At 40.1% G+C, this 89,903-nt stretch carries 65 protein-coding genes, 3 tRNA genes, 1 other RNA gene and 1 riboswitch (1 of these 70 only partly in view); of the genes, 17 read left to right on the plus strand and 52 right to left on the minus strand.

All coding sequences use genetic code 11. The features are described from left to right. From rfbA to IJE10_02335, 4 genes are all read right to left on the minus strand, one after another. Positions 1-685: the 5' portion of a glucose-1-phosphate thymidylyltransferase RfbA gene (rfbA, locus tag IJE10_02320; protein MBQ2966944.1), read on the minus strand. Its footprint begins 191 nt before the window's first position; 685 of the gene's 876 nt are visible here — the first part of the coding sequence; the start codon lies at positions 683-685; the stop codon falls past the left edge of the window. A gap of 106 nt (positions 686-791) precedes the next feature. After that, positions 792-981, minus strand: a non-coding RNA gene (ssrS, locus tag IJE10_02325) — 6S RNA. 7 nt (positions 982-988) lie between these two features. Continuing rightward, complete coding sequence (locus IJE10_02330; protein ID MBQ2966945.1) at positions 989-1,243, minus strand: DUF1292 domain-containing protein; 255 nt, start codon at positions 1,241-1,243, stop codon at positions 989-991. Between the two features lie 69 nt (positions 1,244-1,312). Beyond that, positions 1,313-2,134, minus strand: coding sequence for a hypothetical protein (locus tag IJE10_02335; GenBank protein ID MBQ2966946.1), 822 nt, complete (start codon positions 2,132-2,134; stop codon positions 1,313-1,315). Positions 2,135-2,271: 137 nt separating this feature from the next. Between IJE10_02335 and IJE10_02340 the strand changes: the two genes are divergently transcribed. The 3 genes from IJE10_02340 to IJE10_02350 all read left to right on the plus strand — a co-directional run bounded on the left by IJE10_02340 (position 2,272) and on the right by IJE10_02350 (position 6,560). Next, positions 2,272-2,427 (plus strand): hypothetical protein, encoded by a 156-nt coding sequence (locus IJE10_02340; GenBank protein MBQ2966947.1) that lies wholly within the window; start codon positions 2,272-2,274, stop codon positions 2,425-2,427. Between the two features lie 153 nt (positions 2,428-2,580). Continuing rightward, positions 2,581-5,262, plus strand: coding sequence for an FAD-dependent oxidoreductase (locus IJE10_02345; protein ID MBQ2966948.1), 2,682 nt, complete (start codon positions 2,581-2,583; stop codon positions 5,260-5,262). A 74-nt stretch (positions 5,263-5,336) separates the two neighbouring features. After that, a complete protein-coding gene (locus tag IJE10_02350; protein ID MBQ2966949.1) occupies positions 5,337-6,560 on the plus strand; it encodes a hypothetical protein in 1,224 nt (407 codons plus the stop codon). 37 nt (positions 6,561-6,597) lie between these two features. Here the strand turns inward: IJE10_02350 and IJE10_02355 are convergent, their stop codons facing one another. From IJE10_02355 to IJE10_02365, 3 genes are all read right to left on the minus strand, one after another. Next, a complete protein-coding gene (locus tag IJE10_02355) occupies positions 6,598-7,872 on the minus strand; it encodes a replication-associated recombination protein A (protein MBQ2966950.1) in 1,275 nt (424 codons plus the stop codon). 49 nt (positions 7,873-7,921) lie between these two features. Continuing rightward, positions 7,922-9,160 (minus strand): serine hydroxymethyltransferase, encoded by a 1,239-nt coding sequence (locus IJE10_02360; protein MBQ2966951.1) that lies wholly within the window; start codon positions 9,158-9,160, stop codon positions 7,922-7,924. Between the two features lie 128 nt (positions 9,161-9,288). Then, positions 9,289-16,206 carry a hypothetical protein gene (locus tag IJE10_02365; protein ID MBQ2966952.1) on the minus strand — a complete coding sequence of 2,306 codons (6,918 nt, stop codon included), beginning with the start codon at positions 16,204-16,206 and terminating at the stop codon, positions 9,289-9,291. A 121-nt stretch (positions 16,207-16,327) separates the two neighbouring features. Between IJE10_02365 and IJE10_02370 the strand changes: the two genes are divergently transcribed. The 6 genes from IJE10_02370 to pflA all read left to right on the plus strand — a co-directional run bounded on the left by IJE10_02370 (position 16,328) and on the right by pflA (position 21,334). Continuing rightward, complete coding sequence (locus IJE10_02370; protein MBQ2966953.1) at positions 16,328-17,149, plus strand: RimK family alpha-L-glutamate ligase; 822 nt, start codon at positions 16,328-16,330, stop codon at positions 17,147-17,149. 29 nt (positions 17,150-17,178) lie between these two features. Beyond that, positions 17,179-17,261: transfer RNA gene (locus tag IJE10_02375), tRNA-Leu, on the plus strand. Positions 17,262-18,112: 851 nt separating this feature from the next. Then, the gene (gene pflB, locus IJE10_02380) at positions 18,113-20,146 is read left to right on the plus strand and encodes a formate C-acetyltransferase (protein ID MBQ2966954.1); all 2,034 of its coding nucleotides are present in this window, start codon (positions 18,113-18,115) and stop codon (positions 20,144-20,146) included. Positions 20,147-20,148: 2 nt separating this feature from the next. Beyond that, positions 20,149-20,340, plus strand: a complete 192-nt coding sequence (locus tag IJE10_02385) for a hypothetical protein (protein ID MBQ2966955.1) — start codon at positions 20,149-20,151, stop codon at positions 20,338-20,340. A gap of 21 nt (positions 20,341-20,361) precedes the next feature. Then, on the plus strand, positions 20,362-20,607 hold the full coding sequence (grcA, locus tag IJE10_02390; GenBank protein MBQ2966956.1) for an autonomous glycyl radical cofactor GrcA: 246 nt from the start codon (positions 20,362-20,364) through the stop codon (positions 20,605-20,607). Continuing rightward, entirely contained in the window at positions 20,594-21,334 is a 741-nt protein-coding gene (pflA, locus tag IJE10_02395) for a pyruvate formate lyase-activating protein (protein MBQ2966957.1), read from the plus strand. Before grcA ends, pflA begins: the two co-directional genes overlap by 14 nt. A gap of 10 nt (positions 21,335-21,344) precedes the next feature. Here pflA and uvrC read toward each other — a convergent pair whose 3' ends face one another. Further along, positions 21,345-23,156: an excinuclease ABC subunit UvrC gene (gene uvrC / locus IJE10_02400; protein MBQ2966958.1), complete on the minus strand. Its 1,812-nt coding sequence runs from the start codon at positions 23,154-23,156 to the stop codon at positions 21,345-21,347. Positions 23,157-23,211: 55 nt separating this feature from the next. After that, positions 23,212-23,475 (minus strand): HPr family phosphocarrier protein, encoded by a 264-nt coding sequence (locus tag IJE10_02405; GenBank protein ID MBQ2966959.1) that lies wholly within the window; start codon positions 23,473-23,475, stop codon positions 23,212-23,214. Positions 23,476-23,698: 223 nt separating this feature from the next. Between IJE10_02405 and IJE10_02410 the strand changes: the two genes are divergently transcribed. After that, the gene (locus IJE10_02410; GenBank protein MBQ2966960.1) at positions 23,699-24,919 is read left to right on the plus strand and encodes an MFS transporter; all 1,221 of its coding nucleotides are present in this window, start codon (positions 23,699-23,701) and stop codon (positions 24,917-24,919) included. Between the two features lie 45 nt (positions 24,920-24,964). On the opposite strand, the gene IJE10_02415 is transcribed toward IJE10_02410, so the two are convergent. The 7 genes from IJE10_02415 to IJE10_02445 form a co-directional block, all read right to left on the minus strand. Further along, positions 24,965-26,161 (minus strand): coenzyme F420-0:L-glutamate ligase, encoded by a 1,197-nt coding sequence (locus tag IJE10_02415; GenBank protein MBQ2966961.1) that lies wholly within the window; start codon positions 26,159-26,161, stop codon positions 24,965-24,967. A 109-nt stretch (positions 26,162-26,270) separates the two neighbouring features. Beyond that, positions 26,271-26,347, minus strand: a tRNA-Pro gene (locus IJE10_02420). 116 nt (positions 26,348-26,463) lie between these two features. Then, positions 26,464-27,240 (minus strand): SDR family oxidoreductase, encoded by a 777-nt coding sequence (locus IJE10_02425; protein MBQ2966962.1) that lies wholly within the window; start codon positions 27,238-27,240, stop codon positions 26,464-26,466. Positions 27,241-27,248: 8 nt separating this feature from the next. Next, a complete protein-coding gene (locus tag IJE10_02430; GenBank protein MBQ2966963.1) occupies positions 27,249-28,115 on the minus strand; it encodes a glycoside hydrolase family 16 protein in 867 nt (288 codons plus the stop codon). Positions 28,116-28,127: 12 nt separating this feature from the next. Then, positions 28,128-29,288 carry a galactonate dehydratase gene (gene dgoD / locus IJE10_02435; GenBank protein ID MBQ2966964.1) on the minus strand — a complete coding sequence of 387 codons (1,161 nt, stop codon included), beginning with the start codon at positions 29,286-29,288 and terminating at the stop codon, positions 28,128-28,130. A 2-nt stretch (positions 29,289-29,290) separates the two neighbouring features. Then, on the minus strand, positions 29,291-29,971 hold the full coding sequence (locus IJE10_02440; GenBank protein ID MBQ2966965.1) for an MBL fold metallo-hydrolase: 681 nt from the start codon (positions 29,969-29,971) through the stop codon (positions 29,291-29,293). Positions 29,972-29,988: 17 nt separating this feature from the next. Next, positions 29,989-31,407: a beta-galactosidase gene (locus IJE10_02445; protein ID MBQ2966966.1), complete on the minus strand. Its 1,419-nt coding sequence runs from the start codon at positions 31,405-31,407 to the stop codon at positions 29,989-29,991. Between the two features lie 144 nt (positions 31,408-31,551). Between IJE10_02445 and IJE10_02450 the strand changes: the two genes are divergently transcribed. After that, a complete protein-coding gene (locus tag IJE10_02450) occupies positions 31,552-32,346 on the plus strand; it encodes a helix-turn-helix transcriptional regulator (GenBank protein MBQ2966967.1) in 795 nt (264 codons plus the stop codon). Between the two features lie 21 nt (positions 32,347-32,367). On the opposite strand, the gene IJE10_02455 is transcribed toward IJE10_02450, so the two are convergent. The 6 genes from IJE10_02455 to IJE10_02480 form a co-directional block, all read right to left on the minus strand. Next, positions 32,368-33,741: a hypothetical protein gene (locus IJE10_02455; protein ID MBQ2966968.1), complete on the minus strand. Its 1,374-nt coding sequence runs from the start codon at positions 33,739-33,741 to the stop codon at positions 32,368-32,370. A 1-nt stretch (position 33,742) separates the two neighbouring features. Then, complete coding sequence (locus IJE10_02460) at positions 33,743-34,669, minus strand: dihydrodipicolinate synthase family protein (GenBank protein MBQ2966969.1); 927 nt, start codon at positions 34,667-34,669, stop codon at positions 33,743-33,745. A gap of 353 nt (positions 34,670-35,022) precedes the next feature. Next, a complete protein-coding gene (locus IJE10_02465; protein ID MBQ2966970.1) occupies positions 35,023-35,886 on the minus strand; it encodes a helix-turn-helix transcriptional regulator in 864 nt (287 codons plus the stop codon). Between the two features lie 10 nt (positions 35,887-35,896). Next, positions 35,897-37,333 (minus strand): 4-alpha-glucanotransferase, encoded by a 1,437-nt coding sequence (malQ, locus tag IJE10_02470; GenBank protein ID MBQ2966971.1) that lies wholly within the window; start codon positions 37,331-37,333, stop codon positions 35,897-35,899. Positions 37,334-37,415: 82 nt separating this feature from the next. Then, the gene (locus IJE10_02475) at positions 37,416-38,303 is read right to left on the minus strand and encodes a sugar phosphate isomerase/epimerase (GenBank protein ID MBQ2966972.1); all 888 of its coding nucleotides are present in this window, start codon (positions 38,301-38,303) and stop codon (positions 37,416-37,418) included. Positions 38,304-38,438: 135 nt separating this feature from the next. Continuing rightward, positions 38,439-41,465, minus strand: coding sequence for an alpha-mannosidase (locus IJE10_02480; protein MBQ2966973.1), 3,027 nt, complete (start codon positions 41,463-41,465; stop codon positions 38,439-38,441). 111 nt (positions 41,466-41,576) lie between these two features. Here IJE10_02480 and IJE10_02485 point away from each other — a divergent pair, with 111 nt between their 5' ends. Beyond that, the gene (locus IJE10_02485; protein ID MBQ2966974.1) at positions 41,577-42,434 is read left to right on the plus strand and encodes an AraC family transcriptional regulator; all 858 of its coding nucleotides are present in this window, start codon (positions 41,577-41,579) and stop codon (positions 42,432-42,434) included. Between the two features lie 63 nt (positions 42,435-42,497). Here the strand turns inward: IJE10_02485 and IJE10_02490 are convergent, their stop codons facing one another. The 11 genes from IJE10_02490 to IJE10_02540 form a co-directional block, all read right to left on the minus strand. Beyond that, positions 42,498-44,420 (minus strand): DUF4838 domain-containing protein, encoded by a 1,923-nt coding sequence (locus IJE10_02490; GenBank protein ID MBQ2966975.1) that lies wholly within the window; start codon positions 44,418-44,420, stop codon positions 42,498-42,500. Positions 44,421-44,443: 23 nt separating this feature from the next. Next, positions 44,444-45,322, minus strand: a complete 879-nt coding sequence (locus IJE10_02495) for a sugar phosphate isomerase/epimerase (GenBank protein ID MBQ2966976.1) — start codon at positions 45,320-45,322, stop codon at positions 44,444-44,446. A gap of 13 nt (positions 45,323-45,335) precedes the next feature. Next, positions 45,336-46,205, minus strand: a complete 870-nt coding sequence (locus IJE10_02500) for a PHP domain-containing protein (protein MBQ2966977.1) — start codon at positions 46,203-46,205, stop codon at positions 45,336-45,338. 14 nt (positions 46,206-46,219) lie between these two features. Further along, complete coding sequence (locus IJE10_02505; protein MBQ2966978.1) at positions 46,220-47,014, minus strand: EamA family transporter; 795 nt, start codon at positions 47,012-47,014, stop codon at positions 46,220-46,222. Between the two features lie 272 nt (positions 47,015-47,286). Next, on the minus strand, positions 47,287-48,123 hold the full coding sequence (locus IJE10_02510) for a helix-turn-helix transcriptional regulator (protein MBQ2966979.1): 837 nt from the start codon (positions 48,121-48,123) through the stop codon (positions 47,287-47,289). Between the two features lie 306 nt (positions 48,124-48,429). Beyond that, positions 48,430-50,037, minus strand: coding sequence for a hypothetical protein (locus IJE10_02515; protein ID MBQ2966980.1), 1,608 nt, complete (start codon positions 50,035-50,037; stop codon positions 48,430-48,432). Between the two features lie 12 nt (positions 50,038-50,049). Beyond that, entirely contained in the window at positions 50,050-52,386 is a 2,337-nt protein-coding gene (locus IJE10_02520) for a glycoside hydrolase N-terminal domain-containing protein (protein ID MBQ2966981.1), read from the minus strand. A gap of 26 nt (positions 52,387-52,412) precedes the next feature. Then, the gene (locus tag IJE10_02525) at positions 52,413-54,614 is read right to left on the minus strand and encodes an alpha-galactosidase (GenBank protein ID MBQ2966982.1); all 2,202 of its coding nucleotides are present in this window, start codon (positions 54,612-54,614) and stop codon (positions 52,413-52,415) included. Positions 54,615-54,654: 40 nt separating this feature from the next. Then, positions 54,655-57,357 carry a hypothetical protein gene (locus IJE10_02530; GenBank protein MBQ2966983.1) on the minus strand — a complete coding sequence of 901 codons (2,703 nt, stop codon included), beginning with the start codon at positions 57,355-57,357 and terminating at the stop codon, positions 54,655-54,657. A gap of 166 nt (positions 57,358-57,523) precedes the next feature. Then, positions 57,524-58,240: a DUF4886 domain-containing protein gene (locus IJE10_02535; protein ID MBQ2966984.1), complete on the minus strand. Its 717-nt coding sequence runs from the start codon at positions 58,238-58,240 to the stop codon at positions 57,524-57,526. 23 nt (positions 58,241-58,263) lie between these two features. After that, on the minus strand, positions 58,264-63,153 hold the full coding sequence (locus IJE10_02540) for a copper amine oxidase N-terminal domain-containing protein (protein ID MBQ2966985.1): 4,890 nt from the start codon (positions 63,151-63,153) through the stop codon (positions 58,264-58,266). A gap of 172 nt (positions 63,154-63,325) precedes the next feature. On the opposite strand from IJE10_02540, the gene IJE10_02545 reads away from it, so the two are divergent. Both IJE10_02545 and IJE10_02550 read left to right on the plus strand, forming a co-directional pair. Further along, positions 63,326-65,689 (plus strand): DUF4982 domain-containing protein, encoded by a 2,364-nt coding sequence (locus IJE10_02545; protein MBQ2966986.1) that lies wholly within the window; start codon positions 63,326-63,328, stop codon positions 65,687-65,689. A 60-nt stretch (positions 65,690-65,749) separates the two neighbouring features. Beyond that, complete coding sequence (locus tag IJE10_02550; protein ID MBQ2966987.1) at positions 65,750-66,511, plus strand: helix-turn-helix transcriptional regulator; 762 nt, start codon at positions 65,750-65,752, stop codon at positions 66,509-66,511. A 262-nt stretch (positions 66,512-66,773) separates the two neighbouring features. On the opposite strand, the gene IJE10_02555 is transcribed toward IJE10_02550, so the two are convergent. From IJE10_02555 to IJE10_02615, 13 genes are all read right to left on the minus strand, one after another. Continuing rightward, positions 66,774-66,850, minus strand: a tRNA-Arg gene (locus tag IJE10_02555). Positions 66,851-66,867: 17 nt separating this feature from the next. Beyond that, positions 66,868-67,440, minus strand: coding sequence for an ECF transporter S component (locus IJE10_02560; GenBank protein ID MBQ2966988.1), 573 nt, complete (start codon positions 67,438-67,440; stop codon positions 66,868-66,870). 80 nt (positions 67,441-67,520) lie between these two features. Continuing rightward, positions 67,521-67,637: riboswitch (FMN riboswitch) on the minus strand. A 29-nt stretch (positions 67,638-67,666) separates the two neighbouring features. Next, positions 67,667-68,140 (minus strand): DUF4330 domain-containing protein, encoded by a 474-nt coding sequence (locus IJE10_02565; GenBank protein ID MBQ2966989.1) that lies wholly within the window; start codon positions 68,138-68,140, stop codon positions 67,667-67,669. Beyond that, complete coding sequence (locus tag IJE10_02570; GenBank protein ID MBQ2966990.1) at positions 68,130-68,618, minus strand: DUF4330 domain-containing protein; 489 nt, start codon at positions 68,616-68,618, stop codon at positions 68,130-68,132. The genes IJE10_02565 and IJE10_02570 overlap by 11 nt, the downstream gene beginning before the upstream one ends. 1 nt (position 68,619) lies before the next feature. Continuing rightward, positions 68,620-69,735, minus strand: a complete 1,116-nt coding sequence (locus IJE10_02575) for a glycosyltransferase family 4 protein (protein MBQ2966991.1) — start codon at positions 69,733-69,735, stop codon at positions 68,620-68,622. Continuing rightward, entirely contained in the window at positions 69,728-71,209 is a 1,482-nt protein-coding gene (locus tag IJE10_02580; GenBank protein ID MBQ2966992.1) for an O-antigen ligase family protein, read from the minus strand. Before IJE10_02580 ends, IJE10_02575 begins: the two co-directional genes overlap by 8 nt. A 367-nt stretch (positions 71,210-71,576) precedes the next feature. Continuing rightward, a complete protein-coding gene (gene murJ, locus IJE10_02585) occupies positions 71,577-73,124 on the minus strand; it encodes a murein biosynthesis integral membrane protein MurJ (GenBank protein ID MBQ2966993.1) in 1,548 nt (515 codons plus the stop codon). A 3-nt stretch (positions 73,125-73,127) separates the two neighbouring features. Beyond that, entirely contained in the window at positions 73,128-73,388 is a 261-nt protein-coding gene (locus tag IJE10_02590) for an IreB family regulatory phosphoprotein (GenBank protein ID MBQ2966994.1), read from the minus strand. A 25-nt stretch (positions 73,389-73,413) separates the two neighbouring features. Then, positions 73,414-75,786 (minus strand): phenylalanine--tRNA ligase subunit beta, encoded by a 2,373-nt coding sequence (locus tag IJE10_02595; GenBank protein ID MBQ2966995.1) that lies wholly within the window; start codon positions 75,784-75,786, stop codon positions 73,414-73,416. A 12-nt stretch (positions 75,787-75,798) separates the two neighbouring features. Next, a complete protein-coding gene (gene pheS, locus IJE10_02600) occupies positions 75,799-76,818 on the minus strand; it encodes a phenylalanine--tRNA ligase subunit alpha (protein ID MBQ2966996.1) in 1,020 nt (339 codons plus the stop codon). 77 nt (positions 76,819-76,895) lie between these two features. Further along, positions 76,896-77,330, minus strand: a complete 435-nt coding sequence (locus IJE10_02605) for a TIGR04086 family membrane protein (protein MBQ2966997.1) — start codon at positions 77,328-77,330, stop codon at positions 76,896-76,898. Between the two features lie 66 nt (positions 77,331-77,396). Further along, positions 77,397-77,720 (minus strand): preprotein translocase subunit YajC, encoded by a 324-nt coding sequence (gene yajC, locus IJE10_02610; GenBank protein MBQ2966998.1) that lies wholly within the window; start codon positions 77,718-77,720, stop codon positions 77,397-77,399. A gap of 88 nt (positions 77,721-77,808) precedes the next feature. Next, a complete protein-coding gene (locus IJE10_02615) occupies positions 77,809-78,429 on the minus strand; it encodes a YdcF family protein (protein ID MBQ2966999.1) in 621 nt (206 codons plus the stop codon). Positions 78,430-78,688: 259 nt separating this feature from the next. Between IJE10_02615 and IJE10_02620 the strand changes: the two genes are divergently transcribed. Beyond that, positions 78,689-79,966 (plus strand): O-acetylhomoserine aminocarboxypropyltransferase/cysteine synthase, encoded by a 1,278-nt coding sequence (locus tag IJE10_02620; GenBank protein MBQ2967000.1) that lies wholly within the window; start codon positions 78,689-78,691, stop codon positions 79,964-79,966. A gap of 46 nt (positions 79,967-80,012) precedes the next feature. On the opposite strand, the gene IJE10_02625 is transcribed toward IJE10_02620, so the two are convergent. From IJE10_02625 to IJE10_02650, 6 genes are all read right to left on the minus strand, one after another. After that, the gene (locus IJE10_02625) at positions 80,013-82,940 is read right to left on the minus strand and encodes an S-layer homology domain-containing protein (protein ID MBQ2967001.1); all 2,928 of its coding nucleotides are present in this window, start codon (positions 82,938-82,940) and stop codon (positions 80,013-80,015) included. A gap of 118 nt (positions 82,941-83,058) precedes the next feature. Continuing rightward, on the minus strand, positions 83,059-84,051 hold the full coding sequence (locus tag IJE10_02630) for a hydroxyacid dehydrogenase (protein MBQ2967002.1): 993 nt from the start codon (positions 84,049-84,051) through the stop codon (positions 83,059-83,061). Beyond that, positions 84,048-84,806 (minus strand): TIM barrel protein, encoded by a 759-nt coding sequence (locus IJE10_02635; protein MBQ2967003.1) that lies wholly within the window; start codon positions 84,804-84,806, stop codon positions 84,048-84,050. The genes IJE10_02630 and IJE10_02635 overlap by 4 nt, the downstream gene beginning before the upstream one ends. Positions 84,807-84,820: 14 nt before the next feature. Beyond that, a complete protein-coding gene (locus IJE10_02640; GenBank protein ID MBQ2967004.1) occupies positions 84,821-86,596 on the minus strand; it encodes an FAD-binding protein in 1,776 nt (591 codons plus the stop codon). A gap of 15 nt (positions 86,597-86,611) precedes the next feature. Further along, the gene (locus IJE10_02645; GenBank protein MBQ2967005.1) at positions 86,612-87,340 is read right to left on the minus strand and encodes a 3-ketoacyl-ACP reductase; all 729 of its coding nucleotides are present in this window, start codon (positions 87,338-87,340) and stop codon (positions 86,612-86,614) included. Between the two features lie 13 nt (positions 87,341-87,353). After that, positions 87,354-88,649: a flavin oxidoreductase/NADH oxidase gene (locus IJE10_02650; protein MBQ2967006.1), complete on the minus strand. Its 1,296-nt coding sequence runs from the start codon at positions 88,647-88,649 to the stop codon at positions 87,354-87,356. Positions 88,650-88,819: 170 nt separating this feature from the next. Here IJE10_02650 and spoIIID point away from each other — a divergent pair, with 170 nt between their 5' ends. Further along, positions 88,820-89,077 (plus strand): sporulation transcriptional regulator SpoIIID, encoded by a 258-nt coding sequence (gene spoIIID / locus IJE10_02655; GenBank protein MBQ2967007.1) that lies wholly within the window; start codon positions 88,820-88,822, stop codon positions 89,075-89,077. A 62-nt stretch (positions 89,078-89,139) separates the two neighbouring features. Beyond that, positions 89,140-89,736, plus strand: a complete 597-nt coding sequence (locus IJE10_02660) for an ATP-binding protein (protein MBQ2967008.1) — start codon at positions 89,140-89,142, stop codon at positions 89,734-89,736. Positions 89,737-89,903: the final 167 nt, after the last annotated feature.

Below are 89,903 nucleotides of genomic sequence, written 5' to 3' on the forward strand. Positions count from 1 at the left end.
CAGGTGTACCGGTGTCCAACCATGCCATACCGCGTCCTAAAACTGCAACATCCAAGCATCCGTGACTCATATATACTTTATTTACTGCTGTAATCTCTAACTCTCCTCTGTCGGACGGTTGGATTCTTTTTGCGATATCGATAACACGGTTGTCGTAAAAATACAATCCGGGTACCGCGTAGTTTGATTTGGGATGAGCAGGCTTCTCTTCAATGGAAATCGCCTGACCCGTAGCAGAATCAAACTCCACAACACCAAACGCAGTCGGATTCTTCACCGGATAAGCAAAAATCGTCGCCCCCTTGTTTTTTGAGCGAGCATCTCGTAAAATCTGCGTAAAGGTTTGCCCATAGAAAACATTATCTCCCAGAATCAGGCAAGCGGAATCATCGCCAATGAACTTCTCGCCGATTATAAAAGCCTCTGCAAGACCTTTCGGCTCAGCTTGTTCTGCATAAGAAAGAGAAATTCCCCATTTTCTTCCATCGCCTAACAATTTCTGATAAAGCGGAAGGTCAGAAGGTGTAGAAATGATTAAAATCTCCCTGATTTCCGCCAGAAGCAGAACTGACAACGGATAATATATCATTGGTTTATCGTAAACAGGCAGTAATTGTTTTGATATCACTTGAGTAATCGGATAAAGTCTTGTGCCTCTGCCTCCTGCCAAAATAATTCCTTTCATAAAAACCTCCGACATCTTTTTTTATATTATACCAAAATAATGTGTCACTGTCAATGAAATCAGGTCAAAAAAAAAGAAGCTGCACTTGCAGCTTCTTCATTTTTTAATTAGCCCCAACGAACCGTTTCAATACAAATTTTTAAACCTGTCTGTACAGGTGGGTTAAAGCCCGGTCTCTTCACGCTTCCCCGTCCACAATTAAGCAGGGGGCCTGCAATCCCTTACCGGAGACAAAATCCCTTAAAAAAAGTGTTGGTTCAAAACACAAGTATTGATAACGCATCCGCCAGGAAGTGTGTATTCTTATTCTTCGTCAAGCGATTCATCGTACTTTTTCAGTACAGCCATCGCCTCTTCATCGTCATCCACACCCACAAGAATTTCCTCGCCTTCGTCATCTGTGTCAAATTTAAGAATGACTACACCATCATCAGGCTCTTCAACAGGCAAAAGCAATACATAACAATTGTCATCCATTTCAATGGTATCAATGTGTTCAAACTCAACCTCTTTGCCCTCGTCGTCCGTTAAAACAACAACATTATCCTTTTCGCTCATTTATTACACCTCACATTTCTATTATGTATTGTACACGATGAAATATACTTTTGTCAATCCCGATTTTAATTATTTTCGTTTATTTCTCGAAATACGCTCCTGAACCTTATACATTTTCACAGCAGTCAGAACTATCATAACAAGACCGGCATCCGTAACCAGGGTCAATGCATCTATATAGTGCTCCAGTCTGCCGTTTTGTGAAATCATATTAATAACCGAAAGAATTTCATAAACGAGCAAAGAACCTGAAAACAAAAGACTGCCTGTAAACGTAAATGTCTCTGCATTCTTTTGACGATTTTTAATATAAAACACAAAAACCATAATGGCGGAAGTTAAAGAATATGCCAGTACCACACCATGTAAAAAATACAAAGCATGAATATAAAATCCGGCAGCAAACTCCATTGTGCTTTCAAACCAGTACAACGAAATATAAACCGCAGGAACAATCAGTATTACAAATGACAATGCAAGATACCATATTCGTTGAACCATAGCCTTTTCTGACACAATTCTGTCAAAAAGCATAAAAACAAATAAACCTTTAACTGCTTCGCCGAAAAATTCAAATATTTTTCTTCCGTTTATGATATCGGTCATCGTCCCAAAGCAAGCTTCTGTTACAGAAAAGATTGATATAAGAAGAACACCGAGCAGTGCAAATACCGTTTTTTCTTCACGGTTCATAACCGCATACACAAAAGCATACAGACTCATTAAAAACATCGGTATAAAGGTAATAAGCTTCATTGCACTGAAATCTCTTTGCAGATTTCCGAGCTGGAAAATCACAAAATATGTACCAATAATCCCTAATACAATAATAAAAGTCAGGAAATTGAAGACACCAATCTCCGTTTTTTTGTCCTTAAATAATTTATGCATACAATCTACCCTTTCAATAGTTATATTGCTATTATACATTTTTTTACCAAGAAAAGCAATAGCTTTTAAAAAAATAATTAGAACTCTTGACATATATTTTTTTGCGTGTTATACTAAATAAAAAAGGAGTTTTAGCCATGAAAGTTTTAGAACGTATTTTAGCGGTTGTATCTATTTTAGCAATCATTGCCGTAATTATCACTCTGGTGTTCCAATGGAAAAAAGATGGTGAAATCTGGCGCACAATTAAAACAATGCTTCCTCAGAAAAAAATCGTAGATTTAGAAGAATAATTTTAAAGCTTATGAAGCTGAAACTTCATAAGCTTTATTTTAAATTTGTTCGTTTTTTAGTTGAAAAAAGCTTGCTTTTTCTTTTATAAAGAGGTATAATAAATCAAAGAATGGTTATTTTGACAAATAAACCGATTTTTAGGAGGAAAAAACATGGATAACAAATTCTTGTGGATTGATTCAACCGATTTTGAACAAAAAGGCGAATGGGTTCTGGATACCCAGTTTGTTCATTTAATGGGTTCCCCTTATTTACTTGCCGTAGAGGCACCCGGAGTTCCTGTTGCTGATGCTACAATTAAAGCAAACTGGCAGGGCGATAAAATGGTTCGTGTCTGGGTTCGTACTAAAAACTGGTACTTTCCCTATGCTCCCGGTGTGTTTAACATTGCAATTAACGGTGAAAAGAACAAAGTTGACTTAGGTGACAGCCCTACACATGACTGGTACTGGCAATTGGCCGGCGACTTTGAAATGAGCAAAGGCGAATTTGAACTGGCTCTTTGCGATAAGTCCGGCTATTTTGGGCGCTGTGCAGCAGTTCTTCTTACGGACGATATGGATTTCATTCCCAAACGTCCCACTGCAGATTATATTAAAGAACGTGCCTTCTTCATGGGCAAAGATTTAACTCCAAAGAATTTTGGCGAATATGATGTTGTTGTCTGCGGTGCAGGTCCCGGCGGTGTTCCGGCTGCTGTAGCTGCAGCAAGACATGGCGCTAAAACACTCTTAATCAGCGGCAGACCGGTTGTAGGTGGCAACTCCTCTTCCGAAGCCGGTGTTGGCTTTAACGGTGCTTCTTCCAGACAATTTAATGCCCGCGAAGGCGGTATTGGTGAAGAAATTGTTCGTGGCGCATTTAAACAGAAAAACGGCTGGACACCTGTTTTACAGGAGCTTTGTGACAAAGAAGAAAATCTTACCGTTATTTACAATTACTTTGTAAATGGTGCAAATACTGTTGATGGTACAATCAAAAGTATCACCGCACTTAACACTTTAACCAACGAACAAATCGAAGTGGTTGGTAAGCAGTTTATCGACTGTTCCGGTGACGGCTGGCTTGGATATTATGCAGGTGCAAAATACAGACTTGGTCGTGAAGCTTTCTGGCAATACAACGAAGAATTTGCACCTGAGGTTGCAGACACCCGCACCATGAGCGGCTGTATCATGCGTGGTCATGAAAGAAGCAAAAAACCTCTTTATATGGAAACGGACAAGGAGGTTAAATATACTGCGCCCGAATGGGTTCCGCAGTTCCCCAAAGGCAAGGATTACGGCAGAAATATTGAACACATCGGTTTCCAATGGTGGTTGGAAGCACCAAACATCTATGATGATCTTTACGATGCAGAAATGGCGCGTGATGAACTGTTCAGAATTCTGCTCGGACACTTTAACTACCTTAAAAATCTTTGGGATGAAAAAGACCGTGCGAAAAATTATGTTTTCAGCATGATGCCCTTCTACGATGCAAAACGCGAATCCAGAAGATTTGTCGGCGATTATGTGTTAACACAGAACGATTGTATGGAAGGTAAAAACTTTGAAGATACTGTAGCTCACACAGGTTGGCCGATTGACTTACATAATCCGAAAGGCATATATTCCGGTAAAGAAGGTCCCTTCTTCTCCAACACACATATTCCGATGGCAAAAGTTCCCTTCCGTTGCCTCTACTCTGTAAACATTAACAATCTTATGTTTGCCGGCAGATGCGCAAGTGTATCGCATATCGCTTTAGGTACTTGCAGAATCCAGAATACAATTGCCTGCGAAGGTCAGGCTGTTGGTACTGCTGCAGCGATGTGTGTTAAAGATAACATTTCACCCAGAACATTGGGTCAGACCAGAATCGAAGAATTACAGCAGATTTTGATTAAAGATGACCAGTATATTCCGGGTCGCATAAGCACGGATGAAGCAGATATTGCACGAAAAGCAACTGTTACTGCTTCTTCTGAAAATCCGAACGAAGTATATTACGCACACATCGGTGATGAATCCGAAGGCTTTGAACTGGATAAACAGCGTGCAACCTTCTTCGCACGCGATGTTGCAGATTACATTGGAAGCGTTTGGACAAAACTTACCAACAAAACAAATGAAGAAAAGAAAGTTCTTTTCCATGTATACTTACAGGCTGACCCCGATGGTTTCTTAGAAGATCAGCCCATTCGTGATTGCGAAATCACCTTACCGCCCAACTCTACTGATTGGTATGAAGTTAAAATCGATGTAACCACAAAACTGCGTTATCTTTGGATGTGGACCGACAAAAACCTCGGTGTGTGGTGGCATACATATACCGGTGCCGCTCTTGATCACACCCACTCCGAACGTGAAACTGCCGATCAGGTGTTTGACAACATGCGCTTCATCACCCATTGCGTAGAATTGAAAAAACCTGAAATTTATATTGCGAACTGCTCAGCAAGCAATATTATAAACGGTTATTCCAGAGCAAACGACCACATTGACTACGAATGGGTTTCCGACCCGGATCAGGGACTTCCCCAGTGGATTGAATTGAAGCTTGATAAACAGCAGCCTATCAATAAAATCCATGTTACATTAGATACCGACATGACAAATCCATCTATGCTCCGTTGCTACGAGGATTATCCGCACACTTTAGTTCGTGCATATACCGTCGAGGTAAATGATGGAGAAAAATGGGTTCAGGTTGGTGATGTAAAGGATAATTACATGAGAAGAATTGATCACAAATTTGATACAATTAATGCTACAGCCGTTCGTATTAACGTAACTGAAACCGGCGACAACGCAACAGCAAGAATTTTTGAAGTTCGTATTTATAATGAATAATTGAGTCTGCAAAATAAGCATCTTTAAAGATGCTTATTTTGACTTTATAACAAAACAGTGGTGGAGGCGTAAAAATGTTAAAATCCAAACGTGTTGTTTCAGCTGTTGTTTTACTCGCAACGATATTTTTCAGCTCGTGTACACAACACACATCCTCTCCGATAAATTCCGAGGTTGATTCACATGAAACGATCATTGTTGACAACAACGAGCACGATGTTTACCTCTCAAAAAAAGGCAAAAAAGCCTCTGAATTTATAGCCGGATTGCTGAATGAAATGTCGCTGAGCGAAAAAATATACCAGATGATGTTCACAACGCCCGAAGATGTTACCGGGGTTGGTTGCGTTGTTGCTGCAGGTGAAACGACAAAAAAAGCACTGACCGTTTATCCCGTTGGCGGAATTGTATATTTTTCTCAAAATTTCGAAAACAGAGAACAGACAATCGAAATGATTAAAAATACCCAAAACTATTCTCCCATTCCTCTTTTTATCAGCGTAGACGAAGAAGGGGGCACAGTTTCAAGACTGGGTTCAAATCCGGAGATGGGCATCACGAAGCATCCGCCTATGCTTGAAATTGGTAAAAAAGCCGATTTTTCAGATGCATATACTGTTGGAAAAACGCTTGCAACAGAATTAAAAGATATCGGATTTAATGTAGATTTCGCCCCTGTGACTGATGTTTTGATAAATACGGAAAATGTAGAAATCGGAAGCAGATCGTTCGGTACAGACCCGATTTTGGTTTCTGAAATGATTGCAAACATTGTAAGTGGAATGGAAGAAAACGGTATTTCCTCCACTCTGAAACATTTTCCGGGGCACGGAAGCACATACATTGACTCTCACACCGGCTATTCGGAAAGCACGCGTACTTTAGACGAGCTTCAAAGCAACGAATTTCTTCCGTTTAAAGCCGGCATAGAAGCCGGTGCAGATTTTATAATGGTTTCACATATGACACTTGTAAATGCAACTGATGAAAAAGTACCCTGCTCTATATCCGACGAAGTTGTAAACGGCTGGTTAAAGAAGGACCTCGGTTATACAGGCGTTATTATTACAGATTCGTTTAAAATGGGTGCTATTACAGACAATTATACTACCGGCGAAGCGGTTGTGAAAGCCATAAATGCCGGAGTTGACATGATTTTAATGCCACAAAGCTTAAACGATGCACATGATGCATTGTATGAAGCTGTACAAAAGGGAGAAATCACAGAGGAACGCATCAATGAAAGTGTTGAAAAAATTCTGACCTTGAAATACGAAAAAGGAATACTTTACAAATAAAAAAAGCCGAATGAACGACGAATTCATTCGGCCTTTTTTATTTCTTTTTTATCTGCTCCCAATACGTTTTAAACGCTTGCTCGTTCTTATTTTCACCATACCGGTAGTATTGTTTGTTTTTGATTTTATCAGGCAAATACTGTTGCTCAACATAATGATTCGGATAGTCATGCGGATACAAATAGTGTTGTCCTTTGATTACATCCCCTTCCCCATCGTAATGCTTGTTTTGCAATTGACGAGGTATTTCTCCGGTATTGATGTTTTCTATATCTTCTATCGCTCCGGCAAGTGCCATGTATGCGGAATTGGATTTCGGTGCAGTTGCAAGCAGAACCGTTGCTTCGGCAAGCGGGATTCTCGCTTCCGGAAAACCAAGCATTAACGCAGAGTCTACACACCCTTTAACAATCGGCACAGCCATCGGATAAGCTAACCCGATATCTTCTGCCGCGATAACCATCAGACGGCGACAAATAATTTGAATATCTCCGGCTAGAACAAGCCTTGCGAGATAATGAACTGCCGCATCGGGGTCACTTCCACGAATTGATTTCTGAAAAGCACTGATAATGTCATAGTGATTATCACCGTCACGGTCATATTTCAAACTCGAACGCTGGGTCGCCTGCACTGCATCATCAAGTGAGATTTCAACTTCTGAATCCTTTGTATTAACGTGGTTTAAAAAAGAAACTTCAACTGCATTTAAAGCCTTGCGCACATCTCCGTTTGACATGTGGCTGATATGTAAAATTGCTTTTTCGCAAATTGATATTTTTTTTGCATATTCTTTACTAAGATACAAAACGGCACGTTTAATAACACCTTCCATTTCAGCAGGCTCAACGGGCTTGAATTCAAAAACACTGCAGCGCGACAAAATCGCATTATAAATGTAAAAATAAGGATTTTCTGTTGTGCTCGCAATCAAGGTTATGCTACCGTTTTCAATGACTTCAAGCAAAGATTGTTGCTGTTTTTTATTAAAGTTTTGTATTTCGTCCAAATACAAAATTACACCTTGCATGGCATCAAATCCGTCAAGTTCGGAAATAATCTGTTTAATATCCGAAACAGACGCAGTTGTTGCATTCAATTTATAAAGCTTTCGGTTCGAAACCGTTGCAGCTATATTCGCAACTGTGGTTTTCCCTGTGCCGGACGGACCGTAAAAAATCATATTCGGAATAATACCGCTGTTGAGGATGTTGCGCAGTATTTTACCTTCTCCCAGAATATGTTTTTGTCCCGCAACCATATCAATATTATCCGGACGGATAGAAACCGCAAGCGGTGTTTTATACCCCATAATTCTCACCTTTTAAAAGAAGGGACGTATTAAACGTCCCTTTTGTTTATTATTCGTAAAGCGGATGTTTTTTACAAAGTTCTTCAACTTTTGCGCATACCGCATCTTTTGTTCCTTCGTAATCCGTGATAACATCCGCAATCAGATTACCAACGATAACCATATCTTCTTCTACAAAACCTCTGGAAGTAACAGCAGGCGTGCCAATACGAACACCGCTTGTAATAAAGGGACTCTGTGTATCAAAAGGAATCGCATTTTTGTTCGCCGTAATATGAACCGAATCCAAACGAGCTTCAAGTTCTTTGCCGGTAATACCTGTGTCGGTAAGATCTAAAAGCATCAAATGATTGTCTGTTCCACCCGAAACAAGCTTAACACCTCTTTCGGTTAGTGTTTTTGCGAGCTGTGCGGCATTTTTTACAATCTGTTCCTGGTAAGCTTTGAACGCAGGAGTCAACGCTTCACCGAAGCATACCGCTTTTGCAGCGATTACATGCATCAAAGGACCGCCCTGGATGCCCGGAAATACAGCTTTATCAATCTGTTTAGCGTATTCTTCCTTGCAAAGGATCATACCGCCTCTGGGGCCACGCAAAGTTTTATGTGTGGTTGTGGTTACAAAATCAGCATACTCAACAGGATTCGGATGAAGACCGGCCGCAACCAAACCTGCAATATGAGCCATATCTACCATCAGATATGCACCAACTTTTTTTGCAATCTCGCCAAAACGTTTAAAATCGATGATTCTAGGGTATGCGCTGGCACCGCAAACAATCATTTTCGGCTTGCATTCTAAAGCAAGCTTTTCAACAGCATCATAATCGATTGTATTCGTATCTTCCGTTACACCATAAGGTACAATATTAAAGTAAGAACCGGAAATATTCACGGGACTTCCATGTGTCAGATGTCCGCCGTGCGCAAGATTCATACCCAAAATAGTGTCACCGGGTTTTAACATCGCAAAATAAACAGCGGTATTGGCCTGCGCACCAGAATGAGGTTGAACGTTTGCGTGATCTGCACCGAAAATTTTCTTTGCACGTTCACGGGCTAAATCTTCAACGATATCCACTTTTTCACAACCACCATAGTAGCGCTTTCCCGGATAGCCTTCAGCATACTTGTTGGTAAGCGGAGTGCCCATAGCCGCCATTACCGCTTCACTTACAAAGTTTTCAGACGCAATCAGCTCAATGTTGTGTCGCTGACGGAACGCTTCTGCTTCAATGGCAGAAGCTACAGCTTCGTCCTGCTTTTTAATACATTCCAAATCGTACATTTTAAATATCCTCCTGAAATAATTTCAACCAAAATATGTTATTATATATAATAGCACAAATCCCCTTCTCTTGTCAAGTTTTTACACGAAAAAAGAAGATTGCAAAAAGCAATCTTCTTTTTTTGCGATCATTGAACCGCAGGAACTACAAAATCAGCCAAAGGTTTAAGCTTTTTATTCCATACGAACAATTTGTATGTTACACTTGGTTTTCGGGTCGGATTTACAATTGTTACAGTTTTGGTTTCGTTAGTTCCGACAGAAACCGGATACGGAACAATGCTGTCCAGCTTACCTGTTGCCGTATTATAACCGACAACATAGATAATATTGTTGCCTGCAAAAGAGCTATCCATAGCACTATTAAGCACAATCTGACTTTCCTGCTCACCGATTATATAGGAGTATGCGGAAGCAGACGCAACAATTTCCGAAGATACTTTTGTTTGGTTACCAAACGCATCAACTGCAGTTACATTTACGGTGTAACTTGCGCCGGGTTTTAAGTTACCAATTTCAACACTTGTTTCAAACGTGTCGCATACGAAAATTGATTTATTATCCGAATCAAGCACCTCAACCTTGTACGCAAGAACTTCACCGGCACTTCCGGAGCCTGCATCCGTTGCTTTAGTCCAACTCAGAACACTATTTGCTGCACCGGCTTTGTACTGAATATTTGCGTTAAATGTCGGAACGACAAAGTCTGTGTACTGCGGTTTTAAAACGTTTTTATAATTGTCAACCCATCCGGAGCCGCGTGTCGCAAGACCGCCATACAGAAGCTTGGTTATATCATATCCAATATCGTCAGTAATGATAAGGTCGTTAAACCAGTTGCTTCCACCGAGTGTATATACATCAACCGTATGTACACCAGGTTCAAGATACACAGCAGGTGAATAACCCCAAAGATGCGCAGTAGTACGAACAACGCTGTGCGGATAATTTTTGCTCAAATCACTTGCAGGAGTTGTTGAGCCTGCTGTGCTGAACTCATGCGGATATTCTGAGCCGAAAACATAGGCGTTTGTGCCGTATGCATCCGTACCGTTATAAGATGTACCCTTGTTCCACTCAACCAAGCCATCTTCGGTCAATGCTTTTCCGTCAATCAAAATAAACTGTGTTCTTCTGCTGTCTGTATAAACCTCACCTGTGTTATGTGCACGAAGATATGAGGAGATAAATTGATAAAAACGTGCTTCATTATCTTCGTTTTCCGGAATAACAAACTCACCCGAGAATGCTTTTAGAAACGTTGTGCTATAATTGGAGTAATAATTGCTTTTATCTCCATTAAATAAGTCTGTGTCATTTTTATTTGCAACACTTGCGTCTCTGTTGAAGTTATCCTGTGTCATCAGAACAAAATAACCGTCAGGTAAAGCTTTTGCCTGTTCGGCTTCCGCAACAGAAGCATAGACACTTCCTGTATTCAAATGCGCAAACGTTTCCGGACGAACCGAAGCGGTTAATTTCTGTACGGAAATCGGTTCAGATAATTCAGAAAGATTTCCGTGATCATCCTGCACGGAAACCTGAATTTTATCACCGTCTGAAAGTCCGGAAAGTGTAATCGTTCCGTCTGTAAGCTCTTTAACGAGATATGCATCCTGCAGCTTCGTACCATTCACATGCACATATGCATACAAGTTGTTCTTTAAATCCGCTTCACTTAACCTGATTACGATATCATCGCTGTTATAAGTTGTAAACACAGGTGAAATGACAGGCTTTGATGCCTTCAAAACCATATAGCCTTCCAGAAATGCCTTTAACCCGGAATCAGAAGAGCGGAATTTAAAGATATCCATATTTTCATAGCTTCTGTAAGCTTCAAGCATTTCTACAACCTTGTGATCATCTGTCAGCAGGAAGAAGTCAAAACCACCATAAGGCCCAAAATCAAATGTGATTTCCGCAACACCTTTTTCAAGCCGAACCGGAACAGGTGCCATTACACCTAAACCGCAATCCCAGTAATCGTCTGCAATGATTTCATCATTTTTTGCCTGAACGTCAGCAGAGTAACCAAATTTATATGCATTTCCACTTGTATCCGTTACAGTCTGCGTTTCACCGTTCTGCGTAATGCTTAACTGAACAAAACGTTTGTTGGCGTACGTGGAATGCCCTGCACGCATATTTCCGTAAATGTAGTAAGACCCATCTTCTGGAACGGAAATCGTTACGGTTGCATCTTCTGCATTCTGTGCATAGAAACCATAATCATTTAAAATGTAGTCATCATGATCCCAACTGTTTCCGGGCGCGCTGTCGCTCATTTGTGCCTGTACGTTAGAGCCGGTTAAAAGAATGGTATTTCCGTTAAATTCTTTTGCCTCACCGTATTCAAGCTTCATCGGTGTCAAAGTATATTTTTTAGAAGTTTTAGCAAGTGTCCCCTGTTCGTCATATACTTTTACAATGTAATGAATTGGCAATTCAGAGTTTGCGTCAATTGCCTCAATCGTCTTTTCAAACGGATAAACGCTGTCTGAAACCTTAAAGGTTGAACTTGAATCGCCAAAAGAATATTCTATTTCTATTTTAGAAACGCCATCCATCGAAGTTTCATCTTTAAAAGTATTCTGTACAAAAATGTGCGCAAAGTATATGTTCGGCTTCATCTGAAGCAAGAAACCACCACCGGTAACATCTGAATGTGTCACCTCTGTTACTGTATCAGCAACCTGCGTATAGTTATTGTAAGCGAAAGAAGGATTTGTGATTTCTTCACTGTAAAGTATTGCTGCAACTAAGTCGTGCCCCGGAATAGTAGCAGTAAATTTACCGTTTACAGCATCCACATACTTAAAGCTTCCGTCGCTGTTGTACAGACGAACTTTACCCGTGAAATCAGAATCAGCCTTATTTCCAAGCTTAACCTCAGTTGTAAGTGCTTTGTCAGAAGCGTTCATAAGTGCGATACCCATCACACCGTCTTTTCTTGCTGCAATCCAGTCAGCGTTTACAGAAGAAACATTTACAACATCTTTGTCAATCCAGAGCCACATATTGTCTTCGGCAAAGAATTTGCCCGGTTCATGACCGTACTGATTGTTGTTAAAGTATGCGTACCCCTGCTGGCGGATAGACGGGAATTCAATTTGCTTGTTCGACCAGTTCCATGCCTGCGCCACAACAAAGTCTTCGATCATAGACATAAAGGGCGGAATATGATGCCAGTATACACTCGAAATATCAACAGGAGATTCTCTGTGATAATTTTCTTTCATCTGCAGAGTAACAAATCTGTCTAAGTAGTAACCCGGATATGTTCCAAAACGACCGACAATTGCATTACGCGAAGCCGCTTCAAACAAATCATTACCGGTATATTCTGCAAGACGCATCATGTCAGGCGCCCAGTTGGACATAATCATGTTAAGGGATTGTCCGTAGAAGGTTGAAGGCTGTTCAAGACCAATACCAACACGGGACGGCACCCACGCAGGAACAATTTCTTCCTTAATTTCATCAAATCCAAGCTGTCTTAAAGGATGTGTAGAGGAGGAAACTTCTGCCACTTCAGTCGGTTCGAAATTTGAATTCAGACCAACACCCGGACGCCATTGGATTTCGCCATGCCACCAGAAATTATGATCTTTCATAAACGGACGTGTGCCAACTGTATTTTTATTTAAAATCATGTCCTCGTTTGCTCGATCACCATCCATACCGATAGACCATACAAGTGTAAGAACAACTTTGCCTGCGTACTCTGCGGCATCTAAGTATTTCTGCTCACCGGTTGCTTCGTAAATATCAATTAAGCCCGAAAGAAACGGCATGTAACTTACATACGCAAACGCAGAATAAGCAACCGGAGACTCGCTTTGAATGTTTTTCTCCATATACGCAAGATAGTTATCAGCTACTTTTCTTGCATTTGAAAGATACGTTTCATCACCTGTGAATTTATACATAGCAACCAGGTCGGAAATGTGATGTCCGTCAACAGTAGTCTCAACTTCAATATTGCTTGCAAGCTTTTCAGATGCTGTTTTAGCGGTAGTAAAAGAGTTGTTACTCATTTCATACAAACCGCCAACAACCGAAGCACCAAAATAACTTGACGGCACATTGTTAACTTTAGTCGGCCAGGAAGATGAGGAGCCGACATAACCGGCTTGTGAACCGCCGGTAGAAAGATTTGACTTAAAATGCGTCGGTCTTGTCATTGTGGAAACAATAGTCGGGATTGCTCTTTCCCGCAGGATTTCTTCATCATCAGAAAGAAGATATCTTTGGACAATTGCCAGAGGCGATGAGTTGCTGGTAAAGCCTCTGCCTTCCATGTCCCAGAAACTCATGTTGTTGTCATCCCAACCACCGTAAAAATCGTTCATCATCAAATCGGAAGTGTTTAAAATTGCATCTGTTACAGAGTGATAATAGTTTTCACGATAATCTCTGAATTCGAATAAGTCTGTAAACACATGTTCGAATGACTCGTACCAATCTCCTGTTCTGTAAATCGGACGGAATTTGAAAGCATAGGATTCGCCAACCAAAAATTCACCGATTCGTCCCCCTTGAGCCGGTGCAACAATAGCGGGTTGAATTGCATTCTCTAAAGACGGAACAGAACCGCGCATGGATGCGCCGAATTCGTAATCATCCTTATACACCCATCTGTTTTCAATCCAGGAGGGTTCAAAGGTAAAACCGTATGTAATCGGCTTGCCGGATACAACGGAGTTATCCTCAGGCAAAGAAACCGACACCATAGGTGTATACATATACTGTTCTGTAATCAAAAGCGCCTTTTCCGGTATTCCGTGTCCTCTGTATTGCATAGGTGCTAATGCATACTCGTATTCGGAATTTACAAACTGCTGATGTGTCGGCACAACAACAGAATAGTGCCCACGTTTTTTAGCTGTAAAGGAAAATGTTACTTTCGGTTCTTCATCGCTTGCAGAAAGCTCCCACACTTCTTTAGCTTTAATATAGTCATTTTCATAATTTACCGTAACTTTATTGGTTGCAGTTTGTTCCGCAGAAACAGGAATCAACCACTGCCCCTTACCCATTCTGGTCAAATCGGTTGTGCTGTAACCGTATGCAGGTTCATTCACATGTGCCACGTAGTCATATGTGATGGGATGCGGATAACCGGTGGTTGTAACCGGAACTGTCCCTGCCAAACTGTTTTCCAGTGCAGTACCGCCCAACAAAGAAACTGCAGTATTATAGTTTGTAAGCTTTGCTATAATCGTATCTAAAGCAGCCGTATCTTTAGCAGGAATCAATGAGAAAAAGCTAGTGCGCATGGGCGCATCGTTAAAAGAGGTCATTTCAACTTCAACAATGCCTTTTTTCAAGTATACCGGATCGGTATTATAAGAAAAATTATATGATTTCAATGCCGCGTTTGTTGTGTTGAAATAATGCGTTGCTCCGCCGGTTTTCAAGTAAGACCCGTCAACTTTAACGGTATATCCTCTTTTATAGTTTGCATCATATGCAAAACCACGGGTTACACCGTAATAATAACCGTCTGCAGGAATGTTAAGCTTTACCTTTACAGTTTCTCCCTTTACGTTGTAAACCATTGTGCTGCTTGCATCAAATTTGCCGATATTGGTCCACATTTTTTCGTTTGGAATTCCCCAACCGGTGTCCCCGCTCCAGTCACCTGCACCGTTTGTCATAGGTGCAATCTGTGACATTTGAAGCTGCGGACTGCCACGGTCATGTCCGATGAGAGAAGCAGATCCATAGCGATAAAGTTGACGAACAAACAAATCACTTCTGCTTTTTAACTTATCGCCTTTGTAAATAACATCATTCTGTACAAAGCTGTTCTTGCCATCATTTACATTATAGAAATTGACAGTAATATTTTCGTTCGAAATACTTACAGTAGAAGATGGTGTCAAAGAAGAATCCTGAACAAACGCAGGCAACGTCATGATATCGTTATTGTCTGCAGTTAAATTTAGAAAATCATATTGTGTTTTGAAAGTATCTTCATAGCTGCTCGGTTGCGCAGAACCTTCCTTTGTGATATAAATACAGTTCAGTCTTGGGAAATATGCATAAAGATCTTTTAAAACAATACGGTTTTCACCTTTATTAAAATGGAAAAGACCGACCTTTTCCCATGCAAAACCGGGCTTGTTTACACCGTGGTTGCCAAGCTCTTTTGAAAGTGTTCCGTTGATTTCAAGTTGCATCGAACGTTTCTTCGCAGAACTTTCAGAAGGTGAACCGGTACGCGCCCATACATAATAATCCCCTTCTTCGAGAATATACGGTTTTGCTACAGCATCCACAACACTCGGAATATCACGATTATTCAAGCCATAAAGAAAGTAACCGAAAAAGAAATCACGCGCATCGCCCGTTACGTCCAGTCCACCACTTTGAACTGTCCAGGAACCGTGCTCCGAAAAACCATCGTAATTCAAACAATAAGAAACTTCATCGAAAGGGAAAACACTTGCATCATACGACATGTTTGCACTGAACTGCAGGCAACTTGTGCGTTTTTCCACCGCATCCTTGTCAGTGGGTGTATAACCAGCATTATCCGTCAATATAATACAATCCATACGGCTGAACCCGTTACTGGAATGCAAAGTCATTTTATTAACAACGCCTTTGGTAAGATATACTTCACCAATGCACTCCCATTCCCAGATTAGATTTGTATTAGCTGTATCTTTGGTTGCGTATATGCCGGCTTTCTGATCAATCCAGCCATCATTAACCTGTACAGCTGTTGATCTTCCGCCCGGATCGGGTGGATACTCTGCCGCAAGCGCCCACACCTTGTATTCGCCATCTTTTTCTCCTTTGAAGTATGCCGAAGTTGTTGCACCTCCGGTGCCGGCGCGCATGGTTTGTGATCCATTATTGTACCCATAACTGTGATCCATTGCTGTCCAACCGTTGTCAACCGTAAAGCTCGAATAATCCAAAAGGATATAGTCATAGCCGTCGCTTTGTGTTGCTGCCTGAACTGAAACAGTCAGAAAAAACATACAAAAAACAGCCACGACAAACAGCAAAAGTCGCCCTATCTTTTTCATATTCATCCTCCTATAAATTATAGTTAATTTATTATATCATATTATTGAGATTTGTGTCAATTCATATTGACAAAAATGCAAATTTTTGTTAATATTTTATAAAAAAGGAGAGGATATTTTTATGCATGGATGTATTGTGTATAACCACAGTTTAAAAAGCGACTCTTATCTGGAAAATATTCAGCTTTTTTCAAATCAGACAGGTCTTCCTGCTATTTCCAATCAGGAAATGATGTTTAACTGTTTTAACATCCCTCTATCTCCCACTTTTGATTTCTGCATTTTTCTGGATAAAGATATTACGCTTGCCCGTATTCTGGAAAAAAACAGAACCCGTGTCTATAATACAAGCAAAGCAATCGAAATATGTGATAATAAGGCTTATACGCATGTTGAAATAGAAAAATTTATCCAAACTCCTGAAACATTTATTGCGCCACTCACTTATTTTAATCATGAAGCCGTCGCCTCTCTCCCCTATCCTTTTGTTTTAAAAGAATGTTACGGCTCTTGGGGTGCACAAGTACACCTGATAAAAAACGATAACATGTATCATGAAACATTGAAAAAAATCGGAAACAAACCGTTTTTAATCCAGGAATACATAGAGGCAAACGGCACAGATTACCGTCTGTATACAATAGGCGGAAAAGTAGTGAGCGCAATGCAACGCAAAAATGATCACGATTTCCGTGCAAACTGTGAATTAGGTGGTGTTGCATCCAAAATCACACCTGATAGTGATATGATTCAGATGGCAGAAAAAGCATCCGAAATTCTACAGTTGGACTTTGGTGGTATTGATTTGATGCGTGATAAAGAAGGCAAATTATACTTTGTCGAAGCAAATTCCTCAGCGCAGATCGTACAGCTTCAAAAAACAACAGGTATAAATATTCCCGAACAAATTATGCACCATATAAAAAAAGACCTTGACTTTTAAATCTTTTTTGTGCTATAATAACAAAGCACGCGGATGTGATGGAATTGGCAGACATGCAAGATTTAGGTTCTTGTGCGCAAGCGTGGGGGTTCAAGTCCCTTCATCCGCACCAGAAAAACCGACAGTAATCGACAGATTTCTGTCGGTTTTTTAGCTAAATTCGCTTGACGGCGAGCTAAATGTGCAAAGGCACGCTAAATTACTTCGTAGCTAAATTGACCTTCGGTCAGCTATTTGCGAATTTAATTTAGCTGTTTCGTTAGAAACAATTTAGCTATTGCGAAGCAATAATTCCGCTTTGCAATTTATTGCAAAATTTAGCTAATACGAATTTATGACGGCTGAAAGCATTGATATAACTGTGTTTTTGCGTAAATCCTATAACAATATCCACACCAGAAAAAGCGACAGTAATCGACAGATTTCTGTCGCTTTTTCAACGAAATACACCTGACGGCGTGTGAAATATTGCTACGCAACATGAAATAGCTTCGCTGTGAAATATTTGCTTTGCAAATGTTAAAGGCGTATTTCATTTCACAGAAAACAAAGTTTTCTATTTCACAATTTACGCAGTAAATTATTTTATATCGAGCAAAGCAAGATATTTCATTTAAAGTATTTACCAAAACCCTTGCTATTACTGCATTTTAAAATAAATCCTATAACATCACTCACACCAAGTCACCCAATGAGGGTGACTTTTTTGTTTTGCGGGACTTGAACCCTAAGAGGGCAACGAACGTTAAGAAAACGATTGATAATCGTTTTTAGTAAGTTGGTGCGATGACGGGTGCCGAAATTGTAAAATTTCGACATATAACTTAATCATAAAATCCTTTTACTTGATGTCAAAAAAAGAAGAAAAACGGATGCTGATGTATTGACACAACAGATTGTCTGTGTTATAATAAACAATAACAAGGTATTGTATTTTTTGCGTGTCCGGGAGGTTGGATAAACATGGAAACAGCATGGAAAGAATTTATAGACGGCATCTGGCAAAAAGAGATAAACGTCCGTGATTTTATTCAAAAAAATTATACCCCTTACGAAGGTGATGATTCTTTTTTAACCGAAGCAACTGAAGACACAAATACCCTTTGGGCACAGGTTATGGATCTTAGTAAAAAAGAACAGGAAGCCGGCGGCGTACTGGAAATGGATACGAAAATTATTTCGGGCATCACCTCGCATGGACCGGGTTATTTAGATAAAACAAAAGAAAAAATTGTGGGTTTTCAGACTGACAAACCTTTTAAGCGCGCGCTCCAACCCTACGGCGGTATCCGAATGGCAGAAAAAGCGTGTGCCGATAATGGCTATCAGATTGATCCTGAAATCAGCGATTTTTTCAAAACGCACAGAAAAACACATAACGCAGGTGTTTTTGATGCATATACACCCGAAATGCGTGCTTGTCGTTCTAGCCATATCATTACAGGTCTTCCGGACGCTTACGGAAGAGGTCGTATTATCGGCGATTACAGACGTGTAGCACTTTACGGCGTTGATCACCTGATACAGGATAAAATCAAACAAAAAGACAGCACACGAATCATAATGTATTCCGATGTTATTCGTGACCGCGAAGAATTGTCCGAGCAAATTCGCGCGTTGGAAGAATTGAAAAAACTGGGCGAAATCTATGGGTTTGATATCAGTCGTCCTGCAAAAAACACTAAAGAAGCTATCCAATGGCTGTACTTTGGTTACCTTGCTGCAATCAAGGAACAAAACGGTGCAGCAATGTCACTTGGCAGAACATCAACATTCCTTGACATTTACGCAGAACGCGATTTAAAGAACGGTGTTTTCACAGAAACCGAAATTCAGGAAATGGTTGACCATTTTGTTATGAAGCTTCGCTTAGTAAAATTTGCGCGTACCCCCGAGTACAACGCTCTGTTTTCAGGCGATCCCACATGGGTAACTGAATCCATCGGCGGTGTCGGCATTGACGGAAGACCTCTTGTTACAAAGATGTCTTTCAGATATCTTCACACCCTCCATAATTTAGGTACCGCACCCGAGCCAAATCTCACGGTACTTTGGTCCACTCGCCTGCCACAAAAATTTAAGGAGTTTTGTGCTAAAACATCTATCGAATCTTCCTCTGTACAATACGAAAATGACGATTTAATGCGTGTAACCCATGGTGACGATTATGCAATTGCCTGTTGCGTATCTTCCATGCGTGTCGGCAAAGAAATGCAGTTTTTCGGCGCGCGTGCGAATTTAGCAAAATGCTTATTATACGCAATCAACGGCGGTATTGACGAAATCAGCAAAAAGCAGGTTGGCCCGAAATTCCGACCGATTGAAACAGAATATCTTGACTATGATGAAGTTATGGAAAAATTCCACGATATGATGAAATGGCTGGCTCAGGTTTATGTAAACATGCTGAACATCATTCATTATATGCATGACAAATATTGCTATGAAAGATTACAAATGGCTCTCCATGACAAAAAAGTGACCCGCTGGTTCGCAACCGGTATCGCAGGTTTGTCTGTAGTTGCCGATTCCCTGTCGGCAATTAAATACGCAAAAGTAAAAACAGTCCGTGATGAAAACGGTGTTGTTGTTGACTATGTCACCGAAGGCGATTTCCCGAAATACGGAAACGATGATGACCGCGTGGATGAAATTGCGAGAGACATTGTACACACATTCATGAGCTATGTGAAAGGCAACCACACTTACCGCGGTGGTATCCCGACCACGTCTATTCTGACCATCACTTCAAATGTTGTGTATGGCAAAAACACAGGCCCCACCCCTGACGGCAGAAAGGCAGGCCAGGCGTTCGCCCCGGGCGCTAACCCAATGCATGGGCGCGATAAAAACGGTGCTGTAGCGAGTCTTGCTTCTGTCGCAAAGCTTTCCTTCAGCGATGCACAGGACGGTATTTCAAACACCTTCTCCGTTATTCCTGATGCGTTGGGAAAAGAAGATATTGAAATCTATTACGATGACAGCACTGAGGTATAACCATGACTGATAAAAAGCACATTGAAGACCTTGTAAACAAATTGGACAGCCTCTTTTCGGAGGGTGTTGGGCATGTAGATTTAGACTTTAAAAATAACTCCCAGACGGTTTTTACCACAAAAAGCTATAATGAATGCAACGACGGCAAAAATGCTTGTGGAATTCCTAACGAGCATTTTTCAGATGATGAATAATAAAACGAAAGGATGATTTGAATGAGCAAACCTACCAAACAACAGATTGAAAACTTAGCTTCCATGATTGACGGATATGTTGAAAGCAACGGGCACCACCTGAACGTAAATGTTTTTACCCGAGAAACTTTATTGGATGCTCAACAGCATCCGGAAAAATACCCGCAGCTTACTGTTCGTGTTTCGGGCTACGCAGTAAACTTCCACAAGCTGACCCGTGAACAACAGGATGAAGTTATTTCCAGAACATTCCATGAACACATGTAACAAAACCGGTCGAATCCATTCTCTCGAAACCTTCGGAACGGTTGACGGTCCCGGCATACGTTTTGTTGTGTTTCTGCAAGGTTGTCCTATGCGGTGTAAATACTGTCATAACCCCGACACATGGGCTATTAATGACGGAACCGAAATGACAGTTACCGAGATTATAGATAAACTGAAAAAGAACCTTGCTTTTTATAAAAATGGTGGCATAACCGTCTCCGGCGGAGAACCACTGATGCAAATCGAATTTGTAACCGCACTCTTTTCGGCGGCAAAAAAAATCGGTGTGCATACAGCTTTAGACACCAGCGGTGTTTTGTTTGACACTTCAAATAAAAATGCGTATGAGGCGTTGCTGTCCGTTACAGACCTTGTTCTTTTGGATATCAAGCAGATGGATTCTGAAAAACATAAAGAATTATGCGGTTTTGACAATAAAAATGTGTTGAATTTTACAAAATTTCTTTCTGAAATAAAGGTGGATGTTCAAATCCGCTATGTACTCGTTCCGGGGCACACAGACTCGGAGGACGACTTAAAGAAGCTGGGGATTTTTCTCTCGGAATTACAAAATGTAAAAGCTTTAGAAGTTCTTCCGTATCATACGATGGGTGTAAAAAAATATGAGGAACTTGGCATTCCCTATCCTTTGCAAGATGTTTTACCGGCAACAAAAGAGTCTGCTTTAGAAGCTCGACAAATTATTTTGGAGAATATGAAAAAGTGAAGCAATTGCTTCACTTTTTTGTTTCATAAAATTCTTTGATTTTTTCTGCCAAAGAATAGCTAATTCCTTTTACTTCAGCAATTTCTTCGACGGTTGCTTTTTTTAAGGTGTCAACGGTTGAAAACCGTTGCATCAAAGCGTTGTAACGACTTTTGCCCACTCCGGGGATAGTTTGCATTTCGCTCTCCAAATTTTTCTTTCGACGCAACAACCGGTGATACGTAATTGCCACCCTGTGCATTTCGTCCTGAATTTCGGTAATAAGCGAAAAACTCTTTGTTCCGCGCGGAATTTCATATGTCCGTTCCCCGTTTGTTATGCCGTTCGTCTTATGTTTATCATCTTTAAAAATACCGAAAATCGGTGTTCCGACATTGAATTGTTCTGCAATCTCTTTTGCAGAATGCACCTGGCCGACACCGCCATCCACAAAAATCAAATCCGGTGCAGTGCCGAATTTTTTATTGTCCGGATCATTTAAATATTTAAATCTGCGTTCCAATGTTTCACGCATTGCACCATAGTCATCGTTTTTAAGGGATGTTTTCATCTTGAATTTTCTGTATTGTCCCCTTGCGGGAACACCGTCCTGAAAAACAACCATGGACGCTACCACTTCACTGCCTGACGTATGGGAGATGTCATACGCTTCGATTCGTTGCGGAAGGGTTGACAATTCCAGGTAATAAGCAATTTGTTCGATCGCTTCTTTTTTCTCTTTGTTTTTGTCTTCTTTACGGTATTTTAACCGCATGGCCTCAACCGCATTCTTTTTTGCCATTTCCAGAAAACGAACTTTATCTCCCCGTTGTGGCATATGAATAGAAACCTTGTTCCCTCGATGCAAGCTTAGGAATTTTTCCATTTCCTCTACCTCCGCGATATCGCATGACAGGTATACTTTTTTAGGGATATCGAAGGTCTGGTAATATTGTAATAAAAAGGCGCGCATAATCTCGGCATCTTCTTCGTTTTTGGTGTTGTTCATGAAAAAAGCCTGCTTATCCGTAAGTTTTCCACCACGAATATACAAAAGCTGTATGCAAAGTCTGTCGTTTTCCTTATACAGATACACAACATCCTCATTTTCATTACCAACCGATACAACTAACTGTTTTTCCATAATGTGTTCAAGCGCACTTAATTTATCACGGTAGTCCGCAGCGAGCTCGAAGTTCAGGCTTTCGGACGCTTCATACATTTTTTCCTTTAGCATTTTGTAAAACAAATCGGGTTTTCCGTTCAAAACATCTGCAAGAAAGGCAATTTTTTGAGCATACTCTTCTTTGGTGATTGCGCCGATACAAGGTCCGTCACATATTTTAATATGGTGATTCAGGCAAGGCTTTTCGCGCTCTGTCAGCTTTGAGCATTGTCGCAAACGAAAAAGCTTGTTAAAAGCATCTATAATTTGTTTTACGTTCAGACCGCTTATAAACGGTCCGAAATATTTTGCACCATCATTTTCCACACGACGTGCCAAAATAACGCGCGGGTATGGTTCGTTGGTAATTTTAATATAAGGATATCCTTTATCATCCTTGAGTAAAATATTGTATTTAGGGCGATTCTTTTTAATGAGGGAACACTCTAAATTCAGCGCTTCAATTTCAGAATTCGTTAAAATATACTCGATGTGATCAATATGCGAAACCATAGCCAGCACTTTTTCGGTATGGTTGCTGTTTTTTACAAAGTACTGATTTACACGGTTCTTTAAATTCTTTGCTTTGCCGACATAGATGATTTTATTGTCCGCATTATACATAATATAAACGCCCGGATTTTGCGGTAAACTGTGCAAAAACTTTTTATCCACCATTGTAAATCACCCCTTTAAAAAATATTGCCCACTTTGATAAGCGGGCAAACAAATATTATTCAAAAAAATCATTGGATACCAATGTACAAACACCGTCAAGTGCTTCCTGTTCATCCGGACCGTCAGCAATAATCTTAATTTCAGTACCTTTGATTACACCTAAGGACAAAACACCGAGCAGGCTTTTCGCATTTGCACGTCGCTCATTCCGTTCAACCCAGATCGTACTTTTAAATTCATTCGCTTTCTGTATAAAACAAGTGGCAGGCTTTGAATGTAATCCAACCTGGTTCTGAACAATAACGACTTTTGATACCATATATGTTTACTCCTTCAAAAATAAATCATTATATATATAATACTAAATTTTTTGAAATAAGTCAATAGAATTTTACAAAAAATCATTGTAATTTGTTGAAAAAACGAACCTGAAAAGGCAAGTTTTAATTAATTTCTCCTAAAAAAACAGATTGACTTGCCTCTTTAAATATGGTATAATCACGGGTGAAATAGACATTATAGAACACAAAGGAGACATCGTGATGCCTGAAAAAAACAAAAAGTTTCTGCCATACGTTATTTTGTTCACCCTAATGTATTTTACAAGCTATATTACGCGAATCAATTACGGTGCAGTAATCGCAAACATCGAAGAGGTTGAAAAGATTTCTAAGGAATTGTTATCTCTTGCTATAACCGGAAGTTTTATAACCTATGGTATAGGTCAGGTTATCAGCGGATATTTAGGCGACCGCTTTCAACCTAAAAATTTAATCGGATATGCATTTTTGGTAACCGCTACAATGAATTTACTGATTCCGTTTTGCACATCTCCTTATCAGATGACGGCTATCTGGTGCGTGAACGGTTTTGCGCAGGCATTTATGTGGCCGCCTCTTGTACGCATCGCATCTGAAATTTTTACACCCGATGAATACGCGAAAGCAACAACCTACATATCTTTCGGCGGAAATTTTGGTACAATAGCAATCTATCTGATTGCCCCGGCAATCATTATGCTGGCAAGCTGGAGACAAGTGTTTTATGTGACTGCCGGCTGCGCAATCGTGATGTTTTTACTCTGGTGTAAATTCTGCCCTAAAATCACTTCCAAAAAGAAAGAAGTTGTTCCGCAGGAAAAAATTTCTTCGGAAAATTACATCGGCAGACATCCGATTTTTTCAATCATGATGGTACTTGTAATGGTTGCTATCGCCCTGCAAGGCTCGTTAAGAGATGGGATCACAACCTGGATGCCGACTTTTATTTCGGAATCCTTTAACCTGGGTAGTAAAATTTCGATTCTTACGGGTGCGATTTTGCCTATTTTCGGAATTTTTTCTATTCAGCTTACTTCAATAATTTATCGAAAAAAGTTTCAGAAAAATCCGCTTTTATATGTTGGCATCATTTTTATGATTGGTGTAGCTTCAACCCTTTGTTTGTTGCTTTCAAACGGAAAAAGCGTGGTTTTATCCGTGTTATTTTCTGCTTGTCTTTCCGGCACAATGCATGGCGCAAACTGGGTTATGGTTTGCATTCTTCCGATGAATTTTAAAAAATTCGGTAACATCTCTACGGTTTCAGGTGTACTCAACGCCTGCACATACGTTGGAAGCGCACTATCGGCGTATGGTATTGCCGTTCTTTGCGAAAACTTCGGCTGGACCTTTACGATTGTAATCTGGGGATTGATTGCTCTGCTGGGTGCATCCATTTGTATCGGCTTTTCGAAAAAATATAAAAACAGAATTTTGAAATAAAATAAAATAAGACGGACATTTGTCCGTCTTATTTTTTTACTGTTATCAGTTTGTGTAATTATCAAAGTAACCCTGAACCAGGATGACAGGTGTACCTTTGTCACCGGATCCGCTGGTTAAATCACAAAGTGAGCCGATAAGATCGGTGAGCTGTCTTGGGGTTGTGCCCTGGGATGCCATGTTGCCCACCAAGTTACTCTCTTTGGAACGAATACTTTCGGAAATCGCTTTTTTAAGTTCTTCGCCCGAAAGATCTTTATAATCGTTATCAGCCAGGTATTTAAGCTTAATTTCGTTTGGTGTACCAATAAGTCCATCCGTAAATGCAGGAGAAACAACCGGATCGGCCAATTCCCAGATTTTACCCTGCGGATCTTTAAAAGCACCATCGCCGTAAACCATAACTTCAACATGTTTTCCGGTTTCTTTTAAAATGCTGTCCTGAATTGCAACAACTAAATCTTTGCATTCCTTGGGGAAAAGTTTAATCTTTTCTTCGGTGGATTTATTAGAACCGAGAAGTCCGTATTTTTCGTTGCAGCCACTGCCGTTAACAGAAGCAGTCATAATATCATCCAAACCACATACGATTTTTGCACCTGCAGCTTTTAAAATACGCTTTGTTCTTGCTCTGGTATGGATGTCGCAGGTTAAAACACAATCGGCATAATCCAGAATTGCTTTCGGCTGGTTTGCGAAAATAATTTCAACTTCAGCACCTTCTTCACGAACGATGCTGCTGTAGTATTCTACATAATCAACACCTGTAAATTCGTGCTTGTTTTCGCCAAACAATTCGCGGTACTTTTCAAGAGAAAGTACATCGGAATAAGGATTTATACCTGCTTCATCAATTTTGTCTAAATTTACAAGTTCGTTACCCACTTCATCCGAAGGGTAGCTGAGCATAAGCACAATTTTCTTTGCACCACGTGCAATACCTCTTAAACAAATGGCGAAACGGTTACGAGAAAGAATCGGGAAAATAACGCCAACAGTCTCACCACCAAGCTTAGTGCGTACATCCTGCGCAATATCATCAACAGAAGCGTAATTGCCCTGCGCACGTGCTACAATAGATTCTGTTAAAGCGATAACATCTCTGTCTCGAAGCTCAAAACCTTCTGCTTCGGCTGCTCCCAAAACGCTTTCGGAAACAATTTTTACCAAGTCATCCCCTTCTCTGATGATGGGACAACGGATACCGCGTGAAACCGTACCAACTCTTCTTTCATTGCTCATTAAAATCATCCTTTCACTGCTGAACCAATTATCCAAAAAGGATAAAAACTCCATTTGTCTAAAAAAGAATAAAAAAGTGTTCACATCGAGAGTCGTGAACACTTTTTTATGGTCGAGGTGACAGGATTTGAACCTGCGACCTCTGCGTCCCGAACGCAGCACTCTACCAAACTGAGCCACACCTCGAAAACATGAATAATTATAGCACTAATTTACTTTAAAGTCAAGAGTTTTTTTGAATTTTTTTAACTTTTTTCAACATGTAGTGCGTCGGTATATATCCGACGCACTACAAAGGCTATTTATTCCGGTATAATAGGATAAAGTTGAATGGTGTTCCCGCCATCAACCACAAGCTCTGCACCCGTGGTGTTTCGGGCATGTGCCGCAAAATACCACACAGCATCTGCTACATCCTCGCCTATTGCCACATCACCTAACGGTGTGAATCGTGAAGGAACTTTTGCATAAAACTCGGGATTTTTCTCCCATCTGTCCGTCTTAATCATACCGGGCAGGACCGCGTTAACACGAACATTGTATTTTCCAAAATCCAATGCCATAGCACGCATCATACCGAGTTGTCCGCTTTTGGATGCTGAATACGCAATGCGGTTCGGAATCGCACGGTATGCAGTGTTTGAATTTATAAAAATAATATTTCCGCCACCGTGCGCTTTCATCCGTTTAACCGCGTGTTCGCTTAAGCAATAATTCCAGACCATGTTTGTATTTATAACACGCATAAAGTCGGTAAGCGGATTTGAAAGAGCCTCAATCCCTAACCCTTGGTCGGCAGCATTTAAAACAAGTGTTTCTACAAAAATCCCTTTAGAATCCAAGTCAGAAAAAAGAGCTTCGACAGACGTTTCATCCACCGTATATGCATTTAAAAGCGAGTCGATATGATATCCGTATATATTTACATTCGGAAACTTTTCCTGATATTCTTTTTCTTTTGCATGTACCTTCTCTGCATTTCTGCCGGTGAAGACAACATGATATCCTTCTGTCGCGAACTTTTCAACAATTGCCACACCGGTATTGATGCACGCACCTGTTATTAAAACTGTTTTCATATTTTTCCTCATTTCACTTTATCATATACTCTGACGAAATCCACGATAAATGCATCATCGACAAAATCACCATCAATCTCATAGGGGGCTTTTTCAGTCACTTTTCCTCCTTGACCTAGCAGTTTTTTTACTTTTTCTTTCGAGCGATACCCTTGCACTTCAGTCGTCAACAAAATAAACTGCGGTACTTGGGAAACGTGTTCGCTGCATCTTGAAATTTCTTCACCGTCGCAATAGAATACATAGCCGTCCGGTTGCCAGTCCATACCAAAGTAATGCCATCCATCTTCGGTATCTTTCAGATCATAACGCACGCGACCATCTTCGTGGTATTGAATGCCGTAACCGCCCATAATGTTGCCAGTTGAGCCTCTGCCACGTTCAAAGTGTTCCATGATGTCCGATTCCACACCACACCATTCCGGTTCAAATCTTGCGCCAATTGTCGGTGACTGTGTCCAGAATGCACTCCACATGGTTTCGGGGTCTTTCTGGAATTTGCAACGGCATTCATAATATCCGAAGCGGTGTACAAACTTAGGCTCTTCCAGAATACCGAGCGGCCAGATTTCATCCTGTCCCCAAGGGTTGTCGCTTCCTCCTTTAGGAATGTCAAAAGAATTGGAACCGGTTTGTAATTGCGGAGAAACATAACAGCCGTTCCGCTCTGTTCTATGTAATTCAATATGACTTTTTCCGTCTAAAACGATACCCTGATCGGTATAAGCTTCAAAGAGTTTGCCCCAGAAATTTAAACGAAAATCCCATTTGGTACGGTCTAATTCGATACCATCAAATTCATCTGCCCAAACCAGTTTCCACTCACCCTCGGGCAAAAAGCTCGGCTCGTGTCCTTCTATTTCAAATTTTTTCATTTTATATACTCCTTAAAAATAAAATTCAGTTTTCGCAGGGCGAATGTCGGTAAGCGCCCCCGTATAATGTCTTAAAGTATGCGGTTGATACGGGTGCTTCAAGCATTCTTCTTCATTAATTTCAATGCCAAGTCCCGGCTTGTCCGGAATAAACATAAATCCATCTTCATATTTCAAATCTTCGTTTGTGATATCCTTACGGTAGTCCACATCCGAATACATAATTTCCAAAATACTGAAATTCGGACTGCAGGCTGCAAGCTGAAGTGTTGCGGCGTTTGCAACCGGACCGCTGGGGTTGTGGGGTGCAAAGCCAACATAGTAAGGCTCTGACATTGCACCGATTTTACGCAATTCACCAATACCACCTGCATGACTAATGTCAGGTTGAATATAATCGGCACAACGTTTTTCCAAGAATCTTTGATATTCCCATCTGGTGTATGCACGTTCCCCTGCAGAAATCGGAACGGGAGATTTTTTCTTCACTTCTAATAATGCATCAATGCTGTCCGGCGGTGTGGGTTCTTCAAAAAGCATAGGTTTAAACTGCTCTAATTCCTTTGCAATTTTAATACCGGTTGCAATATCAAATCTACCATGGCCTTCAATCAGCAAATCAACCTGAGGACCAACCGCTTCACGCACTGCTGCAACACACCGAAGTGCTTTATCCAGTTCCCGGTTGGAAATACTTAAGTAGTTTTTGCCGAACGGATCCCATTTCATGGCAGTTACACCTCTTTGAACGGCAATTTTCGCTTTTTCGCCGAATTCTTCCGGTTCTTTTGCGCCTGCAAACCAACCATTTACATAAATGCGTACCTTTTCGTTCATTTTGCCGCCCAAAAGCTGGTAAACCGGAACATTTAAGCTTTTGCCTAAAATATCCCACAGTGCCATTTCCACTGCAGAAAGTGCGGACATCAAAACCGCACCGCCGCGCCAGTATGCATCTCTGTAAATGGTGTGCCAATGCTTCTCGATTTCAAAAGGATTTTTGCCGACTAAGTATTCTTTGATATGTTCAACTGCGCCAACCAAAGCTTTTTCTTTGTATTCAAGGGTAGCCTCACCAACACCGTCAACACCCTCGTCAGTGTACACCTTCACAAACACCCAGTTGGTTCTGAAACAATCTACCACAAAGGTTTTTACGTCTGTAACTTTCATTTTTAATCCTCCAATACAATTTCTTTGTAAATTTCGGGTACCACTACCCTTTTATACTTAAAATTTGTTGGATATAACTCGTCATGCAAGCCCCAATGAGTCGGAACGGCTATTTGTGGCTGTACTTTTTCAGCAAAGCGCTCTGCGTCCTGCTGATTCATATTATTCCCTTTGCCGTTCATCACCACAAACAACGCATAGATGTCATCAGGAATGTCATCAAAAATATCTGTATTGTAAAGTGTGTCCCCTGTTATGTAGTATTTTTTGTTACCATCATCAACAATTACGCCAATCGGATGAATATCCGAGTGTTCTGCTTTGACAGCGGTGAATTTCACGCCCTTCTCCGTCCACTCGGTGTGGCGGTTAAATTTTACATAATTGTGATTGTGTCCGAATTTACGAACTTCACTCCAGGCGGCCTCGGGTGCTAGCACCAGTACACCTGAATCGTTATCCAAATAATACTTAAGCGTTTCGGGATCCACATGATCTAAGTGGTTATGCGTAAGTATGATTACATCGGGTTTTATCTTCAAAAAAGATTCGTCTACGGGTTTTCTACGGTAACTTAAGGGGTTAAGCTTTTCACAACTTGAAGATAAATACGGGTCAATTATAATTGTTAAATCGTTGGTTTCAAATAAGAATCCTGCTTGTCCAAGCCATGTAATTTTCATATTTACAAAACACTCCTTTATTCAAAATCAATAAAATCTTTGCCAAATAACAGAACGAGCGGTGTGTCTTTTACCGGTAAATTCTTTAAAATTACCGTACCGTCATCGGAAACCGATTTAATTTCTTCAGGGATTTCATACACCGTACCGTCCATAACATCTGCAAGATATACTTCCTCGCCCATGCTGGAGGCTTCAATGGATACAGACCCCATAAATGATGTTGTCATGATGTTTGTAGGTTTCCAGTAGGCGTATGCATAACAACCATTTTTTTCAAAACCACCTGACAGCATTTCGAATTCCGAAACAGACATTTCATAAGTGTTATCGTCAAATCTTGATGGCATAACAAGTAATGGCAGGTCAGCATTTGTAATATCATCGCTAAAAAGTGAAGCGATGTTTTGCAGCACATAATAGGAGGGCTTTTTGCTGTAACTGCCAATTGCAAAACCGTTCTCATCAAAATCTGCACTTAAAACGCCAAAATAACCGTAATCCTGATAGCTGGATTTATCGCTGTTTAAGCCGTTTAATGCTTCAATCATATCCATTGTGGAAAAGTAGGATGTAAATTTAACACCCGATATTAAATCTACCATGGTATGACGTGCAAGTTGTTTTGCTTGTCTTTCAGGTGTCCATGCCATCCAATGAAGCGCGCCGTTACCGCCACGCTTGGATTGTGAACCGGATTCGCCCTGAACAACTTCAATATTCGGGTTATATTTGTGCGCCAAAGCTCTGTATGCGCGCACTTTGTTTAAAACCTCGGTTTCGTCCGAAGTGTATTCGTGATAAGAAATTGCATCTAAGTATGTACCCATACCGGTTTGAAATGCTTCGTTCAGGTATTTTGTTGCAAATTTACATGTCACACCGCCGACCACTTTTGCGTTGCAGTCAGCTTCTTTTACAAATTTGGCAGTTGCAAGTGTGAATTTGCCAAGTTCGGTTGCGTTTACACCATGTTTCCAACACCACAAACCGTCAGGCTCGTTCCATACCTCATAGTAATCAATACGTCCTTTAAAGTGCTGAGCTGTAGCTAAAACATAGTTTTTCCATGCTGTTTTTTCCTCTTCTGTATGAATTGGAGGACATCCAACGGCGCCAAAAACATTTTTAGCAGATTCTGTATATAAATCATTGCCGTAACACAAGCAAAGCCACGGCTTTAAACCGCGTTTGATGAGATTATCTACTACATCATCCAGCCATTTGAAATCATATACGCCTTTTTCGCGTTCTGTTCTTTGCCAGCCTGATTGCAAGCGCACCCATTTGATGCCAAGCTCACCCACCGGGTCATAAGCTTTGTTTGGATCAAAAACATTTCGGTCAAGTTTTTCAAATCCGATGCCGATTCTTGACGCTTTAACTTCGGTTGATTTTTTCGGTTTAATTTTACCGACTTTAATTAAACGGTCCACAACAAACATCCTTTCGTTACTGAATTATAAAATAATTATTATTGACAATTTAACGCTCTAATGTTAGAATACAATAAAATAAACAAAAAATCTATTTAAATTCTTATTTATTTTTTTAGAAATCTTACTTTATAGGTGATTGGTATGGATTTTGAAATCATTAAAGCAGGCTTTTTCGACAGCAACATCGTATTTAAAAATGAAACCGGTGCAGAAACCGTCGACCGTCTTGTTACATGCTACGAAATTGAAATTTTTACAGAAGGAAACGGCATCTCTTATATTAACAGGGTTGCACATCCGATTCAAAAAGGATTTGTTCTGCTCGCGAAGCCCGGACAAATGCGACACAGCAAGCTCCATTTCCAATGCAATTATATTCATCTGAATTTTAAAAACGAAGTACTTGAGTCACAAATAAACGCACTTCCTGATTTTTTTGAAATCAGCGGCGAGCAAAGATACCATGATATTTTATTTAAAATTTTAAATGCAATGGATGGCGGATTTGTGGCAAGCAACTTATACATCAACAGCAAAATATATGAACTGCTTTATATGCTTTGTACTGATGCAACAAGAATTCAAAGAACTTCAGTCCGGTATGATAAAAATACACTCTTGCGCGCACAGCAATATATAAATCAGAATTATAATCAGAATTTATCTTTAAAAGAAATTGCAGGTTGTGTAAACTTAAGTCCGATTTACTTCCATAATCTTTTCAAGGCTTTTACCGGAAAAACACCACACGATTATCTACTGGAAGTCCGATTGTCGCGAGCGAAGCATTTATTGTCTTTTACACAGATGTCTGTAGAAGAGGTTGCGTTCAAAACAGGCTTTTCATCGCAAGCATATTTTAATGCTGTTTTTAAAAAGGAATTACATACAACACCCACCCAATTTCGTAAGGATGAAATGTTAAAATACGAATAAAAGAGCGGAATAACCGCTCTTTTATTCTATTTTTATTCTGTTGAATGTAATGTAGTTTGTATCGTGATAGGTTTGTGCGCCATTGGTTGCGGTTCTGCAAAGAAAAATAATTTCATCGCCCTCAATTTCAAAATCCACATACTGGTAGCCGTATTTATCGGGGTTTTTGTCCAGCATATTGATAACATCTTTTTCCACGACCCAGTTTTCTAAATCAGAAGAAGACATCAAAGACAAAAGGGTTCTTGCGGTTTTATGCTCTGCATCAATAATGCGGGATGCAATTGTATAATATTTTTCTGTCCGTTCATCAAATTTGATTACAAATTTAGAGTGGTTAGCCGGAAATTGTATGCATTTTTCGTATTTCAAAGGATTCTCGGGATTTTCTGTATCCACCTTATATACAACAGCAAGCCCGTAGCACGGCTCTGTTTTACGCATGTCGTAACGCATAACATTGTAGAGCTGATTGTCTTTTACAACCAGGCAGCCTTCTATGTTACCTGTGCTTGGACCTTTGGCAACGCCAACCCACTCCGGATTATATTTAACCGGCTCGCTGAACATCCAGTTTTCCGGATTCAGTAAATCACAGCCTATGGGCGCCGACATGACCATTGCAGCATGATATCCTGCGCCCCAGGAACCCCACTCCATGGTATTCCATATTCTGTCGTTAAATTCTACCACCGGTTGCGGATTTTTATGAACGCCTACGCTTTCATTCTTTCCGTTGCAGCCTCTGAACAACACAACAGGCTCTGTAAAACTTTTTCCGCCGTCAACCGATTTACCAATCAGTAAGTCTCCATACTCTGTAGAAACCGCCAGAACATAAAGCTCGTTCTGGTAAATAAACATTTTGCTCCAGAAAGCCGGAAAAAGTTCGCTTACATATTGCCAGGATTTACCGTTGTCGTCCGAACGATATATCAATGTTAAATTCTGTGGATAATTTCCTTTAAACAAGTCCATGGACGCAAGCAAAAATCCTTCGGGGTGCCGAACAATGGATGGACTGCAAAGATACTGTCCCGAGAAATAGTATGCGTTGTCTTCCGGGTGTAAGTAATTTACAACCACATCCCCCTCGAACGCACCGCATCTTGCAAGACGTACAAGACTTTTCTTCTCATTGCATGTTACATAAAAAGCATATTCCTCATTCTCAGTCAGATTGTTGATTACAAAATGATTTTTTACTGTTTCTCCCGCCTTTTGAAATACAGTTTCATGCTTTTTTCTGTAAAAAACTGCACATTTCCCATCAACAGGAAGCCAGCTTAGTTCAATTTTGTCCACATCGGGCGCAACACGCGAAATATAAATATCTCCACAGTCGGAAAGAAGCGGTTTAAAAGGTGTGTAGCTCCAACCTATATGTTTTTTCATATCAATACTCCTTTAAAAAATCTTTTCTGATTATTTCGCACAAATCATGCATTTGTGTGACGCAAAGCTTTTGATATTTTGTTAATTGCTTTTCATCACAGCTCCTTGCATATGCATCCATAACGACCGCATATTGATTCAGATGATATTTTGCAGTGCATGGATATGCAGGATTTTCAGTAAACGCCATCATGCTGAGTGCATTCGATAACACTTCTGCTTTTTCGGGATATGCTTTAAAATTTTGGCAAAGCCAGACATATAAATCGGGATGAAAATTTGCCATAATACCTGAATAACCGCTTGCGCCCTGTTTTAACGCATGCAGGCAGGTTTGTCCGTTTGCATTAAAAAGCTTTAAAGTTGTTCCTCTTAACAATCCAAGGCGTTCGGATAACAATTCAGGGTCACAGCACGTATCTTTGATAAATGCAAAACGTTTTTTCGTCAGACACCATTTAAATATTTCAGTCGTGAGTAACCGCTTATAAGGTTTAGGACATTCATAAATACCGAGCGGAATCGATTTATTTAAAGATTTTTCCAAAAGTTTTTCTGCATTTTCAATCCAGATTGCGTCACCGTCATTGTGTAAATCTAAGCGGTTACTTACCCAAACAAATGCATCAATGCCTGTTTCGGAAATTCTATCCATTTCTTCGGCTTGTGCTTCGATTGAATCTGCACAATGACCGGAAGCAACAACCTTGAGTCTGCCATTTGATGCATCAACAACCGCTTTGGCAAGTTGCACACGTTCTTTTAAGCTCAAAAACTGCATTTCGCTGGATTGACAAACCGCAAAAACACCGGAACACCCGTTTTTAACGTAAAAATCCACTAATTCTGCAACCGCATCAAAATCAATCTCTTTGTTTTTGTATGGGGTTATCATGGTCGGGTAAACACCATTTGGAATTTCAAACATAAAAACATCTCCTTTCAATCTTAGTATAGCAGATTGAAAGATGTTAGAAAATAGCTTTAAACGACAAATAGATGTCCGAAACGGACATCTCAGACTGTCGAAAAAGTCGTTCTACCGCAAGCAAAGAACTATTTGTTATTCTGAGCGAAGCGAAGAATCTCCGGTTTGAACAGATGTTGAATGGAGCGGAATCCATCGAGGATTCCACTCCATTTCTTGCTTTTTGTCAATTTGAACTCTACCGTACCTCTGTACGCCGACGAATTCAAATTGACAAAATATAACTTCCTTTTTCGCACTCTGACAGCGTGTCGATAGGTTTATCGACACGCTGAGATGTCCGAAACGGACATCTATTTTTTTATGGCACTTCTAAGTTCAGCAGGTGTCATACCTTCTTGTTTTTTAAAGAATTTGCTTAGGGAATATCGGTCTGAAAAGCCCGTTTGAGATGCTATTTCAGATAAAGTAAACTCTGTTTCTAATAGTAATTTTTTTATTTGTTCTGCTTGAATTTGTGCTTTTATTTCACGGAACGTCATGCCCGTTTCTTCTTTAAAAATACGACTCAACTGTCTTTCGCTCATGAAAAAATTTTCTGCGACATCCGAAAAACGCATGTCGTTTAAAAGATTGTCACGGATATATTTTCTGACATGACTTGTAAGTGTGCCGTTTTTCATTTTCGGCTCAATCGAAGTGTTTCGAACATCTGCAATTACATCCGTAAGTTGCACAAAGATATTGTACAGGCAATTTTGTGAAAAATTATAACTTTCAAAATAGTTTTCCGTCGCACACTTTAATATACTCTCAACCATGATTATCGCTGGTTCTGGCATTTTTTTAACGCATGCAATTTTAGCGCTGTGAATAAGTGATGATGATATTTTATGATCCTCGACCGCAAAACCCCAGACAAATTTTTCAAAATCATCTGAAGCATTTGTAAAGCGATGTGATTTGTTAGGCGGAATCAGGATAAAAGTATTTTTCGACGTGTTTAATATTTTGCCGTCAATTTCGAATTCACCCATCCCATTAAGACATAGATGTAGTTCAAAAAAGGAGTGCCTGTGTTGTTTGTAGTTCCATGTTTCAAACTGATTAAATGCCACTCTGCACCAATATGTTTTCAAGTGTATTGGTTCAATACACTTATTCCAGTCAATTTTACTGATTTTTTTGGAGGCAAGAACTCTTTGCGATTCAGTCATATTGAGACTCCTATCTGTTAAACAATTTGTTCAGCTTACGGTATTTTTGTTTATCAATGGAATCAAGCTGTTCTTTTGTGATTCTGTATTGCCAATTGCCGTCTGCTTTCCCCGGAATGTTTAAGCGTGTATCCGAACCAAACCCAAGTAAATCCTGTATGGGTAAAATTACAAGTCCTGCATTGCTTGCAAACACCGTTCTGATAATGCTGTCGTAGCTCTTATCCCAATCAGCTTCGGTGAATCCGCAATAATCCAAAACCTCTTTGCGTGTGTTATCATCCAATTCCCAGATGTATCCTAAAAGGGTATTGTTGTCATGTGTGCCTGTGTATGCGACACTGTTATTTACATAGTTATGCGGTTTATGCGGTGAATCTCCGTCCGATAAAAAAGCAAACTGGAATACCTTCATGCCCGGGAACCCGCTGTAGTTTACAAGCTCAATCACCTCATTGGTAATATCACCTAAGTCTTCTGCAATAATCAGTTTGTCGCCGGCAAGCTTCTTAATTGCATCAATAAACGGTTTGCCCGGACCTTTAACCCATTTTCCGTCTTTCGCTGTTTTGGCACCGTACGGAATGCTGTAATAAGCCTCTAACCCTCTGAAATGGTCAATGCGTACGCCGTCAAACAGTTCAAGCATCAAACTCATGCGGTCGAGCCACCATTTATAGCCGTCTTTTGCCATAACATCCCAATCGTATAAAGGGTTGCCCCAAAGCTGACCGTCTTCCGAAAAATAATCCGGCGGAACTCCTGCAACGCATTTAGGAACATTTTTTTCATCCAACTGAAATAATTTCCTGTTTGCCCACACATCACAGCTGTCATACGCTACGAAAATCGGGATATCACCGATAATTTTTATTCCTTTGCTGTTCGCATAAGCTTTTATTTCGCTCCATTGATTGAAAAACTCATATTGGATAAACTGCCATGCAAATAAAATATTTTCGTCGCAGCTATCTTTTTCCCAGGCATACCATTCCGTATTATCGTTTGCTTCTTTCAATGCCATGAATTTGCAAAAATCTGCAATATGAGGATGAGACTCGATAAAATCCTTGATTGCACTTTTGTCTTTTATGCGAAGTGCTGCGGTTTTCAAAAGCTTAAAACGTGTATGGAACAAACGAACATATTCACAACCGTAAGGTGTATTTTGTCTATGCGCATCAAGCTCCTCTTTCGACAATAATCCTTTTTTATACAAAGTGTTTAAATCCACGAAATACGGATTACCTGCAAAAGCAGAATAAGATTTATATGGCGAATTACACTCATCCACCATAGTAAAAGGTAAAACCTGCCAATATTTAAATCCGCAATCGGACAGAAAATCAATAAATTCTTTTGCCTCTTTTCCGAAAGCACCCGATGAATACTCACCGTAAAGAGATGAAATGTGCATTAAAACACCGCTTGCTCTTTCCAATTTCATTCCTCCCTGCTGTTTTATTCATTATATCATAAATATGCAAAAATGTAAATAACCGCAATGCAAAACATTGCGGTTAAATCATTCAGCATTCGCTTTCAATTTCCGAAATATAGCGTTTTAAATTGTTGAAGCCTGTAGTGATACCCTGAATACAATCCTCTGCCCCTTCATACTCTATGGAAACATAGCCATCATATCCGGCACGTTTTAAAATACGCAGACACTGTTTTACAGGAACACATCCCTGACCGATAATAGAACCTTTAAAGAAATTTCCGCCTCTGGTCATGCCGTAGCCTGCTCCCGGATGTGCATCTTTTCCGGAGCGGATGAAGAAATCCTTGCAATGTACATGAACTGCATAAGGCGCGAGACGAGAAACCGCCAGAGCATTGTCATCATCTGCGCATACAAAGTTGCCCATATCCACCAAAAGACCGAAATTTTCATGATTCACAGCATTAAAAAGCTCTTCCATTCTGTAACTGTCCTGGAATATGTATCCGTGGTTTTCCGTGCAGGTTTTGATACCGAGCGACTGACCGTATTCCGTAATTTTTCTTGTATTTTCTGCAATAGTCGGGAGCATCAGCTTATAGCTTCTGCCGTCTTTATCGTTGCCGAATGTAAAAGTGGAATCGTGTCTGAGTACTTTTGCGCCCAAAATTTTTGCCACATCCAGCTGTCCCTTTAAACGGTTGATTTCTTGTTCAGCATTTTCTCCTTTGCAATAAAGAGATGCACCGATGGTATACGCATTGATATCCATGCCAAGCTCGTCGGCGCGTTTTTTAAGCTTTAATGCGTATTCCTTCTGATCGTCAAGTGTATATCCTTCTTTTGGATTTAACTCTGTAAACTCTATAGCCTCAAGACCAATTTTCTTCGCTTCATCAATTGTATCAAGCTGTGTCAGTTTTCCTTGTCGGATGTACTGATGAAATGAATACGAACTGACTGAAATCTTCATATCATTTTCTCCTTTTTGTTAAGTTAGGCATCTGCAAAGCATCTCCTGCGATCCCTGTTTCGGAATAATTGTATCATATTTTTTCTAACAAGTCAATTATAAAATAAAGCACCGCAGTAAGCGGTGCTTTTTGGCTTATTCAACCATTAAAGTTACAATTTCAAAGGTAGAAACATTCAGTTCAATCTTGTTATCGCGAACAGGAATTTCCGAAAGTTTATTTTCCAGCATATCGCAAAGGTATGCCTTTTTGATATTAAAACCAAAGGTGAATTCCGCTTTTCCGCGCCTGTTGTATGCGTCATACGCACGAACAACAATTGCATCACTGTTTTCTGCTTTTTTCACGGTATCAATAATCACATTTTTCTTATCACAGGAAACAATGCTGAACTCTGAAGCAAGACTACCGTCGCCCAAAGCTTTAAACACAACAAGCGGTTTATTTAAGAGATACGCATTTTGCACAACTTCGCCCTGCTTATGGTTACCTGCGTGGGGATAAAGGCTATAAGTGAAAAAATGCACTTCTATATCTGCCGCTTCGTTCGGATAGGTACCAGCCTTCAGCATGGTAAGCTTTAAAACATTCCCTTCGGTGTTATGACCGTACTTGCAGTCGTTTAACAGTGCTACACCGTAATCATCTTCTGAAATGTCGGCAAATTTGTGCGCACAAACTTCAAATTTTGCCGCATCATAGGGCGTGTTTTCATGAGTCGGACGTTCCAGATATCCGAACTGTGTTTCATAAACTGCTTTGTCTGTATGCACATTTACCGGAAAGGCTGTTTTGAGTACAATATGCTTTTCTTTCCAGTCAACAACTGTTTCAAAATCAATTCTTCTGGAATTTTCATACAAAAACATATGCTGTGTAATAGTAGAGCTCAAGAATTTACGAACAATTTTAAAGCCTGCGCGTGCACCATCTGTAATGGGCTCAAATACTTCTACATTATCCACACTCCACATTTTCTGCTTGTAGTACGGAGAAAGTTCCCAGTTATCATAGTTGTACGGCAAATCCTCAAATGCCTGAATCACATTCGCTGCTTTGCCCGATTCCACAACCTCGCGCTCCAATTCTTTATCGTAAACAGAAATGATGTTTGCTTTTTCGTCCAGTTTTACAACAAAATACTTGTTTTCAACTGTTCTTTCTCCGACTTTGACAGTATTATCACAGGAAAGTGCGTCAAATGTTTTCCAGCCGTTCGCCGGAACCTTTTCAGCATAAACAATTTTACCGTCCACATTTACATAGCCGTCTGTTTCAAAGCCGTTGGGATTATACACAACAACGCCTTTTTCCACACCTTTTGCAATGGTGTCGTACGCTTTTTGCAAAATAGCATTTCCGTCCTCGGCAATTTTTGCGTACTGCTTGTCAGAGGTTTTATATACCTCTTCAATGGAAGAGCCGGGAATGATGTCATGGAACTGGTTTAAAAGAATGGTTTTCCAACCTGCATTGATTACATCCTGCGGATAGGCTTCACCTTTCAAACGATTTGTAATGGCAGAAAGTTGTTCTGCGGTCTGGTACAGAAGCTCACATTTTCTGTTGTTTCTTTTGTTTTTAGCAATAGATGTATAGGTACCACGGTGAAATTCCAGATACAACTCGCCCACCCATTTGGGCATCTTCTTCAAATCACAGGAAGCTTTGTCGAAATCAGCTTTAAGCTTGGTAAGGTATTCAGTCGGATTCTCAATAACTGTTTTCGGTATACCGGGAATGCCGTATTTTAAGCGTCTGTGAAACTCTAACATTCTGCGAACAGGACCGCCGCCACCATCACCGTAGCCAAAGGTCATCATGCTGCGTTTGGTATATGCTTTTTGTTGCAGTCTCTGCCTTGTTCCTTTTGTCATGGTCGGTGTGATGTCACAAACATAGGTGGTATAACGTTCGCCTTGAGGCTGATAATTTTGCGCCGTAATGAATGCGGTGAAAATCTGTGTGCCGTCAATACCCTCCCACATGAAAACATCATAAGGCAACTGGTTGGTGTCATTCCAGCTGATTTTGGAGGTTACGAATTTGTCTACGCCACACTTTTTCAAAATCTGAGGCAATGCTGCAGAATAACCAAACACATCTGGAAGCCAAAGTGTTTTGCTGTCTACATCAAATTCGTCTTTGAAAAATTTCTTACCGAACATAATCTGTCGGATTAAGCTTTCGCCGGAGGATAAATTACAGTCTGCTTCAACCCACATTGCACCTTCGGGTTCAAAGCGTCCTTCTTTTACACGCTGTTTGATTTTTTCATACAGCTCGGGTTCGTATTTTTTTACATATTCATAAAGCTGAGGCTGTGAGGACATAAATTTATATTCATCATATTTTTCCATCAACTTTAAAACAGTTGCAAAAGAACGTTGCGCCTTTTCTTCGGTCTGATCAAGTGTCCAGAGCCACGCCACGTCAATATGGGTGTGCCCGATACAGGTTACCTCATAATCACTCTTACCGCATACATCTTTATTTTCATAGTATTCGTTTTTCAGAAAATTAATCGCTTTATCAATTGAAGCATAGAATTCTTCCGAATATGGTACACGCAAATCCAGAAGATTGCATGCCATTTCCAGATATTTTGCAGTCAGTACTGCATTATCATCCGTTTCGTCCATGCAGGAAAGCGACTCGAAAGGCACGCGGATATCATAATAAAGCTGTTCAACCGAAGCGTCCACAATTTTAACAGAAGGCTCAAAAATAAACTTCCCACCTGCCATGCCGGTATAGAAATATAAGTGCAAGTCGTACTCTTTATCAAATTCAAGTTCGGCATCCGTGTGGTTCATGTCCATCCCCTGCTCTGCTTCACCATTTAAAAACAACAAACCTTGAGGATTGCAAGAATCCCATTGCCCTTCACGGCCGGTTCTTAAATCAAAATAAATTTTGTGTCTCGGTGATGTCTTTGGAGGCGTTGCAAGCTTTGAATACACCCAGTAATGCTTATCCACACCGTCAAAAAAATCTCCGAACGCAAGTGCATCCCAGGATTCATCTGCAACAGGACATCTTTTTTCTTTTTTGTAACCGGTTTCGAGTTTTAAGCAAGTTTCAAGAGGCGTTTTCTGAATTGTTAGTAATTCGCCGAGAACTTTAACAATTTTCTCGATTTTTTTGTAAGTAAAATTCATATTCATTCCACCTTTCGTTTTTAGTATATCACATTTAAGCCGGCATTTCTTTCGTTGACTTGATATATTTTTTATGGTATAATGATATTTATATAAAGGATGGTGGTGGATTTGTCTCAAAACACACAAAAAACATATGTTCTGAAGAGAAATTTAAAAGAGTGGCATACCAACCCGGAAACGGGCTTTTTAATCCGCAGAGTTTATGGGGAAACGGAAAGGTTCACATACCACGATCATGACTACTATGAAATCTTTTTAACTGTTTCCGGTACAATCAAGCATTATATAAATGGTAAAAATCAATCGTTAGTGCCGGGCTGTCTTGTTTTTATCCGGCCGTCCGATAAACATTTGTATGTATATCAAAACGAAAAGAATTATGAGTTTGTAAATGTTGCGCTTGACCCGGAAATCATCGAAGGAATGTTTTCATACTTGAAAAACGTAACAGACACTGCAGAATTTATCACGTCATTTCTTCCGCCCACAGCGAGGCTGACAGTTAACGAAGTTCAAAGCTTTATGAAGAAAATCGATTCCTTTAATGCGTTTCAGCAGGAAGATATTCAATCAAAAAAGTTGAAAATCCGAACTTTTTTACTGGAAGTATTTGCAAAACACTTTATTAACAATGCATCAGAAACAAAAAATGAAGTTCCTTTGTGGCTGGATATTACATGTGATAAAATGAAAAAGCCTGAGAATTTCACTGTCGGAATTAAAAGGATGGTGGAACTAAGCGGAAAAACGCAAGAACATCTTGCAAGATGTGTAAAAAAATATTTTGGAGTAACCTTGAGTGAATACATAAACGATTTACGCCTGAACTATGCGGTGAATCTGATTACAAGTACAAATTTAAAAGTCACAGATATCTGTTATGAAGCGGGATTCGGAAATATCAGCACCTTTTATACCCTTTTCCAAAATAAATATGGTGTTGCGCCAAAACAATTCAGAAATTAAACTTAAATATTTATAACAAAAAAATACATCTAATTTTGATAAAATGCGTCCCCTACCGGATTTTTACCATTCAAACACCTCATCGGTGTTGTGCTTGTGATAATAATGCCAGAAATCACCTGTGATAAATTTTTCGTCCAAAACAGAATCGGTTATTTCACGGGAGTCTCTGCGTACATATTGAACAAGCTCGGCATGAATTTTATCTTCTGTTTCTCTATCATCGTTATATCTCGCAATGTAAATATCCGCAAGATACAAGCAGAGTTTTGCGTGCACCTTAAGATACTGCCAGTCATGCGACTCATTTTCGTGAATACTGATATGTTTCTTCTCAAAATCAGACACAACTTTCTTGATTTTTGCAAAGTCAGCAAGCACCGCATTCTTGTCCTTTTTCTTTTCAAGTCTTATAAATTCCGGATCGAAAAGTTCAGAAAGTAGCGCAAGATAATTCTTAACCGTTTCAGCATTTTCATGGAATGCTGCTTCAAAATATTCCTTTTCTACATCAGAAAATTCACTTTGTTTGTTCCAAAGTGCGCAAGCCATTCCATACTGCGGAAGACCTGTTGGCAACGCCACACGCAAAAGCTGACAGCTTATCATTCCGTTAAGTTTGAGTTTACCTATATTTTTCATATCTTTATGAAGCATCTTTGCCACATAATAATAACCGGGGTCGGTATGATGATCCCACATCAGATGATAATCAAACAAAAAGCTGTCTTTTACATTTTGTTTCTGCCATTCTTTAAGCCTTGCCACATTCTTTTCAAGCTCAGTCTCACCCTTGAACTGATTTAATACAAATGGTTCAAGTTCTACTTCTTTTTCAATATCCAAATCTTCATAAGAATGAGTATAGGAACGGCTTATTGGTGCAAAATCCAGTATTATACGGTCAGAATTCTCGATTTTTTCTGTTTCCGGCGCAAACATCAGTTCATTGTAAACAGCAACTACAATTTTTGTATCAATACTTTTAGCTGTAAGCTTTTTGTCAATCTCATTGAGCATCATTACATAGTAATCTGTCACAATCTTCTTTCGGCACTCATCGCATTCACAATGATTATTTGCATGGTCTGCAAGATAAAAATGCAGTGTCTTATATTCCGGATGTTCTTCTGCAAATTCTACAAATGCGTCTGCCATTTTCGTTCTTGCTTTTGGGTTGGAATAACAAAGATTTGTGTCTGCTGCACAGCTTCTTATTCCTCGTTTTCCGTCCACCATTGCAAGAAGTGGAACCGTTTTTTCATCAATCTCTGTTTCGCAACTTTCCCATCCTGTAGATTTTACTCCCATGGCTTTTCCTGTCCATATATGTCCGCCCGTGTGATGATTGATGCCGCGCTTTGCAATTTCTTCTTTGACAACCTCCATAATTGCATCCACTTCATCGTTTGTAATTTCGTTTCCGTAATGCAAATCGTTTTTGTCATTATAAAAATTATCGTAATATCTCCTTACAAACTCACCGGGCGTAACAAATTGCGTAAAATATTCGTTCATACCAACTTTAGGCAACCAGTCGATGGTATTTACAATATGCTCGTAACCGGTTGATCCTTCTATGCAAATACCACGATATTTGTAAGATGCAGTTTCGTTTACAGAAACAGTGAGCATATCGTAATAAAGTTTTTTCTTCGGTATCTTTTCACCTGTTTTCCCGGGATAAAGATAGCGACATCCCAATTCATACATAAAGCGGTATATGGCTATCAGAACACTTCTTTCATTCGAGCCGCTGATAAAGCCGACGCTCTTCTTCACTTCAATATAAACAGTATCATTTTCGTTTTGTTCTGTAAAATCTGTGCCAATCCAAAGGGTATTTTTAACTTGTGCATTATATGTTTTGTATTTCCTTACATCAAGAACAATTGTACTGTCCATTTCTTTTAAAAGTCTGCAAAGCTCGCTTGTCGCAAAAGAAATAACTTGGCTATCTCCTGTTTTCGCAATAATCAGTCTCATAAAAACTCTCTCCTCATTTAAAATTATTCATATAAACCGTTTACAATTTCGGTAGCCATAGAAAACGCAAGACGACAAGCGTTTTCAAAAACCTGTTCCGAAAATTTGTCGGGAAAAAGTAGTTCCAAAGAAAAAACGCCGTCAAAACCAACTTCACGCAGCGCCTTTACCCCGTCCTTCCAATCCGCCATGCCCATACCGGGAAAATTGTGCTGATCGGAATGACCATGGTTATCGTGCACATGAAGCGTTTTGATATATTTACCGCATTTTCTGATTTCCTGCCCCAAGTGAAGATCGGGCGAAAAAGCAGAAAGATGACCTGTATCCAGACACATTTTTACATTTTCCAGATTAACCGCTTTTAAAACCGCTAAAATTTCGTCAGGCGTGGAAATGGAAAAGCCGATGCACGGCATATTTTCGTAGCATAAGGTAACATCATATTCCTTTGCATATGCGCCAAGCTCTTGCAAATAAGAAACATTTTTATTAAATGTATCTTCAGCAATAGTTGTTCCCCTGTCACTCCATCCGTTTGGCATAAAAGGATGCACTACAAGATATTTGCAGTCTAATATTTTACAGCTTTCTATTGCAATTTTAATGTTTTGCAAAAGGGTTGCGATTTCCTGCTTGGATAGGGCACGCGCAAGAGAAATAACAGGTGCGTGCGCCTGATTTATTTTAAGTCCTGCTTTTTCCGCAAGCATCTTTTCGCGCAAAAGGATTTTTTCACGTGTAGCTTTATCTGAACTGTAAATCATACTGTTCGTATCACTCAAAATACTGAAATCCACACACGAATACCCAAACTCTTTTGCTTTTTCATAGCTGTTTTCTTTCCAGTATTTAGAAATCCCGGATTCACCAAAACTACTTGTATTAATACCTAAAAGCATATTTTTGTTCTCCTTACAATTCAATAATATTGCTCCACGCATAGTTGCCCGACTTGTCATGCACTTCAACTCTGATCCACTTTTCATAGTCCTTGATTGTATATTCTGCATGCGTAAGATTCTCGCCTCGTACAGCTTTGTCCTTTGTGATAGATGCATTGGAAAGAAAATCAATCATAACGCATTCGCTACAATCTGCAATGATTTTTCCGCCTTCTCTTTTTACATACAGTTCAGGTCCTTGGGATGCATAAAAGTTTTTGTTTTCAATTGCCTTTAAAATATCCGCCTGCGAATCACTTTCTGCCTTTACCATTATGTAGGATATGGTATCATCAGTTCCGTCATAATAATGTGCATCGTCTGTTGCAATCAGCGGATACACAATGCCATTATTTGCAAGCACATCCACGATATAGCCCGAATACGGTCTGCTGCTTAAATGGGCATTGGAAACGGTATTATAAATTTCGAGCAACGAAAAACCCTTTAATGGCTTTACATCCGCTATTGTATTTAACGACCACGCAGGATGTGCCAGGATAGCTTTTCCGCCCGCTTTAATAATGCCGTCTATTACTTGCTGTCTTGAATTTTCAGGTGTAAGACATGGCTCTTCTTTCATACCAATGCCTACAATGTGCATAACATCTGTTGCAGTATCCGCACCGCCGAGATTATATTCACAGCCCGAAATGATTTTTAAACCGCAAATTTCATCTGCATCATGGTACACCCAATGGTCGGTGATTGCAATCGCATCAAACCCTGCATTTTTATATCGGGTTGCAACATCCTCCGGCGAAAGAAATCCGTCCGACAGCATTGTGTGTATGTGAAGGCCTACTTTGTACCAGTTTTTCCCGAATTTATCTGTAAACATTTTGATTTTCCTCCTTAAAAATATCCATTCAAAATTCCACTTAGCAAGACAGTTGCCAAAAGGCCTGTAATTATAGCAAACCACTGCTTGCCTGAAAGCTTTTCTTTGAAAATCAACACAGACGAAAGCAACAGAAAAATCATAGGAATGAGATTTACCAAAGGAAATATAATTACGGTTGGAAGTACGCCCACCAGGTATATGTTAATTGAATGGGAAATCGCATTGGAAAAACCACCTAAAATTTGCATATAGTTTAATTTTTTTCTAAAATCAAACTTTTCATTTGTCTTTTTGCATTCAATACACAAACAAACGCATGATAGAATTACAGATACCACAAAGCAACTTACAAGTAAAGCAAAGTGCTCTGCTCTATGTTCGGGAGAAGCTTGAAGTATTTTCTGAAAAATGCCGATAAGTCCGGAACTGACAAACGCAATCATTGACCATAAAAGCCATTTAAAAGATGCGCTTTTATTTTCTTTCCTGTTTTCAGCAGATAACACAATACAAGCAATCATTGTCAGGATTCCGATATACTGAACGATAGAAATGGTTTCATCAAAAAACAACCCGCTTAAGGTTGGTATAACAACCGAAAGAGATACGATAACTGTGGTGTATGAAAAAGGTCCGTGCGAATAGGCTTTTAGGGATGCATATACAGCCATGGTGTTTGCAGTCCCCATAAAAGCACCGAGCAAAACCGTGTACACACTGAAACGTCCAAGCTTTTCCAGCAAAAGAAATACTATCAGAACCGTACATAACGAAAACATATTCTGGAATAAATTAAAAGTCCACATATCCGAACTGCTTTGGTCGTGATTGTGCTTCGAATAAAGTCCTCGTGAAAAATGGATAAGGAAACCCGTTATTAATGTTATAAAACACAGTAAAATTGTAATTTTATCCAACATATCTGTCACTCCCACATCCTAAAAAATCACTTTATTGCTGATCTTCATTATAATGTATCCGACTTTAAAAGTAAATGCACTTTTTTAGCAACAACGAGCACTTTCTTATTCGCTTCAAAACAAATAAGAAAACCGCCATTTGGCGGTTTATAAAGCAATTATTCATTTTTTAAGCACTTATTGCGATATTCTGACGGAGACATTCCTGTCTTTTTTCTGAACATCCGGGCAAAGTAAGAGGGCGACTCGAAATTTAGAGCATTTGCCACACTTTTTACCGATTCTTCATCCAAAACAAGCATAGACATTGCCTGTTCGATTTTTTTGGCGTATCGGTATTCAATGGGAGTCATACCGCTGTATTCTTTAAACAAGCGGTTAAAACAACTGATGCTGACAGGACACATTTCTGCAACTTCGGCAACGCTCTTTGTCTGTTCGGGGTCGTTTTCCATATAATCAATACCTTTTGAAATTCCAATGAATCGCGGATTGCATTTTCCTTTTTTCTTATCTTGTAAAGCGAATCCGTGCATTATGAGTTGCAAATTTGCACATATATAAGGAAAAGGCTTCTCGGGCATAGTATATAAATGGTGTAATTCTTCTATCTGGCGCATGATATTTGGCCCGAAAAACTCGTTCATTTTCATTATTTCACCTGAAATTACAATCTGCTCTCCGTACTCGTCCCGCATCATAAAATCGGCGGATAAACCGTGATATACCACAGTTTCATCGCATTTTTTAAACACGCAGGTATATTCTGCACCGCCCGGAAGATAAAGGAAATCTCCGGGTTTTGCGGTTAAAAATATTTTGTTGTTGTAAGAATACTCAATTTCGCAGGCAGCCACATACAAAAGCGCACTGTTACGCCGGTTTTGATTTGCATAGCTCCAGCTGTACCCGTCACACCACAGTTCTTTGGCTATACCGCCAAGTTCTATGCTGTAGCGCTTCGCATATAAATCTTTCAAAGACACTTGATACATACGCCTTCACCTCTCGACTTCATTATAGTGAAAAATTGATATTTTGTCAACAAAAGTCATTTTTTATTTGAAATTGCTTCAAGGATGAGTGTTTTTTGCGTAAAAAGATTCTGTTTCTTCATTTCACTGCACAACAAAAAAATCCTCAAACAAAAGTTTGAGGATTTTTCTTGGGTAAAGACCATAACTTTGATAGAAAGTTTCATCTTTAATCCGTATGGTTTCATTTTTTGAAATTCGGTTTCATTTAAATAGTTATGGTTTCAATTCACGATGTAAGGTTTCTTTTTACAGATGCCGGCTACGTTACATATCCGTTTCCACCGTTTTGCAATGCACAGTATCATATAAAGGCATTTCCTGCCCAACGATTTCATTTCCTTTAAATATAAAGTTTTCTACATTGTTGGCAGAAACCAAAATTGCATTGCAACTTCGGAATGTATTATCTACTACTGCGATTTTTTTATGATAGTATTTTCCTTCTTCGATTTTTTTGCGAGGAACAACTGTTATAACCGAGTCACTCCAAAAATAGCTATATTTACATCCATCAAAAACATTGCCTGTAATCAGAACATCTTTTGTGCCACCTGCTTCATACCAAAAGTTGCCGTTTGCTTCAAACATTATTGCAGAACCCGCAGACTTAAAAATATTATTACGGATGACAATTTTACCGTGTGATGCAAGAAGCATACTTCTTGCGCGGTTGTTTACCATAGTGCAATTTTCAAACAAAACTTCCGGCACATGGCTTATTTCATCTACTACATCTCCAATACGGATACCAGAGGTATCACCCTCTACTTTGACTTCCAACAGTTCTAAATTGATGCGTTTTACCGAAACCACTTTGTATTCACCATTTGGAATCAAGCTATCCGGATCTGCACTTTGCAAAACATCTCCGGGCGCAACTATATTTATCCCCGCCTGTTCACAATGCACCTGTTTCAAAAGAAGAGTGTTATCGAATTTGTTCACAATTTTCAAATAAATGCTATGTACATTCAAAGCATCATCTAACTGACCTTCAAAATAGCAATCATGAATGTGAATTTTCCCTTCACAATGCACAAAATGAGTAGCGTCTGCATTGATAGAATAGCATCGATCATCCTTGCACCGTGTGTTAAAGCGAACAACCTCTATATCTTTACTGTTTTGTGCAATAACACCCATTCCCAATCCGCTATAGACAGTTACATCTTCAATTTTTGTATTTTGGCTACGATTTATAAATATAGTAGCTGCTCTTCGTGTTCTGGAGGCCATAACTACTTTTTGGCCTAATTGCAACGGAGCACGCAAATTTTCTACACGATATATGCCGTCTTCCAATGTCGTAAACAACATACGATTTGAGCTTTCATGACCGGCACTAAAATATTCACAGACACCTTCAGAAAGTCTGCCATCTTCGTCGTGATAGTCCATATAAAAAAGTTTGTATGATTCTTTGGGTTCAAATTCACCTGCAAATATATCGCCACCGTGAGTATATGTCTTGCCGTGGGTATTGCAAAGAATTGCAGATGTTTCACCGCCCTCTATCACTTCAAACTGTGCATTGAAAGTGCAGTTCGATGTGAATGAAAATCCTTTGATGGTAACATTTTCGCAATGACTTATAATTATAGGAGTAAGTACATCTTCAAAAATAAAATCGCTGCCATTACCATCTAATGTAAAATTCTTAAATCCTTCTAAAAGAAAGCAACACCGCTTAAAGCCTGCATCCGAATGATTAGACATGCAATAAACACCTTCTGAGGCATATTCGGCGAAAATATGATACTCACCTTTATCAAAAATAAGTCCATCTTCACCGTGTTCCTTACAATATTGAAGAGCCGCTTGAATATTATAAGCAACATCATTGGTTGTAGCAAACTGACTGTAATGTACCATTTTGTTTCTCCTCTATTTTATGTTTTTATAGATAATTTTAAATTCTTTTTCTTCAAATTTATTAAATGTTACAGAAAGTTCCCGTTTACCGTTTTCTTCAAAAATCATATTTGACGGAAGAACGAGCGTGATATTTTCTTCAGTTGATTTTTGTTTTAAAAATGCTGTGGCGTTCTGATCGTTCCAATTGAGCGAAACCTCTGTATTGGTTCTTGTAAGCAACGGTCCTATTTCACCTTTTCCCCATCTTGAAGGCATTGCATTGAATAAATACAATTCATTTGCTGTTGAAAATACAAACATTTCATTTATCGCACTTGTAATCCCCATATTCGCATCAAGCTGAACAGGTGCTTTTGTTTCCATCCCGGCACAAGTGGCAACGCCCATTCTTCTCCAGTCATTATGCGTTGTAAACAAATTACTTAAAATACACGATTTTGCGAGCATATCAATCGCATTCAATGCTTTATCGCCATAACCTAAACGAGAATAGGTGTTCGCCATATACGCAAGCGACCAACCTGATTGTTCCCTCATGCCCACAATCTCGCGTTTTTCAACCGCTTTTACTGCTGCTTCATAAAGTGCTGGATTACTGTTTTTCGTAATCTCGGTTCCCGGGAAAACAGGATACAGATGCGATTCATGTCTATGCTTGTAGTTATCTTTATAAAAAGGATGCATCCACTCGGATAGTGCGCCGTCCTCATTAATCTGATAAGGCGGAATTTTTTTAAGCATTTCTTTAAGTTTTTCAGCTTTTTCCGAATACATTCCTGTGATTTCTATACCTTTAAGCAAGTTGGTGAACAGCTCTTTTGCTATTGCAAAATCCATCGTTGCATTAACAGTGACCTCAGAATTGCAACCCATAGTCAATACATTTAAAGGAACATTTTCGGGAGAATTTGACGGTGATGATACAAAATATCCACTCTCATCAACAGTGAAATAATCTTCATAAAACAATGCCGCTTCATACATAAACGGTAATGCTCTGCGTTTTAAAAATTCTGTATCGCGGGTGTACAGATAATAGTCAAAATAATGTTGTGCAATCCACCCTGCTCCGCCTGTCCAATGAAGAATATGCGGATAAACCAACTTATGAAGTCCGCTTTCGGGCGTACTTACAGAGCATATATTTATACCTCGACACCCGAAAAGTTTCATTGCATTTTCACGGTAATCATCCATATGTTCTTCAACATAGTTAAATACATTCAAAAGGAGCTTGGGCATATTTCCGCTTAAAGCCTGCCAATATATCATTTCAAGATTTACATTAAACATGTTATATGCCCACATGCCATTATAATCACCGCACCAGAGACCATAAAGATGACAAGGAAGTCCATTTTCACAGTTAGCACAAACCAAAAGATATCTACCGAACGACCATAGTTTTTCAACGAGTTCGTCCGAACATGTATTTCCGTAAGCATCCATCAGCAAAAGTTCATTTGCTGTATCTCTGTTTCCATCCGAAAGTTTAAAGGTTGATGAATTGAACAACGCTTTGTGTAAAGGCATATGCAACATAAATGCCGTTTCATAGTCCGGTGCATCTGAAAGAATTTTTTCTATGTCAGAAAACTGTTGTTCTCTTTTCCCGTCAACAAAAGTTTTCAATACCAAATCAACACTTTTAGCGTTCGTTATATGTATTCCGTTTTCTTCAATCGTTTCTGTTCCGTCGTGTGTTACCTTAGCAACTGCGCCGTATTCTTCGTCCCATTTTGAGCCAAAGAAAACAAATCCTCTTTTGTATGTTGTTTTTCCATCCGGCGTCGCAAGAGCACCAATCGTTTGCAAATCATGCACTTTCAAATCAACAAGTATATTTATACGGTAATCTCCCGAAGCGGTAATCTTGCAATAAACATTTCCGTCATTTCTTGAAACGAAGACCCTTTTTTTGAATGTTGTGTTACCTTCATCCCAAGGCACAACCGCTTCTTCTGTTTCCATATCAAGTGTGCGCTCATAATTTTTAAAAGCTTCATTGCAATCAAAAACCATATCAATGTCACAAAGCGGAAGCGGTCGTCCAAAAGAAGCTCCGTTAAAGCCTTTTTCTTTTAAAGCATCTGCTATAACATTTTCAGCCTCTTTAACCTTGTTTTTAGAAAGAAGATCACGCATAGTTTCAATATGCTCGTGAACATCGGGCAGAAACGGTTTATTCTTGTCACGCCACAATTTCGAATGATTTATCGCAATAATATCATGACCAATTCCGCCATACAAAAGAGCGCCTGTTTCACCATTTCCGAGTGGTGTTGCTTCTCTCCATATATCGGAATAGCACGACGCAGGATATTTCATTATAATTTCTTTTTTCAAAACTACACCTCCATCTTTTTAGTCATTTATGCTAAACGATTAAACACATATACTTTGTTGGTGTATTCATATCTGTGAATAGCTGTTATACCAAAATTCATCAGATAATCTCCGCCAAACACTTCTCCGGTTTCTTCTAATTCATATAAAGCATTTATATCCAACCCCTGTAATTTAATATGGTCTAAAGACGGATTTACCTTGCACTCCATTGTGTAATCAAATAAAACAACCTGGTTTTTATCTTCCGAAACAAATTGCCACACCGTATTCTGTGTTGATTTATCATAAGGCGAACGAATTCTGTACATATCACCATAATGCACAGTTTTACGAATCCTTTTATAAAATTTAACCTGTTCAATCACCTGATTAAAATCATCTTCAGAAAGTTTATTCAAATCAAGCTCATAACCAAGTTGCCCTGCCATAGCTACATTACCACGGAGAGAAATGGGTGTTGTTCTGCCGACCTGATGATTTGGAACTGCTGAAACATGCGATCCCATAGAAGATACAGGATACACCATACTTGTGCCATGCTGAATGTACATTCGTTCTATCGCATCAGTATTATCACTTGTCCAGATTTGCGGAGAATAATACAGCATCGCAGGATCAAATCTGCCTCCGCCACCACTACATCCTTCAAACAAAACATTCGGGAAAGTGGTTGTGATTCTTTCAAGAACATCATAAAGTCCAAGCACATATCGGTGTGCAATTTCACCCTGTTGATCAGAAGGATATGCCAATGAGCCAACTTCTGAAATATAACGATTCATATCCCATTTTACATATGTAATATTTGCACGATGCAATACATCACTCACAGCATTCACAATATAATCACAAACATCTTTTCTCGATAGATCTAAAACATACTGGTTTCTGCCCACGCTCATTTCACGACCGGGTACCCCAATACACCAGTCAGGATGTGCCCGGAACAAGTCGCTGTCTTCCGAAACCATTTCGGGTTCAAACCAAAGTCCGAACTGCATACCCAAATCATTCACACGCTTTGCAAGATTCTCAAGACCTTTTGGCAACTTGTTTTTATCTTCATACCAATCGCCCAAAGATGTTGTATCATCATTTCGTTTACCGAACCAACCATCATCTAAAACCATAAGGTCAATCCCTGCACTTTTAGCTTTTTCAGCTATGCTTACGATTTTATCTTCATTAAAATCAAAATATGTTGCCTCCCAGTTGTTAATTAAAACAGGCCTCTCTGCATCGCGATATTTTCCACGGCATATACGGCTTCTGTAAAGACTGTGATATGTCCTTGACATTTTTCCTAATCCGTCTGATGAATAGACCAAAACAGCTTCAGGGGACTGAAAATCTTCCCCGGAATTTAGTTTCCAACAAAAATCGTGTGGATTTATTCCCATATATACACGTGTCGTATCCTGGCCATTTACATCAACACCGGCAACGAAATTTCCGCTATATACCAAGCTGAATCCGTACACTTCTCCGCTTTCTTCTGTGGTTTCAGGACGAGCCAATGCCACAAAATTGTTTTGAATATGGCTTGTTGTTCCTTTCGCACTGGAAACCTCGATTTTTGTATGCGATAATTTTGTATTGTTGATATGTCTTTCTCTTGCATGAGTTCCTGCAAGATTAATAAACTCATAGTTCATATCGGGCAAATCAACAGTTGCACTCATAACCGATTTTAAATAAATACATTGCGTTCCGTTATTTATGTAACGCACACTTCTTGCAATGGCATCATACTTTTCAAAAGTGGTATAACAAAGTACAGCTTCAAGACCTGAAATTGCGTCTTTTAAATAAATTTCCAATGTTGTTGCTTCGTCATCAGATTCAGTATAAGTAGCCGGCAAACCTTTTAAAGTCGGCTTCCCTTTGAAAATTTTATATCCGTTATACCAAAGCTGTGTTACGGTACTTCCATTTTCATACCGAGCGTGAAAGGATGGTGTTCTGAAATCAGCACTACCGAAGGTTGAGAAATCAAGCAAAATATTATCTCCTCGGATGCCAAGTTTTTCATAAGAATCACTGTTAACCACAGAGTAACTTGAAGTATGTGCTTTTGCAAGACTATCACACGATGGCATAAATGCGATTTTTTTACCATAATGTGCGTGAAACAGATACTTGTCTTCCACAACTCCAATAATATAACTTGTGTTTGGTGTTTCAAGATAGAAATTTTTTGTTTCTTTATCAAAACGAATTGACATAAATTAATTCCTCCTCACAGAATTTATATTTCATATTGCATCAGCACACTCCGGTTTCTACGAAACAGTAACCCTCGTTCCATTTTTCAAGTTGTTTCCATGTGTAGTTCCATACACATCTTTCTTTGAAAAATGACCCCGGACCAACTCCGTAACTTTCTCCGATTTCAAGATGGTGAGGTCCAAGCAGATTTCTCAAATTGTTTATTAGTGTAATTTCAATCTTGTTTCTGCCTTTCTCTGCAATGTCTAAAATCGGGATTTTTTCGTTATAAAGAGTTATCTTTTCATTGTTCCCTATTTTAATGCGAACGGCATTTATACCTTTGAGGTCAAGCATAAGATAGGGATTTTCACCAAGAACATCAACCGTGCCCTCAACGGTAAGTTCACCGCTGAAGAATGGAAAACCCTGCTGTTCAATATTTGAAAGTGTAATCTCGCTCTTAGGTTCTTCTATTGTAAAATCACCTGTATAACGAACTGCGTTTTTGTCAAGCTTTTCCCAGTTGTCGTCCGTTCCCACAGAGAAATCACCAGCCAAATAAATTGCTTCAATTTCCATATCGTAGAAGAGCTTGTTCTTTTCACTTTCAAAAAGTTTAGATTTACGGATATTTTCATATACAGTTTCGGACTGAACAAAATTACAGTCAAAACTTATTGTGTTTTTACCGAGTATTAAATACTTTGAAATATCAGTTTTTCGGAACGAGATATCTCTGAAATATCCCTCGTCTTTAAATTCTACTTCTATTCCGTTGACATATATTTTAAATATTTCGGGAGTCTCGCACACAAGATACAATTTTTCGGGAATGTAGTTTGCAGTCACAAAGTACTCCTGATGGATTTTAACAGGTCGTGCAAGCTCATTCGCACGCTCTGCAATATTTAAAACATATCCGTCTTTTTCCTGAAGTTCACCATCAAAATAGTAATCACATTTATCAAGAGTGATTGAGTTTTCAATCTTTCCCTTAATTGCAAATGTTCCACTCAAACGAACCTCTGAGTCTTTAAGAGGCATTTGGGGTGTATCTTCTGTTTCAACAACCATAAGACTGCCCCAAGGCTCAAATTCATAAGGTGATTCAAAAGGTTCAAGCTCGCCGATTTCAATATTAACCTTAAGCCCGTTAACCAGAATTTCAGACCGTTTTCTTTCTACGCTTGTATTTGTGAAGTAATGAACTTTATACTTATCATTTTCACGAAGCGTATATGTCAGCGACTTATCTGTTGTTACGGAATTTTCGTCAAGAGAATTTGCGCAGTCTAAAATAATACCGCCGTTTGTTGTAAATTCCGATAAAATCTTTTCGGTTGTGGGAAGAAGCACATCGCATTCTGCAGTAATCACGTATTTGTAGCTCTGAAAACCGATTTCAATTCTGTCCTCAACAACTCTTGCGTGTCGTTCCATAATGGTTTCATCACCTAAATGGAAAGGCAAATGCTTTTCTTCAAGTTCATGAATAAGATTTATAAATCTGGCAAACTTTTCATTAATTCCTGCATTTTCGCCGGCATCGTAAAGTGTCCAGGCTGATGTCTGTGGATGAATAACCAAAATTTCAGGCTTGATTTTACCCTCCGTTAAAATCATTCCCTCTCTGCTCATAGCATCAACAAAGTGTTTATATTCACTCCACCAGGGTTGCTGACAGTACATCGCAGGCGGATAATCTCTCTTTCTTATACCTCTGTTTGAGTATCCCTCGAGGTGCTGGCAAAGAAGGTTAACACCACGAACCATCTGCCATTCGTACATACCTTTAAGCTCTGAAAAGCTTATATTGTGCCCACAACAAGCGAAAGTTTCAGAAAGAACTTGCTTTTTCCCCAACTGTTGTGCAACAGAACTTAATTGATGCATTGTTAAACCGTCAGAAATTCCTCTTCCGAGCCAATCCATTCCGGGAATGTGGAAATATTCATAATGCGGCATACAAGCACCGTTTGAAGGGAGCTGTGATAAAAATGTTTCCTCTAAAACAAGATGGCCGGTAAGTTTAAGACCTCTTTCATCGCACCAATCATATATCTGTTTCATATAAGCTGACGAAAACAAATCCGTCACCATTTTCCAGAAATTCACACGTACTTCTTTGTATCCGTCCACTTCAAAAAACAGTGCATCAAGGTGTGAAAGCAAATCGTCATTATAACGGTTTTGGTATTCTGAAACCATCACAAAACTCCACGGAATACCGTTTCTTGAAACCTGCGGTTCATCGGTGAAAAAGCCCTCAATACTGTTTTTATATTTCTGATAATATGGTTCATAGGTGCATTCAATGAATTTTGCAATTATCTTTTCATCTAAAGTATCAACATAAAAAGGATTCACATCGTAATAAAAATACAAATCACCTATCTGACAAATTGCAGTTTCTTTATGGGTAAATTCTTTTTCAAAGCGAAGATATTTCTGCTGATAATCAATACCATGACCGTTTACAAATCCGTTTCCGAAACCGCTGGGCCATCCATTTTCATCATAAGCCCAAGCGCCCATACCGAGCTTTTCAGCCTCATCAATCGATACAGAAACATTTTCGAACCATTCTTCTCCCATATACTCTGTCTGAAGTCCGCCCCTTGCGTGCATGAAAAATCCGCCGATACCAACATCGTGCATTTTCTTTATCTGACTTCTTGTTTCTTCGGTATCAAGTTTTTCATTCCAACTCCAAAAAGGTATGGGACGGTATTTATCAGATATATTCTTAAAATTCATAAGCATTCCCCTCAGTTATTTGTTCTTTAACCTTATGCAAATCTGAAAAAGAAAGTCGCCTGTTCGTTGAAACCATGAACAGGCGTATAAAATACTTTTCAGTTGTTTGAACACAAGTGACTATATCTTGAAAACATACTTTCTTTTAGTAAACAGAGCGCCTTTTTCAAAATTGTTCTTCTATTATTTTTTGAACTGTTTCTTTTTCACTTTCAGAAACTTCTTCATCAAAATCGCAGAAACTGTTATTCAGAACAGAGTTACCGGTTAAAACTTTGTACCACAAAAGACCTGCTGCATATCTGCCTATACCAAGTTTCAGATGAAAGGTATCGCGGTAAACACTTTCGATACCATTATGAAGAATACAGCCAATCATCTCGCCGGAAGGAATGATTCCGTCAGCAGAAATTTCTATCTTCGCCTGTTCATAAGCAGTTTTGATATCTTTAAACATTTCATCATAAACTTCATATCCAAGCTCGTTGATTTTTTTACTGCCGCTTTCGTAAGCCCATGTCTGATGAATGTAAATTTTTGCTTTAGGAGAATGTTCTTTTATGTAATTTGTAAGTTCAAAAATGTACGGCTTGTAATTTGCAAAATCTACCGATTCTGTGCTTACCTGCTGAATGGTTATAACATCCCACTCCCTGTTTATAAGTGCATCTTTAAGCGTTACGAGAAAACCTGTGCTTTTCCCATTCATCTCCAGCATGTATTCTTTCAGGTTCCCTTTCATATTTTTGAAATGTCTGAAAAAAGAGCATGCACCGATATACAAATTAAAACAATTTATATCCACACCATCTGCATGGGCTATTTGATGCAGATATCTTGTCGCATCCTGCGAAAAGCTGTTTCCTATCGATAAAATATTCATGTCTTTTCTCCCTCTTATAACAATTATTTTGCAGGACTTATAGTCATTTCTACTTTTGACCCGTCAATAAGTACTTTGCCATTAAACTCTGCTAAAGGTAACACGATGGTTGTGTTTACGCCATCAGGTCGTTCTTCGTTGTTGATAATGGTATAATCGCCTTCAAGTGTCTTATTTTCTTTATCTGTAACCTTAACGTGTGCCAAAAAGCCTTGTAAGGTTCCTGCTTTAACCTCAAACGGGAATTGACTCAAAGGCACAACTACACGGAATCCCTGCGCATTCGAGCCTGTTCCGATAGATTTAACCGTAAAAGGTTCGAAGTCTTTCGGTGTATTAACGGTTGCGTTCTGTTCACCATCAAAAGGTTTGGTTGAAATCTCAATTTTTGCCAAGCTATACGATTCCGGGGCATCTGGCAAAGCAAAAGTTATAGGCATTGCACAAGCATCTGCACGAACATCGTTACCTGAAATTGTTCCGGTGAACGGAACATCTTCCCCACCGTTTTTAGATTTCAACACACCTCTTACATATAAGCCTTTCAACTGATTTTCAGCAGGTGAAAAGCCCAATGCTTTGTAGCCAACAACAACACGAAGTGCCGCACCTTTTGAACCGCCTATGCCATTTACTTTGTATTCGCCATCTTTAAATGTAACGGACTCGGATTCGTTTGTTTTACCGCTATCATCAAATGCTTTTTCCGATGCAGGCAATTCGTCGGTAAAGGGTTTGGCCGAAAGTTCAAAATTGCTCATTTTAAACTCATCAATGCTTGCACTTCCCATCTGAGCCGGTTGTTGCAAAAGAATAACAACTCTTTCGGTTGTCCCTTCATTACCCAAAACAAAAACATTAAAGTTAAATGCTTCTCCTGTTGTTCTGTGCGTCAAAGTGCCGCGTGCATATAAACCGCCTAAAAGATTTGGCTCTATTGGAAGGTCAATTTTTTCGCCCTTCACAACCACACGCAATTTGCCTGCACCCGAGCCTATGCCTTCAATCGAAATTTTCTGCGTATAAGTTTCAGGAATTTTTGAAGAAATCTGTGGAACATTGGAGTTGTCCTGCTCATAAACCGGTTTGCCGATGGTCTCTTTAATATTTTCAGTTGTAGGACCATTTGATAAAGGAGCTAACACGCCGCTTCCGTATTCTTCTGTACTACCGTCTGTTTTTGTTGCGATAAGCTTGTAGTTAAATTCTGCGGAAGAAGAATTTACTTTTACCAATGCTTCAAAAGGATATTTGTCATCGGTAACCGTTTTCTTTTCACCATTTGCTTCATATTCCACCGTAATAGATTTGATATCTTTATCTGTTACATATACATAAGCGTGATATTTTTCGGGATTAAACTGAATGACATAACCTTTACCGTTCTTATGCGTAGATTCCGTTTTTTCTGCTGTGGGATTATAAAGAATTTTGTCCAATGCATAAGACGGTTTTTTCGCAATATCGGTTTTAATAATCGCAGTTACAATGCCTTTTGCGGGAATGTTAACGGCAAATACACCGTTTGCGACTGTTACTTCAGTTGTATTTCCTGCCGCATCATAAATGGTAGCAACACCATTTAGGCCTGCAAATTCATTACCTAATGTGATGTTGGTATTTACATTCTGTGCAGACTCGTTGACCATTGCCACACCCAATACACCGTCTTTTTTCGCGGTCACATAATTAACGTTTATGTCAGAAGATTTTACGATGTCGCGGACATTACATAACCACATACCCTCTTCATTATACATTTTTCCGGGTTTCGCTCCATACTGATTTGATACGAAGTAGGAATAGCCGTCATACCAGATTTCAGGGAATGAAACTTTACCATTCGAACGCGACATAACTTCCTGAATCTGGAAATCTTCTACAATCGCCTGGAAGGGAGCTACATGTGTGTAATAAATAATGTTGTATTCAGGTCCTTCATAAGGATATTCAGGCTTCATATAGTTTGTATAATATCTTTCGATATAATAACCGGGATAATTGGTAAATCTGCCCAAAATTGCATTTCTGCCCTGGGTTTCAAAGAAGTTATCCCCTGTCCAGTCAGACATCTTATACATAAAAGGTGCCCAGGTGTTCATTAAAATAAAGTTACTGTGCCCTGCAGTGAATGTATGCTCTGTTGTAAGACCTGCTGTTGCAAAGGTCCAGCCGGGTGCATCATCCTCATCTACAACCGAGGTCATACCCATTGCAGGTTTCCATGTGCCGTATTCGTTTTCCAAACGCCACTGGAAATCACCATGCCACCACCAGTTTGCCTTATCGGCATTAATAACGTGCACATCAGCTGCAGATTGCGGATCAACATGGTACATATTATCTGCGTATCCGTTCTGATATCCCATAGAGGAAAGGGCAGTCATTAACCCCTGTGTAAAGGTTTGTGCCGCATCTAAATATTTTTTTTCGCCCGTTACCTGATACGCATACATCAGAGGCGGAATGTAACTGTTGTAATCGGTCAATACAAACGCATCTGTGTTGGTGCCCTTTTTATATTTTTCATCGCTAAGCTTTGCAACAATTCCATCTGCATCGGTTTTAATTTGCTTAAGATATGCCGCATCCCCTGTCATATTGTAAAAACCAATCTGTGCTGTGATGCCTGCTTGTGACGCACCTTTAGTGCCTTTGTTGATTGCGGTTTGCAACGCATACGGCATTCTTCCCTGACTCATTTCATAGAGTGATGTCCACATTGCACTGCCACCAATGTTAGGTGTAGTGGTCAGCTCGTTGGAGCCTAAAACGGATGTATCTTTCAAATCATAGTTGAAATGGTTATGCTTTCTGCTGAGCATAAATGCGATTGATGGAGCCACGCGTTCATCTAAAAGCACTTCATCTTCTGTTAATAAATAACGCTGAACCAACTGAAGCGCATTACATTGAGCTACCTGATGGTCATATTCGGCATAGTAAAAACCCATACCGTTTTCGTCCCACGCACCGTATTTATCGTCCATAATTAAATCGTCAATGTTATAAACCGCATCGTTTAAAGTGCCGTAATAATTGGTACGGATGTCTTTTACATTATACATATCTTCCGATACGTGCTTAAAGGTGTCATACCAACCGTTTGTACCTGCTAAAACGCGATATGCAAAAGAATAGGTGTCCCCTGCTTTAAAGTTTGCACCGGGTGTACCCATAAGCGGTGCAGTAATTTGTGGGCGCACATTATTTTCTTTGTCACGAAGCAAATAACCGTAACGAGCTGTTTCCCAGTATGCCACATCCTGATGGGTTGAGGAAGGATCTACCGCAATACCTTTCACAACTTCGCCTGCTGTTTCATTTACGGCAAAGGCAACCATAGGTGTAAATAAGAAAGGTTCGGAAATGACATTTGTTGTGGTGGGACCCCCTTCTCTTGTGTGCATAAACGGCACAACAGAGCGGGTTATCTCGCTTTCGTCAAGAGCATTGCCCGAGAAAAGCAAGAAAGAATATGCACCATCATTGGCAAAAGATGCATCTAATTTGAATTTAGGTTCTTTTGCCAGATTATCCATAGTAACGGTTACGGTAAGGGTAACACCCGCCTTTACAGGGAAGAACAATTTTGCTTCGTTATCCGAAAGTTTTTGTACCGCATCAGGCAAAAACCAATAGCCTGTTCCGCTTTCAAAGAAGTTTTCGGTGGTATAGCGGTTTTCTGAGCCGTTATATATAATGGTCTGTGCAAAATTTTCACCTGCGTAGTGCTGACCTACCATTTCACCCGGCACTCTGGGTATTGCTTTTTCTGTTTTATCGGTGGTCATCATTAAATAGCCAAATTCTTCGGATTTGTCTTTTACTTTAACCCATTGACCATCTTTTTTAACAAAAATTTCGTTTTGAACCAAATTACCTTTGTTTCCAACGCCCTCAATAAAGTTTACTTTGAACATATCATTTTCAAGGGTAATGGTTTGTGTTTCATTCATAGGCTGTGTTGCCCAATATGGAAACTGATTGTCAGTCAACAAAGAAGCAAGAGAATCCCTTACCGAATAGGTTTTGCTTAAAGCTTCTATATCATCGGCAGGGGTTTCATCTAGTTTATCGGTGACAAAAATCGCCTTACATCTTGCATAATAGCCTGAAGTATCATGCACAGAAATGGTGTGTTTGCCTGCAACAAAGTCATACACGCCAACTTCCTGCCAGAAAAATCCGTCTTTTCCGTGGGTGCCCATCTTTTCAGGTGCAATAACACCATCTACGCCTACATTGTAATAGCGCGCGCCCGGGCGGTTGGTTGCAAAATCACGAGCCAAAGTCCAAACTTTGTACGTGCCACTGTTTTTTACATAAAAATCAATGGTAGCAGGATCTCCACCCGGCACACTACCTTCAGAGCCATCAGGCGAACCATGTGTTCCGAATAATTCTTCTTCTTTATTTGTAATCCAAGAACCCAAATTTGTAAAATCGAGTGCAGAAATATAGTACGCATCTGCAGGTGCATTATCTATGTCCGTAGTAATGTTTACAGTCTGTGTATCTCCGTCCCATTCCACATTTGCGCCATATGCCTCTGAAATAAATCGGAGCGGAACCAATGTTCTTCCGTCTAAAAGTACAGGCGGCTGGTCAAGGGCTGTTACCTTGCCATCAACAAATGCTTTGGGATTGTCAATGGAAACAGAGACTCTGATACCGCCTCTTACACCGCTTGCGGTTTCAGTATCTCCGTTCCATGTTACTGTAGCTCCAAGGGTTTCAAAAATTTTACGCATAGGCACCATAGTTCTGTCATTTAACAAAACAGGCTCTACGTCAAATTCCAACTTTTCGCCGTTTACATACACACTGATTGGTTGCTCTGCCGAAACAGGCATTACAAACATTGAAACCAAAAGTGCTATGCAAAGCATGACTGAAATAATTTTTTTCATAACTTTCCCTCTTTTCGTTTTCTTTATATTAATATTGTAGCATAAAACGTTTTTGCTTTAAATGACATATTATGTCGTTTTACTTGTCTATTCTGCTGTTTAACCCCAAATACTGGACAAATCAGACATAATATAGTATAATAATTTCATTCTTAAACAGGGAGTGTATGTTATGGAAAAGTTTTGCATTTCGAAAGATTGGTTGTTAAAAACAGAGCGTGACAGCGACTATAAAAAAGTGGATTTACCCAACGATTATGTGATAACCGCAGGCAGAAGTGAACACGCGGCAGGAGGCGGTTCGGACGGATTTTTCAACAGTGGCGTGGCAAATTACATAAAATATCTGAAAGATTTAGAAGCGGGCAAACACTACATTTTAGATATTGACGGTGCATATATGGTTTCGGAAGTAACTTTTAACGATGATTTGCTTTCCATTCATCCGCACGGTTACACACCTTATCTTGTAGACCTTACTGACTATATAGTGCCTGATGTGACCAACAAAATTAAAATTTTCACCAACCCGATGCAACCCTCCACCCGTTGGTATGCGGGCGGTGGTATTTATCGTGATGTGTTTTTGTGGACAGGCGGTAAAGTACGCGTTGAGCCGTGGGATACCTTTATTACCACACCCGAAGCGGATGAAAAGCAGGCGGTTGTACAGATTAAATACGAAATTTCGTCTGATGTTGCAGGTGCCGCATCGGTAAAATCAGTGATTTGCGATGCAGACGGCAATGCGGTGGGCGAAAACGCAGTAAATATTCAGGTGGAACAAGAAAATAAAGCGGTTTTGAATGTGGAAATCCGTGTAGACAACCCTAATCTCTGGAATTTAGATACACCCTATTTATACACCTTAAAAACTGAAATTTCTTATAAAAACGAAGTGACCGATACGGCAGAAACGAAGTTTGGTATTCGCACATTAGTTTGCAATTCAAAAGACGGCTTGCTGATTAACGGTAAATTCACCAAATTGCGTGGCGGTTGTATACATCACGACCACGGTGCTTTAGGTGCCGTAGCACTTCCGAAAGCGGAAGAGAGAAAAATTAAAAAATTAAAAGAAGCGGGATTCAATGCAATCCGTACCGCCCATTATCCGCCTTCTCTTGCTCTGTTAGAGGTATGTGACCGCGAAGGTATTCTGGTTATGGACGAAGCCTTTGATATGTGGAATTGTCAGAAAAAGGCAAACGACTATCATTTGTTTTTTAGAGACTGGTATGCAAGAGATATCAAGTCCATGGTATGCCGTGACAGAAACCATCCGTCGGTTATCAGCTATTCCATCGGTAACGAAATTGTTGAACGTGATTGCAGTTCGGACGGTGCAAAATGGGCAAATATCCTGTCTGAAGAAATCAGAAAATATGACACCACCCGTTACGTAACTTCGGGCATTTGCTACGTATACGACAGAATAGACCCCTCCGATCCCGAAGATTATGTGGAAGGGTTTGTACGCCAACGTCATCCGGCAATTGAAAAAGGAAAACCGGGTGTACAATTTGACACAATCACCGAAAAATTTATGGAGCCTTTGGACATTGTCGGTTACAATTATTTATTTTCGCACTATGAAAAGGACAGCAAAAAATATGAAAACCGTGTAATCTGGGGATCTGAAACCCACACCCTTGATTTTTATGCGGATTGGCAACTGACCAAATCCATGAATAATGTATTGGGCAATTTCACCTGGACAGCAATAGACAATCTGGGAGAAGCAGGTACAGGCAGGTCTGCATGGGAACGCGATGAACACATTAAAGGCATCAATGTGGCAAATTATCCGTGGCGTTCCTGCTTCCAGGGTGACCTCGATTTGTGTGCATTCCGTATGCCACGGTCGTATTACAGAGAAGCGATATGGCTATCAGGCAAACCCATTAAGATTTTTACCACCCATCCCGAACACTATGGTGAGGGTTTCAGCGGAACCTATTGGCATTGGTTTGATGTGTATCCCACCTGGACCTTTGATGAAATTTATATCGGAAAACCCGTAAAATGTGAAGTGTATACCGAAGCAGATTGCATAGAATGGATTTTAAACGGTAATTCTCTTGGTATGACCGTGCCCGAAAAGGCCATTGCAACCATAGATATTCCTTATGAAAAAGGAACCCTTATTGCCATTGCATACAAGGGTACTAAAGAGATAAGCCGTGATACGCTTGTTACAACAGGCGCACCTGCGCACATTCATGTAATGGCAGAACAGGCAGAATTTTGGGCGGATAATCGTGACCTTGCATACTTTGATATTCAGCTTACCGACAATCAGGGCAATCCCATTGCAACAGGAGATAATGAACTTACTTGCGTTGTGGAAAATGGTGAGTTGTTGGCATTTTTCAGCGGTGACCCTCAAAACGAAGATCTCTATGGTTCAAACAAATGCCATGCTTTTATGGGAAAAGCACTCGCCGTTGTTCGTACAAACAACACAGGACCTGTAGTTGTTACAGTTTACGGAGAAGACTTAGCTTCAGGAAACACAAAAATTATCGCAAAATAAATTAACACTTTACAAAATAATGCCTGATGTGTTATAGTAAAATACGAAAGGTGGCTTCTTATGAAAGTTATAGATAGTGGTATTCAAATTTTCAAAGATAAAAATTTTATAATAAACCGACCGAATAGTCCGTACTATGCTTTGCAGTTATTCTGGTCGCCTATTTCCATCAGAATAGACGGAAAAGATATTGTGTTGCCACCGCACACGCTTTTGCTTGTGGATAAAGACGCGCCGCAGTATTTTTACGCAACAGACGACGCTATGATAAACGACTATGTTGTTTTTTCCGCTGAAAAATCAGAACTTGAAGGTCTTATGTTAAACAAGCCGCTTTCCCTTGCAAGACCTGAGCAATATCACAATATCATTCGTTCTATTGATATAGAGCATCGCAGTGCAAATGCCCGACGAGAAGAAACGGTAACTTTTATGTTGCAGGGATTATTATCAAAATGCAAAGATTTATTTGATTATTACGATTCAGATGCCCCTACTTTAAAAACGCGCGATGCTTTTGTGCAACTTCGGGCAGACATAATAAATTTTCCGTATTGGGAATGGAAAATACCCGAAATGGCAAAACGATGCAACTTAAGTGCTTCGCGTTTTCAGCGGGCATATAAAAAACTTTTTTCCGTCTCGCCTATGGCAGATGTGGTAAACGCACGTATTTTAACAGCAAAAATTAAACTTTCAAGCAACCAAACCATTAAAGAAATCGCGGCACAATGCGGATACAAAAGCGATCTGCATTTTATGAAGCAATTCAAAAAAATCACCGGCAAAACGCCTTCCGAATACCGAAAAAACGGAGGATAAATCTTCCTCCACTTACTCAAAACTTTGACGAATACCACCATAAATTTAACGATTACCATATAAATTTCACGAATACCCCATAAGTTTCACGATTACTGCAAAGATTTCACGATTTGAATATAAAAAAATAACCGCTACCCGGAATTTTGCTCTCGGATAGCGGTGTTTTTTGTATGTGAAAATATAACGAAAAACCCGGGAATGGCTTAAATAAAGGCAAAAATAAAAGGACAACAATTCTATCAAAATTGTTGTCCTTATGTGGCGCACCCAAAGGGATTTGAACCCCCGGCACACGGTTTAGGAAACCGTTGCTCTATCCTGCTGAGCTATGGGTGCATATGAAGGCAACCTTTTTAACGGTTGTCTTCGGGGAATAATTTGTATTTTGAAAGCAAGTCGTATACTATAATAGATATAGTGGGAATCAAAACACCTTTTAAAAGATTAAACGGCAAAAAACCGTAAAGCAACATGTTGTTTTTTACAGAAGAATCCGCAATACCGTACAGCGGGAGGGTGATATAAAAATTAAATATCGCCATTGCAATTGCACAACAGATAGCCGAAGCGGATATAGCCAAAAAACGATGTCCGATTGACTTATTTTTCCGCATTGCAATCCATAAAGGCAAAACCATGCACATGCCGGAAAGAAAATTGCCAACCTCACCGGAAAGTGCCGGCTCCTTTGTAATCGCAATATGTAATATGTTTTTAAGCAGTTCAACCAAAGTGCCTGCAATCGGTCCTAAGCCAAGGGTTGCAATCAATGCCGGCACATCACTGAAATCGATCTTTAAAAAAGGCGTTGCAGGAACTAAAAAGCCTGCCGGAATTTCCATATAATAAAGCGCAAATGCAAGTGCGGTAAGCATTCCGACATACACCATGCTCCGTACATGTTTTGAATCTTTTTTTGTGTTCATCTGTCAATCATCCTTTCATGTAAATAGCCTTAAGATATACTATCTCAAGGCTACTTTTAAACAAAAGAATAATCAAAAACATCCTATTTCTTTCATCCAGACTATACTGTCGGCTTTGGAATCTCACCAAATCAGCTTATCTTAAGCTCGTGGGCTATACCACCGGTGGGGACTTACACCCCGCCCTGAAATATTGTAATTATTATAGCATATTACCTGCGCATTGTCAATCCTTAATTGAATAAATCTCTCCGTAAAAAATATTTCCATTCCCACGGTATGCGTTAGATGCACCGATGGACAGACATTGATTTCCGTTTACATAGTAACCGTCCTGCTGCTGGATTCCTTCCACTTCAACTGTAACGTAAACATCATATCTGTTAGCAACTTCCGTTTCAACGGTTTTACCATCAGTCAGCAACTGGTTTGTTTTTGCAGGGGTAATTTCTTTTTTTATAATTAGACCAAACCTTGCATCTGTATCGTTTACAAAAATCTCCGTTCCTGCTTCCGGAACTGCTTCTGCAGTAAAATCACGCATTGAAGAAAGTTTTATAACAACCTCTGCTTTGCTGAATTGCCCGTTGTTGGAAACCACATCCGTACCGGTCATTTTAACACACACAACAAACGCAGCACAGAGAACAAAAACAATAATGAATGCATCCAAAATGTTAAACTTAAGTTTATTTTTCATTACCATTTCCCTCCATTCCATCAATTCTCCAGACCGTACTGCTTAAAGCAAAATTCTGACCCTTGATATAACATCCTTTGCCAAGATACAACTCGTAATTGTTAACAGAAAGAACACCGTTTTCATAAGATGCATCAGGTGTCGAAACAGTAAGTATAACGCTGTATCGATTATCTACCTTCTGTTTGTAATAGCCGCCATTTTGTGTGTCGGGATACATATCTTCATGCACCTGCTTATCCACACGCACAATTTTACCCAGTTCAATCTTTTTTGCACTGTCGTAAACCATATCGCCAACATTGATTTCGTCCGCAACATGCTCTTCGACCCCCAATACACAAAAATCGAATGTGGTTTCATGCTCCTGACCGGTTGTACGGATAATGTTCTGGGAATTCAGATAGAAAAATCCGCCTGCAATTACCGCTATGACAACCAAAACAATAGCGAAATCGACAAAAGTAAATTTTTTCATGTTATTTCCTCCTTACAGTTTCTTTGTAAACCGCTTCAATACGAGATGTCATGACACCTGCCGTGTATTCGTTTTCATATAATTGTTTTGCACCCGTTTTTAAAGCTTCATACAACTCTCTGTTTTCCAAAACAAGACACATACATTCTGCAAGCTGTTCAGAATTTTTACTTTCAAACAGAAGACCATTCACACCCGGACGGACAAGCTCGGGATTACCACCGTAATCAGAGGCGATAATCGGTGTTCCGACGCTCATGCCTTCCAGAAGCGAAAGACTTGTCGCTTCTGTACCGTACGACGCATTTACGTTTACATCAATCACGTTCATGATAGAAGTCACATCCTGAATATGTCCGAGATACATCACTTTTTCCTGCAACTGAAGCTGTATAATTTTTTTCCTGACATGCTCAACATAATTACCTGTTCCGCAGATAAAGAAACGTGCATGCGGATTTTTTTTCAAAACAATATCGGCAGCCTCCAGAAAAAAATCATGACCCTTTATATCTTCAACCCGAGCAACCATGGCAAAAACAAAATTATCGTTGTCCAAGTTGTAAAACTGCTTTGCTTTTGTCAATTCCTCTGCGTTATATTGCTTAATCGGGTCAACACCGTTGGGAATCACCGTGATTTTCTTCTTAGATACACCTGCTTCAGTCAGATTATCTGATGCAGCTTTGGCAACCGCAATAATTCTTGTTGCAGTCAGGTTGTTAATCAATCCGTTTTTCCATTTTCCAAACCCTTTTGTAAGCTTTGCAGGATTCGGAAAAACAGAATGTCTTGTGTAAATTACAGGGATTTTCAAGGCTTTTGCCGCAAGACGCGCTGAAAAGCTTGCATGAGAATGCACCAGGTCAGGCTTTTCACGATTTAAAATTTCTTTAACGGATGCAGTGCCCTCTTTACTGAAGGAGGTGTCCGCTATACCGTCTGCTTCGATATATTCAGTTCCCGTCTGTTCCACATACGGTATCAATGCACTGTTTCTCGGCAAAATTACTTTTACATCAAACTGCGAACGGTCATAATTACGAAGAAATGTTAAAATGCATCTTCCTGCACCACCAATATTCGAATCCGAAGAAACGTTGATGACTTTAATCATGTTTTTCCACCTCCGAATCTGCAGATACAACACTCAAAGCAACTGAAATTCCAACGATTATAAAGAAGAATAAAAAGACTCTGTAATTATACCAGACATTATCAAAAACGCCCTGAATTAAAAACCCTAAAATCGCTGACAGTAAAATTGCGGCAAAGGTACTGCAAAACATGTCATTCTTATTTGCGACCACAAACAACTTTTTAATAACAAGTACAATCAGACAAATAAAAGTTAAAATGCCGATAAGACCTGTTTCAGAAAGAATCAGAAGATACAGATTGTGCGGATGCGGCGCCGCAATTGCACCGTAAGAATAAATCGGATAAATATGATTAAATGCATCAGAACCAACACCGACTCCCGTTATCCAGAAATCCTTGAGCATGTGCACCGTGCCTTCCCAGATATACATGCGGTAAGAGGTGGAGGTGTCTGCAAGATTTCCAATGCTTAAAATTCTGTTTATAATGCTTTCGGGTAAGAAAAACAAAGAAACAAATCCCACACAAATTGCCGCAATAAACCAACCTCTGCGCTTCATAAAAAAGAAAAGCATCAAGGCCACAGCTACACCAATCCAGCATCCGCGCGAATAGGTTAAAAACATACACAAAACATTCATTGCGAGCGAAACAAAATAAAACAACTTTGCACTTACTCTTTCTGAATGCAAAATAACGCCCACATGAACAAGAATCATAATAATTAAATACTCACCGTAAACATTGGGATTTTCAAAGAAAGAAACAATTCTGCCGGCAATATCATCGAACATGTCCGCGTCCTGCCAAACGGTAAGTTGTTCGGGATTCATGTACTGATATATGCCTAAAACAGCGCAAGGAACCGAAGCTACGCAAAGAAGGCGGAACAGGGCCCAGAGCCGTTTACGGTCCGAAAGAAGATTGAGAATAAGATAATAAACCAGCATAAACGCAAGGTATACCAATACACATTTTGCACTGGAAAGCTTTGCATAAGAATTGATAACACCCCAGATATAAACCGCACCAAACAAGAGCATGAAAAGATTGACAGAGGAATAGCGGAATTTAAATTCTTTATCGGCAAGAAGGGTTTTTGATATAAAAACCGCAACCAAAAGTAAAACACCTGCAACCATAATCATAGTTTTTGAAAAAGGTAAAAGAACAATAAAAGCAATCAGCGAAATTTCGGTGTACTTATACAAAAATGCAATAGCCAAAACACCGGCAATTGCAAGTGCAACCGGAATAGTGTCCGTAAGCATTGCAAAAACACCTGCAACAACGCCCAAAATCAAAGGCTTTTTCAAAGATGTTTCTATTCTTTTCCCGGTTACGGGGATTTTTGACAATCCAAAAAAGAAGGAATGGCCTAAAAGCTCCGAAAAACTTTCTTTAACCGCAACTAAAACAACACCGCTGAAGAGAAAAATAGCAGTCGGTAGATACATAATCCAGGAATTTTTAAATATAAAGTTTGCCAAAAGACTCCCTACTCCCAGCAAAAGCATGAAAACACCATAATTCCGCAGACTATAGTACTTGCAATTCTCCCAGAATGTGTTCAGAAGCAGGCAGATTTTGCTATTTGTAACAGACTGAGATAAAGGGAACAGTATTTTACAGCAAAAACCGCGTATTGAACGGGAGACCTTTCCGTATCGTGCAGAAAAAGCCTTGTCTGTCTGCTCATTCTTTGCAAAGAAACGAACAAGAAAACTGTTTTTATAGGATTTATCAAACCATTCTTTTACAAAGCGGAAAACTGAGCAAAAGAAAGAAGTTTCGCTCTTTTTCTTTATCCAATTCCACAACCGAATCCATAAAGATACAAAAAATGACAATATACAGCTATGCATCATTTTCTCCTTTCTTTTTGAACATCATCGTTTTTAACACTTTCAGTTCTTCACAACGGAAAAGTAACAAAAGCAAAACATATAATATAATCGCAAACAGACAAATTGTACCAACTGCAAAAAGCAACACAATCCGTCCGGCTTGCGCAGGTACCAAAAGTTTGCATATAATCTTTGCAACACCTGCACTGACAACGGCAGAAATGAATCCTTTCAAAAATGAAACCAGCACCTGTTTTACAGGAAGAAACTGATTCGCTTTTGTCATGCGTATAAACAAGGTTACACCGCTAAAAATTGCCGATATGGCAGAAGCCGTCGCAAGACCTGCAACACCGACACTTTTAAAAAGTGCCAAGCTAACCAGAACATTAATTGCAATGGCCAAAAATGCCGTTTGCATAGGTATCTTCGAAATCTGCATGGAATAAAAGCTTTTATTTAAGACCTCCTGCCATGCAAAGCCGAGCATTCCAATACTGTAACACAACAACGCCGCAGCTGTAAGTTCCACTGAACGTTCATCAAACGCACCACTTTGATAAATGATGCGAACGATGGGCTCAGCAAAAACAATAAACAAGAACATAATTGGCAAAATAAACAATGTGGTTGCCTTTAATGAATTGCCGATAACCTGTCCTGCCTGTTCTTTTTCACCGGACACAAACAGTCTGGAAAGTTCGGGCAAAATCATGTTGGTAATCGCAACGGTAAAAACGCTTGCAATAATCAGATACAGTTTATTGGCATAGTTGATAACCGATGCGCCACCCTCCAGGTAGGATGCCAGATGTGTATTAAAAAGCACATTTAAAGGCTGCACCCAAGAGCTTAAAAGAATAGGAATTGCAAGTTTATAAACCTTAATCATTCCCGGGTCTTTAAAATTAAGTCTAAAACCAAATTTAAACTTAAATCGAATTAAATACGGAATCAGCAAAACCAACTGCATAAGCCAACCAATCAGCATGGAAACCGCAAGACCTGTTATTCCGTATTTGTCTTTAAACAGCAATAAATATAAAATTGAAATACCGTTTGATACAATACTCATGGCTGCCGGTGCATTAAACTGCCCCAAAGACTGCAACACCCCTGCATACGTATAAGCGACTGCTGTAAAAATCATAGACGGAAACATAATTTTTAAAAGCTTTGATGCAAGTAAAGATGTTTCAGCATCAAATCCGCTCGCCATAACGCCAATCAATGTTCCGGAAAAGATTACGCCTAAAACAGATATCACCACAGATATAACTGTGATGACACCTACAAAATTATTTGCAAAGCCGTTTGCGTGCTCAAATCCGTCTTTTTCATAAAATTCATTGAACACAGGCACAAATGCAGAGACAATTGCTGCACCCAAAATCAAATCAAAGAAATTCAGAGGAATCTGCGTGGCAGTCATGAACGCATTTGCTAAATTTTCCGTTCCGTAACTGCCCGCAATCATCATTTCGCGAACTTGTCCTAAAAGCTTTGAAAAAAATATGATAAAAAATATGTTGCCGACTGTGCGTACCGAGTTCTTCATAAATTATTCCTGAGAATACGAAAGATATTCTTTGATAATCTCTTCTAAAAGCTCGTCCCGCTCTAACCTTGTAATAATACCTCTGGCATTATTGTAGCTTGTAATATAAGAGGGGTCGCCAGAAAGAATATACCCTACAATCTGACTAATCGGATTATAGCCTTTTTCCTTCAAAGACTGGTATACGTTGTCCATAATCTCTCTTGCCTGCTTTTTAGAATCCATACCAAGCGTAAATTTTACGGTTTCGAACTTGTTATCCATACGAACCATCCTCTCTTTAAAAATCTTATAATCGCAATTCTGCTCCGTGCTCTGCATTGAGCTTATCTACGATTTTGTTAAATGCTTTATTTACATCCTCATCAACCAGTGTACGGTCGGATGCACGGAATGTAATGGAGAAAGCAACACTCTTCATATCATCAGGAATCTGTTTACCCTTATAAATATCAAAAAGCTGTACATCCTCCAGAATTTTTCCGCCATACTTTTTAATGGTTTCCTGCATATGGCCAACAGGAATATCGTCTCGGCAAAGAACAGCCAGGTCACGGGTAACTGCCGGGAATTTCGGCAGTTTCTTATAGGTTACGTTGTTATTCTGATTTGCAACAAGTGCATCAAAGTCCAGGATTGCAACATATGCCTTGGTTTCAATTTCATAGTTATCTGCAACAGTCGGATGAATTTCGCCCAGTATACCGATTTCATTACCGTTTGCATAAATGAAAGCACATCTTCCGGGATGGAAGGACGGATTATCGGTACAAGGTTCATAGGATACTTTTTCAATGAACAGAGCATCCAAGAGTGCATCCACATCCCCTTTTACAGAATAGAAATCACAATCACCATATGCGCCAAGCACAACCTTTTTCGGTTCACGCGGTAACTTTTCACCACTCTTTAAGAACACTTTACCAACCTCAAACAAACGAACAACGGCGTTACGCTTGCTGTAGTTCAAACCTAAAGATGTAAGCATGGAAGGCAAAATAGTTGTACGCATAATACTGGTATCTTCGCCTAAAGGATTGCTGATTTTCACAGCATCTCTCAGCACATCACCTTCAGGCAGACAGATTTTGTCATATTCGGAGGGTGACATAAAGGTATAGGTCAGTGCTTCATAGTAACCGCTTTCGGAGAGCACCTTCTTGATTTTTGCATCTGTTTTTTCGCTTTTGGTTTTCGCAAAAGGAATTACTGTACCGCACATTACGGTTGCAGGTAATTTATCATAGCCGTAAAATCTGCCGATTTCTTCTGCTACGTCAGCCATTCTCTTGATTTCGTCACGGAAAGACGGAACAAGTAAAGTATCCCCATCAAACTCAAATTCTAATTTTTCCAAAATATCAATCATGTATTCTTTTGAAACATCAAGTCCCAAGAATGCATTCATTTTTTCGGGTTCAAAGGGTAATCTTCTCTTTTCGCCGGATGTGAAGTTTACATCAATCATACCTTCGACAACATCACCTGCGCCAAGCGCTTTCACAAGCTCACAAGCGCGCTGTACAGACAAGGGCGCCATTTCAGGGTCTAACCCCTTATCAAAACGGGAAGAAGACTCGGTACGAAGTCCAAGTGTCTTTGAGGTTTTACGGATAGAGCTGTAATTAAAGTTTGCACCTTCAAACAAAATGTCCACGGTATCTTCTTTAATTTCAGAATTTTCACCGCCCATAACACCTGCCACCGCAACAGCCTTTTTGCCGTCGCAAATGGTAAGCATTTCGCTTGTAAGAATGCGTTCCTGCCCGTCAAGTGTCATAAACTTGTCCCCGTCTTTTGCGCGTTTAACAACAATTTTGTTATCTTCCAAGAAACGCATATCAAACGCATGCATCGGCTGACCGTATTCAAGCATTACATAGTTTGTGATATCTACAATGTTGTTGATAGGTCTTACACCACATGCACGCAGACGGTTTCTAAGCCATGCAGGAGACGGTTTAATTTTTACATTTTTAACAATTTTTGCGCAATATCTGGGGCAAAGTTCAGGTTCGTCCACCACAACTTCAAACATTTTTCCGGTTTCCCCCGCATCTTTTTCCATAGGTACTACCGGCTTTTTAAACGGTTTTCTTAATGTAACCGCAGTTTCTCTGCCTAAACCGATGGCATTCATGCAGTCAGGACGGTTAGAGGTGATTTCAAATTCTAAAATATCGTCATTCAAGCCCAAAACATCACATATATCCACACCAATGGGTGTACCCTCTTCCAGAATCAAAATGCCGTCTTCAATTGCATTGGGATAATCATGTACGGTAATATTGAGTTCCGCAACAGAACAAAACATACCAAAAGAATCTACACCTCTTAATTTAGTGGTTTTGATTTTAATGCCGCCGGGAAGCTTTGCACCGTCTAAAGCAACCGGCACAATAGCGCCTTCAAATACATTGGTTGCCGCGGTTACAATCTGAACGGTCTCGGAACCGATATCCACCTGGCAAACAACCATTTTATCCGCATTTTCATGCTTTTCAACCTTCACGATACGGCCTGTTTTTACATTCAGAACATCCTCACCGTGATTTTCAATTCCCTCAACCATAGAGCCGGACATGGTCATTGCATCTGCCAGCTCTTTTGCAGAGATATCAATATCTACATAGTCTTTCAACCAACTGATTGGTAATTTCATTTGTTACGCCTCCTAAAACTGTTTCAAGAATTTGACATCATTTTCGTAGAATAAACGGATATCGTCGATATCGTATTTGCGCATTGCAACGCGCTCTAAGCCGATACCGAATGCAAAACCGCTGTATTCATCCGGGTCAATGCCACAAACTTCCAAAACCTTAGGATGCACCATACCTGCACCCAAAATTTCAATCCATCCTTCGCCTTTGCAGACTCTGCAACCCTTTCCGCCGCATACAAAGCAGGATACGTCAACCTCTGCGCTTGGTTCAGTAAACGGGAAATGGTGCGGACGGAAACGGGTTTTGGTTTCAGGACCGTACAAAAGACGGCAAAATTCTTCCAAAGTACCTTTAAGATCCGCCATGGTAATCCCCTTGTCCACCACAAGGCCTTCCATCTGGTGGAAAACCGGTGAATGGGTCGCATCCGCCGTATCGGAACGGTAAACCATGCCGGGCGCAACAATACGAATCGGCGGTTTTTTATTTTCCATAACACGGATTTGTACCGGTGAAGTCTGGGTACGAAGCACCACATCTTCATCAATGTAGAAAGTATCCTGCGTGTCACGTGCAGGATGGCCTTTCGGGATGTTTAATGCTTCAAAGTTATAATGGTCAAGCTCCACATCAGGACCTTCTGCAACAGAAAATCCCATAGACATAAATATTTCGCTTAATTCTTCTTTTATTTGTGCCAAAGGATGTCTGCCGCCTCTTAACGCTTTTTTACCGGGAATGGTTACGTCAAGTGCTTCTTCCTTTAACTGTTTTGCAAGCTCTAAAGCTGCAACATTTTTATTTTTTTCTTCCAGAAGTCCTTCGATTTCATTCCGAACCACATTTGCCAGCTGACCCATAACAGGTCTTTCTTCCGCTGACAAACCACCCATCATTCTGAGCACCTGGGTTAATTCACCTTTTTTGCCCAAATATTTTAATCGGATTTCTTCAAGTTGTTCTTTTGATTCGGCAACATTTAATTCCTGAACAGCCGAATTTTTAATTTGTTCTAAACGGTCTCTCACCAAAGTCCGCCTCCTTCTGTATAATCTATTAAAGTATATCACAAAAGTGGCGCTTTTTCAAGATTTTTTTATTATTTTTACGGATTTCTTTTTCTTTTTTTCTTACGTTTTATGTTAATTCCCAAAATTCCGCCGATTGCACCCGAAAGAACACACAAAAAAACAGATAAAAACGTTGATAAAAGGCTTGAATCATACATTTTACTCAAAATGCTGATTGCAAGAAGTAAAAGCGCATACAACAATCCTGTAACAGCACCAAACATATATCCATTATTTTTGCGCATCAGCCCGCTGCAAATGCCACCCGAAAAAGCCGAGAGCAAAAGTATAATCTTCGCTGTAACAGGAATATATTTTTGAGAAATGCCGAAAAACTGAAACACAGCAGCACCGATAAGCAAAAAAACAATTGCAAATAAGGCACTGCAAACCACACTTTTAACAAGGTGTGATGTTTTAAAATTTTCCTGTTCTCCTTTTCCGTTTTTCAGTATTTTAACCGACGGCATAAAAAAACACCTCCAAATATAGTTGTTACACTATATTCAAAGGTGCTTGTCCGTTATGCGCAAATCTTATTCAGCATCATCCTGTGCATCTTCTTCATCTGCATCCGAAGCTTTAACCACAGTTCTTACAGCGCTCTTTTCGATTTTCACTTTGTTATCGCCGCCAAGGTTGATTACTACAACATCATCCTTAACAGATACGATTCTGCCGTAAAAACCACCGATTGTAACAATGCGGTCGCCTTTTTTTAATGCTTCCATCATGTTTTTCGCTTCTTTTTCACGTTTCTTCTGAGGTCTGATCAAAAGAAAATAGAAAACAGCGATGATAACCACAAAGTACAAAATCATACCGCCGCTACCGCCGAGCAAACCATTTATCGTTGCCATACCATTACCTCCTGTTCAGTTTAAATTTTAATAAAGTTATTATACCCCATTTTCCAAAATAATGCAAGTGTTTTTTTAAAGAGTGTTTTCAATCTAAAATCCACATTTTTAAAACAGCCAGACTTTCACGCAAAAAGCAGGGTGCAAGATTATACCACTTCAACCCCGCATGGACATGTGTGGGGTTTAAAAAACCGTTTTTCTGTGCATACGAAACACCTCTGTAAATGTGGAAATGGTTGGTTATTATCGCCACCTTGTACTGTGTGCCTAAATGTTTGTCCAGTAATTTTTTTGAATACAGCATATTCTCATTTGTAGAGGTTGCTTTTTCTTCTTTCAAAATTTTATTCGCAGGCACGCCACATTCCAAAAGATATTTTTCCATGGCATACGCTTCGGTTACGGCTTCACCTGTACCTTGTCCACCTGTTACAACCAACAGTGCATCGGGATTATTTTCTAAATATAAAACCGCTGTATCAAGGCGTTGCTTTAAAGCGGAGGAAACTTTTTCACCATGAATACCTGCCCCCAAAATAATAGCAGCATCTTCTTTGTAATCCACAGTATCGGTTAAACCGTAAAAGGTGATGCCTGCAACCAAAAGTGCTTCTGCAACCAAGCCCGTTACAATCATCCATTTTAAATATTTTAAAATACCGCTTTGGGTTTTAGTCCTTATTTTTCTGTAAAAAATGCCCCACAATAATAAAAACAACCCAAAAGAATTGTTAACAGAACACCCAAATCACTACCGATACATATTGCGTACACCGCTCCGTTTAAAAACAACACTCCACCGACAATGCTTAAAATCAAAGGCATTTCTATCCACCTCCGCACTTTTTGTTCAACTTTATTTTATCATAGTATATATTTCATTGCAAGATATAATTATATATTGACTTTTTTACAAAAAAAAGCTATAATAAGGAATATAAATTATGAAAGCAGGTGTAAAAATTATGAAATTTGAATCCAAATGTTTGCACTCCGGTTACACCCCCGGAAATGGTGAACCGCAGGCAACGCCTATATATCAGAGCACCACATTCCGTTATCAGTCAACCGAACATGTGGCAAAGCTTTTTGATTTAACTGAAAACGGCTTTTTCTATTCCAGACTTGCCAACCCTACCGTTGACATGGTTGAAAAGAAAATTGCGGACTTAGAAGGCGGTGTGGGCGCAATGTGCACCTCCTCAGGTCAATCTGCATCCTTTATGTCTTTAGTTAACATTTTAGGTGCAGGCGATCATTTTATCGCTTCTGCTGCGATTTACGGTGGCACATTCAATTTATTTAATGTAACCATGCGCAAGCTTGGCATTGATGTGACCTTTGTAGACAATTATGCTTCCGAGGAAGACATTCAAAAAGAAATTCGCCCCAACACAAAGGCAATTTTCGGTGAAACCATCACCAATCCTTCCATTGAAATTTTTGATATTGAAAAGTTCGCAAACATCGCACACAAAAACAATATCCCTTTGATTGTAGACAACACTTTTGCAACGCCTTACCTTTGCAGACCGATTGAATTTGGTGCTGACATTGTTATTCACTCCACCACAAAGTATATGGACGGTCATGCAATCCAGATGGGCGGTGTTATCGTAGACAGCGGTAATTTTGACTGGGCAGCATCCGGTAAATTCCCGGAATTTACTGTACCGGACGATTCTTATCACGGTGTTATTTACACAGAAACCTTCGGTAATATGGCATACATCGTAAAGGCGCGTGTACAGCTGATGCGTGACTTTGGCTGTAATCAGACACCTATGGGTGCATTTTATGTAAGCCAGGGCTTAGAGACGCTTCCCATCCGTATGGAGCGTCATTCTAAGAATGCTGAAAAGGTTGCCGCATTCTTAGAAGCAAGAGATGATGTGGAATTTGTTACTTATCCTTCCCTTGACAGCTACAAGCATAAAGAACTTGCAAAAAAATATCTGCCTAACGGCTACAGCGGTGTTATCGCATTCAGCTTAAAGGGTGGCAGAAAAGCGGGCGAAGTATTTATTGACAGCTTAAAGCTGGCATCACTTGTGGTACATGTTGCAGACATCCGTACTTGCGTACTGCATCCTGCAAGTTCCACCCACAGACAGCTTTCAGAAGAACAGCTGTTAGAAGGCGGCGTAACACCCGGTCTGATTCGGTTGTCGGTTGGCTTAGAAAACATTGATGACATTATCGAAGACCTTACACAGGCATTGGATAAATCCAAAAACGCATAAAAATACACAAAAAAGGTTGAACTTTTGTTCAACCTTTTTTATTTGTTTATTTTACCGGAACAAGCTTGATTGCGGAAGCACGTACATTCATGCCGCCATCAATAGACTGTCCTGTGCAGGTATAAATGACTTCAGAGCTTGCAGGGTCGGTTACATCAATTTCCCCAACCAATGCCCAGCCTGCCTGCGCTGTAGCAACCTCTGCTTCACTCTTTAAAGCAAAGGACACTTTACCGATTACAGACTCTCCTGTTTTTGTTTTGAAAACAGGTTCAATATATCCGATTGTCGAAATATAGGGAGAAGCCCAGTAGTATACTTTATACTTGCCCGCCACTACTTTTTTCAACGGGAACGATGCTGTTTCGCCCGGCTTGTTTACCCAGTAATGCACACCGCCATCATAGCCGGGTGCTACTTTTGAACTTTTCCAGCCACTGCTGAGTACTGCCGGAATAACAATTTCACCGTCATACGAGGTGTTGTCAACAGGTGACAATTTAGAAGCCTCGGGTGTGGCAGAAGATGCCGATTCCTTGGCAATTTGCCAATCGATAGGTCCACCGTTTTCTACGCGGGTACCGAAATGTGTTTTGGCAGGATCATTTACATCTTCGGGTTTCTGCCAAACACGAACATAGTCAATAACCTGTGCGGTATTTTCCATATAGGGTTCCGCATACTCGGTATCGGGAAGCGAGCCTTCCGGAAGATTCAATGCGGAAGACAAAATGGGAAACTGTAATTCATCAATATTCTGATTGGGAACCGTGAAAATCACCATACCATCAAAGTAGTAAATCAATTCCTGTTCGTTCCACTCTATTGCGTAGGTGTGATAATCTGCCGACAAATCATACTCACTGTAATATCTTTCAGAGGTAGACACACGCTTGCCTAAAGTGTCGTTATGTAAGGTAGTTGCAACCACATTCGGATATCTGCCTTCATTGATATCAACCTCAAAATGCTGATCCTTTGCACCGGTGGAATGTACATTTTCCACCCAGTTTACATAGGTCCAGAATGCATTGTTGATATTCGGAGAAGCTGCGATTTTATAACGTGCTTCCCAGTAACCGTACTTCTGTGCAAACACAGAGGAACGCACCCATACAGAGCCGGTAGACCATTCCTTGTCCCCTCTGTTCTCTCTTTCACGCAAGGTCATAAGCGAAAGCGCACCGTCTTTCACAACCGCATTTTCAGGCCAACGACCACCAAGTAAGTTGCTCGGCGAACGATTATCGGAAGACCATACGCCCCAGTCTAAGCTATCGCCGAAGAATTCATCATTAAAGGTCATTATCCATTCCTGATTTGTCGGCGGGCCTGCCCATACAAACTGTTGCATAAATCTCTTTAAGATTACTGCGCCCTGTGCTCTTGTTGCATTATCCAATGCAGAAACGGTTGTTTCGGAAGTACCCTTGATGATACCTGTTTTGATTAAATATTTAAGCGCTTCTTCTGCCCAATCGGATACAGAATCGGTGTCTGTAAATTTCACATAATCATCGGGCATAGATTTAAGCCATTCGTCGTTTTTGCCGGTTGCTTTGATTGCGTTGTATGTAAAGAGTGCCATTTCCTGACGAGTAATGGGCTGGTTCGGCTTAAAGCCGTCATCGGTCGGCAAACCGTTTAATAAGCCGTTTGCTTTTGCGGTTGCCACGTAAGGTGCGTACCACTCTGTAGCCGGAACGTCTGCGTAAGATTCGCCTGAAATTAAGTTGTAGCCCATTGCACGGTCTAAAATGGTTACATATTCGGCGCGGGTAATCTGTGCTTCGGGGTCAAATAAGCCTTCGCCAACGCCCGAAACCAATCCTTCGTTTGCCATATACTCTACATCGTAATGCGCCCAATGGTCTGCCATATCGGAAAAAGCGTTTAAGGGGGCGCAATCCGAACGAACAGCATCACGTTTTTCATCCGGTGTTACATACACGGTTGTACCGGAATCTGCATAGGTAAAACGTATGGTCGATGCTCTGGTATTCTTTCCGAGCTCCGAGTCCTCTTCAGGCTTCACACAAACAAGCTTTACAAACTCTGTTTCGGGATTGCCTGCAAAATCAAAGGTACCTAAGGATACCCATTCGCTCTTGGTAAGAGTTGTGGGATCTAAGATTTTTTCATCTACTTTGCCGTTGTGATGTACTTCGTATTTAACCTGCGGATTCTGATTCGCTTTCCAGTACAAAAGATATACAGAAACCTCAATGTTACCGGCATCAGTCATTTCGGGATAGTAAGTCATGGTTGCTTTTTCATCTACACCCGAAATCCACATAGTCTGCGGAGAAGCCGCCATAGGTCCTAAAATCGTGGTAGAAGAACGCCAATGGCTGTCACCGCCTGTCCAGATGCAGTAGCCTGTAAGCGGACCATCGATGGATTTTACATCCGAAACAGTTTCTTCCTCTTTCACTTCTTCTTTCGGTGCAGACGTATCGGTAAGCGGTTTATCGGTAGGAACCAGTTTAATGGCGCTGGCACGAACATTGCCGCCGTCTACTGTCATAGAGAAGTTTTCCTCACCCTTGCCTGCAAAATCATAAACGCCGAGAGAAAGCCAACCGGGCGCAACCGTTTCGTCCTCCTTGATTTTCGTATCAATTATTACGGTATCTTCTTTTCCGTTATGCTTGATAATACCGGTATTTTTAGAAGAATTCTTCTGGTGCGGCATCGCCCAGTAGTACAATTCGTAATTGCCCGCCTTGATATCTCTGATTACATAGGTAGCACAGTCACCATTTGTTTGCGAATAGGTATGACCTGCCCCGTCATAATTCAAAACTGCTTTTGAATCCTTCCATGTACCAACCGTATTGGTTACTGGAATAACCATTTCGCCATCCAGTTTTTCGGTTGAGTAGGTTTGTTGTGATGCAACGCTTGCCGCAAATACAGGCACGCAGGAAATCATCATGCATAAAACCAAAACACTTGCAACAATTTTTTTCATTATTCATCCCTCCTATCTATATCATAACACAAAAAAAGAGAACTTTCTTTACAAATATTGCTGAAAACATTGCATTTATTGCATTTTTAAAGCACCACAAAACGTGGTGCTTTAAATTTTAAGCCATTGTTTCTAACATCTTAAGGGTTACAACATATTTCATAGGCTCATTATTTAAGTAACGCTCCGCTTCTTCGGCCATATAGTCGCCCATACGCATGCATTCGTCTCCCGCACTGCCTGCAATATGAGGTGTTAAGAACACGTTGGGCATTGTGTAAAATGGAGACCGCGATTCGGGCGGTTCCGGGAAAGTAACATCCAAAACTGCCGTACGGTCAGGCTCTGCCTGCAAAGCAGCAATCAAATCCGCTTCTACCACCTGCGCTCCTCTGCCCGTATTGATAAAGGTTGCGTTCTTTTTCATTTTATTAAAAAGTGCACCATTTAAAAGGTTCTGGGTTTCGGGAAGGTTTGCGCAATGGTTGGAAATGGTCTGACAGTTTTCAAAGATATATTCTAAAGATGTCAAGGTTACATTTAAAGCTTTCGCTTTTTCTTCAGAGCAGAAGGGATCGTATGCATAAACATCCAGCTTGAAATTTTTAAGCATTTCTGCAACCCCTGCACCGATTGCACCAAGACCAATCAGACCAACCTTTGTATTAAAGTTTCCGGTATAGGTGTTAAAAAGTGCGCGCGAGGCGTCTCTTGTTTCTTTGGAATTTATGCGACTTGCAACCTGATAAAAACCTTTATTGGCAAGAATAATCTGCGAAACAGAATACTCAATAACCGGAACACTGTTCGCCATCCAGGCACTGATAACCGGAATGCCCTTGTTTAAAAACGGTCTTGCAAACGCCTGCACAGAGCCTGCACCGTAAAATACAATTTTAAGCTTAGGGAAATATGCATCAATTTGCTCGGGCGTGTACGCCGGCATGCCCCAGGTTGAAAAAATGCATTCCACATCTTTTAGCCGGTCAGAATTATGAATGGTATAAATTCCATCATAAAAATCAAATTTCTCTTTTAAGAGTTTTTGTGTCTCAGGACTGTAAACTCTATCGATAATTCCATTAGAATTGCTGATAAATGCCGCTTTCATTTATACTCCTCCGCTTCTTTTAAAATTTCAAACAATGTTTGCGCTTCGCCCTGCAGATAACCGATGTCATTATCCGGAACAAACTCCAAAAGCTTAACAACAGCCCTGCCTGAAAAGGCTTTGATGTATGCTGTAAGCTCCTCCTTTGCATCTTTTAAGAAACGACGAACCGAATGGTTTTCCCAATAGAAAAGATGCAATACATCCACATACGGCATCACCTTTTCCGCTTCTTTTAAATTTTCTTCCTGGGAAAGCTTGTAAAAGGGTTGCCAGTAAATACCACAGTTTGGTTCATTGATCTCCTGCAACAACCGATACGCACTGTCTCTGCAATCGGTCAGGGTATTCGGATGATACTCAAAATCAATTTTAATGCCGTATTCTGCCGCTTTTTTGCAAACCTCTTTTGCCTCGGTCGTCCATGCTTTTCGAGTTTCCTCATCTGTTTCCGCACTTCCCTTTCCGCCTGCCCAGATTCGGATAATATCTGTGTCAAGAACTTTAGCGGATTCTAAAAACGGTACAATATTCTGATTCTGCCCAAGCTTGTAATACGAGCCATAGGAAGATGTTTTTAAGCCTGAGGCATCCATTTTCACTTTAACCGCTTTGGCAGTTTCAACATCCCCCTCGGGAACATGCACATCGCTTCCCCATTCTATATACTTAAGTCCTGCTTCTTTTACGGCATCTATAATTTCGTCTACCGTATGCTGTCGAAACGAAATGGATACCAAACCACAACTTTTCATGCTTATCGCTCCTTTTATTGGTTGTTATACACCTTTTCAAACCAAACTTCGCTTTCAGGAATAGGTGCAGGCATTTCGGTATATGCTTTGCCGTTTTCTGTATAAACAACAAGTCCGCTGTCATCCTCTTTATCACACCCTACCGTCATGGCACTGCCACGGGCACCGATTTCCTTACACCAAAGTGCCATTGCACACAAAACCTCCTGCATGGTGATTAACATATCCTTGTATTTTAAGAATGCGCCTACCTTTTTTTCAGGAATTTCAGTTGCATTTTCCAAAAGACCTCTTACTTCCGCCTGCATTTTTTCGATTTCAGTTAAATCACGAGAAAAGGCAGCAAAATCACTCATTTTTTGCTGTAACATCGCTTGTTTTTCGGAAAAATCGGTTTCTTCAGACGTAAATTTTAAGCCCGAAAGATAATCAGTTGCCTCTTGTTTCAAATCTACACGCTGTTCTCTTTTCGATTTTACAACATGCAACGCAGAGCGCATAGAGCTGACCTGTGTGGAATTCAGTGCCGAGCCACCCGGTCTGTAAACACCGAAAACACCTGCCACTTCACCCGCGGCATACAAGCCGTCCACAGTTGTCTGATAGTTTTTATCTACCGTAAGACCACCGTTCTGATGCTGTGCGCAAACAGCCACACGAAGCATTTCGGTTTTCAAATCAATATTATGGTCTAAATAAAGCTGATACGCTTTTTCATTCATGGCAAGTAATCTGTCAATCGGTTTTTCCTGCATGGCTTCGGAATTTTTAAGATATGTGTATGCCTCTTCAGGAAGTGCATCAAAGCTAAAGCCTTTAGGATTTTCCATAAAATCCATGTACACCTTTCTTCCCTTTAAAATTTCCTGATGTACCAAAATATCCACCAGAGAAGATGCGTCTTTTTTACGGCTGTCGAAGGGCCATTGGTAGCCTTTACGGAAGGTGTAGAGCAACACTTCTTCATTGGTCAGAGTATCATACAAAAATTCGTACTTATTGCCCTGTTCGTCCACAGAGATATAGCGCGGCAGCACCTGCTGATAGGTGCCCGACACATTCCATCTGAAATCGGTAGAGGCTAAACCGTACTGCCATTCAGTAAGGTTAGAGGTTTTGGCACCGATTTCGATGGCAAGACCACTCATGCCCGACTGAGAAAGCGGAAATACAGAGTCCCTGTAAAGGTATGCACTACCGCCTGTTGCTAAAATAACAGCAGGGGTCTCAATCAGCACAAATTCATTATGCGCTTTGTTGTATGCTAATGCACCACAGATTTTGTTCTCTTTTTTAAAAAGTTTAAATACCATTGTGCAGTCCAAAATCTGAATATTTTTGGAAAACACCGATTTTTCTAATGCTTCTGTCATGTATTTGGATGTTAAAGGTCCAACCGATGTTGCGCGTTTTGTGTCGTCATGGTCAGTCTGATAGCCTACAAATTCACCAAATTCATTTTTTGGAAACGGCACACCTAAAGTACAGAGCTTAAAAAAGCACGACAAAGAATTGGCACTTTCGGTAAGAGCCAATTCCCCTGACATTGCCTGCCCCTTAAAATAGCTTTCCGCCATTTTCCCTACACCGTCTACACAGTCATGGGACAAAGACATTTTATAATAGGTCTGCTTGTCACTGCCGGTATTTCGGGATGTTCCCATTTTAATACCTTCGGTGGCAAGGATAATATCTGTAAGCCCGTTATCGTATAAGGTGTCTGCCGCATTAAAGCCGGCACAGCCCGAGCCGATAACCAGGCAGCTTGTCTGATAAGTTTTAAAATTCATAATAGGCACCTCCGATTACAGTCTCTGCAAATGGAAACCGCCGTCTACATCTAAAGACTGACCTGTAATGTAAGGAAGCGTGCCGTTACAAAGGGCAAACACACCGCAAGCAATGTCTTCCGGCTCGCCCCAACGTTTGATGGGAAGTAAACCGCCATCAATCAGGTTGTCGTATTTTTCTTTTACGGTAGAGGTCATGCCCGTGCGGATGATGCCGGGACGGATTTCATTTACCATAATGTTTTCACAAGCCAATCGGTCCGCAAAAAGCTTTGTAATCATGCTGACACCTGCTTTGGAAATGCAGTATTCGCCACGGTTGGTGGAAGTTGCATACGCAGAAAGCGAGGAAATGTTTACAATGTAACGTTCTTCGTTGTTTTTGTGTGCAACCATATGATTGGCAACAGCCTGGGTTAAGAAGAATGTACCTTTGGCATTGATATCCATCACAAAATCATAGCTTTCTTCTGTCATGGTTAAAAGGTCAGCGCGTACCTTTGGCGCAACACCTGCGACATTTACCAGTACATCAATCGCACCTGTTGCTTTTGCCGCCTCTGCAACCAGCTTTTCTCTGTCGGATGCACAGGAAAGGTCGCCCTTCACATATGTGAAATTCGCTTCATTTTCAGTATAATCCCCCACATCCATACCGGTTACATGAAAGCCTGCACCAAGTAATTTATCTTTAACTGCTTTGCCAATGCCACCAAGGCATCCTGTTACAATTGCACTTTTCATTTTCAATTCCTCCTTATTTCTTTAAAACGTACTGTTTGTAGTACGGCATATACGTTTCGCTGTCACGGATTACACAGCCTGCAACGGTACCTGCACGCATCAGTTCAGAGCATTTACCGCATGCAATACAGCATTTTTCCTGCTTTGCACCACCCGATAACATATCCTTTGCAAAATCAGGATACGCAAAAGCCTGTCTGCCAAAGCCTGCAATTTTACAAACACCGTTTTCAACGGCACCTGCCGCCACATTTTCCGATTCTTTACCCATATAGGAAAAGCCTGAGCCCATAATAACCATATCCGGATTCTCTTGCTGAATTTTACCCACGCACTTCATCATTCTCTCTACCCCCGTAAGCGGAGCCTCGGGTGATTCGTAAGGACCATGATTAAAGGGACGGTTTACATGGGGATTTACATAAGGGTTACCGATTGTAATATCTAAAAGCTCGAAATCAAATTTTTCCTTTAAGGTTTTGACAACCTGAAGCGGTTCGTCAAGCACTGGTGTTAATCCTTTTTCTTCGGTTACACCAAAACCATACGGGTACGGAAAACCGTCATAGGCATTCATACGGCTGGTTACAATAAAATCTTTCCCCGTATTCTGCTTTGCCTGTGCAATAGAATTAAAATAAAGGCGTGTTCTGTTTTCATAGCTTCCGCCATATTCGCCTTTACGAACATGTGCTCCCATCAGCTCGCTCATTAAATACCCGTGACAACATTTAATGTCTACGCCGTCAAATCCTGCTTGTTCAGCGAGCTTTGCGGTTAAACCGAATTTTTCTTCCAAAGCCTTCAGATAATCGTCCGATAAAATATGAGATGCGTCAATCGGATTATCCTTTTCAAAAATGGGCTTGTTATATGCAATCAAAGGTGCAGGCGTACCTTGGGGCTTGGAATATCTGCCCGAATGGGTTGCTTGCAGAATGATAACGGGATTGATGCCGTTTTCTTTCATTGCGGTTTCACGCATGAATTCCACTTCATATTTAAAGCTGTCTAAATTCTTCTCGGTTAAAAAGAGCTGTCTGGGATTTGCTCTGCCTTCATTGACAACCGCACAAGCCTCCGCCCAGATTAAACCGGCACCGCTTTTGGCAAAGCGTTCATAACGTCGATGAGTCAGCTCGCCAAACGCACCGTCTGCGGTGCCATCACAGCCTTCCATCGGCTGAATTGCAATACGGTTGGGTGCAACTTTACCCGACACAGTAATGGGTGCGCACAGTACACTAAGATTTTCGGAATAAGGAATGTTATAACCCTGTTCCTGAATTTTGGATTTGAGATTTTCCATAAAACCGCTCCTTCAACTTACTTCATTGTCTTAAGTATAGCATTTAAATAACAGCTTGTAAACCAAATTATCGATAAAAAAGGTTTGAATTTCGAAACAATTTAATTTTTGTCATAACAAAACACTTTACCCATATACTGTTAACAAGAAGATGAGGAGTGAGCCATTGTATGAAAAATTATATCGAAAAACGTGTTCTCTCACTTGCAGATTACATCATAAGGCACAAGTGTACCGTTCGGAATGCCGCAAAAGAGTTTAACATTTCAAAGTCCACTGTCCACAAAGATGTAGCATACCGTTTAGAACACATCAATCCCAAACTTTATCAAAAAGTGCGTCTGATTTTGGATGACAACCGGGAAACGAGGCATATACGGGGCGGAAACGCAACAAAGCAGAAATATTTAGCCTTACATAAAAGCTAGGTGTATCTTGACGAATTTTGTTTTTTGATGTATACTTAAGAAAAAACAAAACGGAGATACCAATGAAGAATTTTAAAAAAATTGTCATTACAGGCGGTCCCTGTGCAGGAAAAACCACTGCACTTGAAAAAATACGCAAAAAATTTGAGGCTGACGGCTACACCGTAATCATTGTGCCCGAAACCGCAACTGAGCTTTTATATGGTGGTATTGCCATTGATTCTATGGAAACGCGCCTTTTTCAAAAAACACTTTTAGAACTGCAATTACACAAAGAAGCTTGCTTTTTAAAAGCCGTTGAAGATATGAATCGCGAAAAAATCATTCTGTTTTTCGACCGCGGTGCAATCGATGGAAAGGCCTACATGAAGGACGAGGAGTTTTTGCAGAATTTAAACGAACTAAATCTGACCGAAGCCGAATTGTTTGCACGATACGATGCAGTAATTTGCTTAGAAACCGCTGCAAACGCACCGGGTAATTTGTATCAGACCGAAAACAATTTTGTGCGGTTTGAATCCAAAGAAGGTGCAATTGCCGTGGACAACAGACTTTTTGAGGTGTGGAACAATCACCCGAACTTCGCTTTCATTCCCGCAAAAGAAGATTTTGACGAAAAAATCAGTTTTTTAATGAAAAGCATTGAAAAAATAATATAAAATAAGCGAAACAGCAAGCTGTTTCGTTCAGCGTGTCGATAAACCTATCGACACGCTGTCAGAGTGCGAAAAAGGAAGTTATATTTTGTCAATTTGAATTCGTCGGCGTACAGAGGTACGGTAGAGTTCAAATTGACAAAAAGCAAGCAATGGAGCGGAATCCTCGA

The sequence above is a fragment of the Clostridia bacterium genome, assembly GCA_017410375.1.
Classification (GTDB): domain Bacteria; phylum Bacillota; class Clostridia; order RGIG6154; family RGIG6154; genus RGIG6154.

Bases quoted from the DNA above. Each gene is read 5' to 3' on its own strand.
- IJE10_02330 (MBQ2966945.1), bottom strand. From the start codon at position 1,243: ATGAGCGAAAAGGATAATGTTGTTGTTTTAACGGACGACGAGGGCAAA.
- IJE10_02335 (MBQ2966946.1), bottom strand. From the start codon at position 2,134: ATGCATAAATTATTTAAGGACAAAAAAACGGAGATTGGTGTCTTCAAT.
- IJE10_02340 (MBQ2966947.1), top strand. From the start codon at position 2,272: ATGAAAGTTTTAGAACGTATTTTAGCGGTTGTATCTATTTTAGCAATC.
- IJE10_02345 (MBQ2966948.1), top strand. From the start codon at position 2,581: ATGGATAACAAATTCTTGTGGATTGATTCAACCGATTTTGAACAAAAA.
- IJE10_02350 (MBQ2966949.1), top strand. From the start codon at position 5,337: ATGTTAAAATCCAAACGTGTTGTTTCAGCTGTTGTTTTACTCGCAACG.
- IJE10_02355 (MBQ2966950.1), bottom strand. From the start codon at position 7,872: ATGGGGTATAAAACACCGCTTGCGGTTTCTATCCGTCCGGATAATATT.
- IJE10_02360 (MBQ2966951.1), bottom strand. From the start codon at position 9,160: ATGTACGATTTGGAATGTATTAAAAAGCAGGACGAAGCTGTAGCTTCT.
- IJE10_02365 (MBQ2966952.1), bottom strand. From the start codon at position 16,206: ATGAAAAAGATAGGGCGACTTTTGCTGTTTGTCGTGGCTGTTTTTTGT.
- IJE10_02370 (MBQ2966953.1), top strand. From the start codon at position 16,328: ATGCATGGATGTATTGTGTATAACCACAGTTTAAAAAGCGACTCTTAT.
- pflB (MBQ2966954.1), top strand. From the start codon at position 18,113: ATGGAAACAGCATGGAAAGAATTTATAGACGGCATCTGGCAAAAAGAG.
- IJE10_02385 (MBQ2966955.1), top strand. From the start codon at position 20,149: ATGACTGATAAAAAGCACATTGAAGACCTTGTAAACAAATTGGACAGC.
- grcA (MBQ2966956.1), top strand. From the start codon at position 20,362: ATGAGCAAACCTACCAAACAACAGATTGAAAACTTAGCTTCCATGATT.
- pflA (MBQ2966957.1), top strand. From the start codon at position 20,594: ATGAACACATGTAACAAAACCGGTCGAATCCATTCTCTCGAAACCTTC.
- uvrC (MBQ2966958.1), bottom strand. From the start codon at position 23,156: ATGGTGGATAAAAAGTTTTTGCACAGTTTACCGCAAAATCCGGGCGTT.
- IJE10_02405 (MBQ2966959.1), bottom strand. From the start codon at position 23,475: ATGGTATCAAAAGTCGTTATTGTTCAGAACCAGGTTGGATTACATTCA.
- IJE10_02410 (MBQ2966960.1), top strand. From the start codon at position 23,699: ATGCCTGAAAAAAACAAAAAGTTTCTGCCATACGTTATTTTGTTCACC.
- IJE10_02415 (MBQ2966961.1), bottom strand. From the start codon at position 26,161: ATGAGCAATGAAAGAAGAGTTGGTACGGTTTCACGCGGTATCCGTTGT.
- IJE10_02425 (MBQ2966962.1), bottom strand. From the start codon at position 27,240: ATGAAAACAGTTTTAATAACAGGTGCGTGCATCAATACCGGTGTGGCA.
- IJE10_02430 (MBQ2966963.1), bottom strand. From the start codon at position 28,115: ATGAAAAAATTTGAAATAGAAGGACACGAGCCGAGCTTTTTGCCCGAG.
- dgoD (MBQ2966964.1), bottom strand. From the start codon at position 29,288: ATGAAAGTTACAGACGTAAAAACCTTTGTGGTAGATTGTTTCAGAACC.
- IJE10_02440 (MBQ2966965.1), bottom strand. From the start codon at position 29,971: ATGAAAATTACATGGCTTGGACAAGCAGGATTCTTATTTGAAACCAAC.
- IJE10_02450 (MBQ2966967.1), top strand. From the start codon at position 31,552: ATGGATTTTGAAATCATTAAAGCAGGCTTTTTCGACAGCAACATCGTA.
- IJE10_02455 (MBQ2966968.1), bottom strand. From the start codon at position 33,741: ATGAAAAAACATATAGGTTGGAGCTACACACCTTTTAAACCGCTTCTT.
- IJE10_02460 (MBQ2966969.1), bottom strand. From the start codon at position 34,669: ATGTTTGAAATTCCAAATGGTGTTTACCCGACCATGATAACCCCATAC.
- IJE10_02465 (MBQ2966970.1), bottom strand. From the start codon at position 35,886: ATGACTGAATCGCAAAGAGTTCTTGCCTCCAAAAAAATCAGTAAAATT.
- malQ (MBQ2966971.1), bottom strand. From the start codon at position 37,333: ATGAAATTGGAAAGAGCAAGCGGTGTTTTAATGCACATTTCATCTCTT.
- IJE10_02475 (MBQ2966972.1), bottom strand. From the start codon at position 38,303: ATGAAGATTTCAGTCAGTTCGTATTCATTTCATCAGTACATCCGACAA.
- IJE10_02480 (MBQ2966973.1), bottom strand. From the start codon at position 41,465: ATGAATTTTACTTACAAAAAAATCGAGAAAATTGTTAAAGTTCTCGGC.
- IJE10_02490 (MBQ2966975.1), bottom strand. From the start codon at position 44,420: ATGAGACTGATTATTGCGAAAACAGGAGATAGCCAAGTTATTTCTTTT.
- IJE10_02495 (MBQ2966976.1), bottom strand. From the start codon at position 45,322: ATGCTTTTAGGTATTAATACAAGTAGTTTTGGTGAATCCGGGATTTCT.
- IJE10_02500 (MBQ2966977.1), bottom strand. From the start codon at position 46,205: ATGTTTACAGATAAATTCGGGAAAAACTGGTACAAAGTAGGCCTTCAC.
- IJE10_02505 (MBQ2966978.1), bottom strand. From the start codon at position 47,014: ATGTGGACTTTTAATTTATTCCAGAATATGTTTTCGTTATGTACGGTT.
- IJE10_02510 (MBQ2966979.1), bottom strand. From the start codon at position 48,123: ATGTATCAAGTGTCTTTGAAAGATTTATATGCGAAGCGCTACAGCATA.
- IJE10_02515 (MBQ2966980.1), bottom strand. From the start codon at position 50,037: ATGGTACATTACAGTCAGTTTGCTACAACCAATGATGTTGCTTATAAT.
- IJE10_02525 (MBQ2966982.1), bottom strand. From the start codon at position 54,614: ATGTCAATTCGTTTTGATAAAGAAACAAAAAATTTCTATCTTGAAACA.
- IJE10_02530 (MBQ2966983.1), bottom strand. From the start codon at position 57,357: ATGAATTTTAAGAATATATCTGATAAATACCGTCCCATACCTTTTTGG.
- IJE10_02535 (MBQ2966984.1), bottom strand. From the start codon at position 58,240: ATGAATATTTTATCGATAGGAAACAGCTTTTCGCAGGATGCGACAAGA.
- IJE10_02540 (MBQ2966985.1), bottom strand. From the start codon at position 63,153: ATGAAAAAAATTATTTCAGTCATGCTTTGCATAGCACTTTTGGTTTCA.
- IJE10_02545 (MBQ2966986.1), top strand. From the start codon at position 63,326: ATGGAAAAGTTTTGCATTTCGAAAGATTGGTTGTTAAAAACAGAGCGT.
- IJE10_02550 (MBQ2966987.1), top strand. From the start codon at position 65,750: ATGAAAGTTATAGATAGTGGTATTCAAATTTTCAAAGATAAAAATTTT.
- IJE10_02560 (MBQ2966988.1), bottom strand. From the start codon at position 67,440: ATGAACACAAAAAAAGATTCAAAACATGTACGGAGCATGGTGTATGTC.
- IJE10_02565 (MBQ2966989.1), bottom strand. From the start codon at position 68,140: ATGAAAAATAAACTTAAGTTTAACATTTTGGATGCATTCATTATTGTT.
- IJE10_02570 (MBQ2966990.1), bottom strand. From the start codon at position 68,618: ATGAAAAAATTTACTTTTGTCGATTTCGCTATTGTTTTGGTTGTCATA.
- IJE10_02575 (MBQ2966991.1), bottom strand. From the start codon at position 69,735: ATGATTAAAGTCATCAACGTTTCTTCGGATTCGAATATTGGTGGTGCA.
- murJ (MBQ2966993.1), bottom strand. From the start codon at position 73,124: ATGAAGAACTCGGTACGCACAGTCGGCAACATATTTTTTATCATATTT.
- IJE10_02590 (MBQ2966994.1), bottom strand. From the start codon at position 73,388: ATGGATAACAAGTTCGAAACCGTAAAATTTACGCTTGGTATGGATTCT.
- IJE10_02595 (MBQ2966995.1), bottom strand. From the start codon at position 75,786: ATGAAATTACCAATCAGTTGGTTGAAAGACTATGTAGATATTGATATC.
- IJE10_02605 (MBQ2966997.1), bottom strand. From the start codon at position 77,330: ATGCCGTCGGTTAAAATACTGAAAAACGGAAAAGGAGAACAGGAAAAT.
- yajC (MBQ2966998.1), bottom strand. From the start codon at position 77,720: ATGGCAACGATAAATGGTTTGCTCGGCGGTAGCGGCGGTATGATTTTG.
- IJE10_02620 (MBQ2967000.1), top strand. From the start codon at position 78,689: ATGAAATTTGAATCCAAATGTTTGCACTCCGGTTACACCCCCGGAAAT.
- IJE10_02625 (MBQ2967001.1), bottom strand. From the start codon at position 82,940: ATGAAAAAAATTGTTGCAAGTGTTTTGGTTTTATGCATGATGATTTCC.
- IJE10_02630 (MBQ2967002.1), bottom strand. From the start codon at position 84,051: ATGAAAGCGGCATTTATCAGCAATTCTAATGGAATTATCGATAGAGTT.
- IJE10_02635 (MBQ2967003.1), bottom strand. From the start codon at position 84,806: ATGAAAAGTTGTGGTTTGGTATCCATTTCGTTTCGACAGCATACGGTA.
- IJE10_02640 (MBQ2967004.1), bottom strand. From the start codon at position 86,596: ATGAATTTTAAAACTTATCAGACAAGCTGCCTGGTTATCGGCTCGGGC.
- IJE10_02645 (MBQ2967005.1), bottom strand. From the start codon at position 87,340: ATGAAAAGTGCAATTGTAACAGGATGCCTTGGTGGCATTGGCAAAGCA.
- IJE10_02650 (MBQ2967006.1), bottom strand. From the start codon at position 88,649: ATGGAAAATCTCAAATCCAAAATTCAGGAACAGGGTTATAACATTCCT.
- spoIIID (MBQ2967007.1), top strand. From the start codon at position 88,820: ATGAAAAATTATATCGAAAAACGTGTTCTCTCACTTGCAGATTACATC.
- IJE10_02660 (MBQ2967008.1), top strand. From the start codon at position 89,140: ATGAAGAATTTTAAAAAAATTGTCATTACAGGCGGTCCCTGTGCAGGA.